Annotated in this window: 94 protein-coding genes, 2 pseudogenes and 2 riboswitches; of the genes and pseudogenes, 84 read left to right on the top strand and 12 right to left on the bottom strand. The window is 50.1% G+C overall.

All coding sequences use genetic code 11. The features are described from left to right. The 27 genes and pseudogenes from AC1BI1_RS09405 to hflX form a co-directional block, all read left to right on the top strand. A pseudogene (locus AC1BI1_RS09405) lies at positions 1-171 on the top strand (DDE transposase); the annotation flags it as partial. 426 nt (positions 172-597) lie between these two features. Continuing rightward, entirely contained in the window at positions 598-1,626 is a 1,029-nt protein-coding gene (gene aroF / locus AC1BI1_RS09400) for a 3-deoxy-7-phosphoheptulonate synthase (RefSeq protein ID WP_476717025.1), read from the top strand. Further along, on the top strand, positions 1,623-2,468 hold the full coding sequence (gene pheA / locus AC1BI1_RS09395) for a prephenate dehydratase (RefSeq protein ID WP_476717024.1): 846 nt from the start codon (positions 1,623-1,625) through the stop codon (positions 2,466-2,468). Before aroF ends, pheA begins: the two co-directional genes overlap by 4 nt. Further along, entirely contained in the window at positions 2,461-3,567 is a 1,107-nt protein-coding gene (locus tag AC1BI1_RS09390) for a prephenate dehydrogenase/arogenate dehydrogenase family protein (RefSeq protein ID WP_476717023.1), read from the top strand. Before pheA ends, AC1BI1_RS09390 begins: the two co-directional genes overlap by 8 nt. A gap of 351 nt (positions 3,568-3,918) precedes the next feature. Continuing rightward, a complete protein-coding gene (gene aroA / locus AC1BI1_RS09385) occupies positions 3,919-5,202 on the top strand; it encodes a 3-phosphoshikimate 1-carboxyvinyltransferase (RefSeq protein WP_476717022.1) in 1,284 nt (427 codons plus the stop codon). Next, complete coding sequence (gene cmk / locus AC1BI1_RS09380) at positions 5,199-5,867, top strand: (d)CMP kinase (RefSeq protein WP_476717021.1); 669 nt, start codon at positions 5,199-5,201, stop codon at positions 5,865-5,867. The genes aroA and cmk overlap by 4 nt, the downstream gene beginning before the upstream one ends. Before the next feature lie 21 nt (positions 5,868-5,888). Beyond that, entirely contained in the window at positions 5,889-6,482 is a 594-nt protein-coding gene (locus tag AC1BI1_RS09375; protein WP_476717020.1) for a lysophospholipid acyltransferase family protein, read from the top strand. Between the two features lie 75 nt (positions 6,483-6,557). Next, entirely contained in the window at positions 6,558-8,618 is a 2,061-nt protein-coding gene (locus AC1BI1_RS09370; protein ID WP_476717019.1) for a bifunctional 4-hydroxy-3-methylbut-2-enyl diphosphate reductase/30S ribosomal protein S1, read from the top strand. After that, positions 8,596-9,663 (top strand): type 2 isopentenyl-diphosphate Delta-isomerase, encoded by a 1,068-nt coding sequence (gene fni, locus AC1BI1_RS09365; protein WP_476717018.1) that lies wholly within the window; start codon positions 8,596-8,598, stop codon positions 9,661-9,663. Before AC1BI1_RS09370 ends, fni begins: the two co-directional genes overlap by 23 nt. Before the next feature lie 64 nt (positions 9,664-9,727). Further along, entirely contained in the window at positions 9,728-10,462 is a 735-nt protein-coding gene (locus AC1BI1_RS09360; protein WP_476717017.1) for a DUF1614 domain-containing protein, read from the top strand. Next, complete coding sequence (gene spoIIP, locus AC1BI1_RS09355; protein WP_476717016.1) at positions 10,455-11,717, top strand: stage II sporulation protein P; 1,263 nt, start codon at positions 10,455-10,457, stop codon at positions 11,715-11,717. Before AC1BI1_RS09360 ends, spoIIP begins: the two co-directional genes overlap by 8 nt. A 2-nt stretch (positions 11,718-11,719) precedes the next feature. Then, entirely contained in the window at positions 11,720-12,610 is an 891-nt protein-coding gene (locus AC1BI1_RS09350) for a YIEGIA family protein (RefSeq protein WP_476717015.1), read from the top strand. Positions 12,611-12,626: 16 nt separating this feature from the next. Beyond that, positions 12,627-12,827 (top strand): capping complex subunit for YIEGIA, encoded by a 201-nt coding sequence (locus AC1BI1_RS09345; protein ID WP_476717014.1) that lies wholly within the window; start codon positions 12,627-12,629, stop codon positions 12,825-12,827. A gap of 9 nt (positions 12,828-12,836) precedes the next feature. Beyond that, positions 12,837-13,307 (top strand): DUF3189 family protein, encoded by a 471-nt coding sequence (locus AC1BI1_RS09340; RefSeq protein ID WP_476717013.1) that lies wholly within the window; start codon positions 12,837-12,839, stop codon positions 13,305-13,307. Continuing rightward, positions 13,283-13,765 carry a DUF3189 family protein gene (locus AC1BI1_RS09335; RefSeq protein WP_476717012.1) on the top strand — a complete coding sequence of 161 codons (483 nt, stop codon included), beginning with the start codon at positions 13,283-13,285 and terminating at the stop codon, positions 13,763-13,765. Before AC1BI1_RS09340 ends, AC1BI1_RS09335 begins: the two co-directional genes overlap by 25 nt. 16 nt (positions 13,766-13,781) lie before the next feature. Beyond that, positions 13,782-15,119, top strand: a complete 1,338-nt coding sequence (locus AC1BI1_RS09330; protein ID WP_476717011.1) for a DUF512 domain-containing protein — start codon at positions 13,782-13,784, stop codon at positions 15,117-15,119. Then, positions 15,112-16,431, top strand: coding sequence for a ribosome biogenesis GTPase Der (der, locus tag AC1BI1_RS09325; RefSeq protein WP_476717010.1), 1,320 nt, complete (start codon positions 15,112-15,114; stop codon positions 16,429-16,431). Before AC1BI1_RS09330 ends, der begins: the two co-directional genes overlap by 8 nt. Next, the gene (plsY, locus tag AC1BI1_RS09320) at positions 16,428-17,015 is read left to right on the top strand and encodes a glycerol-3-phosphate 1-O-acyltransferase PlsY (protein WP_476717009.1); all 588 of its coding nucleotides are present in this window, start codon (positions 16,428-16,430) and stop codon (positions 17,013-17,015) included. Before der ends, plsY begins: the two co-directional genes overlap by 4 nt. Position 17,016: 1 nt before the next feature. Next, positions 17,017-18,036 (top strand): NAD(P)H-dependent glycerol-3-phosphate dehydrogenase, encoded by a 1,020-nt coding sequence (locus AC1BI1_RS09315; protein ID WP_476717008.1) that lies wholly within the window; start codon positions 17,017-17,019, stop codon positions 18,034-18,036. A 106-nt stretch (positions 18,037-18,142) separates the two neighbouring features. Then, entirely contained in the window at positions 18,143-19,621 is a 1,479-nt protein-coding gene (gene spoIVA, locus AC1BI1_RS09310) for a stage IV sporulation protein A (RefSeq protein ID WP_476717007.1), read from the top strand. Positions 19,622-19,743: 122 nt separating this feature from the next. After that, a riboswitch (SAM riboswitch) is annotated at positions 19,744-19,859 on the top strand. Positions 19,860-19,939: 80 nt separating this feature from the next. Further along, on the top strand, positions 19,940-21,226 hold the full coding sequence (locus tag AC1BI1_RS09305; RefSeq protein ID WP_476717006.1) for a homocysteine synthase: 1,287 nt from the start codon (positions 19,940-19,942) through the stop codon (positions 21,224-21,226). A 36-nt stretch (positions 21,227-21,262) separates the two neighbouring features. Beyond that, positions 21,263-22,384, top strand: a complete 1,122-nt coding sequence (metX, locus tag AC1BI1_RS09300) for a homoserine O-acetyltransferase MetX (RefSeq protein WP_476717005.1) — start codon at positions 21,263-21,265, stop codon at positions 22,382-22,384. A gap of 225 nt (positions 22,385-22,609) precedes the next feature. Next, positions 22,610-23,908 carry a homoserine dehydrogenase gene (locus tag AC1BI1_RS09295; protein WP_476717004.1) on the top strand — a complete coding sequence of 433 codons (1,299 nt, stop codon included), beginning with the start codon at positions 22,610-22,612 and terminating at the stop codon, positions 23,906-23,908. Then, positions 23,905-24,951, top strand: a complete 1,047-nt coding sequence (gene thrC, locus AC1BI1_RS09290; protein WP_476717003.1) for a threonine synthase — start codon at positions 23,905-23,907, stop codon at positions 24,949-24,951. The genes AC1BI1_RS09295 and thrC overlap by 4 nt, the downstream gene beginning before the upstream one ends. Before the next feature lie 15 nt (positions 24,952-24,966). Continuing rightward, entirely contained in the window at positions 24,967-25,857 is an 891-nt protein-coding gene (thrB, locus tag AC1BI1_RS09285) for a homoserine kinase (RefSeq protein WP_476717002.1), read from the top strand. 41 nt (positions 25,858-25,898) lie between these two features. Beyond that, the gene (locus tag AC1BI1_RS09280) at positions 25,899-27,122 is read left to right on the top strand and encodes an aspartate kinase (RefSeq protein WP_476717001.1); all 1,224 of its coding nucleotides are present in this window, start codon (positions 25,899-25,901) and stop codon (positions 27,120-27,122) included. Between the two features lie 31 nt (positions 27,123-27,153). Beyond that, positions 27,154-28,407 carry a GTPase HflX gene (hflX, locus tag AC1BI1_RS09275; RefSeq protein WP_476717000.1) on the top strand — a complete coding sequence of 418 codons (1,254 nt, stop codon included), beginning with the start codon at positions 27,154-27,156 and terminating at the stop codon, positions 28,405-28,407. Between the two features lies 1 nt (position 28,408). Here hflX and AC1BI1_RS09270 read toward each other — a convergent pair whose 3' ends face one another. Next, a complete protein-coding gene (locus tag AC1BI1_RS09270; RefSeq protein WP_476716999.1) occupies positions 28,409-28,849 on the bottom strand; it encodes a hypothetical protein in 441 nt (146 codons plus the stop codon). Positions 28,850-28,955: 106 nt separating this feature from the next. Then, a riboswitch (cobalamin riboswitch) is annotated at positions 28,956-29,146 on the top strand. A gap of 365 nt (positions 29,147-29,511) precedes the next feature. Here AC1BI1_RS09270 and cobK point away from each other — a divergent pair. From cobK to AC1BI1_RS09240, 6 genes are read left to right on the top strand one after another with little or no spacing between them, the layout of a single operon-like run. Further along, positions 29,512-30,279 carry a precorrin-6A reductase gene (gene cobK, locus AC1BI1_RS09265; protein WP_476716998.1) on the top strand — a complete coding sequence of 256 codons (768 nt, stop codon included), beginning with the start codon at positions 29,512-29,514 and terminating at the stop codon, positions 30,277-30,279. Positions 30,280-30,304: 25 nt separating this feature from the next. Continuing rightward, positions 30,305-31,048 (top strand): energy-coupling factor ABC transporter permease, encoded by a 744-nt coding sequence (locus AC1BI1_RS09260; RefSeq protein ID WP_476716997.1) that lies wholly within the window; start codon positions 30,305-30,307, stop codon positions 31,046-31,048. Positions 31,049-31,065: 17 nt separating this feature from the next. Continuing rightward, the gene (locus tag AC1BI1_RS09255) at positions 31,066-31,359 is read left to right on the top strand and encodes an energy-coupling factor ABC transporter substrate-binding protein (RefSeq protein WP_476716996.1); all 294 of its coding nucleotides are present in this window, start codon (positions 31,066-31,068) and stop codon (positions 31,357-31,359) included. Between the two features lie 52 nt (positions 31,360-31,411). Next, a complete protein-coding gene (gene cbiQ, locus AC1BI1_RS09250; protein WP_476716995.1) occupies positions 31,412-32,215 on the top strand; it encodes a cobalt ECF transporter T component CbiQ in 804 nt (267 codons plus the stop codon). Further along, a complete protein-coding gene (locus AC1BI1_RS09245; protein ID WP_476716994.1) occupies positions 32,193-33,062 on the top strand; it encodes an energy-coupling factor ABC transporter ATP-binding protein in 870 nt (289 codons plus the stop codon). The genes cbiQ and AC1BI1_RS09245 overlap by 23 nt, the downstream gene beginning before the upstream one ends. 28 nt (positions 33,063-33,090) lie before the next feature. Beyond that, a complete protein-coding gene (locus tag AC1BI1_RS09240; RefSeq protein WP_476716993.1) occupies positions 33,091-33,375 on the top strand; it encodes a putative Se/S carrier protein in 285 nt (94 codons plus the stop codon). A 1-nt stretch (position 33,376) separates the two neighbouring features. Here AC1BI1_RS09240 and mqnC read toward each other — a convergent pair whose 3' ends face one another. The 6 genes from mqnC to rbr form a co-directional block, all read right to left on the bottom strand. Continuing rightward, positions 33,377-34,435 carry a cyclic dehypoxanthinyl futalosine synthase gene (gene mqnC / locus AC1BI1_RS09235; RefSeq protein WP_476716992.1) on the bottom strand — a complete coding sequence of 353 codons (1,059 nt, stop codon included), beginning with the start codon at positions 34,433-34,435 and terminating at the stop codon, positions 33,377-33,379. Further along, a complete protein-coding gene (locus tag AC1BI1_RS09230) occupies positions 34,416-35,264 on the bottom strand; it encodes a menaquinone biosynthetic enzyme MqnA/MqnD family protein (protein WP_476716991.1) in 849 nt (282 codons plus the stop codon). Before AC1BI1_RS09230 ends, mqnC begins: the two co-directional genes overlap by 20 nt. A gap of 24 nt (positions 35,265-35,288) precedes the next feature. Further along, complete coding sequence (gene mqnE, locus AC1BI1_RS09225; RefSeq protein ID WP_476716990.1) at positions 35,289-36,389, bottom strand: aminofutalosine synthase MqnE; 1,101 nt, start codon at positions 36,387-36,389, stop codon at positions 35,289-35,291. Between the two features lie 13 nt (positions 36,390-36,402). Then, positions 36,403-37,287 carry an MTAP family purine nucleoside phosphorylase gene (locus tag AC1BI1_RS09220; RefSeq protein WP_476716989.1) on the bottom strand — a complete coding sequence of 295 codons (885 nt, stop codon included), beginning with the start codon at positions 37,285-37,287 and terminating at the stop codon, positions 36,403-36,405. Positions 37,288-37,434: 147 nt separating this feature from the next. Next, entirely contained in the window at positions 37,435-38,157 is a 723-nt protein-coding gene (gene nadE / locus AC1BI1_RS09215) for an NAD(+) synthase (protein WP_476716988.1), read from the bottom strand. A 379-nt stretch (positions 38,158-38,536) separates the two neighbouring features. Next, the gene (gene rbr, locus AC1BI1_RS09210; RefSeq protein WP_476716987.1) at positions 38,537-39,112 is read right to left on the bottom strand and encodes a rubrerythrin; all 576 of its coding nucleotides are present in this window, start codon (positions 39,110-39,112) and stop codon (positions 38,537-38,539) included. Between the two features lie 191 nt (positions 39,113-39,303). On the opposite strand from rbr, the gene AC1BI1_RS09205 reads away from it, so the two are divergent. The 9 genes from AC1BI1_RS09205 to AC1BI1_RS09165 all read left to right on the top strand — a co-directional run bounded on the left by AC1BI1_RS09205 (position 39,304) and on the right by AC1BI1_RS09165 (position 47,787). Further along, positions 39,304-39,681: a desulfoferrodoxin gene (locus tag AC1BI1_RS09205; RefSeq protein ID WP_476717032.1), complete on the top strand. Its 378-nt coding sequence runs from the start codon at positions 39,304-39,306 to the stop codon at positions 39,679-39,681. Between the two features lie 314 nt (positions 39,682-39,995). Next, the gene (locus AC1BI1_RS09200) at positions 39,996-40,754 is read left to right on the top strand and encodes a GntR family transcriptional regulator (protein ID WP_476716986.1); all 759 of its coding nucleotides are present in this window, start codon (positions 39,996-39,998) and stop codon (positions 40,752-40,754) included. 12 nt (positions 40,755-40,766) lie between these two features. Continuing rightward, entirely contained in the window at positions 40,767-41,720 is a 954-nt protein-coding gene (locus tag AC1BI1_RS09195; RefSeq protein WP_476716985.1) for a sugar kinase, read from the top strand. Between the two features lie 28 nt (positions 41,721-41,748). Beyond that, positions 41,749-42,645: a dihydrodipicolinate synthase family protein gene (locus AC1BI1_RS09190; RefSeq protein WP_476716984.1), complete on the top strand. Its 897-nt coding sequence runs from the start codon at positions 41,749-41,751 to the stop codon at positions 42,643-42,645. A 22-nt stretch (positions 42,646-42,667) separates the two neighbouring features. Continuing rightward, positions 42,668-43,144 (top strand): tripartite tricarboxylate transporter TctB family protein, encoded by a 477-nt coding sequence (locus AC1BI1_RS09185; RefSeq protein ID WP_476716983.1) that lies wholly within the window; start codon positions 42,668-42,670, stop codon positions 43,142-43,144. A 13-nt stretch (positions 43,145-43,157) separates the two neighbouring features. Next, positions 43,158-44,657: a tripartite tricarboxylate transporter permease gene (locus tag AC1BI1_RS09180; protein WP_476716982.1), complete on the top strand. Its 1,500-nt coding sequence runs from the start codon at positions 43,158-43,160 to the stop codon at positions 44,655-44,657. A gap of 80 nt (positions 44,658-44,737) precedes the next feature. Further along, positions 44,738-45,709, top strand: coding sequence for a tripartite tricarboxylate transporter substrate binding protein (locus AC1BI1_RS09175; protein WP_476716981.1), 972 nt, complete (start codon positions 44,738-44,740; stop codon positions 45,707-45,709). A gap of 66 nt (positions 45,710-45,775) precedes the next feature. Further along, a complete protein-coding gene (locus AC1BI1_RS09170) occupies positions 45,776-46,711 on the top strand; it encodes a hydroxyacid dehydrogenase (RefSeq protein WP_476716980.1) in 936 nt (311 codons plus the stop codon). A gap of 20 nt (positions 46,712-46,731) precedes the next feature. Further along, complete coding sequence (locus tag AC1BI1_RS09165; protein WP_476716979.1) at positions 46,732-47,787, top strand: Ldh family oxidoreductase; 1,056 nt, start codon at positions 46,732-46,734, stop codon at positions 47,785-47,787. A gap of 227 nt (positions 47,788-48,014) precedes the next feature. Here AC1BI1_RS09165 and AC1BI1_RS09160 read toward each other — a convergent pair. Then, positions 48,015-48,122 (bottom strand): annotated as a pseudogene (locus AC1BI1_RS09160) (rubrerythrin family protein); the annotation flags it as partial. Positions 48,123-48,630: 508 nt separating this feature from the next. On the opposite strand from AC1BI1_RS09160, the gene AC1BI1_RS09155 reads away from it, so the two are divergent. Together AC1BI1_RS09155 and AC1BI1_RS09150 are read left to right on the top strand one after the other, a co-directional pair. After that, the gene (locus AC1BI1_RS09155) at positions 48,631-48,990 is read left to right on the top strand and encodes a hypothetical protein (RefSeq protein WP_476716978.1); all 360 of its coding nucleotides are present in this window, start codon (positions 48,631-48,633) and stop codon (positions 48,988-48,990) included. 86 nt (positions 48,991-49,076) lie between these two features. Then, positions 49,077-49,262 carry a hypothetical protein gene (locus AC1BI1_RS09150; protein ID WP_476716977.1) on the top strand — a complete coding sequence of 62 codons (186 nt, stop codon included), beginning with the start codon at positions 49,077-49,079 and terminating at the stop codon, positions 49,260-49,262. Between the two features lie 294 nt (positions 49,263-49,556). Here AC1BI1_RS09150 and AC1BI1_RS09145 read toward each other — a convergent pair whose 3' ends face one another. Further along, complete coding sequence (locus AC1BI1_RS09145) at positions 49,557-49,928, bottom strand: hypothetical protein (RefSeq protein WP_476716976.1); 372 nt, start codon at positions 49,926-49,928, stop codon at positions 49,557-49,559. 1,072 nt (positions 49,929-51,000) lie between these two features. On the opposite strand from AC1BI1_RS09145, the gene urtA reads away from it, so the two are divergent. The 12 genes from urtA (at position 51,001) to AC1BI1_RS09085 (ending at position 60,929) form a co-directional block, all read left to right on the top strand. After that, positions 51,001-52,215: an urea ABC transporter substrate-binding protein gene (gene urtA / locus AC1BI1_RS09140; protein ID WP_476717031.1), complete on the top strand. Its 1,215-nt coding sequence runs from the start codon at positions 51,001-51,003 to the stop codon at positions 52,213-52,215. 114 nt (positions 52,216-52,329) lie between these two features. After that, complete coding sequence (gene urtB, locus AC1BI1_RS09135; protein WP_476716975.1) at positions 52,330-53,232, top strand: urea ABC transporter permease subunit UrtB; 903 nt, start codon at positions 52,330-52,332, stop codon at positions 53,230-53,232. Positions 53,233-53,249: 17 nt separating this feature from the next. Further along, positions 53,250-54,356 carry an urea ABC transporter permease subunit UrtC gene (gene urtC / locus AC1BI1_RS09130; protein WP_476716974.1) on the top strand — a complete coding sequence of 369 codons (1,107 nt, stop codon included), beginning with the start codon at positions 53,250-53,252 and terminating at the stop codon, positions 54,354-54,356. 5 nt (positions 54,357-54,361) lie between these two features. Continuing rightward, positions 54,362-55,126: an urea ABC transporter ATP-binding protein UrtD gene (gene urtD, locus AC1BI1_RS09125; protein WP_476716973.1), complete on the top strand. Its 765-nt coding sequence runs from the start codon at positions 54,362-54,364 to the stop codon at positions 55,124-55,126. Further along, on the top strand, positions 55,120-55,806 hold the full coding sequence (urtE, locus tag AC1BI1_RS09120) for an urea ABC transporter ATP-binding subunit UrtE (RefSeq protein ID WP_476716972.1): 687 nt from the start codon (positions 55,120-55,122) through the stop codon (positions 55,804-55,806). The genes urtD and urtE overlap by 7 nt, the downstream gene beginning before the upstream one ends. 37 nt (positions 55,807-55,843) lie before the next feature. Next, a complete protein-coding gene (gene ureA, locus AC1BI1_RS09115) occupies positions 55,844-56,146 on the top strand; it encodes an urease subunit gamma (RefSeq protein ID WP_476716971.1) in 303 nt (100 codons plus the stop codon). Between the two features lie 47 nt (positions 56,147-56,193). Next, a complete protein-coding gene (gene ureB / locus AC1BI1_RS09110) occupies positions 56,194-56,589 on the top strand; it encodes an urease subunit beta (RefSeq protein ID WP_476716970.1) in 396 nt (131 codons plus the stop codon). Continuing rightward, positions 56,570-58,288 (top strand): urease subunit alpha, encoded by a 1,719-nt coding sequence (gene ureC, locus AC1BI1_RS09105; RefSeq protein WP_476716969.1) that lies wholly within the window; start codon positions 56,570-56,572, stop codon positions 58,286-58,288. The genes ureB and ureC overlap by 20 nt, the downstream gene beginning before the upstream one ends. A gap of 22 nt (positions 58,289-58,310) precedes the next feature. After that, positions 58,311-58,754 carry an urease accessory protein UreE gene (locus AC1BI1_RS09100; RefSeq protein WP_476716968.1) on the top strand — a complete coding sequence of 148 codons (444 nt, stop codon included), beginning with the start codon at positions 58,311-58,313 and terminating at the stop codon, positions 58,752-58,754. After that, positions 58,723-59,436, top strand: a complete 714-nt coding sequence (locus AC1BI1_RS09095; RefSeq protein WP_476716967.1) for an urease accessory protein UreF — start codon at positions 58,723-58,725, stop codon at positions 59,434-59,436. The genes AC1BI1_RS09100 and AC1BI1_RS09095 overlap by 32 nt, the downstream gene beginning before the upstream one ends. 24 nt (positions 59,437-59,460) lie before the next feature. Continuing rightward, a complete protein-coding gene (gene ureG, locus AC1BI1_RS09090) occupies positions 59,461-60,072 on the top strand; it encodes an urease accessory protein UreG (protein WP_476716966.1) in 612 nt (203 codons plus the stop codon). A 179-nt stretch (positions 60,073-60,251) separates the two neighbouring features. Then, a complete protein-coding gene (locus tag AC1BI1_RS09085; RefSeq protein WP_476716965.1) occupies positions 60,252-60,929 on the top strand; it encodes an urease accessory protein UreD in 678 nt (225 codons plus the stop codon). A gap of 374 nt (positions 60,930-61,303) precedes the next feature. Here the strand turns inward: AC1BI1_RS09085 and AC1BI1_RS09080 are convergent, their stop codons facing one another. Both AC1BI1_RS09080 and AC1BI1_RS09075 read right to left on the bottom strand, forming a co-directional pair. Beyond that, complete coding sequence (locus AC1BI1_RS09080) at positions 61,304-61,642, bottom strand: P-II family nitrogen regulator (protein ID WP_476716964.1); 339 nt, start codon at positions 61,640-61,642, stop codon at positions 61,304-61,306. 99 nt (positions 61,643-61,741) lie between these two features. Continuing rightward, positions 61,742-63,115 carry an ammonium transporter gene (locus tag AC1BI1_RS09075; RefSeq protein ID WP_476717030.1) on the bottom strand — a complete coding sequence of 458 codons (1,374 nt, stop codon included), beginning with the start codon at positions 63,113-63,115 and terminating at the stop codon, positions 61,742-61,744. A gap of 751 nt (positions 63,116-63,866) precedes the next feature. Here AC1BI1_RS09075 and nifH point away from each other — a divergent pair. The 12 genes from nifH to AC1BI1_RS09015 all read left to right on the top strand — a co-directional run bounded on the left by nifH (position 63,867) and on the right by AC1BI1_RS09015 (position 74,745). Continuing rightward, complete coding sequence (gene nifH, locus AC1BI1_RS09070) at positions 63,867-64,694, top strand: nitrogenase iron protein (RefSeq protein WP_476716963.1); 828 nt, start codon at positions 63,867-63,869, stop codon at positions 64,692-64,694. Between the two features lie 53 nt (positions 64,695-64,747). After that, on the top strand, positions 64,748-65,065 hold the full coding sequence (locus AC1BI1_RS09065; RefSeq protein WP_476716962.1) for a P-II family nitrogen regulator: 318 nt from the start codon (positions 64,748-64,750) through the stop codon (positions 65,063-65,065). Between the two features lie 16 nt (positions 65,066-65,081). Next, on the top strand, positions 65,082-65,444 hold the full coding sequence (locus tag AC1BI1_RS09060) for a P-II family nitrogen regulator (protein ID WP_476716961.1): 363 nt from the start codon (positions 65,082-65,084) through the stop codon (positions 65,442-65,444). 50 nt (positions 65,445-65,494) lie between these two features. After that, positions 65,495-66,955: a nitrogenase component I subunit alpha gene (locus AC1BI1_RS09055; RefSeq protein ID WP_476716960.1), complete on the top strand. Its 1,461-nt coding sequence runs from the start codon at positions 65,495-65,497 to the stop codon at positions 66,953-66,955. Continuing rightward, positions 66,946-68,424, top strand: a complete 1,479-nt coding sequence (locus AC1BI1_RS09050; RefSeq protein ID WP_476716959.1) for a nitrogenase component 1 — start codon at positions 66,946-66,948, stop codon at positions 68,422-68,424. The genes AC1BI1_RS09055 and AC1BI1_RS09050 overlap by 10 nt, the downstream gene beginning before the upstream one ends. Before the next feature lie 108 nt (positions 68,425-68,532). After that, positions 68,533-70,227 (top strand): nitrogenase component 1, encoded by a 1,695-nt coding sequence (locus tag AC1BI1_RS09045; protein ID WP_476717029.1) that lies wholly within the window; start codon positions 68,533-68,535, stop codon positions 70,225-70,227. 6 nt (positions 70,228-70,233) lie between these two features. Continuing rightward, positions 70,234-71,049 carry a radical SAM protein gene (locus tag AC1BI1_RS09040; protein WP_476716958.1) on the top strand — a complete coding sequence of 272 codons (816 nt, stop codon included), beginning with the start codon at positions 70,234-70,236 and terminating at the stop codon, positions 71,047-71,049. 86 nt (positions 71,050-71,135) lie between these two features. Further along, positions 71,136-71,978, top strand: a complete 843-nt coding sequence (locus AC1BI1_RS09035; protein ID WP_476716957.1) for a homocitrate synthase — start codon at positions 71,136-71,138, stop codon at positions 71,976-71,978. 114 nt (positions 71,979-72,092) lie between these two features. Next, entirely contained in the window at positions 72,093-73,322 is a 1,230-nt protein-coding gene (nifV, locus tag AC1BI1_RS09030) for a homocitrate synthase (RefSeq protein WP_476716956.1), read from the top strand. Between the two features lie 355 nt (positions 73,323-73,677). After that, a complete protein-coding gene (locus AC1BI1_RS09025; RefSeq protein ID WP_476716955.1) occupies positions 73,678-73,872 on the top strand; it encodes a hypothetical protein in 195 nt (64 codons plus the stop codon). 209 nt (positions 73,873-74,081) lie between these two features. Then, entirely contained in the window at positions 74,082-74,411 is a 330-nt protein-coding gene (locus AC1BI1_RS09020; RefSeq protein ID WP_476716954.1) for a nucleotidyltransferase domain-containing protein, read from the top strand. Positions 74,412-74,526: 115 nt separating this feature from the next. Further along, positions 74,527-74,745 carry a hypothetical protein gene (locus tag AC1BI1_RS09015; protein WP_476716953.1) on the top strand — a complete coding sequence of 73 codons (219 nt, stop codon included), beginning with the start codon at positions 74,527-74,529 and terminating at the stop codon, positions 74,743-74,745. Between the two features lie 129 nt (positions 74,746-74,874). Here the strand turns inward: AC1BI1_RS09015 and AC1BI1_RS09010 are convergent, their stop codons facing one another. Continuing rightward, complete coding sequence (locus tag AC1BI1_RS09010; RefSeq protein ID WP_476716952.1) at positions 74,875-76,002, bottom strand: PRK06851 family protein; 1,128 nt, start codon at positions 76,000-76,002, stop codon at positions 74,875-74,877. A 267-nt stretch (positions 76,003-76,269) separates the two neighbouring features. Here AC1BI1_RS09010 and AC1BI1_RS09005 point away from each other — a divergent pair, with 267 nt between their 5' ends. The 16 genes from AC1BI1_RS09005 to AC1BI1_RS08930 all read left to right on the top strand — a co-directional run bounded on the left by AC1BI1_RS09005 (position 76,270) and on the right by AC1BI1_RS08930 (position 94,163). Continuing rightward, complete coding sequence (locus AC1BI1_RS09005; RefSeq protein ID WP_476716951.1) at positions 76,270-76,869, top strand: ANTAR domain-containing response regulator; 600 nt, start codon at positions 76,270-76,272, stop codon at positions 76,867-76,869. Between the two features lie 134 nt (positions 76,870-77,003). After that, a complete protein-coding gene (gene glnA, locus AC1BI1_RS09000; RefSeq protein WP_476716950.1) occupies positions 77,004-78,341 on the top strand; it encodes a type I glutamate--ammonia ligase in 1,338 nt (445 codons plus the stop codon). Between the two features lie 32 nt (positions 78,342-78,373). Beyond that, entirely contained in the window at positions 78,374-79,480 is a 1,107-nt protein-coding gene (locus AC1BI1_RS08995) for a class II glutamine amidotransferase (RefSeq protein ID WP_476716949.1), read from the top strand. Continuing rightward, positions 79,462-80,970, top strand: coding sequence for a glutamate synthase-related protein (locus AC1BI1_RS08990; RefSeq protein WP_476716948.1), 1,509 nt, complete (start codon positions 79,462-79,464; stop codon positions 80,968-80,970). The genes AC1BI1_RS08995 and AC1BI1_RS08990 overlap by 19 nt, the downstream gene beginning before the upstream one ends. Positions 80,971-81,064: 94 nt before the next feature. Continuing rightward, complete coding sequence (locus AC1BI1_RS08985) at positions 81,065-81,520, top strand: 4Fe-4S dicluster domain-containing protein (RefSeq protein ID WP_476717028.1); 456 nt, start codon at positions 81,065-81,067, stop codon at positions 81,518-81,520. Continuing rightward, positions 81,517-82,752, top strand: a complete 1,236-nt coding sequence (locus AC1BI1_RS08980) for an NAD(P)/FAD-dependent oxidoreductase (protein WP_476716947.1) — start codon at positions 81,517-81,519, stop codon at positions 82,750-82,752. Before AC1BI1_RS08985 ends, AC1BI1_RS08980 begins: the two co-directional genes overlap by 4 nt. 21 nt (positions 82,753-82,773) lie before the next feature. Further along, complete coding sequence (locus AC1BI1_RS08975; protein WP_476716946.1) at positions 82,774-83,511, top strand: GltB/FmdC/FwdC-like GXGXG domain-containing protein; 738 nt, start codon at positions 82,774-82,776, stop codon at positions 83,509-83,511. Positions 83,512-83,651: 140 nt separating this feature from the next. Then, complete coding sequence (gene asnB / locus AC1BI1_RS08970) at positions 83,652-85,493, top strand: asparagine synthase (glutamine-hydrolyzing) (protein WP_476716945.1); 1,842 nt, start codon at positions 83,652-83,654, stop codon at positions 85,491-85,493. A 189-nt stretch (positions 85,494-85,682) separates the two neighbouring features. Next, entirely contained in the window at positions 85,683-87,170 is a 1,488-nt protein-coding gene (locus AC1BI1_RS08965) for an efflux RND transporter periplasmic adaptor subunit (RefSeq protein ID WP_476716944.1), read from the top strand. Continuing rightward, on the top strand, positions 87,167-87,928 hold the full coding sequence (locus AC1BI1_RS08960) for an ABC transporter ATP-binding protein (RefSeq protein WP_476716943.1): 762 nt from the start codon (positions 87,167-87,169) through the stop codon (positions 87,926-87,928). The genes AC1BI1_RS08965 and AC1BI1_RS08960 overlap by 4 nt, the downstream gene beginning before the upstream one ends. A gap of 11 nt (positions 87,929-87,939) precedes the next feature. Beyond that, complete coding sequence (locus AC1BI1_RS08955; protein WP_476717027.1) at positions 87,940-89,127, top strand: ABC transporter permease; 1,188 nt, start codon at positions 87,940-87,942, stop codon at positions 89,125-89,127. Positions 89,128-89,344: 217 nt separating this feature from the next. Further along, on the top strand, positions 89,345-90,010 hold the full coding sequence (locus AC1BI1_RS08950) for a response regulator (protein WP_476717026.1): 666 nt from the start codon (positions 89,345-89,347) through the stop codon (positions 90,008-90,010). A gap of 15 nt (positions 90,011-90,025) precedes the next feature. Further along, positions 90,026-91,435 (top strand): sensor histidine kinase, encoded by a 1,410-nt coding sequence (locus AC1BI1_RS08945; RefSeq protein WP_476716942.1) that lies wholly within the window; start codon positions 90,026-90,028, stop codon positions 91,433-91,435. A gap of 94 nt (positions 91,436-91,529) precedes the next feature. Next, entirely contained in the window at positions 91,530-92,141 is a 612-nt protein-coding gene (locus AC1BI1_RS08940; protein ID WP_476716941.1) for a hypothetical protein, read from the top strand. 274 nt (positions 92,142-92,415) lie between these two features. Further along, the gene (locus AC1BI1_RS08935; protein ID WP_476716940.1) at positions 92,416-93,804 is read left to right on the top strand and encodes an ammonium transporter; all 1,389 of its coding nucleotides are present in this window, start codon (positions 92,416-92,418) and stop codon (positions 93,802-93,804) included. A gap of 20 nt (positions 93,805-93,824) precedes the next feature. Then, positions 93,825-94,163 carry a P-II family nitrogen regulator gene (locus AC1BI1_RS08930; protein WP_476716939.1) on the top strand — a complete coding sequence of 113 codons (339 nt, stop codon included), beginning with the start codon at positions 93,825-93,827 and terminating at the stop codon, positions 94,161-94,163. The last annotated feature ends 106 nt before the right edge of the window (positions 94,164-94,269 follow it).

The raw sequence follows: 94,269 nt of genomic DNA, 5'->3' as shown, positions 1-94,269 counted from the left end.
GTAAACAGCCGTTTAGACCAGAGTTTTGGGTTTGAGCAACACTTTATTCGGGGATTAAAGAAGATGAGTTTAAGATGCGCTCTAGCGTTAGCGGTGATGCTGGCCATGGCGCTAGGGAGGATACGAGAAAAGAAAGGAGAAAACCTACGTAGTTTAGTAAAGGCAGCCTAAAGCTAGTGGTAAATATTAGCATGAAGGATGGAAAAAGGATTAGTGTACCCTTTTTGGGGTTATTTTACCAACGCTTGCCATCTCCTTAAGGCTTTTTATATTCCTGAGGCGCCTACCTTTTAATTATAGGGTTGCTTTTGTAAGATTATGTCAAGGCCCTCTACAAAATCGGCCACAACGCAGATGCCTCCACCAAGTTACCCCTTGCCAGGAGGGGGTAGCTGTGGTATAGTTTACAGTAAACTTACACTGTAGGATGGTAGTTTTATATCCGGATTCTTCCGGAGGTAAGCAGGATGGTAGGACGGCAGGAGGGTGAGGTCGTTACCAATAGGGCGTCGCTCCTGGCGGGGTGGCGCTTTTTTTCTATCACCTCCTGGCGGTTGGCCTTACCATCGGAAGGTAAACTGTAAGGGGGGATAAGTTGTGATAGTGGTGATGCAGGGCGGAGCAAGTGAAGAGGAAATCCAGGCCGTAATAAAGAGGCTGGAGGAGGAGGGCTTCAAGGTCCACCTGTCTCGGGGGGTGGTGCGTACGGTAATTGGCGCCATCGGGGATAAAAGCCGGCTGGAATTTCTGGCCCTGGAGGCTATGCCGGGGGTAGAGAAGGTAGTTCCTATACTCAAGCCTTATAAACTGGCCGGACGAGAGTTCAAACCGGAGGATACCATTGTACAGGTGGGCGAGCTCCGCGTTGGCGGGCCGGAGATTCAAATTATTGCTGGGCCCTGCGCTGTGGAAAGCCGGGAACAGTTCTTGGAGACGGCCCATGCCGTGCGTGAGGCTGGGGCCACCATGTTGCGCGGCGGCGCTTTTAAGCCCCGGACTTCTCCTTATTCCTTCCAGGGCTTAGCTGAACAGGGACTGGAAATCTTAGCTGAAGCGCGGGCACAAACAGGCCTGGCCATTGTCACCGAAGTAACGGATCAGACTAAAGCTCAAGCCATAGCTGAAGTCGCTGACGTATTGCAGATCGGTTCACGCAACATGCAAAACTTTGCTCTATTGCAGGCAGTAGCTAAGTTGGATAAACCCGTACTCTTAAAACGGGGGCTATCCGCTACCATAGAGGAATGGTTGCTGGCAGCCGAATATATTCTGGCTGAAGGGAATTTTAAGGTTATTCTTTGTGAACGGGGTATCCGCACCTTTGAGACCTATACCCGCAATACTTTAGATTTAAGTGCGGTGGCGGCGGTAAAACAGCTTTCCCATTTGCCGGTAATAGCCGATCCCAGCCATGGTACAGGTAAAAGGCAGCTCGTAGCCCCCCTGGCCCGGGCAGCAATCGCGGCCGGGGCTGATGGATTGCTGATAGAAGTACATCCCAATCCGGAAAATGCCCTGTCCGACGGGCCGCAAAGCCTAAAGCCCGAACAATTTTCCGCCCTGGTGCGCGAGGTGGCTCAGGTGGCAGGAGTATTAGGGAGGAGTTTAGCACGGGTACAGGGATGAAAACAGTAGCTTATTTGGGCCCAGAGGGAACTTTTTCCCACCAGGCGGCCGTGGTCTGGGCTTCCCGGGTAGGGGCCGTAGCCCTTCTTCCGGTGGATAACCTTCCTGAAGTTATTCAGGCAGTGCATAAGGGTCAGAGTCAGGCGGCGGTTTTGCCCTTAGAAAATTCAATCGAGGGAAGCGTTAACCTGACCCTGGATTTGCTCTTAGAAGAACCGGAGCTCCGCATTATTGGAGAAGTGGTGCTGGAAATTCACCATTGTCTGGCCGGCCGGACCCGGGAATTAGAAAAAATAGAGGAAGTATGGTCCCATCCCCATGCTTTGGCCCAGTGCCGGCGTTTCCTGTCCGGGCATTTGCCCGGCGTTCGCCTGTGTGCGGCCAGCAGCACAGCAGAAGCCATGCGCGTGGCGGCCAGCCGGGAGGACGTGGCCGCCATAGGATCTTCCTTTGCGGCTGCTCTATATCAGCTGCATATCCTTTATGAAGGAATTGAAGATTATCCCGGGAACAAGACCCGCTTCGTGGTGGTCGGCCGGGAGACTCTAGAAGGAGGGGAACCCTATAAGACCTCCCTGGTCCTGGCTGTACCCGAGAACCGGCCTGGAGGCCTTTATGAGGTGCTGCGCTATTTTGCCGAGGCCGGAATTAATTTAACCCGTATAGAATCTCGCCCTACCAAGAAAGAATTGGGCGAGTATCTTTTTTTCCTCGATTGTGAGGGCCATGCGGATTTAGAGCCCCTGTCCGGCGTGTTGGCGTCCTTAAAGTCCCGGACAGCCCTGTTGAAAGTTTTGGGTTCTTATACTTGCCATAAAGAAGGGGAGAGGGCTCATGATTGAACGGGTAGCCATTATTGGCCTGGGATTAATCGGGGGATCCATGGGAATGGCCCTACTCCAGGGGAAAGTGGCCCGAGAAGTGGTGGGTTACGACCGGGAGGCCCGGGCACTGGAACTGGGTCTTGAAGTAGGAGCTATAAGCGAGGTGGCGGGCAGCGCTCCGGCAGCAGTAAAAAACGCGAATCTGGTGATTTTGGCCGTACCGGTAGGCTCTCTGCTGACAGTGGCCCGCCAAATAGCCCCTTATTTGCCGCCTGAGGCGGTGATCACCGATACCGGCAGTACCAAGGGCAGTTTGGTCAGGGACCTGGAAGATATTTTTGGTTCGCGTGCGAATTATATTGGCGGTCACCCCATGACTGGCTCGGAACGGGCCGGCATCGGAGCTGCCGACCGCTATCTCCTGGAGAATGCTGTTTACCTCTTAACCCCTACGGAAAGGACCAATCAGAAAGCCCTCCACTGGCTAGAAAAAATTCTTAAAGCCCTGGGAGCCAGAGTTCTCTGCCTTTCCCCCGAAGACCATGACCGTATAGTAGGCGCGGTTAGCCATTTACCCCACTTAATAGCGGTATCGTTAATGCAATTGGCCGCTAAACTTTCCCAACAGCACCCGCAACTCTTAATGCTGGCCGCCGGCGGTTTCCGGGATACCACCCGCATTGCAGGGGGAAATCCCATCATGTGGCGGGATATTTACTTAAGCAATGCTCAGACCATTCTGGAGATGTTGGAACTCTGGCAACAGGAGCTTCAGAGGTTAGAGGATTTAATAAAAGCGGGGGATGGGACAGGCCTGGAACAAGTTTTACAAAACGCACGGAGTTTGCGGGCTCAAATCCCTGCCCGGCAGAAGGGATTGTTACCTGCTTTACATGAAATTGTGATAACGGTTCCCGACAAACCTGGAGTGATCGGCCATATAGGGCAGATGCTGGGACAAGAAGGGATCAATATTAGCGATATCGAAATATTAAGGGTGCGGGAGGGAGAAGGGGGGACCATACGCTTAGGCTTTACCAGTGCCTCGGCAGCGGAACAGGCCTTAACCGTTTTGCGCCGGCACGGCGTTACAGCCCGCTGGCGGGACAGCAGTTAGGGTCAATGTTAAGCAGCTGAGTTCTCACCAGTTTCGAACCCAGGCCTGCTCAGCTTTAGCTCCGGTATGGCTTCCCTCGCAGGCCAAACTAACACTTGGCCTAAAAGTTTTTGGCAGGTTTCCCGGCAAATTCGACTTCCTGTCTCAATTGCCGGCCGCAAGGTTACCCATGGCCACGGGCCTGCCTTCGCTTTTCGCCAAGCTTAGAGCCTGAGCTGCCGCTCGGGAAAGAACCTCGTTTGAAGCTTAAGCAGGTCTCTCCAGCAGAAAGTGGAGATACGCCAGCTTAAGCAGCAGCGCTTGACAGGCCATAGCTTTCCTGCTAACTTTGGTGTCGGGGAGGAAAAAAGGTTGGACTTAAAAGTAAGGCCAACGCCGGATTTACGAGGCGAAATTACTCCACCCGGAGACAAATCTATCTCCCACCGGGCAGCCATTTTTGCTGCTTTAGCCGACGGGGTGTCGGAGATCAGAGGTTTTCTGGAAGCCGAGGATTGCCGAAGCACATTACGCTGCTTACAGGCCCTGGGAGTTGAGATAGAGAGACCTCGGGAGGGCGTCCTTAAGATCAGGGGGCAGGGACCGGAGGGCCTAAAGGAACCCGAAGATGTGCTGGATGCGGGCAATTCGGGCACCACTATGCGCCTCCTCATGGGCGTACTGGCCGGACAGCCTTTCTATTCAGTACTAACCGGGGACAGGTCTTTGCGCCGGCGGCCCATGGGACGGGTAGCCGAACCTTTAAGGCAAATGGGTGCCCATATTTGGGGGCGTGAAGGGGGTAATCTGGCACCTTTAAGCATAAAAGGGGGAAGCCTGCGTCCCATAGATTATAGTCTGCCGGTGGCCAGTGCTCAGGTGAAATCGGCCATTTTGCTGGCCGGCCTTGGGGCCGAAGGTGAAACAACAGTGCGGGAACCCGTACCTGCCCGGGATCATAGTGAGCGTTTGCTGGAATTCTGTGGAGTAAAAATTAAAAAAGAAGATTTAAAAATTAGCCTCTGGGGACGGCAAAGGTTGCGGCCTTTTCAAATAAATATTCCTGGCGATTTTTCTGCTGCCGCCTTTTTCCTGGTGGCCGCTTGTGTACATCCCCGGGCGGAAATAGTGGTACGCAATGTGGGGCTAAATACCACTCGTACCGGTTTACTCACAGTATTAGAAGATATGGGAGCCGAGATCCAGGTTTATCCGGAAGGACTGAGCGCAGGAGAGCCTTACGGGGTTATCAGAGCCCGGAGCAGTAGTTTGCGGGGAACTAAGATTGGCGGTCCCCTTATTCCTCGTTTAATTGATGAGATACCCGTATTAGCTGTAGCTGCCGCTGTAGCCCAGGGTCATACCATTATTCAGGACGCGGCCGAGTTAAAGGTTAAAGAAAGCGATCGCATCACTACCCTGGCAGTGGAGCTGCGTAAAATGGGAGCAAAAATAGAGACTCTGCCCGATGGTATGGTTTTGGAGGGGGGTACTCTGCACGGGGCAGTGGTGGACAGCCATGGCGATCACCGTTTGGCAATGGCCCTGGCTGTAGCGGGCCTCATCGCCACAGGCGAAACAGTTATCCGGGGCGCTGAATGTATGGCCATTTCCTATCCAGGCTTTATGTCCGATCTGGAGGCTTTAATTAAGTGAGGAGCAATATTGCCATCGATGGGCCGGCTGGTGCTGGCAAGAGTACGGTAGCTCGGCAGGTGGCGGAGAGGCTGGGCTATTTATATATCGATACCGGGGCTATGTACCGGGCCCTTACCTGGAAGGCCTTACACAAAGGCATAAATGTCGACGACGAGAAGGCCTTGACTGAGCTGGCGGCAACTACTTCTTTGGAGTTTAAAAAAGTGTCGCCGGAGGAAATAGCAATTTATTGCGATGGACATAACGTAACTAAAGAGATCCGCAGCCCGGAAGTTTCGCAGCAGGTATCCATTGTGGCCGCTTTACCCGGGGTACGTGAACAACTGGTCAAACTGCAGAGAAGAATGGCTGCCGGAGGCGGAGTAGTAATGGATGGACGGGATATCGGCACTCACGTATTGCCGGAGGCAGCCTATAAGTTTTTTTTAACTGCTTCTTTAGAAGAGAGGGCTAAGAGGCGCTGGAAAGAGCTGGTAGCCCAGGGGAAGCAGGTATCTCTGGAAGAAGTAAAGAGGGAAATTGAAAAACGCGACCGGCAGGATAGCCAGCGGGCTGTGGCTCCTTTAAGACCGGCTCCGGAGGCTATTGTTATCGATACCACCAACCTATCACCCGATGAGGTAACCGCACATATTTTATATATAATTAGGCAAACTTCCTAAAAGGAAGGGGTTAACCCCGTTTTGTTTTACCGTTTTGCGAAGTTTATCTGCTATCTCTTTCTTCGCTACGTTTGTCGCTGGCGGGTAAAAGGGCAAGAGCTTTTCCCTAAAGAGGGGCCTGCTATAGTGGTGGCTAACCACCGATCCCTTTGGGATCCGGTGGCCGTAGGAGTAGCCGTCCCTCGCCAGGTGCGCTTCATGGCCAAGGAAGAGCTCTTTCAAATACCCGGGTTAGGAGTCCTTTTACGCGCTTTAGGGGCCTTTCCTGTCAAGCGAGGCAGATCCGACCGGGCTGCCCTCCAGGCCAGCCTGGAAGTACTGCGGCAAGGCCAGGTAGTGGGAATGTTCCCCGAGGGCACGCGGGTTCGGGCGGGGGAACTCGGGCGCTTCTATGGGGGTGCGGCGCTCTTATCCTTGAAAACGGGCGCGCCCCTGGTGCCCGTTGCCCTGAAGGGTACCGATAATATCTTTCGTAAAGGATGGTTTCATCCTTTTTATGTGACTATTGGTGCCCCCCTTTTTCCTCGCCGCAGCGGCAGTTATACCCCTCAGGAGGTAGAAGAGCTAACTGAGCAGTCGCGTCAAGCCATAGCCAAATTGCTGCAGGAATTATAGGTTTTTAGGATTAGAGGCAGGAATTAGCCGATTTTTCGCGAACTCTTATTAACGTTACAAGGAGAAGATGACCCGGTGGATGTGATCGTCGCCGACTATGCGGGGTTTTGTTCCGGTGTCGCGCGGGCCGTAAAAAAAGCTGAGACAGCTCCGAAGCCCATAGCTTCGCTAGGGCCTCTAATTCACAACCGTCAAGTAGTAGAAGACTTGGCGGCTAAAGGCGTGCGGCCAGTTGCCGGTTTAGAAGAAGTGAAGGAAGGAAGAGTACTACTACGCTCTCATGGGGTACCACCACAGGTGCTGGCTGAAGCTAAGGAAAGAGGGCTGGAAGTGATAGATGCAACCTGCCCTTTTGTACAGCGGGCCCAGAAGCTGGCGCAGGAGCTTATGACTTCCGGTTTTGAATTAGTCATAGTCGGCGAGCCGGAACATGCCGAGGTCAGGGGACTGGTAGAGTGGGCGGGAGGAAAGGCTGTAGTAGTATCTTCAGCGGAAGAGGCTGCTAATTTAGCTTACCATCCACGGCGGGCAGTGATTGCCCAGACTACACAGTCGCCAACGACGTTTGAGGCAGTAGTGGAAGCTTTACGGCCGAAAACCGGCGAGTTGGTGGCATACAATACCATTTGTGAGGCCACCAGGCGCCGGCAGGAGGCGGCAGTAGAGCTGGCCCGGCAGGTTGACGTTATGGTGGTGGTGGGTGGTAAGGAAAGTGCCAACACCCGCCGCCTTGTGGAGCTTTGCCGGGCGACAGGTACGCCCACTTACCATGTGGAGCAGGCTGGAGAGCTGAGCCACCAGTGGTTTGTAGGTGCTCGTAAGGTAGGGGTGACTGGTGGTGCTTCAACTCCGGCGTGGATTATTGAGGAGGTAGTGCGAATGTTGGAGGAGCTGCAAGTAGTTTTGGAGGAAGAAAAAGCCCCCGAAGTCGGCGGTAATGAAGTGAAGGAGCATACAGAGGAAGTCAGAGGAGAAAGTGCGCCAGAAGGGCAACATGAGATGGAAAAAGAGATACCGAAGTTGCGGCGCGGCAGCATCATAAGCGGTACGGTGGTGCAAGTCCGGGATAATGAAGTTTTGGTGGACGTGGGAGCCAAATCTGAAGGGATCATCCCCTTAAATGAGCTTTCCTATCGCGGCTTCAACGATCCCTCTGAGGTCGTGGAAGCGGGACAAGAGATTCAGGTGATGGTTCTTAAGCCCGAAAATGAAGAAGGGCATCCCGTACTTTCCAAAAAACGCGCCGACCGCCGTATTGCCTGGGACAGATTGGAGGCTGCCTTTGCTAGCGGAGAAGAGATTTGCGGAGAAGTTATTGGCATAGTCAAGGGCGGTCTGTTAGTAGATGTGGGTGCGCGCGGTTTTGTGCCGGCTTCTTTAGTAGAGCGGGGCTATGTGGAAGACTTAAATTCTTATATGGGCAAGAAATTGCGCCTGCGCGTCATTGAACTGGACCGGGCGAAAAATAAATTGGTTCTTTCCCAGAAAGCCATTCTGGAAGAAGAATTTGAAAAGCAGCGCCAGGCTACGTGGGATAGTTTAGAACCAGGGCAGGTACGGAAAGGGATTGTTCGGCGGTTAACCAATTTTGGAGCTTTTGTGGATTTAGGCGGTGTAGATGGGCTCCTGCATGTTTCCGAAATATCCTGGGGGCGCGTGGAACACCCGCAGGATGTTTTGACCGAAGGCCAGGAAATTGAAGTTAAAGTTTTAGGAATCAACAAGGAAGAAGGCAAGGTTTCTTTGGGACGCAAACAGCTCTTGCCCAATCCTTGGGATACTGCAGAAGAACGCTACCCGGTCGGTACCATCGTGGAAGGCAAAGTATTACGTTTCGCTCCCTTTGGGGTCTTTGTGGAAGTGGAGCCGGGAATTGAAGGGCTGGTGCATATTTCCCAGCTGGCCGAACACCACGTAGAGAAACCCGAAGATGTAGTGAGCATAGGGCAGACTATTCCCGTCAAAGTGTTAAAGGTGGACCAGGAAGCCCAGCGAATGAGCCTCAGCCTGCGCCAGGCCTTAAGAGACAAAAAGAAGCAAGAAAATCCTAAACCGGCCGGAAAATACCAGGAAGAAGATAGCGAAAGTGGTGTCAAATTGGGGGATCTGTTTGGTGATCTTTTCGGAACAGAATAATCCTAGATTTCAACGCAAGCTGGACCACCTCCAACTTTACCAGGAGGGTTGGGGCGAGCAACCTAATGGCTTTAAAGATGTCCATTTAGTACACCAAGCCTTGCCGGAACTGGATTTAAGTGAGATCGATGTAACCTGCCGGTGGCTGGGGAAAACCCTGGCCGCCCCTTTTATTATTAATGCCATGACGGGAGGAACCCCGGCCAGCCTGTCCATTAATCGTTCTTTAGCCCGGGCTGCTGCTCGAACCGGTATTGCTATGGCCGTGGGTTCCCAGCGGATAGCCCTGGAAGAACCAGAAGCCCGAGCCAGCTTTTCTATAGTGCGCGAAGAAAATCCAACAGGCATAATTCTTGCCAATATTAGTGCCAGCACTTCCACAGCCGATGCCCGTCGGGCGGTAGAGATGATTGCTGCCGATGGTTTACAGGTTCATCTTAACGTCCTGCAGGAATTGCTGATGCCGGAGGGAGATCGCACCTTTCGGTATTACCAACAGAGAATAGCTGAAATGGTCGCGGCGGTACAGGTACCGGTTATTGTTAAAGAGGTGGGTAACGGCATATCCCGGGAAGTGGCCCTGGCGTTATATGGCTGTAGAGTCAGGCGGATAGATGTGGGCGGCTCCGGGGGTACGAATTTTGCAGCCATCGAAAGCCGACGGGCCGGGGTGGAGAAAAGTTCCTATATTGGTTGGGGCTTGCCTACGGCAGTAAGCCTGGCAGAAGTGGCTTCTTCCGGGCTACCATTAGAAATTATAGCCAGCGGGGGTATTGAAAGCCCTCTGGAAGCTGCCAAGGCCCTGGCCCTGGGTGCTAGCCTGGTGGGTGTGGCCGGATATTTCCTGAAGGTATTACTAGAAAAGGGCGAAGATCATCTAATAGCCGAGATCGAATTGTGGAAGAAAGAGCTTAAGAACATCTGCCTGCTGTGTGGAGCCCGTAATATTAGAGAGCTAAAGCGAAAACCGGTAGTTGTTACAGGGCTTACTTACCATTGGCTGGTAAACAGAGGTATTGACCCTGCCCGCTTTGCTAGTCGTTAAATCTGTGGACAGTATATTTCTCCCCTTTTCAGCGCAATATATAGCTGGAAAGGGGAGATTTTTTATGGCCGGTTATCCCTTAGGTGTTATAGCGTTGGTAGTTGTTTTTCTCCTAATCTATTTTGGGCTGGCTCAAAGGGTCTTGGATCGCCTGTACTTAAGCGATAAGGCAGCCCTGGCCTTGGTAGCTGCCACCATTGTAGGCAGCTTTATCAACATCCCCTTAACGCGGGGGAGAATTGTCAGTTCTATTAACGTTGGTGGTGGATTGATTCCTCTAGGTCTGGCCTTCTATGTATTGTATCGTGCCGGTACGAGAAAGGAGGTCGCTAGGGCTCTACTGGCTGCAGCGGTTACCGCAGGAGTAGTTTTTGGCCTTAACAGCTGGTTAATGCGGGGACGCGAGCCCTGGGATTTTGCCATGAATATCCTGGATCCCCTCTATTATTACCCTTTGGTGGCCGGGGGAATAGCTTATCTTGTGGGGCGCTCGCGCCGGGCGGCCTTTGTAGCCGCCATATTGGGTGTGCTCGCTCTGGATGTGATTGATTACATTGTATTGGCTACCTCGGGGGTGCGCGGTACAGTAGCCATAGGGGGGGCTGGAGTCATGGATGTCAGCCTTTTGTCAGGTATTGTAGCTGTCCTTCTGGCAGAACTGGTAGGCGAGGCACGGGAGCGCCTGCAAGGAGGCCCGGCAGTGGAAGGGCGAGCCAGAACCCTTTTAGAAGGTCTACGCCTCACGCCGGCTAAAAAGGCCTTGCCAGAAGAGAAAAGGGGCGGTGAAGACCGTGACTAAAAGATTTACCGGATACGTACCTTTAAGCTTGCTGCTGGCGGCCATAATTAGCCTGGCTTTGACCTACAAGCTATGGCTTCCGGAAAGACCAACCCTTTTGCCAGCAGTCAATTTTAAAGGTTTAAATCTTACCTTGAAGGAGCATACGGTAGGCCCGTATACCACTTTGGTAGACGAACAGGGACGAGTACTAGATAAAATGGCCCGTACAGTTTATAAAGACGATGAATTCATTGCCGAAGATAACTACCGCTACCGGGTTGCCCGCATAGAGGGGGACAAAGCTATATGTACCCGGGTGGGCCGGGAAGAAGTTATGCTGGAAAAGGAATCTCTATCCTCGGCTTCGCTGGGTGAAAGCCTGCCTGCCCAGGCAGGGGGAGCAAAGAATTTAATAGCTATTTACCATACTCATAGCGACGAGTCTTATGTGCCCACCGATGGTACTGAAAGTATCCCCGGGCAAGGGGGCATTTTCAAAGTGGGAGCAGTGTTTGCCAGTAAATTGCGCAGCCTGGGGGTAAATGTAGATCACGATCTTTCAGCCCACGAACCCCATGACAATAATTCTTATAAACGTTCCCGGCGCACAGCCATGCAGCTTATACAGAAAGGACCTGCTGCTATCTTTGATATTCACCGCGACGGTGTTCCTGACCCCACTTTTTACCAGCAGGTTGTAGCCAATCAAAGTATTACCAAAGTGCGGCTGGTAATAGGCCGGGAAAACCAGAATATGAATGCTAATCTAGACTTTGCCAAAAAGATCAAGGCTGCTGCTGACGCTAAATATCCCGGACTTATTCGCGGGATTTTTATCGGAGCAGGTAGCTATAATCAGGACCTTTCACCCCGGGCCGTTCTTTTCGAAATAGGTACCCATACCAATACCCGGGAAGAGGCCCAGCGAGGCGCGGGACTGCTGGCTGATGTAATACCCACGGTTTTAGGCATTACTCCCCAGCCAGGGCCTGCTGCGCCCAGTACGCCTGGCGACTGGAAGGGTGTTCTCTTTGTTATCCTGGCTTTTGTAATTGGCGGCGGAGCCTTCCTGATCTTAAGTTCAGGCGGGTGGGATAAAGCTTTAGCCAGGTTAAAACAATATACTTCCGTGGAATGGACCAACCTTTTAGGGCCGCGCTGGCGCCAGCGGGTGGAGAAGGGCCGCGAGGAAGGAAATGTTCTTAAGAAAGAGAAGGTACCGGCGGAAAAATTAGCGCCAAATGATGAGAGGAAAGACTGGCAGAAGGATTGACAATGGATGCCCTCACTTTGACTTTACTGGTCGGCGTCTCCGCAGGATTAATCTGCCGTGTCTATCTTCTGCGCAGCGACTACCGGCGGTATCCCGGTTATCCCCATAGCGTAGTAACTCATCTTTCCCTGGCAGCCATAGCTTCGTTGATCGGAGCTGTGGCTGTTCCAGCTCTGGCCGCCCGAGAATACACGGCCGTTACATTTCTGGCTCTGGTAGCCCAGCAATTCCGTGAAATACGCAACCTGGAGAGGAAGTCCCTAGCCGAACTAGAAGAACGGGAACTGGTCCCGCGCGGCCGCGATTATATTGAGGGTATCGCCCGTGTGTTTGAATCCCGGAATTACCTGGTTATGTTCACTTCTCTGGGAGCCAGTATAGCTACTTTTTATTTCCATTGGTTAGCGGGAATCGCCCTGGGGGCCCTTCTTACCTATATCAGCGGCCATTTTAAGAGGGGACAATATTTAGGGGAGATTGCCACGGTAGAACCCGCCAATATAACTTTTCGCGGGCCTTTTCTAACTATTAACGGTGTAGTAGTCATGAATGTAGGGTTAAAAAAATCCCGGGAAAAAATTTTGCGCGAAGCTCTGGCTGTAGTAATCAAACCTAAAAATGATGATGCCCGGGCTGTCTTACATGATGCCGGCCAAAGGCAAGCTATACTCCATACGGTGGCTACCCTTTTAGGCACTAAGCTGGATATTGGCGAGCAGGAATGGACACCCCTGGCCCGCAAAAACATTGATACCGGCGAACTGGTCCTTTATGTTTTGCCCAATGAGCCCGATATGGAATGCCTCTTGCAGGCGGTGCGCATGACGCCGGTTTTGGAAAGCGCCGTTACCCGGCCTTTAAAAAGCCGGGTAGGGCGCGCTGCTGCCGATTAAAGCAGGAGGGATTTTGGTGTCTCTGGAGTGGAGAGGCAATATTTTGGCCGTTATTGTTACACGATCCGCTAGGGAAAAGGTGTGGGGCGGGGGAGCCCCTATCTTTTTAGTTGAAGATGAAGAGGAACAGCAGAAATTGGGATTAACTTTTAGCCGCATGCTGGATGCCATGGCCCATGACCTGGACAACGGGGTCATGGTCATCGTCAGGCACTAAGATAATGTTATGAAGATAATCTATCACTGCTTTGGTGGAGCTCACTCTTCTATAATAGCGGCGGCTATTCATCTGGGCATGCTACCCGGTGACCGCCTGCCTGCCGCTGACGAAATTAGAGCCATGCCCCATTTTGATCGTCCCCCCCAAGGAGGGGAAGGACAAATTATCTTCATGGGTAAGGACAACTTTAACCATGAAGTTTACGCAGCGGGTAAACGGGGAATGGGGGAGGCTTATGAGAATCTCCTATACGATCTAGTGGAGGCTTTGGGTTTACCTCGAGAAGAGCTTCTCCTGCTCGATACTTCACCCCTGGTAAACTGGCCCATGATTATAGGGGGTTTTCTCTCCCGCCGCGTAGGGATAAGCATCTTGGGCCGGCCCATAGTAACCTGGGGCGTAAGACGCTCTTTTTTCCGCCTGGTGGCCTTTGTGGAACAAAATCGTTACCTGTGGGAGAAAAAGCAGCAGTGGTAGTTGTTTATACTTGTTTTAACGGTATCCTGGCAGCTCTGGTAGCGGCAAATCTCCACTTGGGCAAATTATCCTCCGCAAAAGGCCCCGCCTGTAAGGAATTGCTTGCCCTCCCTTATTTTAATCAGCGGATAAGAAGGGGGAGGCTTTTGTTTATAGGCCAGGACCATCGCGGCCACTGCGTTTATATTGCAGCGGTGGGGCCCTATGGAAAGCTGGTACGCCAGATTGTTAGCAGTTTCCTACAAATATGGGGTTTGCCGGAGAAGACAGTTATGCTAATAGATGTAGGAGAAAAGGCCTCCTCGCTCGTCCTTTTAGGCTGTTTGTTAAAAGCACCAAAACTGATCCACTGGGGCCTTAAAAAAAGCCACCAGCGGCTATGCCAGCTGGTGGAGGAGGTAGCAGTTTTAAAACTTGACGTTACCGGTAAAATATTGGATAATGGGGGCGAAAAATAGAAGGAGCGAAGGGATTTTGCCGAAAAAAACAGGAGTTAAGATAGCTGCTGTACGGCCGGGAAGCATTGCTGCCGAGCTAGGCGTGAAACCGGGAGATATCCTGGTCTCCATAAATGGCGAGAAGGTACCGGACATTATCGCTTACCGCTATTTGACCGCGGAAGAAAATATTGAAGTTGAAATTATAAAACCCGGCGGTGAGCATTGGGTCCTGGAAATTGAAAAAGAATATGATGAAGATCTGGGGCTGGAGTTTGCCGAAGCCACCTTTGATGGGTTGCGGCGCTGCAATAATAAATGCCTTTTTTGCTTTGTGGACCAAATGCCTGCGGGCCTGCGGCCCAGCCTCTACATTAAGGATGATGATTATCGCTATTCCTTTTTACACGGTAACTTCATTACTTTGACCAATTTGCGGGCGGAAGACTGGGAACGCATCTGCCGCTGGCGAATAAGCCCGCTCTATGTTTCCGTGCACACTACCAATGCCGCTTTACGCGCCCGCTTGCTAGGGAATAAACGGGCTGCTCCTATTTTAGAACAGCTGGAGCGGTTAAGGAAAGCGGGCATTGAGTTTCACGCTCAAATTGTCCTCTGCCCCGGTATCAATGATGGAGCTGAGCTAGATAAAACTTTAGAGGATCTGGCCCGCTTTTTTCCGGCTTTGCGCTCCATAGCTGTAGTACCTGTGGGATTAACTTGTCACCGGGAAAAATTGTTTCCCCTGCGCCGTTATACCCCGCTGGAGTCGCGAAAAGTGGTACAGCAGGTAGAAGGATGGCAGCATAATTTTCGTCTTCGTTATGGAGTAGGTTTGGTCTATGCTGCCGATGAATTCTATCTTTCAAGCGGGCTGCCCCTGCCTCCGGCCTCCGCTTATGACGGTTTTCCCCAGGAGGAAAATGGGGTAGGTTTAACCCGTATCTTTCTGGATGAATTCTACCACCAAGTCGAAAAGTTATCCCAGAGTTTTTCCTTACAGCGCCGGGTAGTGGTGGCCACCGGGAAACTGGCTGCCCCGCTTATAAGCAAGCTGCTAACTCATATCCAAGACAGAATAGAGGGCTTGGAAGCCAGGGTGGTGGGGATTGCGAACTCTTTTTTCGGGCCCCAGGTAACCGTGGCGGGTTTACTCACAGGCCAAGACCTGCTAAAGGGTTTATCCGCAGCAGAAGTGGACCAGGAGGAGGTTGTCCTTATTCCCGATGTTATGTTAAAAAGGGATGCTCCTGTATTTCTGGATGACTGGAAGGTGGAAGATTTGAGAGCCCGTTTAGGCCGGCGGCTCGTGGTGGTTCCTACCAGCGGGAAGGAGCTGGTAAAGGCCCTGCTGGGGAGGGAGAAGGGTGAGTAAGCCGGTAGTGGCCATTGTGGGCCGGCCCAATGTGGGAAAATCTACTTTATTTAACCGCCTGGTGGGTGGGCGGATCGCTATCGTGGAAGATGTGCCAGGAGTAACGCGGGACCGCCTTTATCACGACACTGATTGGCAGGGCTATGAATTTACCCTGGTGGATACAGGTGGTATTACCGATAAACCGGAAGGTTTGGAAACCGAGGTGAGAAAACAGGCGGAGCAGGCTCTATCAGAGGCGGATGTTATTCTGTTCTTGGTAGATGCTCGGGAAGGGCTGACAGCTGATGATTTTGCCGTAGCTGACATTCTGCGCCGGTCAGAGCGGCCTGTGATTCTGGTGGCCAATAAAGTGGATAATTTTGAGGATTTGTCTATTCTGCAAGAATTTTACAGGTTGGGTTTAGGCGATCCTTTTCCCATTTCTGCAGCCCATGGCTTAAATGTAGGAGACCTCCTGGACAAAATTGTGGAACTTTTACCGCGCAAGATAGAGGAAGAGGGCAGGCAAGGGACGCGGGTTGCTATTGTGGGGCGACCCAATGTGGGCAAGTCGTCTTTGGTCAACCGGTTGCTGGGAGAAGAACGGGTCATTGTAAGCGAGATTCCCGGAACCACCCGTGACGCCATTGACACCTATTTCCGGAAGGGGGATAAAGAATACATTCTCATTGATACCGCGGGTATACGCCGGCGCAGCCGGATAGTAGAGACTACGGAGCGTTATAGTGTCCAGCGTGCTTTTAAAGCCATTGATAGGGCCGATATAGTTTTACTTGTTTTAGATGCTACTGAAGGGGTGACGGAACAGGATAAAAAAATCGCCGGTTATGGTCACGAAAGAGGCAAAGGGGCTATAATAGTAGTAAACAAGTGGGATTTAATACCCAAAGACAGCCACACCTTGGACCATTATCGTAAAGCAGTGCTGCAGGAGCTATACTTTATGGATTATGCACCGGTACTTTTTATCTCGGCTCTTACCGGCCAGCGCGTTCACCAGATATTGCCTACCGTGGATGAGGTAATTGCACAGGCCAGGCATCGGGTAAGTACCGGCCTCCTTAATTCAGTAATTCGGGAAAGCGTGTTGCTTACACCGCCCCCAACGGTAAAAGGTCGAGCGGCAAAAATTTATTATGCCACTCAGGTAGATGTTCAGCCACCCACCTTTGTCTTTTTTGTCAATGATCCCGAAGCCATTCATTTTTCTTATCGCCGCTACCTGGAAAATCAATTGCGCCAGGCTTTCGGTTTCCAAGGGACGCCCTTAAAACTTATTTTCCGGGCCAAAGGAGGAAGGGAGGCATGAAGTGGTTATTCACTTTGCTGGTGGCTTATCTACTGGGCTCCATACCCACAGCTTATGTAGTGGCCAGGTACCTCAAGGGATTTGATATCCGGCGTTATGGCAGCGGCAATGTAGGAGCGACTAATGCCTTTCGGACCATGGGGACTGGACCGGGCCTTCTGGTGCTGGTCATAGACGTGCTGAAGGGTACAATTCCCGTACTTTTGGGGCGGGCGCTGGGAGGGGACTGGCTGGCTGTGCTGGCCGGCCTGGCAGCCATGGCCGGCCACAGTTGGTCTATCTTTTTATCCTTCCACGGAGGCCGGGGCGTGGCTACGGCAGCGGGAGTTTTTCTGGCTTTAGCACCTGCTGCCCTCTTCTGGGCCTTTGTTATCTGGTTGATCGTACTTCTTAGTACCAGGTATGTTTCTTTGAGCTCTATCATGGCAGCTGCGGCGGCGCCAGTTCTTGTGTTACTTTTCCGCCTCCCGTTCCCCCGTTTCCTTTTTACCCTACTGGCTGCCAGCCTCATAATTTACCGGCATAAACCTAACATTAAGCGGTTATTGGCCGGTACAGAGCCCAAATTAGGGGAGAGGAACTAGAGTGCGTCCCAAAACAGCTGTAGTGGGAGCCGGCAGCTGGGGAACAGCTTTAGCCGTTTTGCTGGCCCGGAAAGGGTTCCAGGTTGTGCTATGGGCCCGGAGGGCAGAATTTGCAAACAATTTAAGACAATACAAAGAAAATTCCGCTTATCTACCGGGCGTAATCCTCCCCGATTCTATATTAATAGAAACTGATCTAGCCAAAACAGTAGCTGGGGCCGAAGTAGTAGTTTTAAGTGTGCCCTCCCATGCCGTAAGGGAGATAGCCCGGATGCTTAGACCCTATCTGAAACCGGAAACAATAGTTGTCAATACGGCCAAAGGTTTAGAGGTGGATACAGGTCTCAGGCTTTCCCAGGTGTTGGCAGAAGAAGGTATGGAGAAGTTGGCCGTGCTTTCCGGCCCCAGCCATGCGGAAGAAGTAGGCCGGGGACTTCCAACTACAGTAGTAGTTACCTCCAGACAGAGAAAGGTGGCCGAATACGTGCAAGAAATTTTTATGTGTCCTTCCTTTCGCGTCTATACCAATCCCGATGTGATCGGCGTAGAACTGGGCGGAGCGTTAAAAAATATTATTGCCTTGGCTACGGGCATGTCCGACGGCCTGGGACTGGGCGATAATGCCAGGGCGGCTTTAATGACCAGGGGGCTGGCGGAAATCGCCAGACTCGGAGTGGCTATGGGAGCCAATCCCTTGACTTTTGCCGGCCTGGCGGGCGTCGGCGATCTTATTGTAACTTGTTCCAGTATGTACAGCCGCAACCGGCGGGCCGGCATTAGTTTGGGGGAAGGCCATCCTTTGGAAGAAGTTCTAAATAAGATGGGGATGGTGGTGGAAGGGGTACGCACCACCGCTGCCGCCCGGAAGCTGGCCCAGCAACTGGGGGTACCTATGCCCATAACGGAAGAGGTGTATCAGGTGCTCTATGAAGGAAAGCCGGTGCGGCAATGTGTGGCTGCCCTTATGGAACGGAAACCTACTATGGAAGTGGGTTTTCTAGGAGTCAGTTGGTGCGATTAGTTTAATCCACCCCAAAGTAATAATCCTCAAGCTCAGGCATATATATGTATTGTTAAAACATGCCAAGCGGGACGGTAGAAAAATCCAAGCTTGGGGAGGGAGAAGGGTGGAAAACAGGGATATCTTTCGCGATATAGCTGAGCGCACCGGGGGCGACATTTATATCGGTGTAGTAGGACCGGTGCGCACGGGTAAATCTACTTTTATCACCAGATTTATGGATAAAATGGTCCTGCCCCATATTAAAAATCCCAATGAACGAGATCGGGCCAAAGATGAGCTGCCGCAAAGTGGCGCAGGACGGATGATCATGACTACCGAACCAAAGTTTATTCCCCAAGAAGCAGTAGAAATTACCGTACGAGAAGGGCTAAAGATGCGGGTGCGGCTGGTGGATTGTGTGGGTTATACTGTGGAGGGGGCCCTGGGGTATGAAGGAGCCGAGGGGCCGCGTATGGTGCGTACCCCATGGTTTGATCATGAAATACCCTTTCAACAGGCAGCGGAAATAGGTACGCGCAAAGTTATTACCGACCATGCTACCATGGGTATTGTAGTAACCACGGATGGCAGCATTACGGAGATCCCCCGGGAAAATTATATTGATGCCGAAGAGCGGGTAGTTTGGGAACTTAAAGAACTGGGCAAGCCCTTTGTGGTTTTACTGAATTCTACCCACCCTTTGGATGAAGAGACAGTCAGACTGGCCAACCATTTGGAAGCCGAGTATAATGTTCCGGTGTTGCCGGTGGATTGTCTCCACCTGGAAGAAGAAGATTTTTTAAATATTTTAGAGGAAGCCCTTTATGAATTTCCTGTAATAGAGGTTAATGTCAATCTACCTCCTTGGGTAGAAGAACTAGAGACTACCCATTGGCTGCGGCAGCAACTGGAAGAGGCCGTGCGCGAGGCTATTGGTAAAGTAAAGCGCTTGCGCGACATCGACGGCGCTATTGGGCAGCTCCAATCCTTTGCTTATACTTCTAAGGTGGTTTTACGAGATATGGATTTGGGAACAGGTACAGCTCATATTGATATGTCTGTACGGGAAGGCCTCTTCCATCAAATAGTAAAAGAAGTTACAGGTCTGGATATAAATAACGATAAAGAGCTCTTGCGCTGGGTGCGGGAGCTGGCAGGTATCAAGCGAGAATGGGATAAATTTGTTTACGGTATTCAAGAGGTGCGCAACACAGGCTATGGAGTGGTAACTCCTACGGAAGAGGAGATGGAACTGGCAGAACCGGAATTAATTAAACAAGGAGGGCGTTTCGGGGTAAGATTAAAAGCAACTGCTCCCTCCTATCACTTTATCCGCGCCAACATTACCACCGAAGTCACTCCTTTAATAGGTACGGAAAAGCAGTGCGAAGACTTGGTTAAGTACATTATGGAGGAATTTGAAGAGAATCCTCAAAAGATATGGCAGACTAATATTTTTGGCAAATCCTTAAGCGAACTGGTCAAGGAGAGCATTCAAAGCAAGCTTTATAGGATGCCGGAAAATGCCCAGGTTAAACTACAGGAAACGGTAGAGCGGATTGTAAATGACGGTGGCGGTGGTTTAATCTGTATTATCATATAACTTAAGGAGCAGTCAAGAAGAAGCCGGTTTCAAGGACCGGTTTTTTCTTATCTCTTGACAACTGCTTAATAAAGAGGTATAGTAGGTACCGAACTTACGGACAAAAGAATAAAGCACTGCGACTCTTATCAAGAGCGGTGGAGGGACTGGCCCGATGAAACCCGGCAACCTACTCCTAGGAGTTTTGTAGGGGGAAAGGTGCTAATTCCTGCAGGGCGTTTGCTCTGAGAGATAAGAGGGGTTAAATACAAGCCTCTTCTTATCGGAGAGGTTTTTTTTGTACTTAAATTAAATCCAAGTAAGGAGAGGAGAAAACCAATGAATGGAGAAAAGTACCGTTTTGCTACCCTGGCGGTTCATGCCGGTCAGAATCCCGACCCCGTCACAGGAGCGCGAGCTGTACCCATTTATCAGACGACTTCTTATGTTTTTCGCAATGCTGATCACGCTGCTGCTCTTTTTGCCCTAGAGGAAGCAGGGTACATCTACACTAGAATCATGAACCCGACCACAGATGTTTTTGAACAAAGGGTAGCTGCTTTGGAGGGAGGAGTGGGCGCCCTGGCCACTGCCTCCGGCCAGGCTGCTATAACCCTGGCTATTATTAACATTACTTCTGCGGGCCAGGAGATCGTATCTTCCACCAGCCTTTACGGAGGTACTTATAATCTTTTTAACGTTACTTTCCCTAAGCTCGGTATCAAGGTGCGTTTCGTAGATGGTGCCGATCCCGATAATTTTCGCCGGGCTATTACCGAGAAGACCAGAGCCCTCTACGTAGAAACCATCGGCAACCCTAAACTGGATGTGCCCGATTTAGAAGCTATAGCAGCCATAGCCCACGAAGCTGGTATTCCTTTAATTGTGGACAATACTTTTGCTACCCCTTATCTGTGCCGCCCTTTTGAATACGGAGCGGATATTGTGGTCCATTCGGCCACCAAGTTTATTGGCGGCCACGGTACCAGTATTGGAGGAATTATTGTCGATTCAGGCAAGTTCAACTGGCGCAACGGGAAATTTCCCGAGCTAGTAGAACCCGATCCTAGTTATCATGGAGTAAGCTATGTTGATACCTTTGGCCCGGCCGCTTATATTGTAAAGGCCCGCACCCAGTTGTTAAGGGATCTGGGACCCGCCTTAAGCCCCTTTAACTCCTTCCTTTTCCTTCAGGGTCTAGAAACTCTGCACTTGAGGATGGAGCGTCATAGCAGCAATGCTTTGCAAATTGCCCATTGGCTAAAAGAGCATCCCAAAGTGGCCTGGGTGAGTTATCCGGGTTTGCCGGAGCACCCTAGTTTTCCTTTAGCCCAAAAGTATTTACCTCGCGGAGCAGGAGCTATCCTTACCTTCGGAATAAGAGGTGGCAAAGAAGCTGGCCGCCGCTTCATTGATAATCTAAGGCTTTTTTCGTTGTTAGCCAATGTGGGTGACGCCAAATCCCTGGTAATTCACCCGGCAAGTACTACCCACCAGCAGCTAACAGTGGAAGAGCAGCTGGCCAGCGGAGTAACCGAGGATTTGGTACGCCTGTCCATCGGTCTGGAAGACCCAGAAGACCTCATAGCCGACCTGGACCAGGCTCTGGCTCGGGCCAGTGGATAGATACTGGGATCCAAGATTAAGAAGGAGTAACCCAAAGTGGCGGATGTTGGTCTAGTAAAGACACAATATTATACCTTTGCCGCCCCGCCTGATGAGCTAGTGCTCGAGTGTGGGAAGAAACTGGGGCCCATCACCGTGGCTTATGAAACCTATGGCCGCCTTAATGCTGCAGGCGATAACGCTATTTTGGTGCTTCACGCCCTTACAGGTAGCGCCCATGTGGCCGGCTGGCATCAGATAGGGGAACGCAAGCCGGGCTGGTGGGACCCTATGGTGGGGCCCGGACGGCCTTTAGATACAGAGCGCTATTTTGTCATCTGTTCCAACGTTTTAGGAGGATGCTATGGTACTACGGGCCCCTCTTCCATCAATCCGGCTACAGGAAAACCTTATGGCCTGGACTTCCCCGTGATTACTATCAGGGATATGGTAAAGGTACAAAAGGCGTTGCTCGACAGCCTCGGGGTAAAGCGCCTAGTCACGGCAATCGGCGGCTCCATGGGTGGAATGCAGGCCTTGGAATGGGGGGTCACGTATCCGGATTTTCTCGCTTCTATAATAGTTATCGCTGCCCCGGGACGTACTTCAGCCATGAATATTGCCTTTAACACTGTGCAGCGGGAAGCAATTTATATGGATCCGGGGTGGCGTGGCGGCAACTATTACGGAACGCCAGGGCCAGAAAAGGGTCTGGCTCTGGCCCGTATGATAGGCACTATTACTTATAAGAGCGATGAGTCCTGGTCCTTTAAGTTTGCGCGCGCCATTAACGGAGGCCCGGAAAACTTCTTCCGTTTAGATGGGCGGTTTGAAGTAGAAAATTATCTATATTACCAGGGGCGCAAATTGGTAGAGCGCTTTGATGCTAACTGCTATCTGTATTTGACTAAGGCCATGGATCTCCACGATGTCAGCAGAGGCTTTAGTTCCTATGAAGAAGCCCTGGGCAAGATAAAATCCCCTTGCTTGACCATAGGGATTTCCAGTGATATTCTTTTCCCTACTTATCAGGTAAAAGAAATTGTAGACACAATCAATAAAGTGGGCGGTCGGGCTATTTACCGGGAACTCAATTCTCCTTACGGCCATGATGCTTTCCTTATTGAATTTGCCAAGCTGGGAGCCATTGTTAGGGAGTTTTTGGCAGAAATAAATTAGATAGTACTTCCCGGCAAATTCGACCTCCAATCTCAGTTTGTCTGAGTTGCCGCCCCGGGCATTCTTGCCCTCGGGCGGCTTGTGCTTTTGGCCGAGTTTTTTGCCCGCTCGCTCTAGAGCCAAAACAGGCTCAAAATAGGGGATAACTTAGAGCAGTGGGGTATTGCTCCCTGCTAGGCAATAATGCTAGAATAAAGCAGATGGAAATCTTGAGGAGGAGCCTGAGTGAAGTATACGGTTAAAATAGGTTTGTTGGGTTTAGGCACCGTAGGTGGGGGAGTAGTTAAACTCCTGGACCGCAATGGAGCTTTGATAGCCCAGAAGCTGGGTCGGCCTTTGGAGATAAAAAAGATACTGGTAAGGGATTTAAACCGCCCCCGCAGGGTAAAGGTAAATTCAGAACTCTTGACCACCCAGGCAGATACCATCCTAAAGGATCCGGAGATAGATATTATAGTTGAAGTAATGGGCGGCCTGGAACCGGCGCGTGAGTATATTCTGGAAGCTTTAAGACAAGGAAAGAGCGTGGTAACAGCCAATAAAGATCTCCTGGCTGTCCATGGCAAGGAGCTTTTTGCTGCTGCCGAAAGCGGGGGATGTGATCTTCTCTTTGAGGCTAGCGTCGGCGGTGGTATACCTATTGTGCACTCTTTGAAAGAGTGCTTAGCGGGAAATAGGATTCGCCAGGTTATGGGTATTGTGAATGGGACCACCAATTATATTCTCACTAAGATGAGCCAGGAAGGCAGGGAATTTGCCGAGGTTTTGGAGGAGGCCCAGCGCTTAGGCTTTGCAGAGGCGGACCCAAGATCCGATATTGAAGGCGATGATGCGGCCAGAAAAATGGCCATCCTGGCCTCTATCGCTTTCGGTACGCGCATTACCTACCCGGAAGTGTATCATGAAGGGATAGCCCATTTACATCCTCAGGACATCAACTACGCCGCCGATCTGGGGTATGCCATAAAGCTCCTGGGTATTGCCCGGGAGGAGGAAGGTGTGGTGGAAGTACGGGTACACCCGGCGCTGGTACCTTTACAACATCCTCTGGCGTCGGTAGGCGGTGTTTTTAACGCTATTTTTGTGGAAGGCGATGCTGTGGGTGAAGCCATGTTTTACGGCCAGGGAGCGGGAGAGATGCCCACAGCCAGTGCCGTGGTGGGCGATATTATGGAAGCGGCGCGCAATATTATTCAGGGGACCCGGGGTCGCATTTCCTGCACTTGCTTTAATGAAAAAGTAGTCAAACCTATGGGCGAAATTGAAACCCGCTATTACTTGCGGATGATAGTTAAAGACCGGCCTGGGGTGCTGGCCGCTATTGCCGGTGTTTTTGGCGAGCGCCAGGTCAGCCTGGCTTCTGTCATTCAGGTAGGAATGGTAGGGGAGCAAGCAGAGCTGGTCTTTATTACCCACCGGGTGCGGGAACAAAATCTAATGGAGGCGCTGGAGATTCTGGCTGGCCTTCCGGTAGTGAATAAAATTGCCAGCGTTATCCGAGTAGAAGGAGGCACGGCCCATTGAAGTGGCCAGGAGTAATTGCTGCTTATAGGGAGTTTTTACCTGTAACCGACAAAACCCCTGTCATTACTCTCTTGGAAGGGAATACGCCCCTCATTCCAGCATATAATCTTTCCCGAGAACTGGGCTTACAGCTATTTTTTAAATATGAAGGGCTTAATCCTACGGGTTCTTTTAAAGACCGGGGCATGGTAATGGCGGTAGCCAAAGCTGTGGAGGCCGGTTCGCGGGCCATCATGTGTGCCTCTACCGGTAACACTTCCGCCTCTGCCGCTGCCTATGCTGCCCGTTGTGGTTTGAAATGCAGCGTACTGATACCGGAAGGCAATATTGCCTTAGGCAAACTGGCCCAGGCCCTTTTTTACGGCGCTAAGGTCATAGCTATTCAGGGCAATTTTGACGCGGCCCTGGCCCTGGTGCGCAAGATTACAGCGGAACACCCCATTACCCTGGTAAATTCCCTGAATCCTTACCGTATAGAAGGGCAGAAGACAGCAGCTTTCGAGGTTTGCGACTCCTTAGGAGAAGCACCCGATTACCTGGCTATTCCCGTAGGAAATGCGGGTAACATTACTGCCTACTGGCGGGGGTTTAAAGAGTATTATGTCGCTGGCAGAAGCAGGAAACTGCCACGGATGATCGGCTTTCAAGCCGAGGGCGCTGCCCCCATTGTAAGGGGAGAAGTAGTACCCAACCCGGAAACAGTGGCCACTGCCATTCGCATCGGGAACCCGGCGAGCTGGCGGCCCGCCGTAGAAGCTGCCAGGGAGTCGGGCGGCTTTATTGATTGTGTTAGTGACGACGAAATCTTGGGAGCCCAGCGCCTCTTAGCTACGGCTGAAGGTATTTTTGCCGAGCCAGCTTCGGCTGCCTCGCTGGCAGGGGTAATTAAGCATGTCAAAAAAGGTTTGTTTAAGCCCGATGACCGTGTTGTTTGTGTCCTCACCGGGCACGGACTTAAAGATCCCAATATAGCCATCAAGCAGGTAGATGAGCCCCTTTCTCTACCGGCTGATGAAGAGGCTGTGTTAGAGGTAGTTCTGTAGGAAGGCGGGAAGTTTATGCCCCGAGTGCGGGTGCCAGCCACTACTGCCAATTTGGGTCCTGGTTTTGACGCTTTAGGGCTGGCTTTAAATCTGTACGATTACATCTCAGTGGAAGAAGCTCCGGGGTTAGAGATAATTGTCCAGGGCGAAGGCGAAAACAGCATTCCGCGAGGGCCTGAAAACATTGCGTACCGGGCAGTGCGAGCTGTATATGAACGAGTAGGACGGGAAGCTCCAGGTTTTAAAATCGTCTTTTATAATAATATACCGGTAGCCCGGGGCCTGGGATCCAGCGCTGCAGCCGTAGTGGGGGGATTGGTGGGAGCTAATACCCTTTTAGGCAATCCCCTCGATGAGGCCGAACTCGTCGCCTTAGCAGCCCATCTGGAAGGGCATCCGGACAATGTGGTACCTGCCATGGTAGGGGGATTGGTAGTAGCGGCCCTTAATGGCCAGCAGGTGTACTACCAGCGTCTGGAACCGCCGGCGGGCTTGACCCTTCAGGTGGCCATACCCCATTTTACCCTTTCCACCAGGGTATCGCGGGGCGTATTGCCAGCCATGGTATCAGTGGAGGATGCTGTTTTTAATCTCAGCCGGACGGCTCTTTTGATAGCTGCAGCCCAGGCGGGGAACCTGGAACTGATGGGCAAGGCCATGGAGGACCGCTTACACCAGCCTTACCGCTTACCCCTGGTACCGGGGATGTCCAGTGTATTCGCTGCTGCCCTAGAGGCCGGTGCGCTAGCGGTGACTTTGAGCGGTTCCGGGCCGACGGTCATTGCCTTCTGTCGGGATAGCTGCCCCCAGGTAGGGGTGGCCATGAAGGAAGCTTTTAAAAAGCATGGTGTTGATTGCGAAATTAAAGAGTTACAACCTTGCAGCCGGGGTGCTACCCTTTGTTAGAGGTCAAGCTAAAAAAGTTAGAGGTGGGAGAGAGTTAATCTATGGCACTAATAGTACAAAAATATGGCGGTACTTCGGTGGACGGGCCAGAAAGGGTAAAAAACGTTGCCAGGCGGGTGGTAGAGACAAAGAGGGCGGGCAACCAAGTGGTGGCTGTAGTTTCAGCTCCTGGAGACACCACCGATAAGCTTATTGAAATGGCTAAACAAATCACACCCAACCCACCGGCGCGAGAACTGGACATGCTTATGGCCACCGGAGAACAAATGTCCATTGCCCTTTTAGCCATGGCCATCCAGGATTTGGGTGAGCCCGTAATTTCCCTCACCGGTCCTCAAGTGGGTATTCTCACCGATGGCGTCCATACCAAAGCGCGCATTCTAAACGTTAGCTGCGATCGCTTAAGAAGGGAATTGGACAGCGGGAAGATTGTAATTGTCGCAGGTTTCCAGGGAGCTACAGCTGACAATGAAATTACCACCTTAGGTCGAGGAGGTTCTGATACCACAGCAGTTGCTCTGGCGGCGGCTTTAAAGGCTGATGTATGTCAAATCTACACCGATGTAGACGGAGTGTACACTGCTGACCCTCGGATTGTTCCCGAGGCTCGCAAACTGCCTGCCATATCCTACGATGAAATGCTGGAATTGGCCAGTTTAGGGGCCCAGGTGCTGCAGCCGCGTTCAGTAGAATTTGCCAAATTGCATAGGGTGGTCCTAGAGGTCCGTTCTAGCTTTAACTATAATGAAGGTACCCTGGTAAAAGAGGTGAGCGAGATGGAAAAACAAATGGTGGTTACCGGTGTAGCTGGCGACCGGAATGTGGCCAGGATAGCAGTCTATGATGTTCCGGATCGCCCCGGAATTGCCAAAACCCTTTTTGAAGCCTTAGCCCGGGAGAGCATTAACGTAGATATGATTGTCCAGAGCGCCATGCGGGACGGCATCAATGACATCGCCTTTACTGTAACACGGGATGACCTGGCTAAAGCCTTGGAAGTAACCGAAAAGGTAAAAGAAAAGATTGGAGCCAGCTCTATAGCCTATGATGACAAAGTGGCCAAGGTTTCCATTGTGGGTGCAGGTATGATAACCAATCCGGGTGTAGCAGCGCGCATGTTTGCCTGCCTGGCGGAAGAAGGCATAAATATCCACATGATTAGCACCTCGGAAATAAAAGTTTCCTGTATTATTGACGAAGAGCACCTAACCAAAGCCATGCGAGCTCTGCATAAATGGTTCGGGCTGGATGACACCCGGGGTTAGTTCCCCGGGTTTTTGAGTAAGGGAGGATAGCATGGTCAGAAAAGGAATCATTTGCTATCTGGCCCTAGAAGAAAAGGATGAGGAAATCAGTTATGACCTCGCCGAACTGAAAGAACTGGCCCGCAATATCGAGATCGAAGTAATAGATGCTGTAGTACAACAACGCCGCCCGGATCCCAATTATCTCCTGGGAGAGGGCAAGGTGCTGGAAGTCAAAGAACGCATTATAAGGGAGGACATCCAGGCCGTAATCTTTAACCGGGAGCTTTCACCACGGCAGGTCAAACACCTTGAGGACCTGCTGGAAGGGGCTGAAATATGGGACCGTACCCAGGTCATCCTGGAAATCTTCCGCCGCAGAGCCCAATCCCGTGAAGGTAAAATTCAAGTGGAAGTAGCCCGGCTCACCTATCTTTATCCCCGCATCCACGGGTTGGGGGGAGTACTTTCCCGTTTGGGGGGCGGGATTGGAACGCGCGGGCCGGGTGAAACTAAACTGGAGGTGTTGCGCCGCGCAGTTCGTCGCCGCATTCATCATCTGCAGAAAGAACTGCAAGAGGTACGACAAAAACGAGAAATCTTGCGCAGCTTGCGCCAGGAAAAAGCTCTTCCAGTTATTTCCCTGGTCGGTTATACCAATGCCGGTAAGTCAACCCTGCTCAATGCTCTTTCCCTCAGTCCCCACAAGGTCCTGGTACGGGACCAGCTATTCGCCACCCTGGACCCGGTCAGCAGGCGCGTCCGGCTACCTTCGGGGCGGCAGGCGCTCCTAACCGATACTGTAGGATTTGTTAAAGATTTGCCGCTAAAGCTAAAGGAAGCTTTTAAAACTACGCTGGAAGAACTGTTTGCTGCTGACCTGCTGCTCCACGTTATCGACCTAACCAGTCCCTATATGGATCGCCAGGTAGCAGCCGTGGAAGAACTTCTAAAGGAACTCGGCCTCTACCACCGGCCTATACTTAAAGTCTACAATAAAATGGATAAATATGAAGGGATATTACCCCTTGACGGTGTAGCCATTTCGGCTCTCTATGGTACCAATCTACATGAATTGTTAAGCCTTGTTGAGGAGGAACTGTTCCCCCACCAGGAGATGACTATTCTGGTTCCCTTTAACCGGCTGGGCGAATTAGCCCGGCTGAGGGACCGCTTGGAAGTGGTAACAGAAGAATACCTGCCCGAGGGAGTCAAGCTAATAATTCGCGGCCGTGTTGAAGACTTCCAAAAATTGAGGGCCCGTGTAAGTGGGGATTGTCCAGCTGACACGGAGACCCGGGGTTAATTTAGTTTCCCCGGGTTTTGGATTCCTCGGAGGTAGGCTTTAGCAAATGAAATTCCGACATCTGGTTGCGAAGGCGAATATGTCGCTTAAATTCTATTAGTATATCCAGGATTTCGTGCAGGAAGGGGCTGCCAAAAGTAGACATTAAACCCACGATAATCATGTTCAGCAGGAGATAAAGGCCGGGGTAAGATGTTTTAAAGCCGGCAAAGGCAGCATCCAATCCTAAGAGGCCGAAAACATCCACAGCAGCTATGCCTGTTAAAATAGCAGCAATGATAGCATTGACTATAATCACCCTTAACTGCCTTTTCTGCTCTAGAACGGGATCGTCTAGTTTTTGCCCCAACCACGGCCAGCGCGCCTTAAGCTGTTCCACTATTCCTTGCGCAGCAGCAAAAATGGCCCCAAGGATAGCCAAAAGCCTGCTAAGATCTTCCAACCCTTTTCACTCCTTTCTAAATCTCTTTCATACTTATGGTATTCCCGGTAAAAAGCCCTTGCTACTTTCAAGAGGTTCCAGTATAATAAAAATGACCATAACTTAACACACCTACGAGGGAACGAGTTAAGCTGCCAGGCGGCAGCGAGGGGAAGTCAGTGCGATTCTGACGCGGTCCCGCCACTGTGACAGGGAGCAAGCCCACAAACTTTAAAAGCCACTGGGCCTTAGGGTCTGGGAAGGCGTGGGCAAGCGAGGAACTGAAGCCAGGAGACCTGCTCGTTCCTTAGTACCATATCCCTACGATGGATAGGGGGTGGTGCAGGTTAGCTACCTTCCGTGACCATGTAGGGCGGGAGGTTTTTTCTTTATAGGGTGCTTTACCTCGAGAAGGTAAAGCTAAAAGGTTAGTACGGGAGTAGGAGCTGCCTCAAAAAGTCCCCTAATAAATAAAGGGGTAGCTTGAGGTAAGGCGATGACTGGCCACCCGGGAAAACCTGCCTGCATAAGACTCATGGGGCATTTTCTTGGAGACAAAAATGCCAGGTAGGTTTGTCGTGCCGGGAGGCTGATTGGAAATTATGGCTTGGTAAACCCATTGCCCCGGTAGAGGCAAACCGGGGTTTTTTATTAGGTTTTACCAGAAGGAGCAGGTTTTGGCTGTGATCTTAGTAATCGGAGGTACCGGTGAAGGATGGAAGTTGGCTAAGTTGCTCGGGAACCGGGGTTATAAAGTGGTAGTCTGGGTCAACAGTGAATACGGCTGCCGGGTGGCCCGGGACGAGGGGATAACAAGTGTCCAACTTTATTCCGTTACAGAGAAGACTTTCAGTGACCTTATGGGGCAATATAATTTAAAAGTTGTAGTTGATTTGAGCTTGCCTTTTCCCAATGAAATTTCCCTAAAAGTAGAAGACCTCTGTAATAAGTACAACTTATGTTACCTGCGTTTCTTGCGCTCGGAAACGGAGTTACCCGATCACCCCTTAATTCATCAAGTTTACAGCTGGGAAGAGGCTGCCAGGGTAGCGGCGAGCCTGGGAGATACCATTTTTCTAACTACCGGAACTAATAACTTGGAGGTCTTCTTGTCTTATAACGAGCTCAAAAATAAAAGAATAGTGGTGCGCGTTTTACCGGAACACCGGGTTATTAAGAAGTGCCAAGATCTAGGCTTGGTACCGCGAGATATTGTGGCTATGCAGGGGCCTTTTTCCCGAGAATTAAATAAGGCTATTTTTCGCGCTTATAAGGCCAAGGTAGTGGTAACGCGGGATTCTGGTTCCGCTGGCGGTACTGACACCAAAATTGCCGCTGCTTTGGCGCTGAATATTCCGGTGGTGATAATTAAGCGCCCCCAAATGCAGTCTCGCCATGCAGTCCATTCCTTGGAAGAAATTGTCAACATTATCCAGCAGGTAGTAAATTAATGGACTGGTAAAAAGGAGGAAGCCTATGTACCAGCGCATCGCTTTGGTGGGGATATTTGCTGTTTACTTTGTGATAATTTCTTTAACCCTGCCCCATCCAGCCTATGCTATGCACATTATGGAAGGCTTTTTGCCCATGGGCTGGGCTGGCTTTTGGTTTGTGGTGGCACTTCCTTTTTGGCTAGCAGGCTTACGTTCCCTAAGATGCAAAGTACAAGGGAGTCCTAGTCTTAAGCTTTTGCTAGGCCTGGCCGGTGCTTTTGCCTTTGTGCTTTCTGCCTTAAAGCTTCCGTCTGTAACTGGGAGCTCCTCGCATCCCACTGGAGTAGGGTTAGGAGCTATTCTCTTTGGGCCCACAGTGATGAGTGTTTTGGGAGCCATTGTACTCCTGTTTCAGGCCCTTCTTTTGGCCCACGGAGGCCTGACTACCCTGGGGGCCAATACTTTTTCCATGGCTGTAATCGGTCCCCTCGTATCTTATGGCACTTACAAATTCCTGCAAAAAGTAAAGGCTCCCTTGTGGTTGAGTACTTTCCTAGCTGCTGCTCTGGGCGACTTATTAACCTACGTTACTACTTCCCTGCAGTTAGCCCTGGCTTTTCCGGCCCAGCAAGGAGGAATTGGGGCTTCCTTTATAAAGTTCATGGGGATTTTTGCTCTCACCCAGGTACCCCTGGCCCTTACCGAAGGATTGTTGACGGTTGTGGTCTTCAATTTCCTGGTGGCCTATAACCGAAAAGAATTGGAAGAATTGGCAGTACTCAACTAAAATAAGGGGAGGAGTATATGAATATAGCCCAAAAAAATATGATCCTTTTTTTGCTGATCGTCGTGCTGGTAACAGTTCCCTTTATAATTCAACAAGGGGCTGAGTTTGGAGGAGCCGATGGGCGGGCTGAAGAAATCATTGGTGAAGTTCGACCCGACTACCAGCCATGGTTTGCTTCTTTATGGGAGCCGCCCAGCAGTGAGGTAGAAAGTTTCCTGTTTGCCGTACAGGCAGCGCTGGGAAGTGGATTTGTATGTTACTACTTGGGTTACCTCAAAGGCAAAGCCTCTGCAGAGAAAAAGCAGCTGTAGTCGCGAGATGCGATTCCTACGGAGGCCTTCAGGTGAGAAAGCAGGGCGCGGCATGATTAGTGTAGAACAGTACGCTTATAGCAATAAATTGCGAGGTGTACACCCGGGAGAAAAGATGGTGTTTAGCCTGGGGACTTTGCTTTTGTCTTTGGGCGCCAGATCTGTATGGACCTCCTTAGCTATCTTGGGCTTAACCAGCTGGCTTTTAGTCGGTGTTGCCGGTGTTCCCTTTAGGTTTTATATTCGGATGCTGTTGATACCTCTTTCCTTTTTGGCAGCCAGTGTTATAGCCATAGTTATTACCATTTCCTGGCAGGCACCCCAGGGAATGCTTTATAGCTTTAGCGTGGGAGACTTAAGCGTAGGAATAACCGGGCAGGACCTGGGGAGGGCGGTCCAGCTTTTCTTACGAGTGATCCCCGGCGTTTCCTGCCTCTACTTTTTAACCCTGACTACACCTCTCATAGAAATTATGAGTGTGTTCCGCAGACTTAGAGTCCCGTCCCTTTTTCTGGAACTAATGGGTTTGATTTATCGCTTCAGTTTTGTGTTATTGGATACGGCCGAAAACATATATCTGTCCCAGTCTTCCCGGTTGGGCTATAGTTCGTGGTTCAGATCTTTGTCTTCCTTGGGCCAGCTGGCTGCCAACCTGTTTCTTAAAAGCTTCCAGAGGTCGCAAATGTTAGATTTTGCCCTTGTCTCGCGGGGATTTAGCGGTGAGTTTAGGGTCCTGGAACCCACGTACACTGTCTCCAAGCGCAATATATTGCTTATTTTTCTCTGGATTGTGTTCCTGGTGGTGCTCAACTGGTACGGCGGAGGTGGACGGCTTGGAACCTATTTTGGCAACTAAGGAGGTTGAGTTTACCTACCCCAATGGAACTACAGCTTTGAGGGGCATTTCCCTGGAGATAGAGCAGGGCAGCAAAGTCGCTATTTTAGGCCCTAACGGGGCCGGCAAATCCACTCTTTTTTTGCACTTTAACGGTATTTTTCGCCCCCAGCGCGGAAAGGTGTTCTGGCAGGGGCGGGAGCTGCGCTATGACCGGGGCTCTTTGGCCAGTTTGCGCCAGAAGGTGGGGATTGTTTTTCAAGATCCGGATTCCCAGCTTTTTTCGGCCAGCGTGTTCCAGGAGATCTCCTTTGGCCCCTTAAATTTGGGCTTGCCGCCAGAGGAAGTAAAGCGGCGGGTAGAAAAGGCTATGGCTGCTACCGGTATAACGGAGCTGGCGGATAAGCCAACCCATTTCTTAAGCTACGGACAAAAAAAGCGGGTTTGTATTGCAGCCGTCCTGGCCATGGAGCCGGAGGTAATAATCTTAGACGAGCCCACAGCTTACCTTGACCCTTTGCTTACCTGTCAGGTTATTGAGCTGCTGGACGAAATTAATGGTGCAGGAAAAACCGTGGTGCTTTCCACCCATGATGTAGATCTGGCTTATTCCTGGGCTGACTGGATTTTTATTCTAAAATCGGGGCAATTACTGGCTAAGGGTCGGCCGGAAGAAGTATTTCTTGAACCCCAATTAATCCGGGAAGCTGGATTAACTATACCGTGGTTACTGGAGGTTTACCGGGAGCTGCAAAAGCGCGGTTGGTCTTTGGGTCCTAAGCCCCCGCGCTGTAAAGAAGATCTTTGGGCCTGTCTTCCCTGGTCCACTCAAGCCTCCGGCCCTATACTTAAAGTAGCCAAGGGATAATGCTATAATAAAAAGTGGAGGTGTAAAGGTGGACCGCGAGGTTACTCTGTTCACTTTTCCCTCGACTTATTATGCCTTGAGAGCGGAGAAGGTTTTGAAAGAAGCAGGCTTACAGGGCCAGTTAATACCTATACCGAAAGAGCTAAGCTCTTTGTGCGGCCTGGCCCTGGAAATTGAAACCGCGGAAGAAGAAAAGGTTTGGCCTTTGCTAAGGTCCTCCGTAAAGATGGAAAAAAAGGTAAGAGCTATCAAAACTAGAGGGTTTGTGGAAAAAATTGTGGAAGTGCTGGAACTGGGTCCTCCCCCGGGGTAACTCAGAAATAGCGCAGAATGTTATAGACATTGTCCCGCTGGGCTGGCCGGAAGCCAGCATTTTTAATTACACGGATAATTTCTTCTTGAGAACAGCGGTGGTGAGCCCCTGCTGCTCTGACCACGTTTTCTTCCAACATGGTGGACCCGAAGTCATTGGCGCCGAAGGATAGGGCTATCTGAGCCACCTTGGGTCCCTGGGTCACCCAGGAAACCTGGATATTGGGTATATTGTCGAGATAAAGACGGCTTACGGCCAAGGTGCGGAGGTAGTCCAGGGCTGAAGGCGGTGTACCCCCTAGGGCGGTATTTCCAGGCTGGTAAGTCCAGGGAATAAAAGCGGTGAAGCCACCGGTTTCATCCTGCAAAGAGCGAATAGCTTCTAGGTGGGCTATACGGTCGGCCAGGGTTTCCTGGCTCCCGAACATCATGGTCGCCGTGGTCTTAAGGCCCAACCGGTGGGCTGTAGCCATGACTTCCAGCCATCTCCCCGCCTTTGTTTTACGAGGGCTAATTACCTCGCGTACCCGGTCCACTAAAATTTCGGCACCGCCGCCGGGTAAAGAATCTAGTCCGCTGGCTATGAGACGGCGTAACACTTCCTCAACGCTCAACCCGCTCCTCTGGGCCAGGTAATCTATCTCCACCGGGGAAAGGGAATGTAGCTTGACAGGATAACGCTCTTTAATGCTTTTAAACAAGTCTTCGAAATACGAAAGAGATAGTTCCGGATGGAGGCCGCCTTGCATGAGAATTTGGGTTCCGCCCACACCTATTGTTTCCTCAATTTTGGCGAAAATTTCTTCTCTGCTTAAGACGTAACCTTCTGGATGACCCAGGGGACGATAGAAGGCGCAAAAGCGGCACCCACAAGTGCATATGTTGGTATAATTGATATTCCTATCTATTACAAAAGTCACTATATTTTCCGGGTGAAACCGCTTGCGGACCATGTCGGCCAGGTAACCCAGGAACAAGAGATCGGCCGAACGTAAGAGTTCTAGCCCTTCCTGGGGTGTTAAGCGTTCGCCCGCCTGGACTTTAGCCGTTATCCTTTCCATGTTCTGCCCTCCACAATTTGACAGTAACGGGAGCAGGGAGCAAGCCCTGCTCGTAGGCATACTGATAAAAGGTCTGCAATCCTTCCAGGTGTTCTGCTGTCAAATCATATTGGAGGTGGTGGAAATAATCTATAAGGTCGCCCATAGGCAATCCAGTAAGGGAAGAAGCCCGGTAAGCCAGGGTTGCCAGGTTTTGCCTACCCCATTGCTTGGCGGCAATTAGGCCCTGCCATATCTCTTCTAGAAGGCCAGGAAAGGTTTGCGCGAACTCTCCTTCTACCACCACCAGGGCGAATACCATATGCTTGCCTGTAAATCGATGCCACTCTTTGCCCAAATCGTATATATATAATCCTTCCGGACGATTGACTTGCAGTAAGGCTTCATCACCAATCACCAGGGTAGCTTCCGGTTCCGACCACCAGGGGGGCACACCTGTCGGCCGGGTAAAAAACCTGACTTCAAGGTTATAAAATCTCTCCAGCAGGATAGACAATAAAGCCACGCTGGTAGCCGAATAGGGCGTAAGGGAGACGCGTTTACCTGCTAGCTCGGCCAGGGGCACTTTGCTCAGCAGGGCCACACTCTTGACTGGCCCCCAGGAAGAAATGGACAGGTCGGGTAGCACTAAGCATTTATCGTGTTGCTTGGCGTAAGCAAAGGAAGATACGGCGCTGATTTCAATATTGCCTTCAGTCAAAGCCCGGTTTAACTCGTTGGGGTGGCCGTAAACAATTTGCGCCGGAATGTTTACCAGACCCTCTTCCAGAGCATAGAAAATAGGCAGGCAATTGATATAACTGATCCTGCCTATGCGCGGCTTGCTCATCCAGTTCCACTCCTGTGGTTTTATTTAATGGTAACGGCGTACTACGTTATAAAGGGTGTCGCGCTCCACAGGAATCCTTCCCGCTTCCCGGATTAGGCGCAAGAACTCCTCCGCTGGTTGATATTGGGGCGTTTCGGCTCCAGCATCGTGGGCAATGCGCTCTTCCCGCACCGTACCATCCAGGTCGTCCACCCCAAAGTTTAAGGCAATCTGGGCCACCTTGGGGGTAAGCATTATCCAGAAAGCCTTTATATGGTCGAAGTTGTCCAGCAGCAACCTGGCTATGGCCAGGGTCTTCAAATCGTCGTAGCCAGTGGAAGGGGGCAATTTGGCCAACCCGGTGTTGGCCGGGTGGAAGGGCAGGGGAATAAAGGCCAGGAAGCCTCCGGTTTCGTCCTGAAGGCTGCGCAAAGCCAGCAAGTGATCTATGCGGTCGGCGGGGCTTTCAATATGCCCGTAAAGCATGGTAGCGTTAGAGCGTATTCCCAAACTATGGGCAACAGCGTGAACTTGTAGCCAGCGGTCACCGCTTATTTTCCGCGGGCAGATTTCTTGCCGTATCGACGGATTAAAGATCTCCGCTCCACCACCGGGTAAGGATCCTAAGCCCGCTTCTCTGAGGCGCAGTAACACTTCCTCCAGGCTTAAACCGGATATCTCGCTCAAAAAATCTATTTCTACAGCATCAAAGGCCTGCAGGTGGGCCTGCGGAAGGATTTCTTTTATTATTCTTAGCATGTTTTCGTAATAGCTAAAGGGGAGTTCCGGATTAAGCCCGCCTACAATGTGAATTTCCGTGGGGTTATATTTTTTAAATTGCCGGGCTTTCTCGGCTATTTCTTCCAGGCTTAAAGTATAAGCGCCCTCTGCTTCAGGTGTTCTGCCGAAAGCGCAGAAGCGGCAGAGGTTGCGGCATATGTTGGTATGGTTAATATGGGCGTTGTTGATAAAATATACCTCATCGCCCACCTTCCGGCGCCGGACATAGTCAGCTAAAAAGCCTATAGCTAACAGATCATTGGATTCCATCAAGCGCAGGCCGTCTTCCCGGCTTAACCTTTGTCCTTGGAACACCTTCTCGGCGATATCTCCTAAAGGCCCTCTGAGGATAGCTTCCGCCAGCATTCCCTTCCCCTCTTTAATGTGAGTTGTCACTTTTGCGACGAGCACGGCCGATGTTTTCCGGGCGCAACAGAGTATCTTTGCGCAGTTCCCGGCACCCGCAGGAAAAATCCAGGGGGAGCTCCATCAAAGCCTGGAAGATCAGGCGGGCGAAGGGTTCGGCCTCTTCAAAGAAAATATCTTTTAAAACCTTATGTTCCCAGGGTTTGACTGTACCCTCGGCATAGTTAACTACCAGGTAAATACCGGCATAACAGGCACCTATCTCCCGCGCCAGATAAACTTCGGGGCACAGGGTCTGGCCTACGATATCGGCCCCCCACTGGCGGAAGACTTTAATTTCCGCCTCACTCTCAAAATGGCGGCCATCGGTGACCAGATAAGTCCCCCGGCTAAAAACCCGGTTTAAGGGCTTTGTCCTAGCTACTTTCACCAGGGTCTCATGCAAGGAAGGGCAGATGGGCTGCCGCATTATGCACAGGTAGTCCTCGCTCAAAGCCACATCTCGTCGCAGGGAAAAATCTACATAATCAGTAGGGATGACGATATCCAGGGGGTCCAGAAGGGGGTTAATGCTTCCCACTCCGCCTTCGGCCACGACTTTTTTTACCCCCGCCTGGCGCAATACCCAAAAGAGGCGGCGAGAAGATTCGCCCCACGATACTCCCGGTAACCGACCATGCATTTTGGTGGTCAGCACCAAGCGGGGAGGAGTCGTGGGTAAGGAAAAGAGCTTTAGGGGTGGGCTTGGCCCCCAGGGAGTAGCGTAAACCAAATCTTCCTCTAATACTTCTACCCCTGGCCAACCCAGATCTTCTGGAAGCCTAAGGGAAAAAGTACCCGACCCTCCGATGAAGGCTATAGGAACCTGCGGCATATCTGTCGGTTGCTTACGGCTCATATAAACTCTCCTCTTCTAGTTACTGTACCTCTTTTTCCGTTTTAACGTCAAGAGATCCTATTAAGGTAAAAGAAAAGCGCAAAAGATTTTTGCGCTTAAGCGGGAGATATAAGGTATTTATTTCAGTTACGCCGGAGTACAAGGGTATTAAAAGGGAGGCGCAGCAGGAAGCTGCCTCTTATGCTGGCTGCCGGCCATAAGATGGTTAATGCGTTCGGCAACCGCAGGGGGAGCTTCGCCGGTAAGAAGGTAATGGTCCAGCACAGCATAGGTTAACCCCATTTCTCCTTCGTCGGTTTGTCCTTCCCATAAGCCGGCAGAAGGGGGCTTGTTAATAATTGATTCCGGGATGTGGAGATAAAGCGCGAGTTCTCGCACCTGGGTCTTTACCAGATTGGCCAGGGGTAAAATATCGACACCGCCGTCACCATATTTGGTAAAGTAGCCTACGGCCAGTTCGCTCTTGTTCCCAGTACCGACTACTAGGTAATTCAATTTATTGGCCCAGTAGTAGAGAGTAGTCATGCGCAAGCGGGGTTTAATATTGGCTAGGGCCAGGGAGCGCTCCTGGGGAATGTAAGGGCTGCCCGTTAAGGCTTCTACTAGAGCGTCATAAACAGCGTCTAAGACTATAGTCTTGGTGGGGAGGGACAGGGTTCTGGCTACCAGTTCAGCATCTTCAGCATCCCGCGGATTGCTATAGCAAGGCATGATCAAGCCCAGGCTATTTTCCGGGAAGGCCCGTTTACAGAGGGCAGCTACTACCGCGGAATCAATACCTCCGCTTAAACCCAGTACCACGCCTTGACAACCGCTCTCTTGTACCTTTTCCTGGATCCAGGCAACCAATTTGTCGGCTAATTCCTTCATGTACACCACCCTTTCTGCTTTAAAATAAGAAAAAGCCCCGTGTCCCTGTAACTTTAAAAGACTACCGAGGCCTCGTTGCCTGTTCCCATTATACCGCCCTGTTCCCAAAAGTCAAGGTTTTCCTTGACAAATGACTGTTCCATGTTATGATAGAAAGTAAAAAGTACATAAATAATTGGCGGGTGGGCAAAGATGCTCTCCCCTGTGTGGGCAAAGAGGTCCTGTGCGGCTGGCGTATTTAAATTGCCGGCAACAGGACCTTTGTGTTTTAAGCTTGCTTTTAAGGCCCCAGGCGCTTCTGGTTCCCCTAGACTTAACCCCCATTTTATTTTGGCCAGGCCTGGGGCCTTAAAATATTTACACTAATAAATAATAGGCTTTAATAGTTGGTAACCAGTAATTCAAAAAAGCCACGCGGGTGAGCACATGCGGGACATACCTCTGGCGCTGCACTAGCCTCGTGGATGTAGCCACAGTTACGGCACCGCCAGGTGACTTTTTCTTTCCGCGAGAAGACGCGCCCCTCTTGCAAATTGGCCAGGAGAGCTCGAAACCGATCTTCGTGCCCCTTTTCCGCTCTAGCAATAGCACGGAAGACAGCTGCAATTTCTGTAAAGCCTTCTTCTTCAGCCATCCTGGCGAAGGAAGGGTACATATTAGTGTGCTCGTGATTTTCACCAGCAGCGCTGGAGGCAAGGTTCTCGGCGGTGGAGCCAATGTAGCCTGCAGGGAAGGTGCCGGTAATTTCCAATTCGCCGCCTTCTAAGAACTTGAATAGCCGTTTCGCATGTTCCTTTTCCTGGTCGGCCGTTTCCAGAAAAATGGCAGCAATCTGCTCATACCCCTCTTTCTTGGCCTGGCTGGCGTAAAAGGTATAGCGGTTACGCGCTTGAGATTCGCCGGCAAAGGCCAGCAGTAAATTCTTTTCGGTCCGGGACCCTTTAACAGTACCCATTAAGTTCACCTCTCCAGTATATTAGTGTCCTTTATTCCTGATCTAATAATTTTCGTGACGATAACGTTTTTCCCTGCCAAAGTTAGGAAGTTTGCGCCAAAAAAGACAAAAAGGCGTAGAAGGAGCAGGAATAAGGGGTCTCATGGCGAAATTTAACGATTAATCCACATTTAGCAAGGAGGTATCTAATGATGACTTCTCCCGGGCAGGTTTACAAATGTAACGTATGTGGCAACATTGTCGAGGTACTCCGCTCCGGGGCCGGTACCCTAGTTTGTTGTGGAAAGCCCATGGATATTCTCGCAGAGAACACAGTAGATGCTAGCAAGGAAAAACATGTGCCAGTTGTAACTAAAATAGATGGAGGCTTCAAAGTGGTTGTAGGCTCTACGCCACACCCCATGGAAGAAAAACACTATATTGAATGGATTGAACTAATTACCGACGACCAGATCTTGCGGCAGCCCCTAAGCCCTGGACAGCTGCCAGAAGCCGAATTCTGTACGCGAGCGTCATCCGCAGTAGCACGGGCTTACTGTAATCTTCACGGCCATTGGAAATCAGAGTGATTATAATATTTTGCTCAAACTGAGACCGCTTTTCGAAAATGGGGTGCAGGTTATCAAGGGTAACAAACCCTTACCATGGGCATACATTGCGCGAATGTTGACTGGCTTTATGGGCAGGTACTATCAACCCTACCTGCCCCGTTTTTCCATCCTCTGCACCATCTTGTTCATTCCCCAATAGGTGATCCGGTGTTGGGCGGGGTATAAAGAATTTTTTTTTTAAAGTTGAGAAGGAATCCAAGAAACCTTGTCGAATATAATGTAACATCCTGTACGGACAAGTACGATATGGCACTGACAAGGAAGGGGTCAATTTGATTGAACGCAATTCTGCGGTCCCTCTCTACTATCAAGTAGCCAATTATCTTAGGGAACAGATTCAAAAGGGGATTTTAAAACCCGGCGATCGAATCCCATCGGAATGGGAACTAGTGAAAGAATTTAACATTAGCCGCCAAACGGCAAGGCAGGCTATTGCTGAACTGGTTGTTGAAGGTTGGATCTTTCGGCGGGCAGGCAAAGGAAGCTTTGTGGCCACTCCCAAGATAAGCAGCCAGTTAAACACTATGATAGGCTTTTCGGAAAAGATGGCACAACAAGGCTTTCGCGTCAGCACGCATATCATTTCTGCGGGAGTGGTCTCTGCAACTAGTGAGGTAGCAAGTAATCTTGAGGTGGCTCCAGGAGAAAAAGTTATCGAGATTAGGCGCTTACGTTTGATTGATGAACAGCCGGCGGTTTTACAATGGTCCTATTTACCTTTCGCCAAGTGTGCTGCCGTATTGGAAGTTGATCTAAGCGTAGAATCCTTGATTAAAACTCTACGTCAAAAGTGCGGTATAAGGCTCGTACGCTCGAGAGAGACTGTACAGTCAATAGTGGCAAAAGGTATGGAAGCGAAGCTGTTAGGTGTTAAGGAAGGAGAGCCCTTACTGCTTGTTGGAGGCGTGCTTTACGCCGAGGACAACGAACCTATTAGGTATGGAAAGGGGTTATATCGCGGCGATATGTTTAAACTCACAGTTGAAAACTATGAAATTGTTGGTCAAAAGTCGAGTTCAGAGGCTATATAGGGGGGCATGCTTGTGCCTGAAGTTGTAACCCTGGGAGAAACCTTAGCGGTATTAGTAGCCGCTTCCCCCGGTCCACTGCGTTACAGTACCCACTTTGAGCTACGTACTGGAGGGGCCGAATCTACGTTTGCCGTTGGTATTGTTCGCCTGGGTCATAGCGCAGGCTGGATTAGCCGACTTGGGAACGACGAGTTTGGCAAATTGATCCTCGCGGTGATAAGGGGGGAAGGGATTGATGTGTCCCAAGTTAAGATAGATCCTGAAGCTCCTACAGGCGTATTTTTCAAAGAGCGGCGTGAAATAGGAGAAAGCCGGAATTATTATTACCGACAAAACTCAGCAGCTAGTAGAATGACGCCCGAAGACATTAACCCACAGTATATATGTGAAGCGAAGTATTTGCACCTCACAGGTATTACTGCTGCCCTTAGTGCTTCCTGCTTGGCAACGGTAGAACGAGCCATGGATATTGCGAAAGAAAACGGTGTCTTAATCTCTTTTGACCCTAACCTTCGGTTAAAACTATGGAAAAAGGAAAGAGCTATTTCTATTCTTCTCAATCTAATTAGAAAAGCCGATATTCTTTTGCCGGGAATAGAGGAAGCCCAAATATTGCTCGGCGAAAGCGAGCCGGAAAAGATCGTTAAGCGTTTTCTTGAGTTGGGTCCGAGGGTTGTGGCATTAAAGCTTGGGTCAAAAGGCGCTCTGATTGCTAGTGCGAATCAGGAAGTTTATGTACCCTCCTTTCCGGTAGAGCGTATTGTGGATCCATTTGGTGCCGGTGATGCTTTTGCTGCAGGCTTCATAACGGGGTTACTAGAAGGTTTAAGCTTGGAGGAAGCTGGGAGGATGGCTAATGCCATGGGTGCTCTGGCTTTAGGTGTTACTGGAAATATAGAGGCGCTGCCGTATCGCGATGAGCTAATCGCTTTTATGAGTGGCAACTCAACAATTATCAATCGATAAATTGATTCATTTAAGGGGGTTCTTATTAATGCAAAAACATCATATTGAAGGAATTCTTCCGGCATTAGTAACACCTTTTGATGCGGAAGGAGAGGTGTACGTTGAAGGTTTAAAACGTTATGTTGAACACTTGATTAACAAAGGGGTACATGGTCTTTTTGTCTGTGGGTCTTATGGCTCAGGGCCTCTTATGACTCCAGAGCAGCGGATGCAAGTGGCAGAGACAGTAGCTGAAACGGTTAACGGCCGAGTAAGTATTGTGCTTCACATAGGAGCTGCAGATACCAAAACGACGCTGCGGCTGCTAAGGCACGCGGAGGGTCTTCGGGTAGACGCGGTCGCTGCTGTGACACCATTCTACTACCGCCATACCAAGGGGGCTATTATCAATCATTACAGGCGGCTTATCGAAGCCTCAAGCTTACCTGTAATTGCTTATAACAATCCCAAGTACGCGCATTATACCATAACTCCTGAAGTACTTGCGGAACTGGCCGAATATGGTCTTGCTGGAATTAAGGACAGTAGCGGCGATATTGCTCTCTTCTATAATTTTATAGCCGAGGTTAAGAAGCCAGGTTTTGTCTTCTTAATTGGGTCGCAGACCCACTTGGTGCCGGCTATGATTGGCGGGGCTTCGGGCTGTGTTTCGGGTCTTTCCAACGCCTTTCCGGAATTTATCATCCATATCTATGAACTTTGCCGACGGGGCGAATACGAAGAAGCGGGTAAATCACAAAAGAAGGCCAACTTGCTCAGGAAGGTCACTGGAGAAGGGATTCCTGTTCCTTTCTATCACGCCGTCATGCGCATGTTAGGGATAGACATCGGTGTACCTAAAGCTCCGTTTGAGCCTGTTTCCGAAGAAGAGTACCAGCGTATTCGGAAAACACTTATTGAACTTGGCATGTTGGAACAGCAGTGAAGCTAGGTGGGGAGGAGTATTCGTGGAGAGTAAAGGGATCGATGAAGTAAAAAGAAGTATTCCATGGATAGATTTACTACTCTCATTGAGCTGCTGGTTACTGGCGGTTTACATCTTGCTGGCGGTAAGGCATTTTCCGCGCCTTACCGCGGCAGTGGAAGTTGTAGGTTCAGACTTTGTTCCTAAGCTCATTGCTTACTGTTTGATTTTTTTGGGAGCATGGCTATTAGTTACTTCCGTTCTGCTTTCGAGAGAAGAAGTTGCTAGAACGGAGATCGACACAAACAAGCTAGAGAGAATATTGTTACTAGTAGTTATATTGAGTTTTAAGACACTTTTACCTGTACTTACGTTTATACCTAGCACCTTTCTGTTTGTGGCAATTTGCCTAAGGTTGTTTGGCGAGCGATCCTTAAAAAGCATCGTAATTATAAGTGTGATAACTACCTTAAGCCTGTACTATGTCTTTCATTCGTTGTTACGGATTCCCTTGCCGTGAAGGGGTGTTTGTGATGGAAACAGTATGGTCGTCATTAGCATCTATTTTCGGTAGGCCGGAAGTCTGGCTTTACACTTTGCTGGGCACTGTGGGAGGTATTATAGTAGGGGCCATACCAGGTTTAACAGCAACAATGGCAGTAGCCGTACTCATTCCTTTTACCTTTCGTCTAGAGCCGCTAGTTGGTCTGGCAACGTTATGCGGTATCTACGTTGGTGGCATATACGGTGGCTCTATAAGCGCTGTCCTATTGCGGATTCCAGGTACTCCGTCTTCTGCCTTCACTACACTGGATGGGTACCCCATGGCGGTACGGGGGGAGGCCGGACGGGCGATTAGCATATCGACGACTTCCTCATTTATCGGCGGGTTGGTATCTATAATATTCCTTATTGTTACGGCACCATTCATAGTAAAGGTAGCCCTAAAGTTTGGTGAACCGGAATTCTTTGCCATTGCAGTTTGGGGACTTGCATCTGTGGCAGACGTTACTGGCAAGAAGCTTATTTACGGGTTAATTTCAGCAGTATTTGGCGTTTTTTTAGGGACTATTGGCCTGGATCCCATGACAGGTGCTCCGAGGTTTACTTTCGGCTTGGAAAATTTACAAAGCGGTCTAGAGTTTGTACCGATAATGATAGGACTATTTGGCCTGTCTGAGGTATTGAATCAACTTGGTCGAACGGAGACAGGGCAAAGGGCTACCCAAAAAATAGGTAGCCTCCTCCCAACATGGGCGGACGTCAAAAGGGTTTGGCGTACATGGGTCAGAGGAACGCTTATTGGCATCTGGGTGGGTGTGCTGCCAGGAGCCACGGGGGGCGCCATGGGTTCAATGATGGCCTACAATGCGGAAAAGCGGGTTTCAAAACACCCTGAGGAATTCGGCAAGGGAGCTCCTGAAGGAATTGCAGCTTCGGAGTCGGCTAATAACGCTACAGTAGGCGGTAGTCTTGTCCCATTGCTAACACTGGGCATTCCTGGAGATACAATTACGGCATTGATGATAGGGGCATTTATGATGCATAACCTGCGTCCTGGTCCTTTGCTTTATGAACAAAATCCTCAACTTGTTTACGGCATATACGGGTCGCTTATTCTGGCGCATTTCTTCTTCCTGATCCTGGGTTTAGCAGCTGCTCGGGTGTTTGCCAAGGTCCTTAATATACCTCAACCCATTTTACTGACCTTGATCGTGACTTTCTGCACGCTGGGTTCTTATGCGGTAAGTAATGATGCTTTCAATATTGTTATTATGGTCCTATTCGGTATCATCGGCTTTATTATGGAACGTATAGAGATGCCTGTTACGCCTATGCTTATAGGTTTAGTGCTTGGGCCCATGGCCGAAAGTAGCTTGCGAACTGCATTAAAGATGTATGAAGGCGACGTTTCGGTATTATTTACACGACCCTTCAGCTTATTCTTTTGGGTTCTTACGGCTGCTATGTTAATCATACCCAGACTACAGGAGGTGAGGAGAAAAACGCGAACTGGGGCTGTTAAAAACTAGAGTGAAGTAAGTGAATGCGACTATTGCGCGGAATTTTGGAAGTATAACATTTACAACATAACAGGAGGTTGGTAACGACGATGCTTAAAAGGATTGCACTAGCATTAGCGTCAGTAGCTCTTTTGGGAACCGTGTTAATCTTGGGCGGTTGTGCCACCAAAGAAAAATCCTTTCCTCAGAGAGACGTTACAATCGTGGTGCCCTTCGGTGCGGGAGGCGGAACCGATCAGGTAGCCCGGGTACTTGGAGACCTTGTGGACAAGGCTATCGGGCCTGCAGTTGTGATTGTAAACAAGCCTGGGGGAGCAGGAGCAGTTGGCCTTGCTGAAGTTGCTAAAGCGCAACCCGATGGATATACCTTGGTACTAATGACTTCGAACATTTCCACGCTTAAGTGGACAGGTCACAGTAAGCTGACCTACAAGGATTTTGAACCCATTTGTGCTGTTAACTACGATGCGCCCGCTCTTATCGTTAGGGCTGATTCACCATGGAGGTCCTACGAGGATTTTGCTAAGACGGCAAAGGAACGTACTGTGCGTGTAGCCACCGGTGCTCCAGGTGGGTTGTGGCAGGCTGGTGCTTTGGCCTTGGCCAAGCGTGCGGGTCTAAAACTCAATGTGGTGCCAGAGGAACAAGGCGGGGCACCTGCAGCAATAAAGTTGCTTGGTGGCCATGTAGAAGCTATCGTAGTCCCCCCTAACGAAGCAGCCTCTCAGATTGAAAGCAAGCAATTCCGTGTACTGGCGGTAATGGCGCCGGATAAAAACCCTCTGGCTCCAGACGCTCCAACTTTCAAAGAGCTGGGTCTTGATCTTGATATCCGGTCAGTAAGGGGTTTTCTAGCACCTAAAGGAACGCCCGCGGAGGTAATAAAGAGCCTTGAAGCGCTATTTAAGACTGCTTGGAATAGTAAGGAGTACCAGGACTATATGAAGAAAACGGGATCTAATGCCATATGGATGGGTACCCAAGAATACATTTCCCATCTGACTTCAGAGTACGATAAGTATCATTCGCTGCTTAAGGAAACCGGATTGGCCAAGGAATAAAAAAGCAAGGCACCCGGCGGGATACCACCGGGTGCCTTGCTTAGAAGCTTTTAGGGAGAGACGGACATGAAAACGGTGCTTGTAACAGGTAAAATTGCGGAGGCTGGGCTGAGGAGCTTGAAAGAATTTGCCGAAGTTAAAGTTCTCGAACATCCTACCCATGAACTAATTGGGGAGTGCATTGCAGGTACCGATGCGGTACTACACAAGATAGGTAAACTAACAGAGAATGTTCTTAAGAAGGGTGAAAAGCTCAAGATAATAGCCAGGCACGGTGTCGGTCTTGATGATATTGATGTATCCTATGTGAAACAAAACAACATATGGTTAACGACAACGGTTGATGCCAACACGAACGCAGTAGCCGAGTACACTATTGGGCTTATTATAGCTGTAGCTAGAAACATTGTTACTGCTCATCTTGACCTTTCTTTGCGGAAGAAGTGGGACCGGGAGAGTTTGATGGGAGAAGAGTTATGGGGCAAAACGTTGGGGTTAATAGGCTACGGTAGAATAGGGGAAAGAGTGGCTGAACTGGCGCGAGGTTTTGGGATGCGAGTTGTGGCGCATGATCCCTACAGGAGGAAGAGCGAAGTAAGGGCAGTTGAGTTCTTAAGTTTAACAGATACAGTCCGTGAGGCTGACTTTCTATCGATTCATTGTCCGCTTACGGAGGAGACGAGGGGTTTGATTAACAGGGAAGTGCTATCATTTATGAAGCCCACAGCATTCCTGATAAATACAGCGCGCGGAGGCGTCGTAGAAGAAGAGGCTCTCATAGAAGTAGTGGAGAAGCACAGAATACGGGGAGCCGCCCTAGATGTTTACTCCATAGAACCGGTCGATATGCGTAGTCGACTGCTAGAATTGGAAAACGTGATAACTACACCACATATCGCCGCAATGACCAAACAAGCTCAAGAAAAGATGGCGATAATGGCCGCAGAAGAAATAAAACGGGTATTAGTAGAAGGGAAAAAGCCACTTTTTCCGGTTTTGTAGAAAGTGGGGGATATGTCATTATGGGTAAGCACATAACTATCAAGTTTGATACGCTTCACCAATTTTGTGTTGAGGCTGTTAGAGCCGTAGGAGCTAGAGAGGAGATAGCGCGAATTGTCACAGACGTGCTGCTGGAAGCCGATTTAAGAGGAATAAACTCTCATGGCATATCGCGCCTGCCCGTCTACATCAAGCGTATTAAACTTGGGTTGATGGATGCTGATGCCATGCCAAGCATAGTAAGGGAAAATCTTTGTACCGCGCTCCTTGATGGAAATAATGGGTTTGGCCAAGTAGGGGCGTTTAAAGGAATGGAGTTGTGTATAAAAAAAGCAAAGGAAACTGGGGTTGGTATAGTAGGAGTACGTAATACTAATCATATAGGCATGGCCGGTTATTATGCTATAATGGCCATGAGGGAAAAAATGATAGGAATGGTACTCGCCAATGCTTCTGCACATATGCCGGCGTGGGGTGGACTAAAGGCATGTTTGGGGACAAATCCCATAGCCATCGCTATTCCTGGGGGAAAGCAGCCTTCGGTGGTACTTGATATGGCGACAAGTGCCGCTGCACGAGGTAAGATTATCATGGCCGCACGGCGTGGTGAACGTATACCCCTTGGCTGGGCGATTGATAAAGAAGGCAATCCTACACAGGATGCCAACAAGGCGCTAGAGGGGTTTATATTGCCGCTTGGGGGACCAAAAGGTTATGGGTTATCTCTGGTAATTGACATTCTTGCCGGCGTCCTGACGGGGGCTTTATTTGGTAGCAATATTCCGTCCATGATTAGCGATTGGACACGACCACTGAATTGTGGTGTATGGCTGCTCGCCTTTAGGATAGATAACTTTATGAATGTTGAAGAATTTACAGGACGCTTTGATGCCTTAATAGCAGATATTAAGGATTCGCCGCTTGCACCAGGTTTCGAGAAGATATACGTTCCTGGTGAAATGGAAATGGAGACTCGAGAAGAACGCTTGCGCTCCGGGATTCCACTTGATGAAGAAGTTGTGGAGGAGCTTAAGATAGTCTCGGAAGTTACGAAAGTACCTCTTAACGTGGGGTAAATTATTTGTGTACTCACTAAATCTTGACACGGGCATAGAGCCCAGGTTTTCTTGACAAATGACTGTTCCATGTCATGATAGAACTAAAAAAATATAGCTGATTGGTGAGGAAAGGCGCTCCCGCAGCGTATGGGCAAGGAAGTCCCTGTATTGCTGGCATTTTATCCGCTGGCAGCAGGGGCTCTATTTTTTTAAAACTTGATTTTGAGGCCTTGCGCTCTCCTGGTCCCCTCGTTCTTGGTCTGGCTGGCGTAAAAGGTATAGCGGTTACGCGCGTGAGATTCGCCAGCAAAGGACAGCAGTAAATTCTTTTCGGTCCGGGAACCTTTAAACAGTACCCATTAAGTTAACCTCTTCAATTATGTTGGTTTAGTTAATTTTACCCTACGAGATTGATTCGCCATTATTGGGATTTTTCCCTTATAGGTCTGCTTACGGCAGGTGTTAAGTTTTACTGAACGGGGATTACCCCCCTTTTTCTCCGCTTTTTCGCCGCTTCTACTCCGCTTTTGTGACCAATTTCACAATGAAGTATAATTTAATTTAGTTGACTTCCCAGATAGGAAATGCTACGTTTAACCTTTGGGTTTAAGAGGAGTTTGAGAGGAGTCTGGGAAAAAGTGTCGAATGCAATTATAAAGGCAGGGGTCGTGCTGAAAGGGAGTGGTCGTTTGCTGGCGAGGAAGTTTCAGTATCGCTTAGTGAAATTAGGTGCCCGACCCTACCGGAGTTTTCCTTTGAAACGTAAATCCTATCAGTACAAAAATTTGAGATTCCAGTCTTATTCTCTAAAAAGCCTTGTGTGGCGTGAATATCACTTATTGGACAGGGAGGAGGAGCCTTATGCAGGAGGAAGTATTGCGGACAGCAATTTTGCGTTCCCAGGCCTTGAGCCAGATACTGGAGAGGGATATCAATGCTCTTTTGAACTTGAAGCCGACAAATTTGCTTCAGAAGGAAGAGATGGTGACACTGGTAGAGCAAGCAAAAGACGAAAAGTCCGGTCTGGAGATCAAAGCGATAAATGAAAACTGGAAGGTATGGGGCCAGGCATATTCCAAGGTATTACAGAAGTTCCAGCAGATGCAGGATAAGTACGGAGAGAAAGAAATAGGCGAGCTATTCGAGGAAGTGCACAACAAAATGGTCGCTGAGGGAAAATCGTCAAGTGGAGAACAGGCCTCCGGGAGCACCTCGGTATAAGTAGATTTTTTCTGGGAGTTGAACCCATTAGCTTTATACATCGTTTTATGGACGAAGAAGTCAGGCGTTTTGCGTGGGGTCACCGGTTGCTCAGGCATGACTACGAGACGGCTAGGACCTTTTCGCAGCTTTACCGCAGAGAAGGCCTGGAAGAGCAGGCACTGCTGGAAGTCGCCTTACACATAGCGGCGGACTACTGGATAATTTCCCAGGAAGACTACGAGATTATGAAGTCTCTATACCCGGGCAAGCCTCGGAGAAGGCGTAACTAAATGAGTGCAGGGGTGGAGGACCACCCCTGCTTTTTTAAGCTTCGCGGCTACCCCTTTCAATTTCTAACCCTCAAGCAGCATTGAACTCGGCCGCGTACTTCAGGATACGGGCAAGTATCTCTTCCCGTTTGGCATTAATGGCGTCAAAATTCATGGCCGGGATATAAAAGCTCTCCATGTAGTCGTGGGTAAGGTTGGCTTTTTTATTTCTTCGTTCAGGGCTGCTAACCGCTGCTCCAGGAACTCCAGGTGCTCCATTTGTTGCTTTAATATAAGCCGGGTGGGTTCTCCTGTCTACCCTTGCAGGGCTTTCTCTAATTCTGGTATCTTATTGCGCAATCTTCCTTTGGCCATCTGAGCCAGTTCTGCCGGGTCTTCGTTCCCATTAATTATCGCTTTTATTATTTGCTGTCCTGGGGTGCCCATGATATCCGTGGCTACGGAACTTAATTTGATATTGATGTTTTCCAATTGCTTTTGAATCCTTTGAACCTCTCGCCGGTGTTCGGCTTGGAGGCCTTCCCGGTACCTGGTTAACTCCCTTAAGCGTTCAGGGTTGATCATTAACAACACTGGTATGTGGCTTTTCAGTATGTTGTATAGGGGCTTCCAGTATACTGCCGTGCTTTCCATGGCTACCGCCGTACCCCGTTTTTTAAAAGCCATTCTCGCAATGTTATTAAGTCTTCCGTCATGGTGCCAAGGCTCTTATTTCTTGTTGTGTCTTTTTTTCTCCCGGCGTGATCAGGCACGCTACTATTGTTTTTGCCGACACCCAGCCCACAACAGCGCTCATACACTACTTCCATCGCGCTTTCCTTCTTAACTCCCTTGCCCTGGTTCCTTTTGATTTTTTAAAATTACTGCCATAAGACACCTTATTGTTTAAGAATCTCCTCCTCGTGCTGGGCCTTTTTAGCCTGCTTTACAGTTTGTGGTGCCTGCAGGCGTCTGGATCAGACTACAATACGGGCACCCACCCAAGAAAAATCCGACCCGTTTCATGGCCGTGGTTTTATATTATCTTAACTCCTTTCATGGTTCGTGGAGGGGGCGCCAGCCCCCACACGCGTGACTACCATGAACAACATTGATACCTTCGCGTATAATATAGGGACAAGGAGATGCCAGCGAGTTCCTGGAGAAAGTCCTTGCCTTTGCTAGGTGGAAGGAGAACAAGTGCGTGAGGCGTTAGTTTGTCCCTGCGAATCCCTATGCTATTAACTCCAGGGGAGTTTCATAGAGTATTCGGGCAGAATTGTGCGAGAAACCCAGAAATTTATGCTTGGTGTCTAACATTACGGGAATCAGCCCCATTGACAATCAACCTAACATTGTGTATGATATATCCAGCACGCAGACAACTGGTGAAGAGATAGAGAGGAATATTCAAAGGCAAAGGCGCCTGTTGGAGAGGAGGTTCTCTCCAAGAGGCGTTTTGTTGTTTCAGCTTTATTGGCTATCGAAATCTATGGTCCGACGCCGGACGAAAGGTAAGGGCGCCTGGGGTGAAAGTACTTGACCGAGGTGCCCTTTCTTATTTGCAAAGTATAGAAACAACGTCCCGGGACGAATAGGCGCCGTTCGAAACGGGGCGATGAGTATAGATTTTGAGCAATTGCACTTTCTCAAAAAGACTATAAACAAAGACTATAAACATCTTTCAATACAGATTTTGAAGGAGGGATTAAATTTGTTAAGGTATAGCAATAACAAATTGAAATTTAAGACCTTGGCAATGCTTTTTGTCTTAACTATTATCTTGACTTCAATCTTATCAGGATGCGGGGCTACAAATAAACGGGAAAAAACTGGCGAGTTAAGTGATGCAACTACAATCAAAGTAGGTATTTTGCATTCGTTGAGTGGAACCATGTCCATTAGTGAAACATCTTTGCGTGACGCTGAGCTAATGGCTATTGACGAGATCAACGCAGCCGGTGGTGTATTGGGTCGTAAAATTGAACCCATAGTAGAAGACGGGGCCTCCGACTGGCCTACCTTTGCTGAAAAAGCGAAAAAGTTACTTGAACGGGATAAAGTAGCTACAATCTTTGGATGTTGGACATCAGCAAGCCGTAAAGCTGTACTCCCTGTAGTAGAGAAGTATAATGGCCTGCTATGGTACCCAGTACAGTATGAGGGACTAGAATCCTCACGTAATATTTTCTATACAGGTGCGGCCCCCAACCAGCAGATTGTTCCTGCTGTAGAGTGGCTACTTAAGCAGGGTAAGAAGCGGTTCTTCTTATTGGGATCGGATTATGTCTTCCCACGAACGGCTCATAAGATTATCAAGGCCCAACTTCAGGCCGAGGGAGGTACTGTAGTTGGAGAAGAATATACCCCATTAGGACATACTGACTATAGCACCATAATTAATAAGATTAAGGCTGCAAAACCGGATGTAATCTTCAATACTTTAAACGGAGATAGCAATGTAGCTTTCTTTAAGCAACTCCAGGCTGCTGGTATTACGGCAAATGATATCCCCACCATGTCAGTAAGTATTGCTGAAGAAGAGATACGAGGTATTGGCGCAGAATACATGAAAGGGCATTATGCCGTATGGAACTACTTCCAATCTACAGATACACCGGAGAATAAGGAATTCGTGAAAAAGTATAAGGCTCGCTACGGGCAAGAGCGGGTTACCGACGATCCCATTGAGGCGGCCTACTTCCAGGTTTACTTGTGGGCCAAGGCAGTAGAAAAAGCAGGTTCCACTGATGTAGACAGAGTTCGTGAAGCGGCTAGGGGGCTTGAATTTAAGGCTCCAGAGGGATTGGTACGGATTGATGAAGAGAATCAGCACACATGGAAAACAGTCCGGATTGGTCAAATTACCGAGAACGGTCAATTTAAGGAGTTGTGGAGTTCAGGTGAGCCTGTGAGGCCCGACCCCTATTTGGAGGGATATTCGTGGGCGAAAGGACTAGTACAGGGTAAGTAATTCAAAGTATCCTTAAGCAGCCAGTAGATAAGTCAGCTACTGGCTGCTTAAGTAAATAATTTTAGCGATCGTTTGTACTGGCGGAAGTTGTTTACAGGGAAAGGAGTAAAAAGCGTGGACGTTTGGTTATTACAGATTTTTAACAGCCTTAGTGTGAGTTCTATCTTATTGCTCATTGCTTTGGGTCTCGCTATTACTTTCGGGCTGATGAATGTCATCAACATGGCCCACGGTGAACTAATCATGATTGGTGCTTACGTGACGTATGTGGTACAAATAATCTTTGCCAAGTATGCTGTGAATAACCTTGATCTTTATTACTTGGTAGCTATTCCTCTCTCATTCTTGATAGCTGCATTTGTTGGCTTCTTGTTGGAACGGGGTTTAATTCGCTTTTTATACGGACGACCCCTGGATACTCTGCTGGCTACCTGGGGTGTTAGCCTCATTCTTCAACAAATAGCCCGTGATATTTTTGGAGCCCCGAACGTCGAAGTAAGCACGCCGCATTGGCTAAAGGGTGGTCTTGAACTTTTAGATGGCCTGCAACTTCCTTATAACCGAATATTTATTATCGTGCTTGCTACAGTGTGCCTAATAGGTATCTATTTTTATATGTATCGCACGGCCAGCGGTTGTAAGATGCGGGCAGTGATGCAGAACCGCGCTATGGCCGCTTGTTTGGGGATCCCAACAAGGAAAGTCGATGCCTATACATTCGCGATAGGTTCTGGGCTGGCGGGGGTTGCTGGTTGCGCTTTGTGCCTTTTGGGGCCAATCGGCCCTTCTATAGGTACTTATTATATTGTCGATGCGTTTATGGTAGTAGTGCTAGGAGGCGTTGGCAAGCTAATTGGTACTGTTGCCGCAGCTATAGTTATTGGCGTATTAAATACTACGTTTGAATTTGGAAGCACAGCTACCATGGGCAAGGTACTTGCACTCTTAATGGTAATGGCTTTCTTGCAATGGAGGCCTTCAGGGTTAGTATCTTTAAAGGTTCGTACCCTTGATTAAGTGGGGGAGGAAGAAACATGATAACAAGCATTAAGAAAGTGCAATTAGATAGAGAATGGCTCTTCTTCGGATTAATTGGAGCTGTCTTGTTCTTAGCTCCAATTCTTCTATCCGAGTTTCGCCTAAACTTGCTGGCAAAGTTTTTAACCTATGCAATCATTGCGCTCGGCATAGACTTGCTTTGGGGGTATTGTGGATTGTTAAGTTTAGGACAGGGCGTATTTTTCGGGCTCGGGGCCTATTCTATGGCTATGTATCTAAAGCTGGAGGCTACCGGGGATGGGCTGCCAGATTTTATGGTCTGGAGCGGGTTGACGGAACTTCCCTTTTTCTGGAAGCCCTTTAACAATTTCTGGTTTGCACTAGGAGCGGCGATTATAATTCCTGCTATGGTTGCAGCATTAATGGGGTTTGTTGTATTTCGAAGCCGGATCCGCGGCGTATATTTCTCCATACTTACACAGGCTCTTGCCCTTATAGTTACAATTCTGTTAGTGGGCCAGCAACCATATACAGGTGGAACAAATGGTATTACTAACTTTTTAACTCTCCTTGGTTTTTCCTTGGCAGATAGTTCTACCCAGACCATACTTTATTTTGTCACAGTAATTTGCCTTGGCTGTATTTACCTGTTATGCCGGTGGTTAACCAGTTCAAGATTTGGCAAGATATTGATTGCCATTAGAGACGCGGAGAACCGTATTAGATTTTGTGGTTATGACCCGGTAAAGTTTAAGGTTTTTATCTTCGCCCTTTCTGCATCTTTGGCTGGGTTGGCAGGAGCACTTTTTGTACCTCAAGTTGGTATTATATCTCCGGCCATGATAGGTGTAGTGCCTTCCATTGAGATGGTGATATGGGTAGCTGTAGGTGGTAGAGGAACCTTGTACGGAGCTGTCCTTGGAGCCTTGTTAGTTAATGGTGCTAAGAGTTACTTAAGTGAGTCCTTCCCAGATGCATGGCTTTATTTACTGGGATTGCTGTTTATAGCCGTTGTCTTATTAGTTCCGGATGGGATAGTAGGTTTCTTTACGAGATGGCATAAGGGTCGGACAGTAAAACAGTATTCTCCTTCGGGAGTTGGGATACAAGTGCGAAGCCATCCTCAATTGTCTAGGAAATGAGGTGAATGTCTATGGCTGGAACAGTCATATATGTGGAAGACCTCACTGTGACTTTCAATGGGTTCAAGGCCATTGATAAAATGAACTTTTGTATGAATTATGGCGAGCTTCGGTTCTTGATTGGACCGAATGGGGCTGGCAAAACAACGCTCCTGGACGTTCTAAGTGGAAGGTTAAAGCCAACAAGCGGACGCGTCATTTTTAAAGAGGATATTGATATAGTAAAAAAGCAGGAGCACGAATTGGTTCTACTTGGCATTGGTAGGAAGTTTCAAACGCCATCAGTTTTTACAGATCTGACAGTTTTTGAAAACCTGGACCTGGCCTTACGCCGGAAAAAAGGAATTTTACCCGCTTTATTCCATAAGAGTACTGAAGCAGAAGAGGAAAAGATAATGTCAACCTTGGAAAGTGTGGGATTGGTTGAAAAGATGCACTTAAAAGCTGGTTTATTATCCCATGGTGAAAAACAACGTCTTGAAATTGGCATGCTGTTGGTTCAAGAGCCAGAATTATTACTGCTCGACGAGCCCGTAGCAGGATTAACGAAGGATGAAAGGCAAAAGATGGGTGAACTTCTTCAGAATATATCTAGGAAGTGTTCCATTTTGGTAGTCGAACACGATATGGGATTCGTAAGGCAGTTTGCGCGACGTATTACTGTAATGCACGAAGGCAAAGTACTAAGCGAGGGGAATATCACCAAGGTACAAAGTGACCCGAAGGTAGTTGAAGTATATTTGGGACGGGGTGGTAATAAGCCATGTTAGATGTGGAGCAATTAACAGTTTCATATGGGGAAAGTATCGTTTTAAATGATATCCACCTGCAGGTTCCAGACGGCGCCATCGTTGCTATCATAGGGCGTAATGGTGTGGGTAAGACTACTCTGCTAAAAAGTATTATGGGGTTGCTTGATATTAAAGAAGGCAGAATTATTCTGGCCGGGGAAGATATTACTACTTACTCGACGGATGAAAGAGCCAGGCGTGGTATAGGTTATGTTCCGCAGGGGAGAGATATTTTCCCCTACCTAACGGTTTACGAAAACCTTGTAGTTGGCCTCGATAAGCGGCAGAGTTTTATGTTAGAAGAAGTTTTAAATTTTTTCCCGATGTTAAAAGGATTATTATCTCGCATGGGTGGAAATCTTAGTGGCGGTCAACAGCAACAACTGGCTATTGCTAGAGCATTGGTTAGAGAGCCGAGGCTCTTGCTTTTAGATGAACCTACAGAAGGTATCCAACCGTCTGTGGTAATAGAAATTGAAAGGGTAATTAAATCGATCAACAGAGAAAAAGGAGTATCCGTTCTACTGGTGGAGCAATATTTAGATTTCGCCCTAACAGTCGCAGATTATATATACGTTATGGAGAAGGGACAAATTGTTTTGCAGGGGCCAACAAGAGAGATAAGATCCGAAAGTCTAAAGGAGTACTTGGTAATCTAGGTATTTTGCCAAATTAAGCAAAAGGGGGGAATCTTAAATGCATTTAACGCCGCGAGAGCAGGAAAAGCTACTTATCTTCCTGGCGGGAGAGCTGGCCAGAAAACGGAAGGACCGTGGTTTGAAACTCAATTATCCCGAGGCCGTTGCTCTCATTAGCGCAGAAATTTTGGAGGGGGCTAGGGAGGGGAAAACAGTGGCTGAGTTAATGCGGCTTGGTGCTCAGGTACTTAAAAAGGAGGATGTTTTGCCAGGGGTAGCAGAGATGATTGAAGAGGTTCAAATAGAAGCGACATTTCCAGACGGCACTAAGCTGGTCACTGTCCACAATCCTATAAGGTAAAAACCGAGTATGAAACCAAGGTAGGGATCAAAAAGGTAGGGATCAATATGAAGCCAGGCGAGTATGTTCTCTCGGATACACCTATTATTTGCAATAACGGGCGCTATACAGTGACTATTACGGTAGCTAATACCGGTGATCGACCGGTACAGGTCGGCTCTCATTTCCATTTTTTTGAAGTAAACCGGGCATTGAGATTTGACCGGGGTAAGGCCTTTGGGATGAGACTAAACATACCGGCAGGTACAGCAGTACGCTTCGAGCCGGGGGAGGAGAAAGAGGTTACCCTAGTGGCTATAGGGGGCCTCAGGACTATTTACGGATTGAACAGGCTAACCGAGGGAACGGTTGACCAGGAAAGGCGTAAAATTCAGTGCTTAAGAAAGGCCGAGCAGTTGGGCTACTGTAGGGAGGTTAAGGAAAATGGCACTGAGGTTGAGTAGAAGGGAATACGTCGACATGTTCGGCCCAACCGTTGGTGATAAAGTCCGGCTGGCTGATACAGAATTGTTTATTGAAGTTGAAAAAGATCTCACCGTGTATGGAGATGAATGTAAATTCGGTGGTGGAAAAGTAATTCGCGACGGTATGGGGCAGTCAGCAAGGTTGACGAGAGCTGCTGGTGCGTTAGATCTGGTTATTACAAATGCTTTGATCGTTGACTACTGGGGTATTATCAAGGCAGATATTGGTATTAGGGACGGTTTAATTGTGGGTATCGGGAAAGCCGGTAATCCCGATCTTATGGAAGGGGTCGATCCTAATTTAGTCATCGGAGCCAGTACTGAAGTTATCGCTGGGGAAGGTTTAATTGTTACGCCTGGCGGAGTCGATACCCATATTCACTTTATTTGTCCACAACAGGTAGAGGCTGCGCTTTTTGCTGGAATAACAACGATGATCGGTGGGGGGACAGGTCCAGCTACCGGTACCAACGCTACCACCTGTACTCCTGGTCCATGGAATTTACATCGCATGCTGGAGGCGGCGGAGGCATATCCAGTAAACATAGGTTTTCTAGGAAAGGGAAACGCTTCTTTCCCAGAGCCGTTAGTAGAACAGGTAAAGGCAGGTGCTATAGGGTTTAAACTTCACGAGGACTGGGGTACGACACCAGCCGCAATTGATTGTTGTCTAAAGGTAGCTGACGAATATGATGTGCAGGTGGCCATCCACACCGATACGTTGAATGAGGCTGGGTTTGTAGAAGATACCATTGCGGCCATTAACGGTCGTACTATTCACACCTACCATACTGAAGGAGCGGGCGGGGGGCACGCGCCGGACATTATTAAAATTGCCTCCTATCCAAATGTGCTTCCTTCTTCAACTAATCCTACGATGCCATATACGATTAACACTATGGAAGAGCACCTAGATATGCTAATGGTGTGCCATCATCTGGATAGCAAAGTGCCTGAGGATGTAGCATTTGCTGAGTCGCGGATCCGGCCCGAGACGATTGCTGCAGAAGATGTATTGCATGATATGGGCGTCCTTAGTATGATGAGTTCTGATTCACAAGCCATGGGTAGAGTCGGGGAAGTAATAATACGAACCTGGCAAACAGCAGACAAGATGAAGAAACAACGAGGGCGTTTACCGCAAGAAGTGGGCGATAATGACAACTTTCGGGTAAAGCGCTATTTAGCCAAATATACTGTCAACCCAGCTTTGACTCATGGTATTGCCAAATATGTAGGCTCGATAGAGGTGGGTAAGTTAGCGGATTTGGTATTATGGAAGCCCAAGTTTTTTGGGGTCAAACCAGAGTTGGTGATTAAAGGAGGGATGATTGTCATGGCACAAATGGGAGATGCCAACGCGTCAATCCCCACCCCACAGCCTGTTTTAGGCAGGTTAATGTTTGGTGGATACGGACGGGCAAAGTACAGCACTTGCTTAACCTTTGTTTCGAAATATGCTTTTGAAAGTGGTATTACGGAGAAGCTTCAGCTTCAAAAGAAAGTCGTACCAGTAGGAAACTGCCGCACCCTGACAAAGAAGCAGATGGTTCATAATGATGCTACACCGGTGATTGAAGTAGATCCCGAAACGTATGAAGTAAGGGTAAATGGCGAATTAATCACTTGCGAGCCTGCAAGGGAATTGCCGCTGGCTCAACGATACTTCTTGTTTTAGTGGATTTGCGGGGTGGCGGTGCGTGATTATTAACAAGATAGTGGGTAATATAAGAGACTTTCCTTACGACCATCGTCGAGTCGAGAGACTTTCTTTAAGTTGGGACGAACTCGGGAAAAGAATAATCCGAAAAACAACGAATGCAGGTACGGATATAGCTTTGATACTGGCTGAGACAGGGAGATTGCATGATGGTGATATTATTTACGCTGACGAGGAAAAACTTATTCTCGTAGAATTAAGGCCTCTTGACGCCATTGTAGTTAGGCCGAAGGATCTTTTTGAAATGGGACGTCTCTGTTATCTCCTTGGAAACCGCCATTTACCTATCTTCATCGAAGATAAAGATGTTATCACTCCCTATGATCCTGTAACATGGGATTTCTTGTGCCGGAGTGGATTCGATATGGAGAGATGCGAACGGAGGGTGTCACATGCTTGCTGGCTATCAAGGCACCATCACTGATTCGGCATTTCTCTGCGCTTTACAAGTAGCAGACTCCCTTTTTCCTATTGGAAGCTTTAGCCACTCTTACGGTTTGGAGACTTATGTGCAGGAGGGTGTAATTACTTCTGCATCAACCTTAAGAGAATTTATGTCGACATACCTACATTATGTATTGGCCCATACAGATTGCCTGGCAGTTTATTTAACCCACAAGTATGCTATTGTCCGTGACTTTGATTTAATAGTTCGTCTAGACCAGCTTATGAGCGCTTTGAAGAGCAGTTATGAAGTTAGAGAGGCCAGTACCAGGATAGGCAGGGCGATGTTAAATATTGCTCAGCAACTTTGGGTTTCTCCTTTGCTAGAAAAGTATTCTGTGGAAGCAAGTAGGGGTGTTGCGCACTGTAACCATGCTGTCGTCTTCGGTCTGATCATGCAGATCATTGGATTGCCCCCTCTGCAGGCCAACCTGGTTTTTCTGTACAATACTGCCGCTAGCATGGTCAATGCAGCCATCAAGCTAGTTCCGCTTGGACAGAGGGAGGGCCAGAGCGTTCTTTTTTCTCTTCACCCATTAATTATTGAAACCGCGAAGAAGGTGCTTGAGCTTGAAGAAAGGGACTTAGGAGCGTTTGCGCCGGCTCTTGAGATAAGGTGCATGGCACACGAAAGACTTTATACACGGTTATTTATGTCATAAAAAAGTAGTATCGGGGGTAGTAATATGAAACCAGTTAGAATAGGAATAGGGGGGCCTGTGGGCTCCGGCAAAACCCTTTTAATTGAAAAAATTACACGTAAATTGGTAAATGATTACAGTATGGCGGTGGTAACTAATGATATTTACACCAAAGAAGATGCCGAGTTCTTAATCAGAAATGGCGTTCTGCCACCAGACCGTGTTGTCGGAGTAGAAACGGGAGGATGTCCACATACAGCGATTCGTGAGGATGCTTCAATGAATTTGGAAGCTATTGATACATTAGTAAAAAAGTTCCCAGACCTTGATCTGATTTTCGTAGAAAGCGGTGGTGATAACCTGGCTGCTTCCTTTAGTCCCGAACTTGTTGATTTCACCATTTATGTGATCGATGTGGCGGCTGGAGATAAAATTCCCCGGAAAGGAGGGCCGGGGATAACCAGGTCAGATTTGCTGGTGATTAATAAGATCGATCTGGCCCCCTTTGTTGGGGCTAGCCTGGAAGTAATGGAACGGGACGCGCGTAAGATGAGGGGAGACCGGCCTTTTGTTTTTACAAATTTAATTAATGAGACCGGATTGGAGAAGGTTATTGCCTGGATAAGAAAGAATGCTCTTCTTGAGGACCTACGATGAGTAAGGAGATGCTTACCCCCCTTTCAAGCGCATTGCGCATAGGGAAACAAGGACACCTTTATATCAAGTTATCTCATAAGGAGGGCTTCACGTATATTGCTGATAGCTATTGCGTGGCACCCCTAAAAATTGCCAAGCCCTTTTATTTGGATTCCACTGGGGAGATATTTATTTATGTCATGAACCCGACCGGTGGGATGGTACAGGGAGATCGCTATCGTATGGATGTTCTCTTGGAGCCAGGTGCGCAAGCATTTCTCACTTCCCAGGCTGCTACAAAAATATATCGTATGGAATATGATTATGCTGCTGTAACTGAATGCTTTAAGGTTAGCGAAGGTGCTTTATTAGAATATTTTCCCGATCCGGTTATACCGTTTGCGGGATCTTGTTTTGTTGGCGAAACTGAAATAATACTTGAGAGAGGCGGTAGCGCTCTTATTGGTGAAATATTGTTTCCAGGGCGGCTAAAGAGAGGAGAGATATTCCAATATGATTTTTATAGCAGGAGAACAAAGGTTTTTTACCAAGGGGAGCTAGTTTATTATGATTTTCTTGACTTAAGGCCGAGGGATAAAAAAGTTGATGTATTAGGCATATTTGAAGGTTACACCTATTATGGACAGCTTACCATTTTTTCAAGTGGGGTAACCAGGGAACTCAGCGATCTTTTGCATTTTACCTTACAGGATACTTCGGGATTAACGGGTAGTGCCTCTTTGACCCAGAAGGACGGCATTATTGTTCGCATTCTTGGCTCAAATAGTATTATGCTGGCCAGTGCTTTGACCAAGTGCTGGGATATAGCGCGGAAATTTCTGTTAGGCCGACCCGCTCTCAAAATAAGGAAGTATTAAGATGAACGTTGTTCCGTTCGTCGTAGATTTTCCTGGTCGCCGTTTTCTGGATTTTTAAGCGGTTTTTACGGTGAAGGATGGTGGTGGTGTGGGGGACGGGGGTTAGCCGCCCCCGTTGACCCGATTGCCAAGACAAGAACAAACGTTTATGGTGGTGCAATCCCCAAAGCTCCCTTTCCAAAGTGCGGGGCAAAGAAAGAACAAGCACGGTGTTCTTTAGTTTTTTGTCGAAAAGTCCAGATCTCTGTAAAGAAAGAATGGACAGAAGAACAAGAATAGCTAGGAAAAAATAGGCAGAAAAAAACCCAAAAAAAGCCTGCCGGGTCTGGCAGGTTGAAAACCCGGCAGGCGTGCAAAGGAGAAATGAAATTATATTAAAGGGCAGACTCGCCAACTTCTCCGGTACGAATCCGGATTACGTCAGCAACGGGGTACACAAAGATTTTGCCATCTCCGATCTCACCGGTCCGGGCCACCTCGCTTACGGCCGCGATCACCTTTTCGCGGTCGTGATCCCGGATTAAAACCTCTAGTTTTATTTTGGGAAGAAACGGGATCTCGTAAATCCGCCCTCGGAATTGTTCCGTGAGCCCTTTCTGGTGCCCTCGGCCCTCGACTGTGTAGACGGTCACTGCGGGGTAGCCTACTCTGTCAAGAGCTTCTATGATTTCGGCGAGTTTTTCTTCCCATGCGATGATCTCTAACTTATACAAGGTACTCCCTCCTTTCTGGTAGTAGTTCTTACCCCCTGTCCTATCATCCTTACGGGCTCCTTGCCGTAGGGAGTAGGTGGAAAGTCTAAAGGATACCTATTAACCCGTCAGCAGGGTCCGGTGGCGGGTAAAGTCGGGATAGGCCGGGGTACCATGCTCCACAATATCCAATCCTTGCAATTCCTCCTCCGGAGAAACCCGGATTCCAAAGATTAGGTCCATTACTTTAAACAGGATGTAACCCAAGCCGAACGCCCAGGTTGCAACGGTTACTACACCGATAAGCTGGGCCAGCAACTGGCCGAACCCTCCTCCGTAGAACAAACCCGTGACATACGGAGCTTCCAGGGTGTAGAGGCCATATGTGCCGTCTGCAAAAAGACCAACACTTAAAAGGCCCCAAATGCCATTGAGGCCGTGGACGCTAACCGCTCCCACAGGGTCGTCGACACCCCGCGCTTCCAGGAAATAGACTCCGGCGACGATAATGAGCCCGGCTACTGCTCCAATAACTACCGCGGCCCAGGCCTCTACCCAGGCGCAGGGTGCGGTAATGGCCACCAGGCCGCCTAAAGCGCCGTTTAGGGTCATGCCCAAGTCCCATTTTCGGGTCTTAAGGTACATGATTAAAAGAGTGGTCAAGGCACCTGCTGCTGCCGCAAGATTCGTATTCACAGCAATTACAGCGATGCGCAGGTGGTGGGCATTAAAGGTGCTTCCCGGGTTAAAACCGAACCAGCCGAACCAGAGGATAAAGGTACCAAGAGCTGCGAGAGCCATACTGTGGCCAGGGATGGCCCGGGGCTTTCCGTCCCGGCCGTACTTCCCAAAGCGGGGACCCAGGACCATTGCTCCAGCGAGTCCCACCATTCCTCCAACAGCGTGCACCACTCCTGAGCCTGCAAAATCTACGTGACCCACGCCAAAGGGGAGTTTAGACAGCCATCCGCCTCCCCATACCCAGTGGGCGTAAATGGGGTAGATAAAGAGGCTTACGAAGAAGGTATAGATCAGATAGGCAGGGAATTTGAGCCTTTCGGCTACCGCTCCGGATACAATGGTAGCCGCTGTCCCGCAGAATACCAACTGCCAGAAGAAATCCAGATAAACCCCTACATCATAAGCTTCGCCGCGGAGAAACCAGTTGCCTGAGCCGATAAATCCCCCTATATCCGTGCCCTTTAAGAAACCGTAACCCAAGGCGAAAAAGCAAAGAGAGGCCACGACAAAGTCGATGAGGTTTTTGCTGAGAAGGTTCGTAGCGTTCTTAGCCCGGCAGAAGCCTGCCTCTACCATGGCAAACCCTGCCTGCATGAAGAAGACCAGAAATCCGGAGACCAGCACCCATACGTAATCAACGGGAGCCGCCTCATTCTTCTGCAAGGTTTCTGCTCCAGTGGGGTCAGCAGCCAGGGCTGCGCCGCTGAGAAATAGTGCAAGAAGGCCAATGCTTAGAACCGCCGAAAGAAGCATAGATCTTTTACTCAACTACCTCACTCCCTTTTAAAAATTTTTTTCCTTGACTTCTTTAAAAATTAGCAACAGGCCTACCCTTACTTTATCACCCCCTTGCCTGAGCAATTTATAAACGTAAAAAGCCCTGACTTCAGGAACTGCGATGTTCCCAAAGCAAGGGCTTCTTTGCCAAACTGCTTCCGCAGCTTTGCGGCCCCAGGCTGGAATTTGTTTTACTAATTAGATTTCCCGAGCCGGAAAGGAAATAAAAAGGTCCCCGCTTATCTCACGGGGACTCCCTCATCCCGGTTGAGCGTCTGCGCTCCACTGCTTTTGTTTGTATTTTACACTAGTCTCCCAGCAAATGCAACCCTTTATCTGGTAGAGCATTTCGGTGCCAGCATGCGAGAAACGCAGGAATCTGGTCTAAATATTCCGATTCTGAGGGCTCAGCCCCGTTGACAATGGACCAGAGGGTTGCCTATCCTAAATATCAGAACGCAGGCAACGGCGCCTTTTGGTGGCAGGTGCTCACCAGAAGGCGCTTTGTCGTTATAGGCTCTATAGGTTCATGAAACAGTTGTCCGACGCCGGACGAAAGGTAAGGGCGCCTAGAGGAAAGTGCTTCAATGCAGGCGCCCTTTCTTATTGCTCACTCCAAACCTCAATGCAACGGTGCTTGGAAGAGGGCAGTGTAGCTCCAGGAAAGCACCTTTTTATGTATAAACAGCATTTGTTGCTAAAAGCAAGAAATATGGGAGGGTTGGCTATGACCAGAAAAGTTGCTTTTTATGGAAAAGGTGGTATTGGTAAGTCCACCACCCAGCAAAATATCGCTGCCGCTCTAGCCTACTTCTACAGCAAAAAAGTTTTGATTCATGGTTGCGATCCAAAGGCAGATTGCACCCGGTTAATTCTTGGTGGCAAACCGCAGGAGACGGTGATGGATACTCTGCGGGAGTTCGGAGAAGATGCGGTGACCATCGACCGGGTAGTAAAGACCGGATTTTGCGGAATTAAGTGTGTCGAGTCCGGGGGGCCGGAACCAGGTGTTGGTTGTGCTGGCAGGGGTGTAATCACAGCCATCAGTTTGATGGAAGAGCTGGGTGCGTATACACCGGATCTGGATTTCATCTTTTTCGACGTACTGGGTGACGTTGTCTGCGGCGGTTTTGCTATGCCGGTGCGTGAAGGTAAGGCCCAGGAAATCTACATTGTGGCCTCGGGGGAAATGATGGCGCTTTATGCCGCCAATAACATCTGTCGCGGTATGGTCAAGTATGCCGAACAGAGCGGCGTCAGACTGGGGGGTATCATCTGCAACAGTCGTAACGTTGATGGGGAGAGGGAGTTGATGGAAGAGTTTTGTGCTAGAATTGGTACCCAGATGATTCACTTTATCCCGCGGGACAATATTGTCCAGAAAGCGGAATTTAACCGTCAGACGGTGACCCAGTTCGAACCAAATTGCAACCAGGCCTTGGAGTACAAAGAGCTGGCCAGGAAAATTATGGATAATGATATGTTCGTCATTCCACAACCGATGACCATGGACGAAATGGAGAACCTAGTGGTCAAATTCGGACTGCTGGACTAAAAACCGGAAGCCTCAAGAGAAGACGAAAATTCATATACCAGGAGGTAATAGATATGAAAATGATCCGGGCTATCATTCGTCCCGAAAAAAGCGAAGAAGTGGTAGATGCCCTGGCTGAAGCCGGATACGTGGCCCTGACCAAAATGGATGTGGTCGGGCGGGGCAAACAAAGGGGTATTCATGTAGGCAGCATATACTACGACGAGCTACCCAAGGTGATGATCATGCTGGTAGTGGAAGACAGCCAGGTGGAAGGAGTGGTAGGGATCATTACCAGGGCAGCCTATACTGGAAACTTCGGTGACGGGAAGATCTTTGTCACACCGGTGGAAGAAGCCTACACCGTGCGGACAGGTTCCGCTGGACTGTAGGGAAAGGGGGATCTCCTTGAAAGAAATAGTGGCCATCATCAGGCCAAATAGAATTAACGCTACCAAGAAAGCCCTTGAGGTGTTGGGTTTTCCGGGCATGACCGCTTGTAAAGTAGTCGGACGGGGTAAGCAAAAAGGGATTCTTGGGGAAGTAGCCTTCAACGTTAGCACCGAGCTGCAGAACCAGGAGGGCGGGATGAAATACGTGCCCAAAAGGATGATTTCCCTGGTGGTGGACGATCAAGACGTGTCCCTGGTTGTGGCGGCAATCATCAAAATCAACCGTACTGGTCAGATTGGTGACGGGCGCATCTTTGTATGTCCTGTTGAGGAAGTAGTACGTATACGTACAGGGGAAAAGGGAGAGGCGGCTATCTGATTGAGGGGGCACCTGGAATCCTACTTAAATGCCTAAGGAGGAAGATAACCATGCCTATGGTAAAAATGAAGTGCAACGAAAGGATTCCCGAGCGGGATAAGCATATTTACCGCACAGAAAAGGAGAAATCTATAATTCCGGCCTGTAATATTGCCACCCTTCCCGGGGATATGACCGAGCGCGGGTGAGCTTTTGCCGGTGCCCGCGGGGTCGTGGGCGGACCAATTTCCGACGTCATCCAACTGGTTCACGCGCCCGTAGGTTGTGCCTGGTACACGTGGGGTACGCGGCGCCACCTGTCCGATTTTTATCCCTGGGCCACGCCCACTCGCCTGACCAATGTTGCCTTCAACCGCCGGTACTGCGTGTGTACTGACATGCAGGAAAAAGACGTTGTCTTCGGAGGCATGAAAAAGCTGGAACGAGCCTGCCTGGAAGCCATCCGGCTGTTTCCCGAAGCAAAGGGTTTGATCATTTTTACCACGTGCACCACCGGCCTGATCGGCGATGACGTGCAGGCCATAGCCCGGCTGGTTGAGAAGAAAACCGGCAAGCTGATCTTCACTTCCGAGTCACCGGGTTGCTCCGGGGTGAGCCAGTCCAAGGGTCACCACGATTTTAACACCCAGTTCTACCGGCAGATACGGCAGTTAAGAGAGCGCCGGCCGGAGCTGAAAATGCCTGAAGAAGAGAAAACCCCCTATGACATCTGCCTGATTGGCGAGTACAACATGGACTGGGATTTAAAGATAGTCAGGCCGCTTTTTGAGAAAATGGGCGTGCGCGTTGCAGCCGTTTTTAGCGGCAACGAGCGCATCGAAAACCTGGTCAAGATGCCGGATGTGAAATTAAACGTGGTGCACTGCCAGCGTTCGGCCGAGTATATCGCTCACATGATGAAAGACGGGTTCAACATTCCATTTATTCGCGTCTCGCTCTTCGGGATTAAGCAGACTGCAGAAGCGTTGCGGAAAACTGCCGCCTTCTTTGGCCTGGAGGAGCGGGCTGAGAAGGTGATTGCCGAGGAAATGAAGCGAGTAGAAAAGAGCCTGGCTTTCTACCGGGAAAAGTTAAGGGGTAAGCGGGTGGCCATTTACGTCGGTGGACCCCGGGTATGGCACTGGATCAAGCTAATGGAGGAACTGGGGATGACCGTGATGGCCGTCGCCTGCACCTTTGCCCACGAAGACGACTATGAAAAGATCAACGCCCGGGCGCCAGAGGGAATGCTGGTTATTGATAACCCCAACGAGTTTGAGATCGAAGAGATGCTCAAGACCGAAAAGCCGGACCTGTTTTTAACCGGACTAAAAGAAAAGTATATCGCGCGCAAGATGGGTATTCCCACGGTAAACTCCCACTCCTACGAAAAAGGTCCTTATGCCGGCTTTGTCGGTATGGTTAATTTCGCCCGAGATATCTATCAGGCTCTTTATGCACCGGTTTGGAAATACCAGTGGGGCCTTGATGATGCTCCGGCAAAAGACGAGGAGGAAGGGTCATGCAACTAAAGGAAATTCCCGTTACGGGCATACCTTACGATCAGATAAAAATCGAAAAAGTCCCGGCCACGCCTGAGTATTGTGAGCGGCCCGCGGAGCTGATTCCCTCCGCGAACAGGGCGGTGGTGATCAATCCCAATCGCACCTGTATGCCCCTGGGAGCCATGTGGGCGGTGCTGGGAGTAAGGAAGGCGATCCCTTTTGTCCAGGGTGCCCAGGGCTGTACCACTTACGTGCGATATACCTTTTGCCGTATTTTTAAGGAGCCAGCGACCATCGCTACAGCCTCCTTCCATGAGGATGCGGCAGTTTTTGGCGGCCGGCGTAACTTAGTGGAGGGCATTCGCAACCTGGTAGTACGTTACTGGCCGGAGTTAATTGGGGTAGTGACCACCTGTTCCAGTGAGATTATCGGCGATGACATGGTCAGCTTCATTAAAATAGCCAGGGCCAATCTGCGTAAAGAGATCGGAGCTGAAAAAGCTGACCGGATCCCTATAGTGCTGATTAACACCCCCAGCTTTGCCGGTTCCCATGTGGAAGGTTATGACCGGGCCTCCCGTGCCTTTGTGGAGACTCTGGCTACCACTAAAGGAGAGCCCAACGGGAAGGTAAATATCATCCCGGGTCTATTTTACCCGGGCGATATCCGCGAAATCAAGCACCTGCTGCGCCACATGGGTATAGAGGCGATAGTCCTCTTTGATATTTCTGATACCCTGGACGCTCCGCTGGAGCCGCCAACGTCCGTACCCTACTATCCTCCTGGTGGCACTGCGGTTGGGGAAATCCAAGACATGGCCAACTCGCTGGCCACCTTTGCTCTGCAGCCCCATGCCGGCCAGGCTGGCGCCCGCTACCTGGAGCGCAAATACGGCGTGCGTGCCGTGGTTGGTCCACCACCGATTGGGGTACAGGGTACCGATGCCTTTTTAAAGGCGTTAAAGGAAATAACCGGAAAGCCTATCCCCCGGAGCCTCTTACAGGAAAGGGGACGGTTAGTTGATTCCCTGGCCGACACCCTGCACCACACCATGATGAAGAAGGTGGCTATCATGGGGGATCCTGATATAGTGCTCGGTGTTACCCGCTTCGTGCTGGAAATGGGGATGGAGCCGGTGGCCCTGGCCGGTGGTACGGCCAGCAAGACCTTCGTCCACAATGTGGAGGCCATCCTGGCCGAAGCGGGGTATGATCGCGAACCGCCGTTGATCATCAATGGCGGTGACCTATTTGAGTTTGAGGAGTACCTGAAAAAACAACCGCGCCTGGACCTGATTATCGGTAATTCCCGAGCGGTAGATATCTCCCGTGAGCTGCGGGTACCGCTGGTGCGGGTTGGTTTTCCTATCTACGACCGTTTTGGTTATCAAAAACGTCCCATTGTGGGTTACCGGGGTGGGGAAATGCTGCTTGCGGAAATTGTAAATAGCATGCTGGATTACCAGTACCCTGATGACCGTACCCAGCAGCTATAGATTTGGGTTTGGGGTTGGGACCGGCTGGGGGGAAACGGTTTTGCTCTCCCGGCGCTCGGCCGCCTCCGCTTCCGCAAATAAGATGCAAGGAGAGAATCGGCCGTGAAAATGCTCATTGAAATAATGCCCGAACGGGCCGGGCATCTGGAATTGACGAACCTGCCTGAATGTGAGCGGCGGACCCTTCCAGGGGTGATCTCCCAGCGGGCCTGCATGCTTTACGGGGCTCGCTGGATGCTGGCAGCTATCAGGGACGTGGTGCACCTCATCCACGGGCCGGTGGGTTGTGCTTACTACAGCGAGACGGTACGTAAAAAGAATTACGAGGTGTTTTCTACTGCCCTGGGAGAAAAGGAGATTGTCTTTGGTGCCGGGCAAAAACTGGAAGAGGCCATCAGGGAAGCAATAAGTTTGCGTCCCCGGTCTTCTGCTGTACTGGTTTACACTACCTGCGCGGTAGGTCTGATCGGTGAAGACGTAGAGGGAATCTGCAAACGGATGTCGGCCGCCCTGGGCCTGCCGGTGGTGCCGGTAAACTGCCCCGGCTTTGGGGGGGTGAGCCAGGGTAAGGGCCACGATGTCGCTGCGGCAGTGCTGCTTGAGCATTTCATCGGGAGTGGCTCAGCCGGGCCGCCCTTGGAAAATAGTGTAAACATACTTGGTGAGTTTGACGTTCAGGGCGATTTAAAAGAAATTGAGCAGCTATTGCAGCGTCTCGGTTTAAATATTATCTGTACCATCTCCGGCCGGGCAACGGTAAAAAATATGGCCCGGGCTCACCGGGCCACGCTCAATATCGTCCACTGCGGGCGTACCGGGAGATGGCTGGCCCAAAAGATGGAGGAGCGTTTCGGTATTCCCTGGCGAAAGGTTTCCTTTTTTGGTATAGCCGAAACCGCGGCGGCACTGCAGGCCATTGCTGCTTTCTTTAACCGTCCGGAGGAAGCAGCGTGGGTAGAAAGGGAGGCAGAAGCCGCCAGGCAGAAGGCGCTTCCTTACCTGAGACGCCTGGCAGGCAAACGGGTTGGCCTGTTTTTTGGCGCTTCACGTATGAGTTCTATGGCCAGGGCTTTTAAGGAATTGGGTATGGAGGTGGTTTTGTGCGGCTCCCAATTTGGCTGCGAGGAAGATTATACCGAGTCCCGGCGCTGCCTGGGCCGGGGAACCCCGATGATTGATGATGCTCACCAGCGGGAGCTGGAGGAATTTTTGCACCGGTATCGGCCGGATCTGCTGGTGGGAGGTACCAGGGAGAAATATATGGCCCATAAGATGGGAATACCCTTTCTGGTCTTTCCACAGGAAATAAGCCCTTATGCCGGCTTTAACGGTTTTGTTAACCTGGCTCGGGAAGTGGCGGCCCTGGTAGGAGCTCGGGTATGGAATTTGAGTAATAACGGGTTGTTAAGGGAAGAGGGCCAGGAAATGGAAGATCTTCCGGCAACCGTTATACCGGCGTTGGGAACTTTTAAGGTGGCCGTGGCCACACGAGACGGGTTAATGGTAGATGAACATTTTGGCCGTGCCGAAAGGTTTGTAGTCTTTACCCTGGAGGAAAACAAAGTCGGACACGTAGAATCGCGATCCGTCTCGTGTCGGGTTTCTTGCAATACAGGGGAAGGGCGCCAGCTCGGCATGGCCCAAAGGCTAGAACTGCTGGCTGACTGCCAGGCGGTGATATGTCTTAAAGCCGGCCGGTGCGTGCAGGAGCTAGCGGGAGAAAAAGGGATTATGATCTTCGAGATGAACGGTACGGTTCCCTCTGTTTTACAGGAATTTGTACGGTATATGGAGAGGGGATGAACGAGAATGCGAGATCCAGCCTATGCGGAGATAACTAGGGAACATCCGTGTTATAACCGGGCTGCTGCCAGGTGGTACGGGCGCGTCCACCTGCCGGTGGCGCCTGACTGTAACATAAAGTGTCGCTACTGTACCCGGCTCTACGATTGCGCGAATGAAAACCGCCCTGGCGTGACCAGCCGCCTGATGACCCCGCGGGAAGCCCTGCAGTACGTAGAGCGGTTGGTAGAGAGAGACAGGCGTATCCGGGTATTGGGTATTGCCGGCCCCGGGGAGCCCCTAGCCAATGACTCTACTTTGTGCACCCTGCGTCTGTTGCACCGTCATTTTCCGGAGCTAATTAAGTGCCTCAGCACGAACGGACTGCTACTGAAGGAGAGATTACCAGATTTGTACACAGCAGGGGTACGGGCGGTGACGGTGACGGTGAACGCTGTTGCACCGGCGGTAGGCAGCCGGATTTACGATTACGTATTTTACCAAGGGCAGTTATATAAGGGAACTGCGGGGGCGGAGCTACTGTGGCAGGCCCAGCAGGCAGGCATCCGCCTGGCCCGGAAGTTGGGCATGGTCGTTAAAGTAAACAGCGTGCTTATTCCCGGGATCAATGACCATCACTTGGAAGAGGTGGCCCGGGCGGTAAAGGCGGCCGGGGCGCATATCATGAACATTATCCCCCTGATTCCACAGGGAGAATTTGCCGGCTTGCTTCCACCGCCTCCGGAACGGGTCAACCTGCTGCGACAGCAATTGTCGTCCGTTATCGACCAGATATGCCACTGCCGGCGCTGCCGCGCGGACGCAGTGGGGATGCTGGCATGAGATTTTAGATTGTGCGGGCGGCAGGGTAAATTTGCCCTGCCGTCTCTCCAGCAGGCATACCGGTAACATTCCTGGAGGTGAGGCTGGTGCAGGTACGCATTGTGGATACGACCCTAAGAGACGGGGAGCAGGCCCCGGGGGTAGCTTTTAACCTTGAGGAAAAGGTGACCATCGCCCGGATGCTTGACCGGTTGGGGGTAGCACACATTGAGGCCGGCACACCTGCTATGGGGGAGATAGAACAAGAAGCCATTAGGGCTATCGTCCGACTGGGCTTAAAATCCTGCATCAGCACTTGGAATAGGATGGTAATCGAGGATATACGAGCTTCCCTGGCTTGTGGGGTTCAATGTGTGCATATTTCTACTCCTGTGTCGGACATTCAAATCCGGTACAAACTGGGGCAAAGCCATCAGTGGGTGCTGGATCGTTTGCGGCGCGCGTGTGTCTATGCTATGGACTACGGTCTACGGGTGACGGTGGGAGCTGAAGATGCTTCGCGGGCAGATCCTGCATTTTTACTGGAGCTTGCTTTCTTGGTTAGAGAACTGGGAGTAAAACGTCTGCGTTACTGCGACACTTTAGGTGTTTTGGACCCTTTCACTACTTTTGAGCGTATGGTTTCGTTGAAAGAAAAACTGGATCTGGACCTGGAGTTTCACGGTCATAATGACTTCGGTATGGCCACAGCTAACACCCTAGCAGCCATCAGGGCCGGTGTTGGCTGGGTAGATGCCACTGTCAGCGGGCTGGGGGAAAGAGCGGGGAATACCGCTCTGGAAGAATTGTGCCAAGCTCTAAAGGTTCTTTATAGGATGGATCCAGGCCTCAATGTGGAATACCTTGCGAAACTCAGAGGTTATGTAGCTCGGGCGGCAGGACGATTAAATCAATTTTCTGAGCTAGCGACTATTTTTTGCCGAGCCTAACGTTCATACCGACGAACAAGACTGACATTCAAAAACTTCTTTAGCTATCGACTGTTTAAGGGTCAAGGGTTGGGTAAACCTTTGCAGTTACTATCATGTAAGATAGGAGGATACATGGTGAAGAACCCAGTATTTATCTGTGACACTACGCTGTGTGAAGGATTAAAAATCGCCAAAGTACAGCTTTCCATTCGAGAAAAGCTACGAATTGCTGAATTATTAGCGGCCATCGGCGTGCATCAGATAGAAACGGGGATTCCTGCAACGGGCAGGGATGAGAAAGAAGTAATCAAACAAATGGTTGATGCGGGTCTTAACACCAGCATAATGGCTTGGAACAGAGCGGTAGTTGACGACATTAAACATTCCCTGGACTGCGGCGTGGACGCTGTGGTCATCTCCATATCCGCCTCTGATATCTACATTAGCCACAAGCTACACAGTACAAGGGAAAGGGTCCTGGCGGACATGGCCATGTCATGCGAGTTTGCCAAGAGGCATAACCTCTACGTTTCTGTGAACGCAGAGGATGCTTCTCGCTCCGATATCGAATTTCTGGTGGAATTCGCCCGCGTAGCCAAAGAGGCGGGGGCTGATCGCCTACGCTTCTGCGACACCGTGGGCTGCCTTGACCCTTTCACCACCTACGAGCGGGTGAAGATTATTATCGAGAGCGTCAGTATTCCCCTTGAAGTCCATATGCACAACGACTTAGGCATGGCCACGGCCAATACCCTGGCCGGGCTTAAAGCCGGGGCAACCTGCGCCAGCGTTACAGTGATGGGGTTTGGCGAGCGGGGAGGAAACGCCGCCCTGGAAGAGGTGGTGATGGCCCTCAAGTACCTTTACGGGACCGATCTTGGCTTTAATACGGAAAGATTCCGGGAATTAGCCGAGTATGTGGCCCGCGCCTTTGGACAGCAATTACCTCCATGGAAACCGATAGTCGGTAATAACATATTCGCCCACGAATCAGGCATTCATACCGACGGTGTCCTCAAGAATGCCCAAACCTATGAAATATTCCCACCTGAGGAGGTCGGCCTTACGCGGCAAATTGTAATCGGCAAACACTCGGGCACTGCCGCCATCAAGATGAAGTTTGCTGAATACGGCATCGCTTTGAGCCAGGAGGAGGCCGCAGCTATACTGCAACGGGTGCGGTCGGCAGCTGTGGGGTTCAAGCGTTTTCTGTTCGATAGAGAATTGATTCATCTCTATGAAGACTACCTTCTTCACCGTACCTGCCAGGGAAAGAACCGCACCGCACCTGATAAGAGTCAAGAAGATACAAGAATACCCGTTAAAGAAGGTGGATATTCTTACCAGTCCACAACTTCTTAAAGGAATCTAGGTTTGCTCAATTTTCTAACCCTTCCGTTGGATGTTGCCTTACACACCGCAGCGGACTGCAGGACAACTTTTCGGGAGGGTTTTTTTCACCCGCTCGGGCTGACGGTGCGGATACACTCCTGCGCATTCTCCAGATTTTGAATCTCCCCGCGGAACGGACTGGGGGATATTAACGTAAAGGATGTGACCCTAGAAGCCCGCCTGGACCGCGGCCAATTCGTTTACGGCCTGCCCACGCATATACCGAACAACTACTGGAAGCTTTCCACATTTTGCCCCTCTTAACCCCAAAGGTGGTCCAAAAAGTGGTAGACTTCCTTATCGGCAATATAACCCTAAAGGGCAAATGGTACCGCCATCTAAAAGTTTGGCTGGAGATAGCCGGGAACCGGCGTGGGAAGCCCCAGGAGCGGAAAAAATCGCCGAGTGGCGGCACAACGACATTGCCGAAGTGGGCTTTGTCTATGAGCCCGATCCCCGAGCGGTTAAACAATATGTGGCGGTCTACGCAGTGCCCAAGGATGTGGTAGTAAAAAACTAATCTTTCAGAAGCAGCGTAACGGCAAGGAGTGGAGAACTGTATTCATAAAGAACGGGCAGGAGGTGCACAGCAGCGAATACACCCGCCAGAAGCAAAACGCACGGTAGGGGTCTCCTGGGGAGGCTTGCAGGACCAGGCCTCCCCAGCGCTTTCAAAATACTGGTAAATAACCGCCGTATAGTGTATAATGGGAGACAGGGGGTGACCCTATGCCTCCCAATCCGAGGGCTATAGACATCGTGAAATTGTATGCAGAGACACTGAGAAGGAAAAAACTCCCTATCAAGGCGGTAATCCTCTTCGGGTCCCAGGCGAGGGGAGACTACGAGCCTGACTCCGATATTGATGTGCTTGTGGTAACCGAAAGGCTTGACGAAAAGATCCGCGAGGCTATCTTAGACGAAGCATTTGAAATTAGCCTTAACGAGGATGTGGTGTTAATACCCGTGATATACGACCTTGAGGGGTTTGGATCTCCTCTTTTTCGGGCCGGGCCCCTTTACCAGAATATAAGCCAGGAAGGGATTATTATCCTATGATCGACAGCGAGCTAAAGAAGCTATTCGCCCGGACCAAGATGGAGAAGGCATGGGAGGCCGGCAGACCCCAGCCGGGCGCTCTGTTTATAGGGGGACCACTCTGGAGGGCCTGCCTATGCAGGCCTTCCTGATTCTGGTCCGACTGAAATCCGAAGACTTCTACGGGAGGGGCGGTGATATTTGTACGTCATATTTCTCCAATGAAGCCCGGGGACCAGGAGGGCAGTGGCCGTGGACGTTGGACGTTGGCTATGGCATTACCAAGGCAGTCTCCGCTGCCGCCCGCATGTCCGGTGGTGTGAGAGGACGTGGGCTAGCTGCCCCTCCTACTTGATAAGCTTCGCGGCAACCTGCAATTACTTGCTCCCTTTAATAACACTTACCCTTCAAAGGGCTGGGGAGATGCTCCTGGAAAACCCTGGGCAAAGCTTGCTGGCAGGGCCAGGGCCTTAATTTTGCTAGCTCAAGCCGCGTTAAACTCGGCCGCGTACTTAAGAATACGGGCAAGTATCTCTTCCCGTTTGGCATTAATGGCGTCAAAATTCATGGCCGGGATATAAAAGCTCTCCATGTAGTCGTGGGTAAGCTTGGCCTGGCGGATGTAGGCTACCGCCCGGTCTAGGCAGGCCTGGTAGCGGAATTTAGCACTTAAGATTTCATGGCTGTACATGGCAAGCTTCTTTTTATCAATGTACTCGGTTAGATTTATGGACATGGCGATGAGGTGGCTAAAGGGGGAGGGGTCGAAGGTATGAGGCGGTTCCACGTTCATCACAGCCACTTTAATTTCCGGCATTATAATCAAATCATAGTTATCAGGGTTAAAGGGGCAATGGTATATTTCGGTAAACAGACATTTGCTGAGGGCGGTGTTGGCCACCCTCTCCAGTATCCTGGTGACCCCGGAGCCGGGTTCTCCCGATATAGTATAGATCCGGTTAACCTCGTGGAGCAAAGTTTCTACGTTTCCGGTCACAATTCCTTCAGGTGTAATGGCTGTGGCAAAAAGGTGGCGGGCTTTGGGAGGGCGATCGTACCGGGCCGCGACCCCAGTAAATACGCCGTCCAAAAGCTTTGCTTCAGCGCGGTTGACCAAGGCTTCGTTAGTGCATTCCGCCACATAATCTTCCCATTCATCGCGGATGACCTTGGCCTCCTTTAGGGCACTATAGGCTATACGAAAAAGGCGATTTACCCGGGTATTGGCTTCTAGAATTTCCTGCTTGTGCTCGCGCATTTTTTGCTCATCCCAAAAATCGCCTAGATGAACAATCTCATCCACAGCCCCGGGATTTTTAGGATCTACGATATGCGGGGCCGTGCCGTCGATGAGGGCCACTTTTATGGAGGGTATTACTACAGCATCCAGAGAATTGTTGTCAGAGGAACAGCAGTGAAATTCCACATCAAACCCCCTTTCCAGCATGCTCTCGCCAATCTTGCGCATAAAGGTTGATTTACCTACACCTGGTCCTCCCTTGACTACAAATATTCGTGTGGCATCCGGTTCAATAATGTAATCATAAAAAGAATAAAAGCCATGACAAGTGTTACCGCCGGGAAAAACCTTTCTTAATTTTCCTTGTGGCATGTTAATCCCCCTTTACCAGCAAAAGGTTCTTTCACTTTTTAGAAAAGCTCCTTAGGAAAATATATGCTGCACTTTAGGAAAGTTGTTCAGGGTTACTAGTTTTCATGATATGAAAATCTTTTGCGTTATACAGTATTCAAGGGCTGGACCTATTGTTTTTACCAATGGCTTAACCTATAATAATGAAGCAACAGGGCAATGGTGTCCTAGACTGGCCGCAAAGGGGTGGCGATGTTATCGGCATTTGTTGTAAAGGTGGGGCTTTCAATGCGTCAGCCCAAAATATTCCTGGCCTCATCGGATCAGGCCTCGCTCCAGTCTTTGAAACAGGTGTTGCAGCGAGAAGGGTATCTGGTAGCAGGGGCAGCCCAGGACGGTGCCCAAGCGCTGAGGCTAATCCATACCTTACAACCTGACCTTGTCATTCTCGATAGTGAACTAAAAGGTACCGGCGCTCTGGAGGTTGCAAGGTTTATCAATGAGGAACAAGTAGCGCCCATTATCATGCTGGCTTCTTCCTGGCACCGCAATATTATTAGTAAAACACGTGATTTCCCGGTTTTTGCTTACTTGATTAAGCCGGTACAGGAAAGCACCCTGTTACCCGCGATAGAGGCAGCCCTAGCTAACTATGAAAAGCTGGCTCGTTTAGAAGAGGAAGTAAATAAATTAAAGGAAACTTTGGCTGCCCGCAAGCTTATTGAGAGAGCGAAAGGAATTCTTATGGAAACTTTAGGTATAACAGAAGCGGAGGCTTATCGCCGCATCCAGCGGCAAAGTATGGATAGATGTGTTCCCATGAAAACTATTGCTGAGGCTATAATTGTAGCCCACGAACTGCAAAAAGAAGATCAACAGAAAAAATAACAATATATTTTTTATAGCGTATGTTAACCAACTCATTTAAGGGCAACGGCGTCCTACAAGCAGGAAGGTGAATGTATTCACCTCCTGCGGGGACGCTTTTTCTTTTTAGAAGATGCTTCAGGGAGGTTTTTAAAATGGATGACAGGGAAAAGAGAGCCAAGGTCTTAAAGCAGGCTGAAGAATGGGGAGTCAAATTTGTGCGGCTACAGTTTACTGATATATTCGGTGTATTAAAAAATGTAGCCATTCCCGTAAATCAGCTTCCCAAAGCCCTAAATAATGAATTGATGTTCGACGGTTCTTCCATTGAAGGATTTGTCCGCATTGAGGAATCGGATATGTATCTTTATCCTGATCCGGATACTTTTGTGATTTTTCCCTGGAGGCCCCATGAGGGGACTGTAGCCCGGCTTATTTGCGATATTTATAACCCCGATGGTACTCCCTTCGCGGGCTGCCCCCGTAATACTCTGAAGAGGGTACTGGCTGAAGCTAAAGAGATGGGCTTTATCATGAACGTAGGGCCCGAGGCAGAGTTCTTTCTCTTCCACACCGACCAGTCCGGGCGTCCCACTCTGGAAACCCATGACCGGGCCGGCTACTTCGACCTTACTCCTATAGATCTGGGAGAAGATGCCCGCCGGGATATGGTACTAACTTTAGAACAGATGGGATTTGAAATCGAAGCTTCTCACCATGAAGTGGCTCCGGGACAACATGAGATCGACTTTAAATATGCCGACGCTTTAACCACGGCCGACCGCATTGCCACTTTTAAATTTGTGGTGAGGACTATAGCCCAGCGTCACGGCCTCCATGCCACTTTTATGCCTAAACCCATATATGGTATCAACGGTTCCGGTATGCATTGTAACATTTCTCTCTCTTTCCAAAATGGGCAGAATGCCTTTTATGATCCCCAGGGGGAACTGGGACTAAGCCCAATAGCTTATCAGTTTATAGCCGGCATTATGGCTCATGCCCGGGCTTTAACAGCCATTACCAATCCTACGGTCAACTCTTACAAGCGCCTGGTACCCGGATATGAAGCTCCGGTTTATATTGCCTGGTCGCCCAGGAACAGGAGCCCTCTTATCCGTATTCCTGCCAAACGAGGGCCTTCCACCCGTATAGAGGTGCGCCATCCGGATCCTTCGGCCAATCCATATTTGGCCATTGCTGTCCTGCTCAAAGCGGGGCTGGACGGTATTAGAAAGCAGATGGTACCTCCTCCCCCTGTATACAAAAATATTTATGCCTTAACCCCAGAAGAACTGGTCCGGGAAGGTATAGGTGTTTTACCCTCCAGCTTGGAGGAGGCTCTGGCCGAACTGGAGAAGGACGAGGTAATCAAGGAAGCTTTGGGCAGCCATATTTATGAACGTTTTATGGTAGCCAAAAAGCTGGAATGTGAACAGTACCGGACCACCGTTCACCCATGGGAAATAGAACATTACCTAACCAAGTTCTAATCGCTTTTTAACCGAGGGAAAGGGGGAAATAAATGTACCGGGAAGGTGAACAGCGTATTCCTGCGGGTTGTGCTCTCAGCGGCTTTATTAACCGCGACGGCCGCCGGGAGACGGGGGAGCGCATTATAAAATCCATTGCCCTGATGAATGAACGATCTAACGGCCTGGGCGGCGGGTTTGCTGCTTATGGTATTTATCCGGAGTATGAGGATTATTATGCCCTGCACGTGCTCTTCGATGATAAGCATAGCCGCTACCAGGTGGAAGACCTGATCAAAGAAAATTTTCATATTGAAGCCGAAGACCGTATTCCCACCCGTCATGTTCGCTCCATTGGTAAAGCTCCCGGCTTATGGAGGTACTTTGTGGTACCACGCATGTCCAAGATAAGAGAAGCCAAAGAGAATGAAGAAGATTTTATGACCCAACTAGTGATGCATATCAACGACGCCATCCCGGGAGCGTATGTGATATCCAGCGGTAAAAATATGGGAGCCTTTAAGGGCGTAGGTTACCCGGAGGATATCGGCGAGTTTTTCCGGCTGGATGAATACAAGGCCTATACCTGGATTGCCCACGGGCGTTTTCCCACCAATACACCGGGCTGGTGGGGAGGAGCTCACCCCTTTACCCTCCTCAACTGGTCGGTAGTCCATAACGGGGAAATTTCGTCCTACGGAGCTAATCGACGTTTCCTGGAGATGTTCGGCTATAAAATTACCTTGCAAACGGATACTGAAGTTATCGCCTATGCCATAGATTTATTAGTCAGGCGGCATAGGTTACCTCTAGAGGTAGCTGCCAAAGTTCTGGCGCCTCCTTTCTGGCAGGAAATTGATCGTATGAAGACCAAGGAACAGGAGCTATATCGCAATTTACGGGTAGTTTATGGCAGTCTTATGCTTAACGGTCCCTTTGCCATTATTGTAGGTTTTCCAGGGGGCTTGATGGCCTTAAACGATAGGATAAAATTGCGTCCTCTGGTTGCCGGAGAGCAGGGTGCAACCCTTTATGTAGCTAGCGAAGAGGCCGCTATACGGGAAATTTGTCCCGACCTTGAGCGGGTATGGTACCCCGCGGGTGGCGAACCCGTCCTTGGTAAACTGGAGGAGGAGTGTGCATGTCGCCTATCAGCATGAATCCACCTGAATTTAGGGTGATCCGCGATGAAGAAAAATGTATCAAGTGCCTGGTATGTGTCCGGCAGTGCGGTTTTGAGGCCCAGCAATACGATTCTGAAGAGGACAGGGTTTATAGTATCGATGACAATTGCGTAGCCTGCCAGCGCTGTGTTTGCCTTTGCCCTACCAGGGCTCTGCGTATCGAGCAAAACCCGGTTCCCTATAAAGCTAATGCCCACTGGACGCCGGAACATATTCATAACATTAACAAGCAGGCGGCTACAGGTGGCGTCCTTCTTACTGGTATGGGGAACGATAAACCTTTTCCCAGCTATTTTGACCGGTTGTTGCTTAATGCCAGCCAGGTTACCAACCCTTCCATTGATCCCTTGCGTGAGCCTATGGAATTGCGCACGTATTTGGGTAGTCGCCCGGATTATGTATCTTTGGACGAGGGTAATACCTCCGGGCAGACCCCGCTGGTGCCCTTGGAAACCCCTATTATGTTTTCTGCTATTTCCTACGGAGCCATCAGCCACCAGGCCTTTGAATCATTGGCCAGGGCAGCCAAGGAATACGGTACTCTCTTTAATACGGGAGAAGGTGGCCTGCCTGAAGATCTCTACAAGTATGCCGATCATGCCATAGTCCAGGTGGCTTCGGGGCGTTTCGGGGTCCATAGCGATTACCTCAATGCTGCCCGGGTCATTGAAATTAAAATCGGCCAGGGAGCTAAACCGGGTATCGGTGGCCATCTGCCCGGGGAGAAAATTACGGCTTCTATTGCTGCTACCCGGATGATTCCGGAAGGTACGGATGCCCTTTCCCCGGCACCCCATCATGATATTTATTCCATTGAAGACCTGAGGCAGCTTATTTTTACCTTGAAAGAAGCCACCCGCTATCAGAAACCTGTATCCGTAAAAATTTCTGCTGTGCATAATGTGGCAGCCATTGCCAGCGGCATTGCCCGGGCCGGTGCTGATATTATCGCCATTGACGGTTTCCGGGGCGGTACCGGTGCTGCTCCTCTGATGATCCGGGACCATGTAGGTATTCCCATAGAACTGGCTATTGCTGCCGTAGACCAGCGGCTGCGGGAAGAGGGTATCCGCAACCGAGTTTCCCTGGTAGCCGCTGGCGGTTTTCGCTGCAGTGCGGATGTGGTAAAAGCCATTGCTCTGGGAGCCGATGCTGTTTATATTGCCACTGCGGCTCTGATAGCCTTGGGATGCCATCTCTGTCAAAAGTGCTACACCGGTAAGTGCAGCTGGGGCATTGCTACTCAGGATCCTTATAAGACCAGGCGTATAAATCCCGAAATAGGGGCTGAAAGGCTTTATAATCTACTCCATGGATGGTCCCGTGAAATCAAGGAGATGCTCGGCGGTATGGGTATCAATTCCATCGAGAGCCTGCGAGGTAATCGGCTCCACCTGCGGGGTGTGGGCCTGACTGAGACTGAATTAAAACTTTTGGGAGTCAAGCACGCTGGAGAAGGTATGTAGAAACAGGGCCTCCCCAGGCAATGCGAGCCTATAAATATGCGAAAAGATTCCCTTGCGCCAGCCCATGGGAGAGGTGGAAAAGAGGTGAACAGTGGTGAAAAAAGTTTACGCGCGCCGGGAATATTGCATGAACTGCCACCTATGTGAAGTGTACTGTATTACTGCCCACTCCAGGAGCCGCGACATATGGAGGGCTTTTAAACGGGAAAATTTACGCGGTACTCACCGCGTCTTGGTAGAAGAAAAGTGGCCCGAATCTCTGGCCGTACAGTGCCGCCATTGCCCTGAACCGCGCTGTGTGGAGGGGTGCATCTCTGGGGCTATGGTAAAGGATCCCGATACAGGAATTGTTTATTGTCAGGAAGACAAATGCGTAGGCTGCTGGACCTGTGTAGCCAGTTGCCCTTATGGGGCTATTCGCCCGGGCCATCGCAATGGCAAACCTGTCCCGCTAAAATGCGACTTGTGCAAGGACCTGCCTGAACCGGCTTGTGTGGCCCATTGCCCCAATGGCGCTCTGGTCTATGAAGAGAGAGGAGCAGGAGTATGAGGTACGTAATAATTGGCAATTCTGTGGCCGCGGTTAACGCTTGCCAGGGAATACGCGAACTAGATAAGGAAGGTTCTATAACCATTATTTCAGCAGAAAATTATTACGCTTACGGCCGGCCCTTGATTTCCTATTGGCTGGAAGGCAAGACTGATTTTGAAAAAATGCCTTACCAGCCTGTGGAGTTTTATCAAAAGAAAAAAATAAACGTGCTCTTAGGGAAAAAAGCCGTGGGCCTGGATGTTAACCGGCGGGAAGTTAAATTAGACGATGGTTCTTCTGTACCCTATGACCGCCTGCTCATAGCCACCGGAGGCAAAGCCATAGTCCCTCCGCTCACCGGCCTTACGGCTGAAAATTACTTTACTTTTCTAACTTACGATGATGTCCTCCATTTAGCCCAAGCGGCCTTCCCGGGAAAAGAGGCAGTAGTCCTGGGCGCCGGGCCCAGCGGGCTAAAAGCTATGGAAAGCCTTGTTACTAGGGGTGTGCGCGTCACCTTAGTAGAACTGGCTTCCCGCATCTGGTCCCCTGTTCTGGACCGAGAGGCAGCAGCCCTGATTACCCGCTTTCTTGAGGAGCAGGGGGTAACTGTAATCTTGCAAGATACTATCCTGGGTGGCAGGCGTAATGGTGAGGGCCGGTTAGAGCTCGACCTCCAGTCCGGTCAGCATTTAACCTGCGATATACTGGTAGTGGCTATTGGTGTTAGGCCCAATGTGGAATTGCTAGAAAATGTACCTGGCGTGAATTTGAACCGGGGGGTAGTGGTAGATGAATACTTAAATATAGGCCTTCCCGGTATTTACGCTGCAGGAGATGTGGTGGCGGGCAATCCTCCCCTTCTTCCTAATGCCGCGAGGCAGGGCCGGATAGCTGGCCGCAATATGGCCGGGGCCAAGGAAAGGTATATACCGGGACCGGCTTATAATGCTCTGGGTTTCCTGGGCTTGCACACCATTAGCATGGGTATTACTGCCTGTGAACCGGAGGAAGGCTTTGAGGTACTGGTCCAAAAGCAGGAACAGGACTGGATTTACAGAAAGCTGGTGCTGGATAATAACCACCTGGTAGGGGCTCTCTTTATTAATCAGTTCGACCGTGCTGGCCTTTACCGGCGCTTGATAGAGGAGCAGGTGGATGTTACACCTTTTAAGGATAAGCTTTTGCAAAAAGGGTTTGGTTTTCTGTATATACCTCCAGAGCTCTGGGAAGCTAAACTTGCGGAGTAAAAAGTAAGGGGTGGGAATGGAGTGAAAAAGTTAAATGCCTGGGGTTTAAATTACCGGGAGTTAAATGCGAAAATCAGGTCACTGTTGGATAACGGCGAAGATGAACTGGTTATTGAGAACGTTAATGGACAGCGATATATCGGTACCGGCATAAAAGGTAAAGCTAAATTGAAGATTTATGGAGTTCCAGGCAATAATCTCGCTGCCCTCATGGATGGTCTGCACATTGAGGTGCATGGCAACGCCCAGGACGGTGTGGGCAATACCATGAATAATGGTACGGTTGTTGTTCACGGGCATGCTACCGATATTGCCGGCTATTCCATGCGGGGCGGTAAGGTTTTTGTTCGCGGTAATGTGGGTTACCGTGTAGGTATTCACATGAAGGCTTTTAGGGAGAAAAATCCTTTAATTGTAGTTGGGGGCAGAGCAGGCGACTTTTTTGGCGAATATATGGCCGGGGGAACCTTGGTTCTCCTAGGCCTGGATCTTAGACCAGGTGAAAGATTGGTGGGCAACTATCTGGCTACCGGTATGCATGGAGGAGAAATTTTTATCCGGGGAGAACTTAATGGAGTATTCTTAGGCAAAGAGGCCAAAGCCGTAGAGCCCAGCAAGGAGGACTATAAACGCCTCAAGTCTATTGTAGAAGAATTTGCCAGTTATTTTGACCTGGATAGCGATAAAATTTTATCTGAACCCTTTATAAAATTAATTCCCTTAAATAGCCGGCCTTACGGCAACCTCTACGCCTATTGATGCCGTCAATCATAGTTACAAATACCTTCCAGGTAAACGGGACGCACCCCCAATCATATAATAAAAACTAAAGGGCAAGGACGTCCTTTAGCACCATGTGCGGGGACGTCTTTTATTTTTTCTTAAGGGGGTAGGAATTCATGTGTGGCATTTGCGGGTGGATAGATTGGGAAATAGATGTAACCCGACATGGGCCCATCCTGGAAGCGATGATTGAAACACTCTCCTGCCGCGGACCGGATGCCGGTGGAACGTGGATGTCACCCCGGGCGGCCCTGGGCCACCGCCGCCTGATAGTAGTCGATCCCGAAGGCGGCAGCCAGCCCATGGTTCGTAAGAGGGGTGAGGATAAGTACGTCATTAGTTACAATGGTGAACTCTATAACATGCCAGAGCTGCGCAGGGAACTGGAGGCTCGCGGACATTTTTTCCAAACCCGTTCTGATACTGAAATTATCCTGGTCGCCTTTATGGAATGGGGGATGGAATGTGTTGAACATCTCAACGGCATTTTTGCTTTTGCCATCTGGAGTGAAAAGGACCAAAGCCTGTTCCTGGCCCGCGACCGCCTGGGCGTTAAACCTCTGTTTTATGCCCAGCGGGGTAGCGCTTTCCTTTTCGCCTCGGAATTAAAGGCACTTCTTGCCCACCCGGCGGTTCTCCCGGAAATAGATGCCGAAGGGCTGGCCGAGATTTTTGTTATCGGCCCGGCCCGTACACCAGGGCACGGAGTGTTTAGAGGAGTTGCCGAGCTTAAACCCGGACACTGCCTGCTATATCACCAAAACGGCATCTCCATACGCCAGTACTGGAAACTTGAAAGTCATCCCCACCCGGATGACCTGGATACCACCGTTGCTAAAGTCAGGGAGCTTTTAAAGGATTCGGTGGAGCGGCAACTTATATCTGATGTTCCTCTCTGTACCCTACTATCAGGCGGCATAGATTCAAGCGCTATTACCGCTTTTGCTGCCGGAGCCTTACAGCAAGATGGCTTAGAACCCCTTAAGACCTATTCCATAGATTATGCGGGCAACGAGAGTTATTTTAGGCCGAATGAGTTCGAACCCAACTCTGACAGGGACTGGGGGAAAAGGGTTGCGGCCTTTTTAGGTACCCATCATCATACCGTCCTAGTCGATACTCCTGAGCTGGTCGAAGCCTTAACGGCAGCTGTCCGGGCGCGCGATTTGCCGGGCATGGCGGATATTGATGCCTCCCTTTACCTCTTTTGCCGGGAAATTAAGAAAGGAGCGAGCGTAGGCTTATCAGGTGAATGTGCGGACGAAGTCTTTGGGGGTTACCCGTGGTTTAGGCGCCAGGAGGCACTCTTGGCCGAGACCTTCCCCTGGTCCCTTAAGCTAGAGGAAAGGATCCGCTTGCTCTCGCCTGAGCTAATAAAAGAGATCCGGCCTCGGGAATACGTGTCCGACCGGTACAGGGAGGCATTGGCCGAGGTGCCCCGCCTGCCGGGAGAAGATTCATTTGATGCACGCATACGCGAAATTTTCTACCTGACCCTTACCCGCTGGATGCCCACCTTACTGGACCGCAATGACCGAATGAGCATGGCGGTCGGTCTCGAACTGCGCGTACCCTTCTGTGATCATCGCCTGGTAGAGTATGTCTGGAATGTTCCCTGGACCATGAAGTATGTGGATGAGAAAGAAAAAGGCCTCTTGCGCCGGGCTTTGAAAGGCGTACTGCCTGAAGATGTACTGGCGAGGCGCAAAAGCCCGTATCCCAAGACCCATAATCCTGCCTTTTTGAATGCTATGCGTGCCTGGGTGCGGGATATTATCCACCAAGCTGATTCGCCCCTGCTTCCCCTGGTTGATGTCGCCACTATCCGTACTCTTGTTGAGTTAGGCGCTGAGTTCGACCTGCCCTGGTTCGGCCAACTCATGAGACTGCCGCAGCTCATGGCTTATTTAGCCCAGATAGATTTTTGGCTGCGGGAATATCGGGTGGTGCTCTGCTAGGCAAAGCCACCCGATTTTCTTAACTTATTTTAAGCTTTGAGCAGGAGGAAATAGCCAGGACGTCGAGTATGAAGTATGTTGATTAAGTAATTGAAGGTAACCTAATTAAGCTTCTCCGAGGCAAGAACTGCCTTGCAAGGATTGCATTAGTAAACCTGGGACCAATTTGCTATGGAGGGACGAACGACAGTGCATCCGGAACAAGTCGCGCCTGGCATAAGGATAAGGTATAGGTTGAGGCGCTTGAGGTGGCCGCTGATAATAGTATTGGTGCTGCTAGCAGCAGGGAGCTACTTTGCCTACCGGTACACAGTGGTTAAGGGCAAGCCTAACTATCTCACGGTAACGGTGGGCAAGGGCAACATTGTGGATGTAATCCAAGCCAACGGGATCATCGAGCCGGTCCGCACCGTAGGCTTAAGCTTTAAAAATAGCGGCCTAATAAAGGCCATATACGTGCAACCGGGTGATAGGGTTAAAGAAGGCCAAGTCCTGGCCGAGCAGGACACGGCCGAACTAGAAGCCCAGCTGCGCCAATCCGAAAGCAATTTAAGGCGCTCAGAGGCGCAGCTCAAGCTGCAGGTGGCCGGCTCTCGGCCGGAGGAAATAGCCCAAAAGGAAGCCGAGTTGGAAGCTAACCGGGTAGCCTATGAGACGGCCCTGAAGGAGCTCCAGAGACAACAGCAGCTCTTTGAGGCCGGAGCCGCTCCCGCAACTGATGTGGACAAGGCTAAGGAAACAGTGGCCAGTGCCAAGAGCAGACTAGAGCAGTCGCAGCAGGCTTTAAATCTCCTTAAACAGGGTAGCCGTCCCGAGGACATAGAGGCAGCCCGGGCAGGCGTAGAAGCTGATCGGGCTCAACTTGAAGTTGCTCGTTTAAACTTAGAAAATGCCAAGCTCCGTGCGCCATTTAACGGCATAGTGACCAAGGTAAATGGCGAGGTGGGACAGCGGGGTGGGGCGGGGGGAGGCAGTGAAAATGCCTCTTTTATCACCCTGGTTAGCGAAGAACTCCAGCTACGGGCCTGGGTGAACGAGGCCGACATAGGGAAGGTGAAGCTCGACCAAGACGTAGAGTTTACCGTAGCGGCTTACCCCGGCGTCAACTTTAAAGGTAAGGTTAAGAAAATATATCCCCAAGCCATTACCCAATCTAACGTTCAGATTTTTGAGGTATTGGTGGCGGTGGAAGATCCTGCCAAACAGCTTCTTCCCGGCATGACAGCTACGGCCAGTATTGTGCTGGCGAAGAGATCTGATGTGCTAGCCGTTCCAACCATGGCGCTCAGTTTTGCTGAGAGCTATCTGAAACGCCAGGCTCCCGCAGGTACAGCCGGACCGACTGGGGGAGGTGGCAGTGGCCAGGCGGCCCAGGGAGGTCAACGCCAGGGAGGAACCAAGAGAGAAGATACTGCGGGCGATTCCACCAAAGTTGTTTTGGTACTCGAAAACGACCAACCCGTTCCGCGCAGGATCAAGGTGGGTCTAAGCGACGGGCAGTATGTTGAAGTACTAGAAGGGCTTAAACAGGGCGATAAGGTTGTTGTCGGCATGATCACGGGCAAGCAGTCACAGCAGACTACTAGCTCTGGCGGGCAAACCCAAAGATCGCCTGGTTTTCCTGGTGGTCCTATGCCGTTAACCATGCCGCGGCAAGGGGGGAGTCAGGGTAGGTGAGCCAGGTGCTTATAGAGGTTGAAGGTCTAACCAAAGTTTATAAGCAGGGTGGTAACCACGGCGTTATTGCTCTGCGAGATGTGTCCTTCACCATTAACCGCGGTGAAATGGTGGCTATTATGGGTCCGTCGGGCTCCGGCAAATCGACTCTGATGCATATATTGGGGTGCCTGGACAAACCTGATAGGGGCCGGTACGTCCTGGCAGGTAAGGAGGTGACTGCCATGGATACGGTTGAGCTGGCGGGTATTCGTAACCGGTATATCGGGTTCGTGTTCCAGAATTTCAATCTTCTCGGGCGGGCCACAGCCCTGGAAAACGTGGCTTTACCCCTGGTGTACGCCCGGGTGGGCGGAAAGGAGAGGGAGAGGCGTGCCAGGAAGGTTTTGCAGACTCTGGGTCTAGCTGAGCGTGAGCACCATCTTCCCAACCAGCTTTCTGGCGGCCAGCAGCAAAGGGTGGCCATAGGGAGGGCCCTTATCAACAATCCCGAGCTTCTCCTCGCTGATGAGCCTACAGGTCAGCTTGATTCCAAGGCCAGTGCTGACATCATGTACCTCCTGCAGACCCTTCACCGGGAGCGTGGCCTGACTATAGTGATAGTCACCCACGAACCGGATATTGCTTACCACTGCCAGAGAATCTTGAGGCTCCGGGACGGGATGTTGGTGGCTGATGAAAAGGTGGCTGAACCCACCATGGCGGAGCCCTCGAGAGATATACTGCAAGGGCAGGTGAACGGTTCGTGGTCTTCTTAACTGCTTTTCAGATGGCCTGGAGAAGCATCCTCGCCCATAAACTCCGCTCGGCCCTGACCATGCTGGGGATCATTATCGGCGTGATGGCGGTCATCGTCATGGTGGCTTTGAGCCAGGGAGCGAGGGCCAGGGTTACCGAGAGGATCGCCAGCATGGGCTCTAACCTGCTGCTTATCATGCCGGGTTACGGCACGGGGCCGGTCAGGGGAGCCTCCGTCACGAACCGTTTAACCTATGATGACGCCCAGGCTATAGCCCGCCTGCCCATGGTTAAACATGTGGCGCCGGAGGTGTCCACTGATGCTACCGTTGTCTACGGCAACCAGACCTGGACGGCCACGGTCAGCGGTACCACTCCCTCCTTGCAGGCTATAAGAGATTGGCCCCTGGAAGCGGGGGAGTTTTTCTCTGAGGCCGACGTTACCCAAATGTCCATGGTTGCCGTAGTTGGCCACACAGTAGCTAACAACCTTTTCCCTCCAGGTACCAACCCAGTAGGTAGCCGCATTCAGATTAAGGGGCTATCTTTCACTGTAATAGGTTTGCTTACCCCCAAGGGTGCGAGCACGGGGGGGATGGATCAGGATAACTATATCTACGTACCCCTAACTACGGCTCAGCAACGGCTGGTGGGTACCAAATACGTAAGGCAGATTAACGTGCAGGCTGAGACGGCCGAGGCCCTACCCGCCCTACAAGAAGCTATTACTACCCTGCTGAGGCAGCGCCATCACTTGGCACCAAATGTGCCCGACGACTTCACTATCAGGAACATGGCTGCTGTACTATCGGCTATTGAGGACACTACCAGGATCATGACGTTTTTGCTAGGCGGCATTGCGGCAGTATCCCTAGTAGTTGGCGGCATAGGCATTATGAATATAATGCTGGTCTCGGTAACCGAGCGCACTAGGGAGATCGGAGTTAGGATGGCGGTAGGTGCAACTCCTTCCGATATTCTTATCCAGTTCTTGGTAGAAGCGTTCATGCTCAGCATAAGCGGGGGAATTATCGGAGTAGGTATAGGCTGGGGCGCTACTCACCTTTTGAGCTGGCTGGCCGGGTGGCAGATGATACTGGTGCCCTGGGTCATAGCCCTAGCTATGGGCTTTGCCGCCGCTGTGGGCATATTCTTCGGTTACTATCCTGCTAAGCGGGCGGCAAGCGCGAACCCCATTGAGGCCTTGCGTTTCGAGTAAGGTGGGTGTACGTTCACACTGCAGCCTGAGGGAGTAGCTGGCCAGAGGGGTAGCTGTAGTTAGTTAGCCGTTTCGTAAGAAGAAAGGCCTGGGACTGACCTGGCTGACAGCGTGAGAATGAGTTAAAATGATAGTGAGGGGTTATTAGAGCTAATTTTGACTCCAATTAATCCTACTACAGGTGATGGAACTCCCCTGGACAAAGAAGGTGGTAGGCCTGAAACCCCTTATCTTAGTTATTGACGATGATGAAAAAATTACCTCTTTACTCAGGCGGATACTCGTTTACGAAGGCTATGAAGTACTGGTGGCCAGTAATGGTTGTACGGCCCTATCCTTGGCCACTCGCCAACCGGATTTAATAATTTTAGACCTCATGTTACCCGATTTAGATGGGATCGAGGTGTGCCGGAGAATACGGCAGCAAAGCGATGTGCCTATTCTCATGCTTACGGCTAGGGATGAAACAGCCGACCGAGTCTTGGGTCTCGATAGCGGAGCCGATGATTACCTGGTCAAGCCCTTTGCTCTGGAGGAATTATTGGCACGTATTCGTGCCCTTTTGCGCCGGCACCGTGCAGCCGAAAAAGAAATATTAAAATATGCCGATCTCACATTAAATACAGCCAGCCGGGAAGCCCGGCGGGGTAACAGGGTATTTCAACTAACTGCTAAGGAATACGAGCTCCTGGAATTTTTTCTACGCCACCCGCGGCAGGTATTGACGCGGGAAGAACTAATGACTAAAATTTGGGGTTACGATTATAGTGGGGAATCCAATGTCTTAGAGGTTTATGTAGGCTATCTTCGTAGCAAGCTAGAAGCAGGGGGGGAACCCCGCCTTATTCATACAGTGCGAGGGGTCGGCTACGTTCTTAAATGAAGGGTGGCGAAGTACGTGACCTTGAGATGCCGCCTCACCCTCTGGTATACCGCAGTCCTGGCGTTTACCTTACTTCTCCTTAGTGGGTTGATTTATGCTTTACTTTCCCGTTACCTGACGCACGAAGTAGATTACTCCCTGGCCAGCAAAGCCCAAGAAGTAGTGCGTTCCATTAAAGTGAAGAGCCGATTCCTGCGTCAGCAAGGCATTATCTTACCCGATGTTAATGCCTTTTCGAGTCCTGATACCTTCTTGCAAGTAGTGGATCTGGACGGAGAAATAGTTGCTCGTTCGCGTAATCTAGGGAACCAGTATTTGCCAGTAGACAAAGATACCTTAGCACAGGTTGTAAAAGGTACCCCCTTTTTCGAAACCAGACAGGTAGGTGTCCAGGTCCTTCGCCTATATAACTTACCCCTCTATCTGGGTGACCAGCCCGTGGGTTTGCTGCAGGTTGGGCGCCTCTTGCACCCCATCCTGGCTATTTTGAGCAGGCTCCGGCAGCTCTTGATACTGCTTAGCCTGCTAGTATTAATGACGGCCGCGAGTCTAGGGTATTTTCTAGCCCGGGCAGCTTTAAGCCCCATCGACCGGATGACTCAGATTGCCGGAGAAATAAGCGAAGGGCGTGACTTGGCGAGGCGATTGTCTTATGAAGGGCCTATGGATGAAGTTGGTCGCCTGGCCGCAACTTTCAATGCCATGTTGGCCCGCCTCCAGAGCGCGTATCTGAGGTTGGAAGAAGCTTACGCCGCCCAGCGGCGTTTTGTAGCTGACGTCTCCCATGAACTGCGAACACCTTTGACCACCATTAGAGGCAATATAGAACTCCTGCAGCACATGGCTGCTACGGGCACCCCCCTGGAGCCAGAAGCTTTGGCCGACATCGCCAGCGAGGCAGAACGTATGAGCCGTTTGCTGAATAACCTTTTGACCCTGGCACGAGCGGATGCTGGTTTTACCCTCGAACGCCATCCTCTCGATATAGGAAAGTTGCTCCAAGAAGTTGCCCGTCAGGCCCCCTTCCTGGGGCGAGCTTCCTTTTCTTTTTCCGGTTTGACCGAATTGGAAGGCAGCCTAATTTTGGGCAATCAAGATTTTCTCAAACAATTATTCTTAATATTGCTGGACAACGCTTTTAAGTTTACCCCACCTGACGGAACAGTTACTTTAAAAGCTACCCTTCAGGATCAGGAAATAGCTATTACGGTTACTGATACAGGTATGGGTATTTCTCCAGAAGATCTACCCCATATTTTCGAGCGCTTCTACCGCGGTGAGTACAGCCGGCGCTATGGAGGTACTGGCTTAGGTTTAGCTATAGCCCGTTGGATTGCCGAGCAGCATGGCGGTAAAATTGAAGTAGCAAGCCAGCCGGGACAGGGCAGTGCGTTTACCGTTTACCTGCCTAAACTGAGCGAGTAAACCTTTCTTATTTTTTTCTTAGCTTGTTTTCATGTTATTTTAAGTTTCTCGTTTTATACTAATAGCGAATTCAAAACCTAGGAGGTGTTTTTAAGTGAGCAGAAAAAAGATGGTGGCTCTGAGCGTGGTTCTGGTGCTAGTCTTAAGCCTGTTGGGAGCTAGCATTGCCCTAGCCCAGAGCACCAGCCAGGAGCCCCGCACCAATCTTCACCAGCTCTTCTGGTCCAAGCTGGCCGCCAACCTGGGGGTTGAGGAATCCAGACTGCAAGAAGCTGTTAAGGCAGCTGGTAATCAAGCCGTAGATGAAGCCGTCCAGCAAGGGTTGCTGCCTGCTGATAAGGCCCAAAGGCTTAAGGAAGCCATCGACAAAGGCCAGTGGGGCCTCATAGGAAAATTCGGGGGCTGGGGTGTTGGTGGACATAAGTTTGGCAGGGGTCATGTCGGGGGCGGGCCGGGAGACATTGCCGGTATTTTGGGGATGACTCCTCAAGAGCTTAAACAGGAGCTTAAATCAGGCAAGACCCTGGAACAAATCGCCAGCGAGAAAGGCATGACCCTGGAACAGCTCAAAGAGAAATGGTTGGCTGAGAAGAAAGCCGAATTGGACCAGCGCGTGAGTGAAGGCAAGCTGACAGCCGAGAAGGCCCAGGAAATCCTCTCCCGCCTGGATAAGATGGACTTTAGCAAACTAGGGCCTAGACGGTAAGGAACCATATCCTGTGAACGAAACTGTGGCTTTTCTAGAAACTCAGACCAAATGTCCCTTGACAAATCAAGTGACTCTGGTATAATAAAACCCTAGAAAAAGTATAGAGGCGATGTTGCCTGGGTTAACAGCAAAGGGGCTGCTAGTACACGTCGTACTAGCAGCTTTTTGCTTGGGCTAGCCCGGTGAGATTTTTGGCTGCAGCCGCCGGCGAAGACGTCGGGCTAAGTTAGTCTGAAAATCACCTTATTACATTAATTTGGGGGGATATCTAATGCGCTTCTTCGTCGCGGCTGTATTGTGTTGGCTGTTATTGATTGGTTTACCCCGTGCTGCTTTGGCAGCTGAAAATGGGGGTATTAATGCGGGCGACACTGCCTTCGTTTTAGTTGCTTCAGCGTTAGTTATGGTTATGACTCCTGGTTTGGCATTCTTTTACGGTGGTATGGTGAGGAGAAAAAACGTTTTAAGCACGATTATGCAGAGTTTTGTCACCATAGCCCTTATTTCGGTGCAGTGGATACTCTGGGGATACTCATTGGCCTTCGGCCCTGATGTAGGAAACGTTATCGGCGACCTCAGCTGGGCGGGTTTTCGCCATGTAGGTTTAACCCCTAATCCCGATTATGCGCCTGGCGTGCCGCACCAGGTATTCGCTGCCTTCCAGCTTATGTTTGCTATAATTACACCGGCTTTAATTTCCGGAGCCATTGCCGAAAGAATGCGCTTTCCTGCCTATATGCTGTTCACTGTACTTTGGGCAACTTTTGTCTACGACCCTCTAGCCCATTGGGTATGGGGTTTAAACGGCTGGTTACGTAACCTCGGTGCCCTGGACTTTGCGGGCGGAACCGTAGTTCACATCAGCGCTGGCGTAGCTGGTTTAGTGGCTGCGCTGGTCTTAGGCAAGCGGCAGGGCTACGGCAAGATACCTATGCCACCTCACAACTTGCCTATGACTGTTCTGGGTACTGCTCTTTTGTGGTTTGGTTGGTTCGGGTTTAATGCCGGCAGTGCTCTGGCAGCTTCCGACGTAGCCAGTAACGCCTTCATTACTACCAATACGGCAGCAGGTGCCGCTGTATTGGGCTGGATGGTCACAGAGTGGTTGCTCCACGGTAAACCTACTGTATTAGGAGCAGCTAGTGGCGCCATCGGTGGCTTGGTAGCAATTACACCCGCTGCCGGCTTTGTAACTCCGCTGTCCTCAGTGATTATAGGGGCAGTAGCTGGTATAATTTGCTGTGTGGCGGTTAGTGTCCTTAAGAAAAAAATTGGCTACGACGATGCCCTTGACGCTTTTGGATGTCACGGTATAGGAGGTACTTGGGGTTCCCTGGCCACCGGTCTGTTTGCCACTCAATCTGTAAACCCGGCAGGCAGCAACGGTTTGTTTTACGGCAACCCTTCGCTTTTAATAACACAATTAGTAGCTGTGCTCGTTGTTTGGGCCTTTGTAGCTATCGCCACCTTTGTAATACTGAGGGCAGTGGGATTACTTACTCCCTTAAGAGCCAGCGCGGAAGAGGAAGAGATGGGATTGGACCTGTCTCAGCATGGTGAGAATGCCTATCCGGATGTAGCAGTGGCAACGCTGGAATTACCGGCGGGCGGAGTGAGGATAGGAGAAGCATTAGTAAGGGAAAGCACTGCTTTAAATTAAAAAATGGGGAAGAGATATTTATGCGAAAGATTGAGGCTATAATCCGGCCTGAGAAGCTAGAAAGAGTTAAAGAGGTCCTAGGCCAATTTGGGATCCGCGGGATGACAGTAACGCACGTTACCGGTTGCGGATTGCAGAAGGGCAAAACAGAAGTTTATCGGGGCAGTGTTTATTCTATTGATCTTTTACCTAAAGTTAAAATTGAAATTATAGCACCTGAGAAGTTAGTGGAAGATGTTATACAAATCATAATGGAAAATGCTCGAACCGGACATATAGGTGATGGGAAGATATTCATATATCCGGTCGAGGATGCCATCCGTATTCGTACAACTGAACGTGGGGAAGATGCAATTTAAGAAATTTAAAAGAGGGCAAGGACGTCCTCAAGATAACCCCATTAATCCCTAACTGCTCTTTTCCAGCTTGATACCCCTGTTACTGATGTAACTGACCAGGGACTCC

The organism is Thermanaeromonas sp. DSM 22490, from assembly GCF_056378755.1.
Note: the sequence above shows the minus strand (reverse complement) of the source record. Positions and strands in the feature narration are given on the sequence as shown.

Coding starts and splice junctions, on each gene's coding strand:
- pheA (WP_476717024.1), top strand. CDS start 1,623: ATGAAAACAGTAGCTTATTTGGGCCCAGAGGGAACTTTTTCCCACCAG.
- AC1BI1_RS09390 (WP_476717023.1), top strand. CDS start 2,461: ATGATTGAACGGGTAGCCATTATTGGCCTGGGATTAATCGGGGGATCC.
- AC1BI1_RS09360 (WP_476717017.1), top strand. CDS start 9,728: ATGGCCGGTTATCCCTTAGGTGTTATAGCGTTGGTAGTTGTTTTTCTC.
- AC1BI1_RS09350 (WP_476717015.1), top strand. CDS start 11,720: ATGGATGCCCTCACTTTGACTTTACTGGTCGGCGTCTCCGCAGGATTA.
- AC1BI1_RS09340 (WP_476717013.1), top strand. CDS start 12,837: ATGAAGATAATCTATCACTGCTTTGGTGGAGCTCACTCTTCTATAATA.
- plsY (WP_476717009.1), top strand. CDS start 16,428: ATGAAGTGGTTATTCACTTTGCTGGTGGCTTATCTACTGGGCTCCATA.
- AC1BI1_RS09305 (WP_476717006.1), top strand. CDS start 19,940: ATGAATGGAGAAAAGTACCGTTTTGCTACCCTGGCGGTTCATGCCGGT.
- thrB (WP_476717002.1), top strand. CDS start 24,967: ATGCCCCGAGTGCGGGTGCCAGCCACTACTGCCAATTTGGGTCCTGGT.
- AC1BI1_RS09280 (WP_476717001.1), top strand. CDS start 25,899: ATGGCACTAATAGTACAAAAATATGGCGGTACTTCGGTGGACGGGCCA.
- hflX (WP_476717000.1), top strand. CDS start 27,154: ATGGTCAGAAAAGGAATCATTTGCTATCTGGCCCTAGAAGAAAAGGAT.
- AC1BI1_RS09260 (WP_476716997.1), top strand. CDS start 30,305: ATGTACCAGCGCATCGCTTTGGTGGGGATATTTGCTGTTTACTTTGTG.
- AC1BI1_RS09255 (WP_476716996.1), top strand. CDS start 31,066: ATGAATATAGCCCAAAAAAATATGATCCTTTTTTTGCTGATCGTCGTG.
- cbiQ (WP_476716995.1), top strand. CDS start 31,412: ATGATTAGTGTAGAACAGTACGCTTATAGCAATAAATTGCGAGGTGTA.
- mqnC (WP_476716992.1), bottom strand. CDS start 34,435: ATGGAAAGGATAACGGCTAAAGTCCAGGCGGGCGAACGCTTAACACCC.
- AC1BI1_RS09230 (WP_476716991.1), bottom strand. CDS start 35,264: ATGAGCAAGCCGCGCATAGGCAGGATCAGTTATATCAATTGCCTGCCT.
- mqnE (WP_476716990.1), bottom strand. CDS start 36,389: ATGCTGGCGGAAGCTATCCTCAGAGGGCCTTTAGGAGATATCGCCGAG.
- AC1BI1_RS09220 (WP_476716989.1), bottom strand. CDS start 37,287: ATGAGCCGTAAGCAACCGACAGATATGCCGCAGGTTCCTATAGCCTTC.
- nadE (WP_476716988.1), bottom strand. CDS start 38,157: ATGAAGGAATTAGCCGACAAATTGGTTGCCTGGATCCAGGAAAAGGTA.
- rbr (WP_476716987.1), bottom strand. CDS start 39,112: ATGGGTACTGTTAAAGGGTCCCGGACCGAAAAGAATTTACTGCTGGCC.
- AC1BI1_RS09205 (WP_476717032.1), top strand. CDS start 39,304: ATGACTTCTCCCGGGCAGGTTTACAAATGTAACGTATGTGGCAACATT.
- AC1BI1_RS09190 (WP_476716984.1), top strand. CDS start 41,749: ATGCAAAAACATCATATTGAAGGAATTCTTCCGGCATTAGTAACACCT.
- AC1BI1_RS09180 (WP_476716982.1), top strand. CDS start 43,158: ATGGAAACAGTATGGTCGTCATTAGCATCTATTTTCGGTAGGCCGGAA.
- AC1BI1_RS09175 (WP_476716981.1), top strand. CDS start 44,738: ATGCTTAAAAGGATTGCACTAGCATTAGCGTCAGTAGCTCTTTTGGGA.
- AC1BI1_RS09170 (WP_476716980.1), top strand. CDS start 45,776: ATGAAAACGGTGCTTGTAACAGGTAAAATTGCGGAGGCTGGGCTGAGG.
- AC1BI1_RS09165 (WP_476716979.1), top strand. CDS start 46,732: ATGGGTAAGCACATAACTATCAAGTTTGATACGCTTCACCAATTTTGT.
- AC1BI1_RS09155 (WP_476716978.1), top strand. CDS start 48,631: ATGCAGGAGGAAGTATTGCGGACAGCAATTTTGCGTTCCCAGGCCTTG.
- AC1BI1_RS09145 (WP_476716976.1), bottom strand. CDS start 49,928: ATGGCTTTTAAAAAACGGGGTACGGCGGTAGCCATGGAAAGCACGGCA.
- urtA (WP_476717031.1), top strand. CDS start 51,001: ATGCTTTTTGTCTTAACTATTATCTTGACTTCAATCTTATCAGGATGC.
- urtC (WP_476716974.1), top strand. CDS start 53,250: ATGATAACAAGCATTAAGAAAGTGCAATTAGATAGAGAATGGCTCTTC.
- urtD (WP_476716973.1), top strand. CDS start 54,362: ATGTCTATGGCTGGAACAGTCATATATGTGGAAGACCTCACTGTGACT.
- urtE (WP_476716972.1), top strand. CDS start 55,120: ATGTTAGATGTGGAGCAATTAACAGTTTCATATGGGGAAAGTATCGTT.
- ureA (WP_476716971.1), top strand. CDS start 55,844: ATGCATTTAACGCCGCGAGAGCAGGAAAAGCTACTTATCTTCCTGGCG.
- ureB (WP_476716970.1), top strand. CDS start 56,194: ATGAAGCCAGGCGAGTATGTTCTCTCGGATACACCTATTATTTGCAAT.
- ureC (WP_476716969.1), top strand. CDS start 56,570: ATGGCACTGAGGTTGAGTAGAAGGGAATACGTCGACATGTTCGGCCCA.
- AC1BI1_RS09095 (WP_476716967.1), top strand. CDS start 58,723: ATGCTTGCTGGCTATCAAGGCACCATCACTGATTCGGCATTTCTCTGC.
- ureG (WP_476716966.1), top strand. CDS start 59,461: ATGAAACCAGTTAGAATAGGAATAGGGGGGCCTGTGGGCTCCGGCAAA.
- AC1BI1_RS09085 (WP_476716965.1), top strand. CDS start 60,252: ATGAACCCGACCGGTGGGATGGTACAGGGAGATCGCTATCGTATGGAT.
- AC1BI1_RS09075 (WP_476717030.1), bottom strand. CDS start 63,115: ATGCTTCTTTCGGCGGTTCTAAGCATTGGCCTTCTTGCACTATTTCTC.
- nifH (WP_476716963.1), top strand. CDS start 63,867: ATGACCAGAAAAGTTGCTTTTTATGGAAAAGGTGGTATTGGTAAGTCC.
- AC1BI1_RS09065 (WP_476716962.1), top strand. CDS start 64,748: ATGAAAATGATCCGGGCTATCATTCGTCCCGAAAAAAGCGAAGAAGTG.
- AC1BI1_RS09050 (WP_476716959.1), top strand. CDS start 66,946: ATGCAACTAAAGGAAATTCCCGTTACGGGCATACCTTACGATCAGATA.
- AC1BI1_RS09045 (WP_476717029.1), top strand. CDS start 68,533: ATGCTCATTGAAATAATGCCCGAACGGGCCGGGCATCTGGAATTGACG.
- AC1BI1_RS09040 (WP_476716958.1), top strand. CDS start 70,234: ATGCGAGATCCAGCCTATGCGGAGATAACTAGGGAACATCCGTGTTAT.
- nifV (WP_476716956.1), top strand. CDS start 72,093: ATGGTGAAGAACCCAGTATTTATCTGTGACACTACGCTGTGTGAAGGA.
- AC1BI1_RS09025 (WP_476716955.1), top strand. CDS start 73,678: ATGGTACCGCCATCTAAAAGTTTGGCTGGAGATAGCCGGGAACCGGCG.
- AC1BI1_RS09020 (WP_476716954.1), top strand. CDS start 74,082: ATGCCTCCCAATCCGAGGGCTATAGACATCGTGAAATTGTATGCAGAG.
- AC1BI1_RS09015 (WP_476716953.1), top strand. CDS start 74,527: ATGCAGGCCTTCCTGATTCTGGTCCGACTGAAATCCGAAGACTTCTAC.
- AC1BI1_RS09010 (WP_476716952.1), bottom strand. CDS start 76,002: ATGCCACAAGGAAAATTAAGAAAGGTTTTTCCCGGCGGTAACACTTGT.
- AC1BI1_RS09005 (WP_476716951.1), top strand. CDS start 76,270: ATGCGTCAGCCCAAAATATTCCTGGCCTCATCGGATCAGGCCTCGCTC.
- glnA (WP_476716950.1), top strand. CDS start 77,004: ATGGATGACAGGGAAAAGAGAGCCAAGGTCTTAAAGCAGGCTGAAGAA.
- AC1BI1_RS08995 (WP_476716949.1), top strand. CDS start 78,374: ATGTACCGGGAAGGTGAACAGCGTATTCCTGCGGGTTGTGCTCTCAGC.
- AC1BI1_RS08990 (WP_476716948.1), top strand. CDS start 79,462: ATGTCGCCTATCAGCATGAATCCACCTGAATTTAGGGTGATCCGCGAT.
- AC1BI1_RS08980 (WP_476716947.1), top strand. CDS start 81,517: ATGAGGTACGTAATAATTGGCAATTCTGTGGCCGCGGTTAACGCTTGC.
- asnB (WP_476716945.1), top strand. CDS start 83,652: ATGTGTGGCATTTGCGGGTGGATAGATTGGGAAATAGATGTAACCCGA.
- AC1BI1_RS08955 (WP_476717027.1), top strand. CDS start 87,940: ATGGCCTGGAGAAGCATCCTCGCCCATAAACTCCGCTCGGCCCTGACC.
- AC1BI1_RS08935 (WP_476716940.1), top strand. CDS start 92,416: ATGCGCTTCTTCGTCGCGGCTGTATTGTGTTGGCTGTTATTGATTGGT.
- AC1BI1_RS08930 (WP_476716939.1), top strand. CDS start 93,825: ATGCGAAAGATTGAGGCTATAATCCGGCCTGAGAAGCTAGAAAGAGTT.